Origin of the sequence: Streptomyces sp. AM 2-1-1 (assembly GCF_029167645.1) — a bacterium.
Classification (GTDB): domain Bacteria; phylum Actinomycetota; class Actinomycetes; order Streptomycetales; family Streptomycetaceae; genus Streptomyces.
Map to the genome: position 1 here is coordinate 3,265,939 of NZ_CP119147.1, position 113,831 is coordinate 3,379,769.

At 71.4% G+C, this 113,831-nt stretch carries 105 protein-coding genes, 1 tRNA gene and 3 pseudogenes (2 of these 109 only partly in view); 33 read left to right on the plus strand and 76 right to left on the minus strand.

Annotated elements, in window-relative coordinates; translation table 11 throughout:
• Positions 1 to 445, plus strand: partial view of a helix-turn-helix transcriptional regulator gene (locus tag PZB77_RS13940; protein ID WP_275492915.1) — the 3' end only. Its footprint begins 773 nt before the window's first position; 445 of the gene's 1,218 nt are visible here — the last part of the coding sequence; its start codon lies beyond the left edge, outside the window; the stop codon is at positions 443 to 445.
• A gap of 828 nt (positions 446 to 1,273) precedes the next feature.
• Entirely contained in the window at positions 1,274 to 2,068 is a 795-nt protein-coding gene (locus tag PZB77_RS13945; protein ID WP_275492916.1) for an SGNH/GDSL hydrolase family protein, read from the plus strand.
• A 228-nt stretch (positions 2,069 to 2,296) separates the two neighbouring features.
• Here the strand turns inward: PZB77_RS13945 and PZB77_RS13950 are convergent, their stop codons facing one another.
• The gene (locus PZB77_RS13950; RefSeq protein WP_275492917.1) at positions 2,297 to 2,743 is read right to left on the minus strand and encodes a nuclear transport factor 2 family protein; all 447 of its coding nucleotides are present in this window, start codon (positions 2,741 to 2,743) and stop codon (positions 2,297 to 2,299) included.
• 250 nt (positions 2,744 to 2,993) lie between these two features.
• Here PZB77_RS13950 and PZB77_RS13955 point away from each other — a divergent pair, with 250 nt between their 5' ends.
• Together PZB77_RS13955 and PZB77_RS13960 are read left to right on the plus strand one after the other, a co-directional pair.
• Positions 2,994 to 4,841: a prolyl oligopeptidase family serine peptidase gene (locus PZB77_RS13955; protein ID WP_275492918.1), complete on the plus strand. Its 1,848-nt coding sequence runs from the start codon at positions 2,994 to 2,996 to the stop codon at positions 4,839 to 4,841.
• 256 nt (positions 4,842 to 5,097) lie between these two features.
• Positions 5,098 to 6,042, plus strand: a complete 945-nt coding sequence (locus tag PZB77_RS13960) for an SURF1 family protein (protein WP_275492919.1) — start codon at positions 5,098 to 5,100, stop codon at positions 6,040 to 6,042.
• 128 nt (positions 6,043 to 6,170) lie between these two features.
• Here the strand turns inward: PZB77_RS13960 and PZB77_RS13965 are convergent, their stop codons facing one another.
• The 4 genes from PZB77_RS13965 to PZB77_RS13980 form a co-directional block, all read right to left on the minus strand.
• Positions 6,171 to 8,114 (minus strand): hypothetical protein, encoded by a 1,944-nt coding sequence (locus PZB77_RS13965; RefSeq protein WP_275492920.1) that lies wholly within the window; start codon positions 8,112 to 8,114, stop codon positions 6,171 to 6,173.
• Between the two features lie 47 nt (positions 8,115 to 8,161).
• Complete coding sequence (locus PZB77_RS13970) at positions 8,162 to 8,746, minus strand: SigE family RNA polymerase sigma factor (RefSeq protein ID WP_327270617.1); 585 nt, start codon at positions 8,744 to 8,746, stop codon at positions 8,162 to 8,164.
• 455 nt (positions 8,747 to 9,201) lie between these two features.
• On the minus strand, positions 9,202 to 10,281 hold the full coding sequence (locus PZB77_RS13975) for an aspartate-semialdehyde dehydrogenase (protein ID WP_275492922.1): 1,080 nt from the start codon (positions 10,279 to 10,281) through the stop codon (positions 9,202 to 9,204).
• Positions 10,278 to 11,549: an aspartate kinase gene (locus PZB77_RS13980; RefSeq protein ID WP_275492923.1), complete on the minus strand. Its 1,272-nt coding sequence runs from the start codon at positions 11,547 to 11,549 to the stop codon at positions 10,278 to 10,280. Before PZB77_RS13980 ends, PZB77_RS13975 begins: the two co-directional genes overlap by 4 nt.
• A 535-nt stretch (positions 11,550 to 12,084) precedes the next feature.
• On the opposite strand from PZB77_RS13980, the gene PZB77_RS13985 reads away from it, so the two are divergent.
• Complete coding sequence (locus PZB77_RS13985; RefSeq protein ID WP_275492924.1) at positions 12,085 to 12,375, plus strand: hypothetical protein; 291 nt, start codon at positions 12,085 to 12,087, stop codon at positions 12,373 to 12,375.
• Positions 12,376 to 12,503: 128 nt separating this feature from the next.
• Here the strand turns inward: PZB77_RS13985 and PZB77_RS13990 are convergent, their stop codons facing one another.
• Both PZB77_RS13990 and PZB77_RS13995 read right to left on the minus strand, forming a co-directional pair.
• Positions 12,504 to 13,907, minus strand: coding sequence for a hypothetical protein (locus PZB77_RS13990; RefSeq protein ID WP_275492925.1), 1,404 nt, complete (start codon positions 13,905 to 13,907; stop codon positions 12,504 to 12,506).
• Between the two features lie 652 nt (positions 13,908 to 14,559).
• Positions 14,560 to 15,207, minus strand: coding sequence for a TetR/AcrR family transcriptional regulator (locus PZB77_RS13995; protein ID WP_275492926.1), 648 nt, complete (start codon positions 15,205 to 15,207; stop codon positions 14,560 to 14,562).
• Between the two features lie 162 nt (positions 15,208 to 15,369).
• Between PZB77_RS13995 and PZB77_RS14000 the strand changes: the two genes are divergently transcribed.
• On the plus strand, positions 15,370 to 16,137 hold the full coding sequence (locus PZB77_RS14000) for an SDR family NAD(P)-dependent oxidoreductase (RefSeq protein WP_275492927.1): 768 nt from the start codon (positions 15,370 to 15,372) through the stop codon (positions 16,135 to 16,137).
• Between the two features lie 187 nt (positions 16,138 to 16,324).
• Here PZB77_RS14000 and PZB77_RS14005 read toward each other — a convergent pair whose 3' ends face one another.
• The 3 genes from PZB77_RS14005 to PZB77_RS14015 all read right to left on the minus strand — a co-directional run bounded on the left by PZB77_RS14005 (position 16,325) and on the right by PZB77_RS14015 (position 18,120).
• Positions 16,325 to 16,984: a DUF5063 domain-containing protein gene (locus PZB77_RS14005; RefSeq protein WP_275492928.1), complete on the minus strand. Its 660-nt coding sequence runs from the start codon at positions 16,982 to 16,984 to the stop codon at positions 16,325 to 16,327.
• A gap of 65 nt (positions 16,985 to 17,049) precedes the next feature.
• Complete coding sequence (recR, locus tag PZB77_RS14010; RefSeq protein WP_275492929.1) at positions 17,050 to 17,649, minus strand: recombination mediator RecR; 600 nt, start codon at positions 17,647 to 17,649, stop codon at positions 17,050 to 17,052.
• Between the two features lie 135 nt (positions 17,650 to 17,784).
• A complete protein-coding gene (locus PZB77_RS14015; RefSeq protein WP_275492930.1) occupies positions 17,785 to 18,120 on the minus strand; it encodes a YbaB/EbfC family nucleoid-associated protein in 336 nt (111 codons plus the stop codon).
• A gap of 368 nt (positions 18,121 to 18,488) precedes the next feature.
• Between PZB77_RS14015 and PZB77_RS14020 the strand changes: the two genes are divergently transcribed.
• Positions 18,489 to 19,301, plus strand: a complete 813-nt coding sequence (locus PZB77_RS14020; RefSeq protein WP_275492931.1) for an SLATT domain-containing protein — start codon at positions 18,489 to 18,491, stop codon at positions 19,299 to 19,301.
• A gap of 39 nt (positions 19,302 to 19,340) precedes the next feature.
• On the opposite strand, the gene PZB77_RS14025 is transcribed toward PZB77_RS14020, so the two are convergent.
• The 6 genes from PZB77_RS14025 to PZB77_RS14050 all read right to left on the minus strand — a co-directional run bounded on the left by PZB77_RS14025 (position 19,341) and on the right by PZB77_RS14050 (position 26,692).
• Positions 19,341 to 19,991 (minus strand): hypothetical protein, encoded by a 651-nt coding sequence (locus PZB77_RS14025; RefSeq protein WP_275492932.1) that lies wholly within the window; start codon positions 19,989 to 19,991, stop codon positions 19,341 to 19,343.
• A gap of 322 nt (positions 19,992 to 20,313) precedes the next feature.
• Complete coding sequence (locus PZB77_RS14030) at positions 20,314 to 21,027, minus strand: GntR family transcriptional regulator (protein ID WP_275492933.1); 714 nt, start codon at positions 21,025 to 21,027, stop codon at positions 20,314 to 20,316.
• A 943-nt stretch (positions 21,028 to 21,970) separates the two neighbouring features.
• Complete coding sequence (locus PZB77_RS14035) at positions 21,971 to 24,136, minus strand: CocE/NonD family hydrolase (protein WP_275492934.1); 2,166 nt, start codon at positions 24,134 to 24,136, stop codon at positions 21,971 to 21,973.
• Between the two features lie 98 nt (positions 24,137 to 24,234).
• Positions 24,235 to 25,551: an ATP-grasp domain-containing protein gene (locus tag PZB77_RS14040; protein WP_275492935.1), complete on the minus strand. Its 1,317-nt coding sequence runs from the start codon at positions 25,549 to 25,551 to the stop codon at positions 24,235 to 24,237.
• A 312-nt stretch (positions 25,552 to 25,863) separates the two neighbouring features.
• Complete coding sequence (locus tag PZB77_RS14045; RefSeq protein ID WP_275492936.1) at positions 25,864 to 26,217, minus strand: PRC-barrel domain-containing protein; 354 nt, start codon at positions 26,215 to 26,217, stop codon at positions 25,864 to 25,866.
• A gap of 313 nt (positions 26,218 to 26,530) precedes the next feature.
• Entirely contained in the window at positions 26,531 to 26,692 is a 162-nt protein-coding gene (locus PZB77_RS14050) for a hydrophobic protein (RefSeq protein ID WP_266707077.1), read from the minus strand.
• A 239-nt stretch (positions 26,693 to 26,931) separates the two neighbouring features.
• Here PZB77_RS14050 and PZB77_RS14055 point away from each other — a divergent pair, with 239 nt between their 5' ends.
• Positions 26,932 to 27,177, plus strand: a complete 246-nt coding sequence (locus PZB77_RS14055) for a DUF6332 family protein (protein ID WP_275492937.1) — start codon at positions 26,932 to 26,934, stop codon at positions 27,175 to 27,177.
• A gap of 284 nt (positions 27,178 to 27,461) precedes the next feature.
• Here PZB77_RS14055 and PZB77_RS14060 read toward each other — a convergent pair whose 3' ends face one another.
• Both PZB77_RS14060 and PZB77_RS14065 read right to left on the minus strand, forming a co-directional pair.
• Positions 27,462 to 27,986, minus strand: a complete 525-nt coding sequence (locus PZB77_RS14060; protein WP_275492938.1) for a hypothetical protein — start codon at positions 27,984 to 27,986, stop codon at positions 27,462 to 27,464.
• 199 nt (positions 27,987 to 28,185) lie between these two features.
• Positions 28,186 to 29,082, minus strand: coding sequence for a glycoside hydrolase family 19 protein (locus tag PZB77_RS14065; protein WP_275492939.1), 897 nt, complete (start codon positions 29,080 to 29,082; stop codon positions 28,186 to 28,188).
• Positions 29,083 to 29,774: 692 nt separating this feature from the next.
• Between PZB77_RS14065 and PZB77_RS14070 the strand changes: the two genes are divergently transcribed.
• Entirely contained in the window at positions 29,775 to 31,289 is a 1,515-nt protein-coding gene (locus tag PZB77_RS14070) for a substrate-binding domain-containing protein (RefSeq protein ID WP_275492940.1), read from the plus strand.
• Positions 31,290 to 31,510: 221 nt separating this feature from the next.
• Here PZB77_RS14070 and PZB77_RS14075 read toward each other — a convergent pair whose 3' ends face one another.
• On the minus strand, positions 31,511 to 32,794 hold the full coding sequence (locus PZB77_RS14075) for an adenylosuccinate synthase (protein WP_275492941.1): 1,284 nt from the start codon (positions 32,792 to 32,794) through the stop codon (positions 31,511 to 31,513).
• Positions 32,795 to 32,979: 185 nt separating this feature from the next.
• Here PZB77_RS14075 and PZB77_RS14080 point away from each other — a divergent pair, with 185 nt between their 5' ends.
• Positions 32,980 to 33,861: a diacylglycerol kinase gene (locus tag PZB77_RS14080; protein WP_275492942.1), complete on the plus strand. Its 882-nt coding sequence runs from the start codon at positions 32,980 to 32,982 to the stop codon at positions 33,859 to 33,861.
• Between the two features lie 118 nt (positions 33,862 to 33,979).
• On the opposite strand, the gene PZB77_RS14085 is transcribed toward PZB77_RS14080, so the two are convergent.
• The 5 genes from PZB77_RS14085 to PZB77_RS14105 form a co-directional block, all read right to left on the minus strand.
• Entirely contained in the window at positions 33,980 to 34,756 is a 777-nt protein-coding gene (locus PZB77_RS14085) for a hypothetical protein (protein ID WP_275492943.1), read from the minus strand.
• 126 nt (positions 34,757 to 34,882) lie between these two features.
• Entirely contained in the window at positions 34,883 to 36,088 is a 1,206-nt protein-coding gene (locus tag PZB77_RS14090; protein ID WP_275492944.1) for a cytochrome P450, read from the minus strand.
• A 52-nt stretch (positions 36,089 to 36,140) separates the two neighbouring features.
• A complete protein-coding gene (locus PZB77_RS14095; protein WP_275492945.1) occupies positions 36,141 to 36,803 on the minus strand; it encodes a response regulator transcription factor in 663 nt (220 codons plus the stop codon).
• The gene (locus PZB77_RS14100; protein WP_275492946.1) at positions 36,800 to 38,161 is read right to left on the minus strand and encodes a histidine kinase; all 1,362 of its coding nucleotides are present in this window, start codon (positions 38,159 to 38,161) and stop codon (positions 36,800 to 36,802) included. Before PZB77_RS14100 ends, PZB77_RS14095 begins: the two co-directional genes overlap by 4 nt.
• A 99-nt stretch (positions 38,162 to 38,260) precedes the next feature.
• Positions 38,261 to 39,271, minus strand: a complete 1,011-nt coding sequence (locus tag PZB77_RS14105; RefSeq protein WP_275492947.1) for a class I SAM-dependent methyltransferase — start codon at positions 39,269 to 39,271, stop codon at positions 38,261 to 38,263.
• 46 nt (positions 39,272 to 39,317) lie between these two features.
• On the opposite strand from PZB77_RS14105, the gene PZB77_RS14110 reads away from it, so the two are divergent.
• A complete protein-coding gene (locus PZB77_RS14110; protein WP_275492948.1) occupies positions 39,318 to 39,899 on the plus strand; it encodes an XRE family transcriptional regulator in 582 nt (193 codons plus the stop codon).
• A gap of 98 nt (positions 39,900 to 39,997) precedes the next feature.
• Here the strand turns inward: PZB77_RS14110 and PZB77_RS14115 are convergent, their stop codons facing one another.
• From PZB77_RS14115 to PZB77_RS14170, 12 genes and pseudogenes are all read right to left on the minus strand, one after another.
• On the minus strand, positions 39,998 to 40,879 hold the full coding sequence (locus PZB77_RS14115; RefSeq protein WP_275492949.1) for an alpha/beta hydrolase: 882 nt from the start codon (positions 40,877 to 40,879) through the stop codon (positions 39,998 to 40,000).
• A gap of 155 nt (positions 40,880 to 41,034) precedes the next feature.
• Positions 41,035 to 42,267 (minus strand): kynureninase, encoded by a 1,233-nt coding sequence (gene kynU, locus PZB77_RS14120; protein WP_275492950.1) that lies wholly within the window; start codon positions 42,265 to 42,267, stop codon positions 41,035 to 41,037.
• Positions 42,260 to 43,108, minus strand: a complete 849-nt coding sequence (locus tag PZB77_RS14125; protein WP_275492951.1) for a tryptophan 2,3-dioxygenase family protein — start codon at positions 43,106 to 43,108, stop codon at positions 42,260 to 42,262. The genes kynU and PZB77_RS14125 overlap by 8 nt, the downstream gene beginning before the upstream one ends.
• Positions 43,109 to 43,357: 249 nt before the next feature.
• Positions 43,358 to 43,771: a DUF3151 domain-containing protein gene (locus tag PZB77_RS14130; RefSeq protein WP_275492952.1), complete on the minus strand. Its 414-nt coding sequence runs from the start codon at positions 43,769 to 43,771 to the stop codon at positions 43,358 to 43,360.
• Between the two features lie 102 nt (positions 43,772 to 43,873).
• Positions 43,874 to 45,511: an MFS transporter gene (locus PZB77_RS14135; RefSeq protein ID WP_275492953.1), complete on the minus strand. Its 1,638-nt coding sequence runs from the start codon at positions 45,509 to 45,511 to the stop codon at positions 43,874 to 43,876.
• 81 nt (positions 45,512 to 45,592) lie between these two features.
• Positions 45,593 to 46,753, minus strand: coding sequence for a MalY/PatB family protein (locus tag PZB77_RS14140; RefSeq protein ID WP_275492954.1), 1,161 nt, complete (start codon positions 46,751 to 46,753; stop codon positions 45,593 to 45,595).
• Positions 46,754 to 46,910: 157 nt separating this feature from the next.
• Positions 46,911 to 47,933: a class II fructose-bisphosphate aldolase gene (fbaA, locus tag PZB77_RS14145; protein ID WP_266707035.1), complete on the minus strand. Its 1,023-nt coding sequence runs from the start codon at positions 47,931 to 47,933 to the stop codon at positions 46,911 to 46,913.
• 227 nt (positions 47,934 to 48,160) lie between these two features.
• Entirely contained in the window at positions 48,161 to 48,700 is a 540-nt protein-coding gene (gene pyrE / locus PZB77_RS14150; RefSeq protein WP_275492955.1) for an orotate phosphoribosyltransferase, read from the minus strand.
• 32 nt (positions 48,701 to 48,732) lie between these two features.
• Positions 48,733 to 49,524 carry an aldose 1-epimerase gene (locus tag PZB77_RS14155; protein ID WP_275492956.1) on the minus strand — a complete coding sequence of 264 codons (792 nt, stop codon included), beginning with the start codon at positions 49,522 to 49,524 and terminating at the stop codon, positions 48,733 to 48,735.
• 21 nt (positions 49,525 to 49,545) lie between these two features.
• Complete coding sequence (locus PZB77_RS14160) at positions 49,546 to 50,550, minus strand: SRPBCC domain-containing protein (protein WP_275492957.1); 1,005 nt, start codon at positions 50,548 to 50,550, stop codon at positions 49,546 to 49,548.
• 33 nt (positions 50,551 to 50,583) lie between these two features.
• Positions 50,584 to 52,176 (minus strand): polyamine aminopropyltransferase, encoded by a 1,593-nt coding sequence (locus tag PZB77_RS14165; protein ID WP_275492958.1) that lies wholly within the window; start codon positions 52,174 to 52,176, stop codon positions 50,584 to 50,586.
• 310 nt (positions 52,177 to 52,486) lie between these two features.
• Positions 52,487 to 52,987, minus strand: a pseudogene (locus tag PZB77_RS14170) (DUF2617 family protein); the annotation flags it as partial.
• Between the two features lie 982 nt (positions 52,988 to 53,969).
• Between PZB77_RS14170 and PZB77_RS14175 the strand changes: the two are divergent.
• On the plus strand, positions 53,970 to 55,139 hold the full coding sequence (locus PZB77_RS14175; protein WP_275492959.1) for a pyridoxal phosphate-dependent aminotransferase: 1,170 nt from the start codon (positions 53,970 to 53,972) through the stop codon (positions 55,137 to 55,139).
• A 130-nt stretch (positions 55,140 to 55,269) separates the two neighbouring features.
• Here PZB77_RS14175 and PZB77_RS14180 read toward each other — a convergent pair whose 3' ends face one another.
• Both PZB77_RS14180 and clpB read right to left on the minus strand, forming a co-directional pair.
• Positions 55,270 to 55,821 carry a YbjN domain-containing protein gene (locus PZB77_RS14180; protein ID WP_275492960.1) on the minus strand — a complete coding sequence of 184 codons (552 nt, stop codon included), beginning with the start codon at positions 55,819 to 55,821 and terminating at the stop codon, positions 55,270 to 55,272.
• A 197-nt stretch (positions 55,822 to 56,018) separates the two neighbouring features.
• Positions 56,019 to 58,655: an ATP-dependent chaperone ClpB gene (gene clpB, locus PZB77_RS14185; RefSeq protein ID WP_275492961.1), complete on the minus strand. Its 2,637-nt coding sequence runs from the start codon at positions 58,653 to 58,655 to the stop codon at positions 56,019 to 56,021.
• A gap of 175 nt (positions 58,656 to 58,830) precedes the next feature.
• Here clpB and PZB77_RS14190 point away from each other — a divergent pair, with 175 nt between their 5' ends.
• A complete protein-coding gene (locus PZB77_RS14190; RefSeq protein WP_275492962.1) occupies positions 58,831 to 59,235 on the plus strand; it encodes a TIGR03618 family F420-dependent PPOX class oxidoreductase in 405 nt (134 codons plus the stop codon).
• 147 nt (positions 59,236 to 59,382) lie between these two features.
• Here PZB77_RS14190 and PZB77_RS14195 read toward each other — a convergent pair whose 3' ends face one another.
• A complete protein-coding gene (locus PZB77_RS14195; RefSeq protein WP_275492963.1) occupies positions 59,383 to 59,703 on the minus strand; it encodes a (2Fe-2S)-binding protein in 321 nt (106 codons plus the stop codon).
• A complete protein-coding gene (locus PZB77_RS14200; protein ID WP_275492964.1) occupies positions 59,700 to 60,104 on the minus strand; it encodes a hypothetical protein in 405 nt (134 codons plus the stop codon). The genes PZB77_RS14195 and PZB77_RS14200 overlap by 4 nt, the downstream gene beginning before the upstream one ends.
• A 141-nt stretch (positions 60,105 to 60,245) precedes the next feature.
• Between PZB77_RS14200 and PZB77_RS14205 the strand changes: the two genes are divergently transcribed.
• Positions 60,246 to 61,229 (plus strand): helix-turn-helix transcriptional regulator, encoded by a 984-nt coding sequence (locus PZB77_RS14205; protein WP_275492965.1) that lies wholly within the window; start codon positions 60,246 to 60,248, stop codon positions 61,227 to 61,229.
• Between the two features lie 91 nt (positions 61,230 to 61,320).
• Here PZB77_RS14205 and PZB77_RS14210 read toward each other — a convergent pair whose 3' ends face one another.
• The 4 genes from PZB77_RS14210 to dnaK form a co-directional block, all read right to left on the minus strand.
• Positions 61,321 to 61,767: a helix-turn-helix domain-containing protein gene (locus tag PZB77_RS14210; RefSeq protein WP_275492966.1), complete on the minus strand. Its 447-nt coding sequence runs from the start codon at positions 61,765 to 61,767 to the stop codon at positions 61,321 to 61,323.
• A gap of 1 nt (position 61,768) precedes the next feature.
• Positions 61,769 to 62,956 (minus strand): molecular chaperone DnaJ, encoded by a 1,188-nt coding sequence (gene dnaJ / locus PZB77_RS14215; RefSeq protein ID WP_275492967.1) that lies wholly within the window; start codon positions 62,954 to 62,956, stop codon positions 61,769 to 61,771.
• A gap of 174 nt (positions 62,957 to 63,130) precedes the next feature.
• Positions 63,131 to 63,769, minus strand: coding sequence for a nucleotide exchange factor GrpE (gene grpE, locus PZB77_RS14220; protein WP_275492968.1), 639 nt, complete (start codon positions 63,767 to 63,769; stop codon positions 63,131 to 63,133).
• A complete protein-coding gene (gene dnaK / locus PZB77_RS14225) occupies positions 63,766 to 65,616 on the minus strand; it encodes a molecular chaperone DnaK (protein WP_275492969.1) in 1,851 nt (616 codons plus the stop codon). Before dnaK ends, grpE begins: the two co-directional genes overlap by 4 nt.
• Before the next feature lie 563 nt (positions 65,617 to 66,179).
• On the opposite strand from dnaK, the gene PZB77_RS14230 reads away from it, so the two are divergent.
• The 3 genes from PZB77_RS14230 (at position 66,180) to PZB77_RS14240 (ending at position 70,291) form a co-directional block, all read left to right on the plus strand.
• Positions 66,180 to 66,734: a sugar transferase gene (locus PZB77_RS14230; RefSeq protein ID WP_343299863.1), complete on the plus strand. Its 555-nt coding sequence runs from the start codon at positions 66,180 to 66,182 to the stop codon at positions 66,732 to 66,734.
• Between the two features lie 82 nt (positions 66,735 to 66,816).
• Entirely contained in the window at positions 66,817 to 69,072 is a 2,256-nt protein-coding gene (locus PZB77_RS14235) for a (Fe-S)-binding protein (RefSeq protein WP_275492971.1), read from the plus strand.
• A 232-nt stretch (positions 69,073 to 69,304) separates the two neighbouring features.
• On the plus strand, positions 69,305 to 70,291 hold the full coding sequence (locus tag PZB77_RS14240; RefSeq protein WP_275492972.1) for a Yip1 family protein: 987 nt from the start codon (positions 69,305 to 69,307) through the stop codon (positions 70,289 to 70,291).
• 104 nt (positions 70,292 to 70,395) lie between these two features.
• On the opposite strand, the gene PZB77_RS14245 is transcribed toward PZB77_RS14240, so the two are convergent.
• The 3 genes from PZB77_RS14245 to PZB77_RS14255 form a co-directional block, all read right to left on the minus strand.
• Positions 70,396 to 70,896: a phosphoribosyltransferase gene (locus tag PZB77_RS14245; RefSeq protein ID WP_275496062.1), complete on the minus strand. Its 501-nt coding sequence runs from the start codon at positions 70,894 to 70,896 to the stop codon at positions 70,396 to 70,398.
• A gap of 135 nt (positions 70,897 to 71,031) precedes the next feature.
• A complete protein-coding gene (gene dcd / locus PZB77_RS14250) occupies positions 71,032 to 71,607 on the minus strand; it encodes a dCTP deaminase (protein WP_275492973.1) in 576 nt (191 codons plus the stop codon).
• 312 nt (positions 71,608 to 71,919) lie between these two features.
• Positions 71,920 to 72,156, minus strand: coding sequence for a hypothetical protein (locus tag PZB77_RS14255; RefSeq protein WP_275496292.1), 237 nt, complete (start codon positions 72,154 to 72,156; stop codon positions 71,920 to 71,922).
• A 262-nt stretch (positions 72,157 to 72,418) separates the two neighbouring features.
• Here PZB77_RS14255 and PZB77_RS14260 point away from each other — a divergent pair.
• Positions 72,419 to 72,489 (plus strand) — tRNA-Gly (locus PZB77_RS14260).
• A gap of 72 nt (positions 72,490 to 72,561) precedes the next feature.
• On the opposite strand, the gene PZB77_RS14265 is transcribed toward PZB77_RS14260, so the two are convergent.
• The 16 genes from PZB77_RS14265 to PZB77_RS14340 all read right to left on the minus strand — a co-directional run bounded on the left by PZB77_RS14265 (position 72,562) and on the right by PZB77_RS14340 (position 84,293).
• Positions 72,562 to 73,728, minus strand: a complete 1,167-nt coding sequence (locus PZB77_RS14265) for a tyrosine-type recombinase/integrase (protein ID WP_275492974.1) — start codon at positions 73,726 to 73,728, stop codon at positions 72,562 to 72,564.
• Positions 73,728 to 73,937: an excisionase family DNA-binding protein gene (locus PZB77_RS14270; protein WP_275496063.1), complete on the minus strand. Its 210-nt coding sequence runs from the start codon at positions 73,935 to 73,937 to the stop codon at positions 73,728 to 73,730. The genes PZB77_RS14265 and PZB77_RS14270 overlap by 1 nt, the downstream gene beginning before the upstream one ends.
• A gap of 545 nt (positions 73,938 to 74,482) precedes the next feature.
• A complete protein-coding gene (locus PZB77_RS14275) occupies positions 74,483 to 75,955 on the minus strand; it encodes an ATP-binding protein (protein WP_275492975.1) in 1,473 nt (490 codons plus the stop codon).
• 3 nt (positions 75,956 to 75,958) lie between these two features.
• Complete coding sequence (locus PZB77_RS14280) at positions 75,959 to 76,795, minus strand: DNA primase (protein ID WP_275492976.1); 837 nt, start codon at positions 76,793 to 76,795, stop codon at positions 75,959 to 75,961.
• Positions 76,792 to 77,520, minus strand: a complete 729-nt coding sequence (locus PZB77_RS14285; RefSeq protein ID WP_275492977.1) for a DNA methylase — start codon at positions 77,518 to 77,520, stop codon at positions 76,792 to 76,794. Before PZB77_RS14285 ends, PZB77_RS14280 begins: the two co-directional genes overlap by 4 nt.
• An 85-nt stretch (positions 77,521 to 77,605) precedes the next feature.
• On the minus strand, positions 77,606 to 78,262 hold the full coding sequence (locus PZB77_RS14290; RefSeq protein WP_275492978.1) for a hypothetical protein: 657 nt from the start codon (positions 78,260 to 78,262) through the stop codon (positions 77,606 to 77,608).
• A gap of 224 nt (positions 78,263 to 78,486) precedes the next feature.
• The gene (locus tag PZB77_RS14295; protein ID WP_275492979.1) at positions 78,487 to 80,616 is read right to left on the minus strand and encodes an ATP-binding protein; all 2,130 of its coding nucleotides are present in this window, start codon (positions 80,614 to 80,616) and stop codon (positions 78,487 to 78,489) included.
• 28 nt (positions 80,617 to 80,644) lie between these two features.
• Entirely contained in the window at positions 80,645 to 80,965 is a 321-nt protein-coding gene (locus tag PZB77_RS14300; RefSeq protein WP_275492980.1) for a hypothetical protein, read from the minus strand.
• 71 nt (positions 80,966 to 81,036) lie between these two features.
• A complete protein-coding gene (locus tag PZB77_RS14305; RefSeq protein WP_275492981.1) occupies positions 81,037 to 81,417 on the minus strand; it encodes a DUF6251 family protein in 381 nt (126 codons plus the stop codon).
• The gene (locus PZB77_RS14310; protein ID WP_275492982.1) at positions 81,414 to 81,650 is read right to left on the minus strand and encodes a hypothetical protein; all 237 of its coding nucleotides are present in this window, start codon (positions 81,648 to 81,650) and stop codon (positions 81,414 to 81,416) included. Before PZB77_RS14310 ends, PZB77_RS14305 begins: the two co-directional genes overlap by 4 nt.
• Before the next feature lie 19 nt (positions 81,651 to 81,669).
• Positions 81,670 to 81,996: an RRQRL motif-containing zinc-binding protein gene (locus PZB77_RS14315; RefSeq protein WP_275492983.1), complete on the minus strand. Its 327-nt coding sequence runs from the start codon at positions 81,994 to 81,996 to the stop codon at positions 81,670 to 81,672.
• The gene (locus tag PZB77_RS14320) at positions 81,996 to 82,859 is read right to left on the minus strand and encodes a protein spdB (RefSeq protein WP_275492984.1); all 864 of its coding nucleotides are present in this window, start codon (positions 82,857 to 82,859) and stop codon (positions 81,996 to 81,998) included. Before PZB77_RS14320 ends, PZB77_RS14315 begins: the two co-directional genes overlap by 1 nt.
• The gene (locus PZB77_RS14325) at positions 82,856 to 83,188 is read right to left on the minus strand and encodes a hypothetical protein (RefSeq protein WP_275492985.1); all 333 of its coding nucleotides are present in this window, start codon (positions 83,186 to 83,188) and stop codon (positions 82,856 to 82,858) included. Before PZB77_RS14325 ends, PZB77_RS14320 begins: the two co-directional genes overlap by 4 nt.
• Positions 83,185 to 83,451 carry a DUF6284 family protein gene (locus PZB77_RS14330; protein ID WP_275492986.1) on the minus strand — a complete coding sequence of 89 codons (267 nt, stop codon included), beginning with the start codon at positions 83,449 to 83,451 and terminating at the stop codon, positions 83,185 to 83,187. The genes PZB77_RS14325 and PZB77_RS14330 overlap by 4 nt, the downstream gene beginning before the upstream one ends.
• Before the next feature lie 161 nt (positions 83,452 to 83,612).
• Positions 83,613 to 83,771 (minus strand): hypothetical protein, encoded by a 159-nt coding sequence (locus tag PZB77_RS14335; RefSeq protein WP_275492987.1) that lies wholly within the window; start codon positions 83,769 to 83,771, stop codon positions 83,613 to 83,615.
• Positions 83,772 to 83,870: 99 nt separating this feature from the next.
• Entirely contained in the window at positions 83,871 to 84,293 is a 423-nt protein-coding gene (locus PZB77_RS14340) for an NUDIX hydrolase (RefSeq protein ID WP_275492988.1), read from the minus strand.
• A gap of 494 nt (positions 84,294 to 84,787) precedes the next feature.
• Here PZB77_RS14340 and PZB77_RS14345 point away from each other — a divergent pair, with 494 nt between their 5' ends.
• Complete coding sequence (locus tag PZB77_RS14345) at positions 84,788 to 85,576, plus strand: GntR family transcriptional regulator (protein WP_275492989.1); 789 nt, start codon at positions 84,788 to 84,790, stop codon at positions 85,574 to 85,576.
• Positions 85,573 to 86,226 carry a YdcF family protein gene (locus PZB77_RS14350; protein WP_275492990.1) on the plus strand — a complete coding sequence of 218 codons (654 nt, stop codon included), beginning with the start codon at positions 85,573 to 85,575 and terminating at the stop codon, positions 86,224 to 86,226. Before PZB77_RS14345 ends, PZB77_RS14350 begins: the two co-directional genes overlap by 4 nt.
• Before the next feature lie 380 nt (positions 86,227 to 86,606).
• Here the strand turns inward: PZB77_RS14350 and PZB77_RS14355 are convergent, their stop codons facing one another.
• Entirely contained in the window at positions 86,607 to 87,503 is an 897-nt protein-coding gene (locus PZB77_RS14355) for a hypothetical protein (protein ID WP_275492991.1), read from the minus strand.
• Between the two features lie 316 nt (positions 87,504 to 87,819).
• Positions 87,820 to 88,083 (minus strand): annotated as a pseudogene (locus PZB77_RS14360) (flavoprotein); the annotation flags it as partial.
• A 147-nt stretch (positions 88,084 to 88,230) separates the two neighbouring features.
• On the opposite strand from PZB77_RS14360, the pseudogene PZB77_RS14365 reads away from it, so the two are divergent.
• The 3 genes and pseudogenes from PZB77_RS14365 to PZB77_RS14375 all read left to right on the plus strand — a co-directional run.
• Positions 88,231 to 88,490 (plus strand): annotated as a pseudogene (locus PZB77_RS14365) (DNA-binding protein); the annotation flags it as partial.
• A gap of 125 nt (positions 88,491 to 88,615) precedes the next feature.
• Entirely contained in the window at positions 88,616 to 88,927 is a 312-nt protein-coding gene (locus tag PZB77_RS14370) for an NIPSNAP family protein (RefSeq protein ID WP_275492992.1), read from the plus strand.
• 701 nt (positions 88,928 to 89,628) lie between these two features.
• A complete protein-coding gene (locus PZB77_RS14375; protein WP_275492993.1) occupies positions 89,629 to 90,462 on the plus strand; it encodes a PIG-L family deacetylase in 834 nt (277 codons plus the stop codon).
• 139 nt (positions 90,463 to 90,601) lie between these two features.
• On the opposite strand, the gene PZB77_RS14380 is transcribed toward PZB77_RS14375, so the two are convergent.
• The 6 genes from PZB77_RS14380 to PZB77_RS14405 all read right to left on the minus strand — a co-directional run bounded on the left by PZB77_RS14380 (position 90,602) and on the right by PZB77_RS14405 (position 97,222).
• Entirely contained in the window at positions 90,602 to 91,090 is a 489-nt protein-coding gene (locus PZB77_RS14380; RefSeq protein ID WP_275492994.1) for a hypothetical protein, read from the minus strand.
• 20 nt (positions 91,091 to 91,110) lie between these two features.
• The gene (locus tag PZB77_RS14385) at positions 91,111 to 91,626 is read right to left on the minus strand and encodes a GNAT family N-acetyltransferase (protein ID WP_275492995.1); all 516 of its coding nucleotides are present in this window, start codon (positions 91,624 to 91,626) and stop codon (positions 91,111 to 91,113) included.
• Between the two features lie 653 nt (positions 91,627 to 92,279).
• Complete coding sequence (locus tag PZB77_RS14390) at positions 92,280 to 92,879, minus strand: hypothetical protein (protein WP_275492996.1); 600 nt, start codon at positions 92,877 to 92,879, stop codon at positions 92,280 to 92,282.
• A gap of 294 nt (positions 92,880 to 93,173) precedes the next feature.
• Complete coding sequence (locus PZB77_RS14395) at positions 93,174 to 93,935, minus strand: polysaccharide deacetylase family protein (RefSeq protein ID WP_275492997.1); 762 nt, start codon at positions 93,933 to 93,935, stop codon at positions 93,174 to 93,176.
• 333 nt (positions 93,936 to 94,268) lie between these two features.
• Complete coding sequence (locus tag PZB77_RS14400) at positions 94,269 to 94,667, minus strand: hypothetical protein (RefSeq protein ID WP_275492998.1); 399 nt, start codon at positions 94,665 to 94,667, stop codon at positions 94,269 to 94,271.
• Between the two features lie 251 nt (positions 94,668 to 94,918).
• A complete protein-coding gene (locus PZB77_RS14405) occupies positions 94,919 to 97,222 on the minus strand; it encodes an esterase-like activity of phytase family protein (protein WP_275492999.1) in 2,304 nt (767 codons plus the stop codon).
• Positions 97,223 to 97,575: 353 nt separating this feature from the next.
• Here PZB77_RS14405 and PZB77_RS14410 point away from each other — a divergent pair, with 353 nt between their 5' ends.
• On the plus strand, positions 97,576 to 98,766 hold the full coding sequence (locus PZB77_RS14410; protein WP_275493000.1) for a hypothetical protein: 1,191 nt from the start codon (positions 97,576 to 97,578) through the stop codon (positions 98,764 to 98,766).
• 94 nt (positions 98,767 to 98,860) lie between these two features.
• Here PZB77_RS14410 and PZB77_RS14415 read toward each other — a convergent pair whose 3' ends face one another.
• Both PZB77_RS14415 and PZB77_RS14420 read right to left on the minus strand, forming a co-directional pair.
• Positions 98,861 to 100,951: a glycosyl hydrolase family 28-related protein gene (locus tag PZB77_RS14415; RefSeq protein WP_275493001.1), complete on the minus strand. Its 2,091-nt coding sequence runs from the start codon at positions 100,949 to 100,951 to the stop codon at positions 98,861 to 98,863.
• 299 nt (positions 100,952 to 101,250) lie between these two features.
• Positions 101,251 to 102,030, minus strand: a complete 780-nt coding sequence (locus PZB77_RS14420; RefSeq protein ID WP_275493002.1) for a helix-turn-helix transcriptional regulator — start codon at positions 102,028 to 102,030, stop codon at positions 101,251 to 101,253.
• A gap of 189 nt (positions 102,031 to 102,219) precedes the next feature.
• Between PZB77_RS14420 and PZB77_RS14425 the strand changes: the two genes are divergently transcribed.
• The 4 genes from PZB77_RS14425 (at position 102,220) to PZB77_RS14440 (ending at position 105,287) form a co-directional block, all read left to right on the plus strand.
• Positions 102,220 to 102,570 carry a nuclear transport factor 2 family protein gene (locus tag PZB77_RS14425; protein WP_275493003.1) on the plus strand — a complete coding sequence of 117 codons (351 nt, stop codon included), beginning with the start codon at positions 102,220 to 102,222 and terminating at the stop codon, positions 102,568 to 102,570.
• Positions 102,567 to 103,061 carry a DUF1330 domain-containing protein gene (locus tag PZB77_RS14430; RefSeq protein ID WP_343299864.1) on the plus strand — a complete coding sequence of 165 codons (495 nt, stop codon included), beginning with the start codon at positions 102,567 to 102,569 and terminating at the stop codon, positions 103,059 to 103,061. The genes PZB77_RS14425 and PZB77_RS14430 overlap by 4 nt, the downstream gene beginning before the upstream one ends.
• A gap of 15 nt (positions 103,062 to 103,076) precedes the next feature.
• Positions 103,077 to 103,907, plus strand: coding sequence for a siderophore-interacting protein (locus tag PZB77_RS14435; RefSeq protein ID WP_275493004.1), 831 nt, complete (start codon positions 103,077 to 103,079; stop codon positions 103,905 to 103,907).
• Positions 103,908 to 104,144: 237 nt separating this feature from the next.
• Positions 104,145 to 105,287, plus strand: a complete 1,143-nt coding sequence (locus tag PZB77_RS14440; RefSeq protein WP_275496064.1) for an NADH:flavin oxidoreductase — start codon at positions 104,145 to 104,147, stop codon at positions 105,285 to 105,287.
• A 167-nt stretch (positions 105,288 to 105,454) separates the two neighbouring features.
• Here PZB77_RS14440 and PZB77_RS14445 read toward each other — a convergent pair whose 3' ends face one another.
• The gene (locus tag PZB77_RS14445) at positions 105,455 to 106,720 is read right to left on the minus strand and encodes a S8 family peptidase (RefSeq protein ID WP_275493005.1); all 1,266 of its coding nucleotides are present in this window, start codon (positions 106,718 to 106,720) and stop codon (positions 105,455 to 105,457) included.
• A 351-nt stretch (positions 106,721 to 107,071) separates the two neighbouring features.
• On the opposite strand from PZB77_RS14445, the gene PZB77_RS14450 reads away from it, so the two are divergent.
• Positions 107,072 to 108,415: an ammonium transporter gene (locus PZB77_RS14450; protein ID WP_275493006.1), complete on the plus strand. Its 1,344-nt coding sequence runs from the start codon at positions 107,072 to 107,074 to the stop codon at positions 108,413 to 108,415.
• Positions 108,412 to 108,750, plus strand: a complete 339-nt coding sequence (locus PZB77_RS14455; protein WP_275493007.1) for a P-II family nitrogen regulator — start codon at positions 108,412 to 108,414, stop codon at positions 108,748 to 108,750. The genes PZB77_RS14450 and PZB77_RS14455 overlap by 4 nt, the downstream gene beginning before the upstream one ends.
• An 80-nt stretch (positions 108,751 to 108,830) precedes the next feature.
• On the opposite strand, the gene PZB77_RS14460 is transcribed toward PZB77_RS14455, so the two are convergent.
• Together PZB77_RS14460 and PZB77_RS14465 are read right to left on the minus strand one after the other, a co-directional pair.
• Entirely contained in the window at positions 108,831 to 109,718 is an 888-nt protein-coding gene (locus tag PZB77_RS14460) for a class II fructose-bisphosphate aldolase (protein ID WP_275493008.1), read from the minus strand.
• Positions 109,719 to 109,813: 95 nt separating this feature from the next.
• On the minus strand, positions 109,814 to 110,698 hold the full coding sequence (locus tag PZB77_RS14465) for a sugar isomerase (RefSeq protein WP_275493009.1): 885 nt from the start codon (positions 110,696 to 110,698) through the stop codon (positions 109,814 to 109,816).
• Positions 110,699 to 110,968: 270 nt separating this feature from the next.
• On the opposite strand from PZB77_RS14465, the gene PZB77_RS14470 reads away from it, so the two are divergent.
• The 3 genes from PZB77_RS14470 to PZB77_RS14480 form a co-directional block, all read left to right on the plus strand.
• Positions 110,969 to 111,769 carry a DeoR/GlpR family DNA-binding transcription regulator gene (locus tag PZB77_RS14470; protein WP_275493010.1) on the plus strand — a complete coding sequence of 267 codons (801 nt, stop codon included), beginning with the start codon at positions 110,969 to 110,971 and terminating at the stop codon, positions 111,767 to 111,769.
• Between the two features lie 522 nt (positions 111,770 to 112,291).
• Entirely contained in the window at positions 112,292 to 113,545 is a 1,254-nt protein-coding gene (locus PZB77_RS14475) for an ATP-binding protein (protein ID WP_275493011.1), read from the plus strand.
• Positions 113,542 to 113,831 carry the 5' portion of a roadblock/LC7 domain-containing protein gene (locus PZB77_RS14480; protein WP_275493012.1) on the plus strand. The gene runs 115 nt beyond the window's last position, so the window shows 290 of its 405 coding nt (coding positions 1-290); its start codon is at positions 113,542 to 113,544; its stop codon lies off the right edge, out of view. The genes PZB77_RS14475 and PZB77_RS14480 overlap by 4 nt, the downstream gene beginning before the upstream one ends.

Sequence of the window (113,831 nt, forward strand, 5' to 3'; positions counted from 1 at the left end):
CACCTTGCCGATCAAGCTGATCGTCGTCGACCGGGAGATCGCGCTGCTCCCGCTCGATCCGGAGCGCGACGACACGGAACCCGTCGCACTGGTCGTCCACCGTACCGGGCTTCTGGTCGCCCTCAGTTCGCTCTTCGAGGCGCAGTTCGCACGAGGCAGACTTCTCGGTCCCTCCGACGCGCCCGCGGACGGTGCGGACGGCACCGGGCCCGCGCAGGAGGACCGCAGGATCCTCGCACTCCTGCACCTCGGTATGACGGACTCGGCGATCGCCCGCCACCTGGGCGTGGGCCACCGAACGGTCCAGCGTCGCCTCCAGAAACTCATGGCACAGGTGGGCGCGTCCACGCGCTTCCAACTCGGCTGGCACGCGGCGCGCAACGACTGGATCGACGGGCCGACCACACCGCCGCCCGAGCACCCGCAGGAGCACGGCGGGTCCTGAGTCGCTGTTCGGCCCTTCACGTCCGTGCCGGCAGCGCCGTGTGCGGACGAACCCTCGCCCGCGCGACGTCAGGACAGCGTGACGCCGCCCTTGGACTCGGATCCGCCGAAGCGCTCGCAGTACCTCCTCGCATCCTCGTCGTGACCTCGCCGAAGAGGAGAGGAGACACCTCGAAGGGTGTTGCGGCCCGCAGGAGGTCCAGCGCCCGGGCCCGGTCCGAGGCGATCCGGATCAGGTCGGCCCGTCCGCCCTGCCGCCTTCCGCAGGAGTGGACGCAAACCCGACAGGTGCGCTCCGTCCTAGGGGCGCAGCCGCGCGGCGTCGGCGCCGAGACGCGCCCTCTCGCGGGGTTCCCTCCGGTGCGGCGCTCCGTACGGCTGCACCCCCGCACGTCCACGGGGACGGCGGAGCGGCGAGCGTTACGGCGACGGAGAGTGATCCACGGGGGCGCTCGCGCGGGACGGTCCCGGCCGTCGACGCCGAAACGGTGTGTCACGAGAGCGTCAGCGTGGGCAGGATGCGCCCCACCCCTTCGAGGGGTTTTTGGCGGAGCGTCAGCACTTCTCGGCCCGCCCTGAACGCCTTGGGGCAGCCGACGAAGACCGTTCTTCCCCGCAGCGCACGCGCCCGCACTGCGCCCCCAAGTGACCCGATTTTCACCGGTGTTCAGCGTTTATCTACGCGCGGAGCTATGGCTACCGAACGATCATTCGGGCATATCAGACTACTTCTCGCACAGCCATTACCGGCCGGTACTCCGAGCTGCTAAAAACTGGATCGCTCCACGAACCGCCCTCGCACCCCCCACCTTCCGAAGGGCCACCGGCCATGTCAGTGCGTAGATTCTGGGCATCCCTCTCCACCCTGGCCATCGCGGCCGTCGCCGCGCTGGGAGTCGCTCAGCCGGCCTCCGCCGCCACGGGCGGTTACGTCGCTCTCGGCGACTCCTACTCCTCCGGCGTCGGCGCCGGCAGCTACATCGCGGACAGCGGCGACTGCCACCGCTCGACCAAGGCGTATCCGTACCTCTGGGCCGCCGCCAACTCCCCCTCCTCCTTCGCCTTCGTCGCCTGTTCGGGTGCGACGACATCGACTGTCGCCGGCAGCCAGTTGAGCGCGCTCAGCTCCTCGACCGCTCTGGTCAGCATCTCGGCGGGCGGCAATGACGTCGGCTTCGCCGACGTCATGCAGACCTGCGTGCTGTCGGGCGAGGCCACCTGCGTCAGCAGTGTGAACGCGGCGGTCACGAAGGCGCAGACCGTCCTCCCGAGCCGTCTCGACTCCCTCTACGGCTCCATCCACGCGAAGTCCCCTTCGGCCCACGTGGTGGTCCTGGGTTACCCGCACTTCTACAAGCTGTCCGGCAGCTGCATCCTGGGTCTCAGTGAGAACTCCCGGAAGGCGATCAACAACGGGGCGGACGCCCTGAACGCCGTCATCGCCAAGCGCGCGGCCAACGCCGGGTTCACCTACTCGAGCGTGGTGGACGAGTTCACCGGCCATGAGCTCTGCTCGGGCGACGCCTGGCTCAACAGCGTCTCGCTGCCGGTCTACAACTCCTACCACCCCAAGGCCGCCGGCCAGTCCGGCGGCTACCTGCCCGCCTTCCGCTCGGCGCTGTAGGTCCCGCGCCTCCGGCTGCCCGCACACCGCCACCCCCCACACGCACAGGGCTCCCCGGCCGCACGCCGGCTCGGGAGCCCTGTGCCATGACAGCCCGGCCGCTGCGCGCGTGACCGGGGTCCGCGGACGGGGGACACAGCCGTCACGCGAGGCCGGAGCGCAGGAACCTCACGAGCGGCGGTCACGCGCGAGGTGCGCGTGTCCGGGGCGCGAGCGTTCGCCTCCGGGTCAGACGCGCTCGGAGAGATGGGCGCGGCCCGCCGGCGGCTGGTACGGCTCCGGCCAGAAGTCGGTGACGGCGGTGATGCGGCCCCTGGCGTCGAACGAGAAGAAGTGGATGCCGTCCAACTCGGTGCCCCCGACGGTGAACAGCGTGCGCGCGGCCGCCTGTCCACCGAGGCCGTCCGGGCCCGCGCCGGCCGGAGACTCGGGCAGGTCGGCCACGATCCGGTCGATCCGCACGTGCCAGTCGCCCGGGTACTCACGGTTGAACCGCACGCACCGCTCCTTGCCCCGGATCACCTCGCGGGTCTGCGGCACCTCGAACACGACGTCGTCGTCGAGAGTGGCCGCGAACGCCTCCCAGTCACGGGCGTCCGCAGCGGTCCAGTACGTCTCCACGGTCTTGCGCAGAACAGCGGTCGAGACCGTGCCCGCGCTCATCTCTGCAGTCATGGAACGAGTCTGGACCCCACCACTGACAATCGCGCCGACCTGCGAAAACGGCCAACTGCTGCCCCTCGTCGGGCCCGTCGCCCCGGCGTGCGACCACGCGGCGCGGACGACACACCACCTCCTCGCGGGCGCGGTCGGGCGCGTTCCGGCGCGAGGGGCGGAGGAAACTCGAACAGGACGAGTTCTCCGATCGTTTCGCAGGGAGAGAAGGACCGTGCGCCGCGTCCCCGGTACGAGGTTTGATGGGGGCATGAGCGACACACAGAACGCCCCGACCCCGCCCGACTGGGAGCAGCGGTTCCGCGCACCCCGGGTCTCCCTGCCCGACTGGGCGGAGGACGCCCCGGAGCGTGGCCTGTTCGTGTCGAACGCGACGGGGACGTACGAGCTGTACGCGTGGGACCGGACGACCGGTGAGCAGCGCCAGGTGACCGACCGGCCGAACGGCACGACGGACGGGGCACTGACCCCGGACGGCACCGGCATCTGGTGGTTCAGCGACACGGACGGCGACGAGTTCGGCGTCTGGATGCGGCAGCCCTTCGGTGGCGGGGAGGACGTGCCGGCGGCGCCGGGGCTGGCGGCGTCGTATCCGGCAGGGCTCGCGATCGGCCGGGACGGCACGGCCGTCGTCGGCCGGTCCACCGACGAGGACGGGACGACGATCCACCTGGTACGCCCGGACGGCGCGGGGGACGTGGAGATCTACCGGCACCGGGAGTCGGCCGGGGTGGGAGACCTTTCGCACGACGGCACCCTGATCGCCCTGGAGCACACCGAACACGGCGACGCCATGCACTCGGCGCTGCGGGTGGTGCGTCCGGACGGCACCACGGTGGCCGAGCTCGACGACACCGAGGGCGGCACGAAGGAACTGGGTCTGGCGGTCATGGGGTTCTCACCCGTCGCCGGTGACACCCGGCTACTGGTCGGGCATCAACGCCGGGGCCGTTGGGAGCCGATGGTCTGGGATCCGGTCGCGGGCACGGAGACGGAGCTGGCGATCGACCTGCCGGGCGACGTGAGCGCCGAGTGGTATCCGGACGGCTCCGCGATCCTGATCGAGCACGGCTTCGAGGCCCGCAGTGAGCTGTGGCGCCATGAACCGGGCCGGCCGGAGCCGGTGCGGGTGGAGACGCCTCCCGGTTCGGTGTCGGGCGCCACCGCCCGCCCGGACGGGACGGTGGAGTACCTGTGGTCCTCGGCCGCCCATCCGCCGGTCGTACGGTCCACCACGGGCGCGGTGGTCCTCGACCCGCCGGGCCCCAAGGCCCCCGCCTCGGTTCCGGTACGGGACGCGTGGGTGGACGGGCCGGGCGGTCGCGTCCACGCCCTGGTGCAGACCCCGGCCTCGGGCGAGGGCCCGTTCCCCACCGTCTTCGAGATCCACGGCGGGCCGACCTGGCACGACAGCGACGCGTTCGCCTCCGGCCCGGCAGCTTGGGTGGACCACGGCTTCGCGGTCGTGCGGGTGAACTACCGCGGTTCGACCGGGTACGGCCGGGCCTGGACCGACGCGCTGAAGCACCGGGTCGGGCTGATCGAGCTGGAGGACATCGCGGCGGTCCGGGAGTGGGCGGTCGCCTCGGGCCTCGCCGACCCGGAGCGGCTGGTGCTGGCCGGTGGGTCCTGGGGTGGCTATCTGACCCTGCTGGGCCTCGGTACCGAGCCGGACGCCTGGGCCCTCGGCCTGGCCGCCGTGCCGGTCGCGGACTACGTCACGGCGTACCACGACGAGATGGAGGCGCTGAAGGCGATGGACCGCACCCTTCTCGGCGGCACTCCTGAGGAGGTCCCGGAGCGGTTCGAGGCGTCCTCGCCGCTGACCTACGTCGACGCGGTGCGCGCCCCGGTCTACATCTCGGCGGGCGTCAACGATCCTCGCTGCCCCATCCGCCAGGTGGAGAACTACGTGGACCGGCTGAAGGCCCGGGACGCGGTGCACGAGGTCTACCGCTACGACGCCGGCCACGGCTCGCTGGTGGTGGAGGAGCGGATCAAGCAGGTCCGGCTGGAGCTGGAGTTCGCGCTGCGCCACCTCCCGGCGGCGCGAAAGCCGGCAGCGGACACGTCGGGAGGCCCGGAGGCAGACGCCTGAGTCGTACGGTCCGGCCTCCGCGCGCGGCCGGCGACGGATCGGAAGCCGAGTCGCGGCGGAGCCGGACCAGGGCCGGACCAGGGCCGGACCGGGGCCGTCGGCGGCGAGGCGGAGGCGGTGCGGGGTCGGCCGCGGTGCGGACCGGCGGCGGTGCGGACCGGCGGCGGGGGCAGGGCGGACCGGCGGCTGACGTGAGAGCCGCATGAACGGGTGCCCCTCCTCCGGGCCGGTGGGGCGGAGACCGTACGGTATTGGGGTGTACCGGTTCCTGCTGACCCCGCGATGGTGGGGGATCAACGTCTTCGTCGTGCTGGCCATCCCGTTCTGCGTGTTCATGGGCACCTGGCAGCTCGGCCGTTTCGAGGACCGCGTGCAGACGCACGAACAGGCCGAGAAGCAGCCGGAACCCGGTACCCGTGCGGCGAAGCCGCTGGACTCGCTGTTGCCGGTGGACACGGTCACCTCCGGCCGTCCCGCCACGGCGACGGGGACCTTCGCGGACCAGTTCCTCGTACCGGGGCGCGAGCTGGACGACCGCACCGGCTTCTACGTCCTGGACATGCTGCGTACGGACGGCGGCAAGGCGCTGCCCGTCGTACGCGGCTGGATGCCCGGCGACACCGGGCGGGCGCGGGCGAACGGCACGGTTCCTCCGGCGCCCACCGGCAGGGTCACGGTCACCGGCGATCTCCAGGCTTCGGAGAGCGCCACCAGTGACGGCGTGAACAGCGCGGGCGGCCTGCCCGGGGGCGAGCTCGGCATCATCAGCGCGGCGTCGTTGGTGAACCTCGTGCCGTACGACGTCTACGACGCCTGGGTGACGCTCCCCGCGAGCGGCATCGGCGGGGCCGACGACTACGGCAACGGCATGCGAGCGGTGCCGGCCGCCGCCGCGCAGGGCAGTGGGCTGGACCTGAAGGCCTTCCAGAACCTCGGCTACACCGGGGAGTGGTTCGTCTTCGCCGGGTTCGTGCTCTTCATGTGGGTCCGACTGCTGCGGCGCGAGGCGGAGACGGCCCGGGACATCGCCCTGGGCCTCGTCCCCGACCCGGCCGCCTCGACCGATGCCGACACAGCCGCCCCTAACCCGGTCCCCGCAGCCGCAGCCGCAGCCGGAGGGACGACGGCCGACGCTGCCGTGGCTGCCGAAGCGGGTGAGCCCGCGGGCGCCTCTGCCGGAACGTCCGCCCGCAACGAGTGAGACCGGCGGCGACCAGGACCGGCGCCGAGCCGGTCCGGGGCGCTGACCGGCGGCAGGTGGGACCGGCGTGCACCCGCTGCCCGTGAGGCCGGTGCGCGGACCCCGCGGCGGGCGGCGCCGCGTGCGGGCTACGACGCCGCGAGGATGCCGGTGCGGTAGATCGTGCCGGCACAGGCGTGGGTGATCGTGGTCTCCGCGGTCGGCCCGCCCGCTTCCGGGACGTGCGTCACTGCGACGCTCCCCTCGGACGTGACGGTGTCCTCCGTGAGGAACTGCGTCTCCACGCTCGCCGCCTGGTCCTCCCCCTCGACCGTCCCGGTCGGCACCTCGGTCGGAGTCGGTGCGGGGGTCGTGGCGGTGGGGCAGGTCTCCGTCGGCACCCAGGCGAACTGCACCTCGTACGACATCTGGGGCTCCAGCACCACGGCGGTCGCCTCACTCGAGGGGTCGGGGAGGCCGACGGCCGGATCGCCCGCCACGTGCTGCACGACCACGATCTTCGTCGCGTCGGCAGCGCCCGTCGTCGTGAAGCCCACGGTGCCGCCGGTGCTGACCGAGCAGTTGGTGGCGGAGGTGTTGGCGATCCGGAAGGTCCCGTACACCGTGCCGTTCGTGTCGGCCGTTCCGGTGAAGGCGGAGGCGACCCCGAGCTGGTCGGCCGCGCACGTGGGCAGAGCGGCGATCGAGGCGAGCTCCTCCTGGCCCACGGCCCCCGGGCCGGCGCTGTCGGGGTCGGCCGTTTCGTCGGCCTCGGAAGGAGTGACGCTGGGATCGGGCTTTCCGTCGTGCCGGTCGTCCGTCCCCGGCGCGGGCTGCCCCTCGCTCTGCTTCTCCCCCTCGGCCGCACCGGACGCGTCTCCCTGCTGGCTCTGGGAGTTCTGTCCGTGCGCGGCGAGGGAGGGAGCGGTGGCGGCGGTGCTGTCGGAGTTCGCCACGTGGACGAAGGCGGGTACGGCGGTACCGATCAGCAGGGCCGCCGCGGCCGCGCCGACGACGGCCTGACGGCGGCGTGCCCGTCGGGCGGGTACGGCCCGGTGCAGATGCTGCAGCGCGTCCTCGGTGGGTTCGAGGTCCTGGACGGCACCCCGCAACAGGCGTCGCAACGCCTGCTCGTCGTCGGTGTCGCCACCGTCACCCAGACCGCTGCCGCCCAGGCTGCTGCCGCCGACATCACTGCCGTCCGCGTTGCTGCCGCTCAGGCCGCTGCGGCCCGGTCCTCCGCCCCGCACGAACAGCTCGCGGAGGCCGCCGTCGCTGAGGGCGCCGTCACGGAGTGCGCCGTCGGGGAAGTTGCCGAGGCGGACGGCGTCGCTGTCCGGGCCGGCCGCCGCGTCGCGTACGGCGAAGAGCCGGGTCAGGGTGCCCGCGTCGGTCGCCCTGCCGCGGGGGCTGGGTGCCTTCTCCCGAGCCCGGGACCCGTCCTCCGGCGAGAGGGACGCCTTGGCGTGCTGGTCGGACGGTCCGCCGTCGGGCCCGTCGGAAGGGCTGCCGCCCTTCACTTCACTGCCGGAGGCGATGAGGCTGTCGGGCGCCGATCCGCTGGTGCTGCCGAAGGCGGAAGCGGCGTGCCCGTCGGCGTCGGAGGCGGAGTGCGCGCCGGAAGCCGCGGAGTGCGCGCCGGAAGCCGCGGAGTGCGCGCCGGAAGCCGCGGAGTGCGCGCCGGAAGCCGGGGAAGCGTCGGCACCACCGGCGGCACCACCGGAAGGGCGGACCGCGTCACCATCGGCCGTTTCGTCGCCGGACGCATCACGCCCACCGGCCACGTCACTGCCGGCCGCGGCGTGGTCGGCCCCGGCCCGGGCCGCCGCGTCACCGTCGGCCGTGTCGTCGTACCGGCCGGACGGTGTGCGTACCGGAGGGCCGTGTTCCTCGTCGGCTCCGCGCGTGCGCCCGGTTGGGTCGGCCGCCTCTGTGTCGCCGGCCGCCTCTGTGTCTCCGGCTGCCTCCGTGTCAACGGCCGCCTCTGTGTCTCCGACCGCCTCGACACGTGCGGCCGGGCGCTCGGGGTCGGTCTCGGCGTTCGGCTCCTGGTTCGCGTTCGGCTCCTGGCTCGTGTTCGGCCCGTGGTTCACAGTTCCGTTTCCCGTCCGGTCCGGCTCGTGACTGAAGGGGCGCCCGCTCATGCCTGCGCCTCCATCACGAGACGCAGGGCCGCGATCCCGCGCGAACCGTACGCCTTGACCGAACCCAGCGAGATACCCAGGGTGTCGGCGACCTGCGCTTCGGTCATGTCCGCGAAGTAGCGCAGCACCAGCACTTCGCGTTGGCGTCGCTGGAGGCCCTTCATCGCCTTGATCAGCGCGTCCCGTTCCAGCTGGTCGTACGCCCCCTCCTCCGCGCTGGCCATGTCCGGCATGGGCTTGGAGAGCAGCTTCAGCCCGAGGATGCGGCGGCGGAGAGCGGAACGGGAGAGGTTGACGACCGTCTGCCGGAGGTAGGCGAGGGTCTTCTCCGGTTCGCGCACCCGGCTACGGGCCGAGTGCACCCGGATGAACGCCTCCTGGACGACGTCCTCGCAGGAGGCGGTGTCGTCCAGCAGCAGCGCGGCGAGGCCGAGCAGCGAGCGATAGTGGGCGCGGTAGGTCTCGGTCAGGTGGTCGACCGTCGTTCCCGCAGCCACCGCCACCTCAGCACCCTCGCGCTGGGAGGAGAGCCGCACGGGGCTCGTCGTGCTCGCGGAGGTCAGCGGGGCGATCACCGGCATCCCGCCGGTCGCGCGGGACGTGCGCCGCGCGAGCGCGGGCACGCCGGACACAGCCCGCAACGGGCGCACCACCGGGATATCGAGAACCTCTGCCACGCCAGTTGGACACGCTGCCCCCCGTCAGGGTTGTACGCGTGCGGCAGCGCGTTCAGCTCTCTGCGACTTGCCCTCATACGCACCCGCTCTTCCCCAATTGCCCTATTGGTGCGCCCGTCGCGCAAGAAGTGACGGCAAAGACGCCGCACAGCCGACTCACGGTTGCACCGGAGCACAGGCTCATCGTCGGATAGGACAACGGCCCAGCTCAAGTGATGAGGGAAGCTTTATTGAATATGTGACCTTCACAGATCCCACAAAACTGTTTCGATGAGACATTTCGATTTACGCATGCAAAATCCGTGTTCAGGATCTTCGAATGCTCGGACACGCGGCTCGCGACTCGAATCCGGCCCGGGTCACCGACGTGTCACCGAAGTCGCCAGGGATTCGGCGATCTGCGCCACATTGAGCGCTCCGCCCTTTCGCAGATTGTCGCCGCAGAGGAAGAGCTCCAGGGCCTGGGGGTCGTCGAGGGAGCGCCGTACCCGGCCGACCCAGGTGGGGTCGGTGCCCACCACGTCCGACGGAGTGGGGAAGTCGCCCGCGGCGGGGTTGTCGAACAGGACGACGCCGGGGGCGGTGGCGAGGATCTCGTGGGCCCGGGCGACGGTGACCTCGTTCTCGAAGCACAGGTGTACGGACATCGAGTGCGTGGTGACGACGGGGACGTACACGCAGGTGATGGCGGTGCGCAGGTGCGGAAGGCCGAGGATCTTGCGGCACTCGTCGCGGATGGAGCGTTCCGCGGAGGACCAGCCGTCGCCCGCGGCCGTACCGGCCCAGGGGACGACGTTCAGCGCGACGGGGGCGGGGAACGGGCTGGTGGCCCGGTCGCCGAGTGCGCGGCGTACGTCTCCGGGGCGGGTGCCCAGCTCCCTGCCGGCGGGGTGGGCGCCGGCGACGACGCCGAGCTCCTCGCGCAGGGCCGCGACACCTTCGCGGCCCTGGCCGCTCACGGCCTGGTAGGTGGAGACGGTGAGTTCGCGGAGGCCGAATTCGGCGTGCAGCGCGCCGACCGGGACGATGAGGGAGAGCGTGGTGCAGTCCGGCGAGGCGACCAGGGAGCGCGGCCGGTTGCGGGCGGCGTGCGGGTTGACCTCGGGAACGACCAAGGGCACGTCGTCGTCGAGGCGGAAGACGCTGGAGCTGTCGACGACCACGGCGCCACGGGCGGCGGCGACGGGCGCCCAGAGCGCGGCGACCTTGTCGGGCACCAGGAAGACGGCGACGTCGACGCCGTCGAAGACGTCCTCGCCGATCGGGAGGACTTCCCTCTCCTCGCCGCGTACGACCAGCTTGCGGCCGGCCGAACGCGGGGAGGCGATGAGCTTCACCTCGCCCCAGACGTCCGCGTGCTGCGAGAGGATCTGGAGCATGACGCCGCCGCTCGCTCCGGTCGCACCGACGACCGCGAGCGAGGGGCGGCGTGAGGTCATCGGCCGGTGCCTCCGTAGACGACGGCCTCGTCGGAGTCGCTGTCGAGACCGAAGGCGGTGTGCACGGCGCGCACGGCCTCGTTGACGTCGTCGGCCCGGGTGACGACCGAGATGCGGATCTCGGAGGTCGAGATCAGCTCGATGTTCACCCCGGCGTCGGAGAGCGCCTCGAAGAACCCGGCGGTGACGCCCGGGTTGGTCTTCATGCCGGCGCCGACCAGGGAGATCTTGGCGATCTGGTCGTCGTAGCGCAGCGAGTCGAAGCCGATGGTGCCCTTGGCCCGCTCCAGGGCGTCGATGGCCTTGCGGCCCTCGGCCTTGGGCAGGGTGAAGGAGATGTCCGTCAGCCCCGTGGCGGCGGCGGAGACGTTCTGCACCACCATGTCGATGTTGACTTCCGCGTTGGCGATGGTGCGGAAGATCGCGGCGGCCTCGCCCGGCTTGTCGGGGACGCCGACGACGGTGATCTTGGCCTCGGAGACGTCATGGGCGACTCCGGAGATGATCGCGTGCTCCACCTGCTGGTCCCCTTGCGGCTCGTTGCTGACCCAGGTGCCGCGCAGTCCGGAGAAGGACGAGCGGACATGGATCGGGATGTTGTATCGGCGTGCGTACTCGACGCAGCGGTGCAGCAGCACCTTGGAGCCGGACGCGGCCAGCTCCAGCATGTCCTCGGAGGAGATCCACTCGATCTTCCGGGCCTTCTTGACGACCCGGGGATCGGCGGTGAAGACGCCGTCCACGTCGGTGTAGATCTCGCAGACCTCGGCTTCGAGTGCCGCGGCGAGTGCCACGGCGGTGGTGTCGGACCCACCGCGGCCGAGGGTGGTGATGTTCTTGCCCTCCTGGCTCACTCCCTGGAACCCGGCGACGATGGCGATGTTGCCTTCGTCGATCGAGGTCCGGATGCGGCCGGGCGTGACATCGATGATGCGCGCTTTGTTGTGGACGGAGTCGGTGATGACACCGGCCTGGCTGCCCGTGAACGACTGGGCTTCGTGACCCAGGTTCTTGATCGCCATCGCCAGCAGGGCCATGGAGATCCGCTCGCCGGCGGTCAGGAGCATGTCGAACTCGCGCCCCGCAGGCATCGGTGACACCTGCTCGGCGAGATCGATCAGCTCGTCCGTCGTGTCGCCCATCGCGGACACCACGACAACCACTTGGTTGCCGCTTCTCTTGGCGTCGACGACTCGCTTGGCGACGCGCTTGATGCCCTCGGCATCGGCTACGGATGAGCCTCCGTACTTCTGCACGACCAGGCCCACGTGCGCTCCTCGCTCATTCCATTACTGCGGTCGGCTCAGTTTAACGAGCAGCCCGGAATCTCCTCGTCCTTACCAGATGGTGAGATGTCCTGCCCACCACATGGTCCGGCGTGTCGTCCCGGGCCGCTCGTAGGGGGTCTATGCCCCTCCCACCAGCCGTCACGCGCGTCTGTGTTCCAGAGCACACGGTTCGCGCCGCCTCCGCAAGCCGGGCCGGGCAGCGGCCGCGCTCGGGCGCCTCCCGGGAGCCGGGGTTGCCCACCTCACGGTCGGAGAGCGCGCCGCCTCAGGGTCGTCACGTAGAGCGCGACCCGGTCACTCGCGGTGTCCAGGACGACTGTCACGTGGTGCGTGCCGCAGGGGTGACCTCGGCGCCACCTCGGCGCGCACGGTGGTCACCTCGGCGCCGGGAGTGCCGGCGTGGGAGACGCTCGGTTCGCTGTTCCAGGTGGCGGGGACGTAGCGGACCTGGAAGGCCGTCGTACCGTCGTCGTTCCCTGGGAGATGAGCACATGACGGGACCGATGCTCGCCACGTGGTCGAGCCCGACGACAGCGGCGAGGGTGTAGCCGCAGGCCGTGTCGACGGCCGGGGCGGCGGTGGCGGCGTAGTCGTCCACCCCGTCGAGGGCGAGATCGGCCTGGCCCCGGAGGGGTTCCTCGTCCGGGAAGCACTCCGGGTGGCGGCCGCACCCGTCGTCCGGCGACGGCAGCTCGAAGAGGTGATCGCCGCCCCCGCGAGCCGTCGTGAAGCTCCGCGTCCGGCACGCGTACTCCGCTCGTCGTTCTCCGGCATGTTCGCCGTCCCCCTGCCCGTTCACCCGTGATGATCACGCGCGGGGGGCGCCATCAGCGCCCGACGACACTCCGCCGAGCTTTTCCACAGGGCTGTGGACCAGGGAGTCGCCCGGTGGAAGTGAAAGTGGACAGCCGGTACGGCCGACGGGCGCGTGGCTCACCTCCGTCGCGGTACCGGCACCGTCCCCGGGCGGCCCGCCGCCGCGCGCAGTTCGGCGACGCGCGCGGCGACGTCCAGCCGCTGCCGGGGGCGTGCCAGGAAGGTGTCCGGGACATCTCCGGTGGCGCCGCCTGCCTCGTCGCGGTCGATGTCTGCACGGCACTCTGCGCAGACCCCGTCGAGCAGCGTGGTCGTGGTCTCGTCCTCGTCGCAGAAGAGGCACATCATCAGCGCCCCCGCGACCTCCTCGCGCCCGGTGTGCGGCGCGTTCGGCGCGATCGGACCGTTCGGTCCGGACTGCTGGGCGGGCGGCATCTTCTTCTCCAGTCGTTGACGCAGGAAGGCACCGGCGGAGTGCACCACCGGCGGGAGCCCCGAGGTGAGGACATGGGTGGTCCGGTCGCGCCCCAGGCCCCGGACCAGCCACTCACCGGCCAGGGGTTCCAGTTCGCCGCACTCGTCGGCGGAGAGCTGCAGCCGGGGGTCCCGGTCACCAAGTGCGGCGAGCAGGTCGTACGCCTCCGACCGGGGCGCCCTGGCACCGGGCTCCGGAACCGGCGCGGCGGCTTCGAGGGAGCGGGCGGCGGCGGAACCGGGCGGCGGCGCGTCCATCCGCCCCGCCATCAGGTCACCGATCGAGGCGACCACCGAAGCCACCTCCACGGGGGACACCTGGCTGCGGGCCACTGCACCGCCGGCCCCCGCCACACCGGGATCTGCCGTCAGCTGATCCGCCGTGAGCGCATCCGTTGAGGGCTGATCCGTTGAGGGCTGCGCGGCGGAAGGCTGCGCGGCGGAGCGCCGAACCGCTGCGAGCCGATCATCCGTCAGCCGATCGGCGGGAGGCTCCGCACCGGCCGGCCGAGCCTCGTGCCAGGGCGCCGCCCCCGGTACCCGCGCACTCGGCGCACCCGTATCCGTCGCTCCCGCCCCCACCGCTCCCCCGTCGGACCCCACCGGGCCCGACACCACCGCCGGAGCGGGCGGCTGGCCGGTCACGTCGATGCCGCGCACGAACCGTACGAACTGCGCCCACCAGGCGGCGTTCCGCGCCGTCCGGGAGAAGTACGTGCGGGTCACCCACTGCATGCTGCCGCTGGAACCCGTCAAGTGGACCTTGATGCGGCGGAGATGGCCCTCGCGGGTCAGCCGGTCGAGGGCGCTGCGGCAGGCCTGCTGACCGTAGTCGGGGAGCTCTTCGGCGAGGGTCTTGTAGCCGATCGCGGCGCCTTCGGGCAGCCGGTCGATGTACGCCCCGATGGCCGCCTCCCGCGCGGCCAGGTGCCGGAAGTCGCGGGCATGCGGCGGAGCTTGGTCGGGTGCGTGGCGCTTGCCGTACCCGGCTTTCGCCATGGGGTGGGCGGGCGCGCGCAGGGCGGCACTAATGTGGGCGCTAGCCATGGTGGATCGACCTTTTCTCGATCTAGCCTCGGTCAGGCCCCGGTTGGTGTTGTCGCACCGCCGGGGTCGTCCGTTTTCTGGGTGGTTTGAGGTTGCTCAACGCGAACCTAGAGCGCGACTACGCTTCGGCGCAAGCTGATCACGGAAAGTCATCCCTACCGCCTACGCGCTCGTCTCGCCCGCTCGCTGCGACGCTCGACGCGGCAGGGAAAAGGAGGGTGGGTGGGTGGGATTGAACCTGACCACCCATTCCTACAGAGAGGGCTCGGAGTTCGAAGCTCGGAGCCCGAGGCCCGGAACTCAGGGCTCGGCGCTCGGGGCTTGAGCTCCGGGCGGACCTGCGGAAAAAGCGCCGTACCGGGCCATCGATCAGCTGCCCGTGAAATCACTCGTCCGTGGAAGCAGCGGAGACGTCCGGGGACTGCGAGGACGGACGAGGATCGCGACCATCGGGCGACCGGACCCCGCCGCCTAGAAGGTCCGTCACGAACGCCGTGGGAGGGGGTGCGGACGGTCGTCCGGCCCCGCTACGGGGCCGGGAACGCGACCTCCACGGACACCGGTCGGTCCGGCGTGGTCCTCGTCGCCCGCCGTCCGCCGTCCCGTGACGGCCGTCCCCGCGGGGAGTTGCCACCGTCCGGCGCGACGGACCTCAGGCGGTGCGGGAACCCTGGCGCAACGCATCGGCCGCGATCCGCAGCGCCGCGCGCGCGACTTCGTCCAGGGTGCGGTCCGAACGTTCCGGCTTCCAGGCGTACTCCTCGGCGGCCACCCGCAGCGCGACATTGATCACGGCGGCCGCCACCCGGGGAGCCAGTGCGTCCGGCGACTCCTCCGAGCGCTCGGCGAGAGCTTCCGCGAGGACCGATTCGGCCTCCAGATGGGTCTGGAGCCATACCGACCGAAGCCCCGGTTCGGTGCGGGTCAGCCGTACCAGGCTGAGCACGTCCGCCGATCCGGCGGTGGGGCGCATGGCCTCGGGCCGCATGGTTTCCAGTACGTCGATGAGCGGCTCACGGCCGGAGCTGTGGCGGAGCGCTTCGGCGAGGGCGTCGACACCGACCGCGAGCAGCGGCTGGACGCACGCCTCCTTCGTCGGGAAGTACCGCCAGAGCGTGCGGGTCGAGACACCCGCCGCCGCCGCGATCTCGTCGGCGGAGGTCGCGGCGACCCCCTTCTCCGAGAACAGCCGTACGGCGACCTCCGCGATCTCCAGCCGAGTCGCCGCCTTGCGGCGCTCGGTCAGTGGCGGACGGCCGGAGCGGGCGGGCCGCACGGCGGAGGTCGGAGCGTCTCCCATGGCGCCCAGCCTAACGATCTCCGCAGCGTGACAGAGCACGACGTACGAGCACGCAGCGACTTGTCGACTCCCAGTGCCTTACGAGCACTTAATGACTTTCTGGCACTACACGCCAAAAAAACGTACAGTCCGGGGCGGAACGTCGAAGCAAGGAGCACCACCATGACCACCCCCAGCACATTCCAGGACCGCAGCGTCGTCGTCACCGGTGCCGGATCGGGCATCGGCAGGGCCACCGCTCTCCAGTTCGCCGCACAGGGCGCGAAGGTGCTCGTCGCCGACCTGGACAGGGAGCGGGCCGAGCAGACCGTCGCCGACATCGCGGCGGACGGCGGCACGGCCGTCGCGGTGGTGGGTGACCTCAGCGAGCAGAGCGTGGTGGACGAGGTCGTCTCCACGGCCGTGGAGACCCTCGGCGGCCTGGACGTACTCGTCAACAACGCCGGGATCATGGACTCGATGTCGGCTGCGGCGGACGTCTCGGACAGCGAGTGGGAGCGGGTCATCCGCATCAACCTCACCGCGCCGTTCCTGCTGACCCGGGCCGCGATCCCGCACATGCTCGCGGCCGGGAAGGGCGCCATCGTGAACACCGCGTCGGAAGCGAGCCTGCGCGGCTCGGCGGCGGGAGCCGCGTACACCGCGTCGAAACACGGCATCGCGGGCCTCACCAAGTCGACCGCCGTCATGTACCGGGGCCAGGGCATCCGCACCAACGCCATCGCTCCCGGAGGCACCGCCACCAACATCCAGGTGCACGCGGACCGCGACGCACTCGGTCCGGGCGTCCTCGGCGCCTACATGGGCAACGTCGGCAAGCCGGCGAGCGCCGAGGAGCAGGCCGCGGCGATCGTCTTCCTCGCCTCGGACGCCGCGAGCAACATCAACGGCGTGATCCTCGCCGTGGACAATGGCTGGTCGGCGGTCTGACCCGCGGCCCCGTCCGGTAACTCTCCCCGCGCCGTCCCGCGCACCCACCTTCGTCCCCCGGGCCGCCTCACGGCCCGGGAACGACGGTGGTCGCCTCACTGCCCGGGAGCAACGGGCGTCCGCCCACCGCCCGGGAGCATCGGGCGTCCCTCCGCACCGCCCGGGAGCAACGGGCCTCCACCTCCGGCTACTTCACCGGGCGGAGCCCCAGCGGACCCGCGATCTCCTCGACCATCACCAGGCCCGCCGCCTCGGCGAGGTCGTCGTCACCCGGGTCCTGGTCGATGTCCAGCCCGTCCAGCTCCGCCAGCGGCTGGTTGAGACGGATGTGCGCGATCAGCGACTGGAGGGCCCGCAGGGTCGCGGAGGCCGTCGAGCCCCAGTTGGAGAAGTACGAGAACTGCCACCACCACAGCGCCTCGGCGGTCCGGTCCGCCTCGTAGTGGGCGAGGCCGTGGCCCAGGTCGGTGACGAGGTCGGCCAGGTCGTCGGAGATGCGGTGGGGCACGGGTGCCTTGCGGGGCTCGTACGGGTCGAAGACCTCGGAGTAGACGTCGATGGGCTCCAGCAGAGCCGCGAAACGCTCCCGCAGGCCGTCCGCGTCCGGTTCGGCGCCCAGGTCCGGCTCGTACCGCTCGTCGGGCAGTACGTCCTCGTGCGCACCGAGCCGGCCGCCCGCGAGCAGCAGCTGCGAGACCTGGAGGAGGAGCACCGGTACGGCTTCCTCCGGCTCCTCGACCTTGGACACCTCGGTGACCGCGACGATGAACGTCTTGATCTGGTCCGCGATCTGGACGGCGAAGTCGTCGGGGTCCTGCATGACGGAGTTCAGCGTGGCGTCAGACATCGAGGGAACCTCCCGTGGGCACCTGAGAGAGCGGCGGTGGCTGGAACCTCTGCAACGTACCCGCGTCAGACATCGAGAAGCCGCCTCCCCTCGAACGCGCGGCCCAGGGTCACTTCGTCCGCGTACTCCAGGTCCCCGCCCACGGGCAGACCACTGGCGAGACGGGTGACGCGGAGCCCCATCGGCTTGACCATCCGCGCCAGATACGTCGCGGTGGCCTCGCCCTCGAGGTTCGGGTCGGTCGCCAGGATCAGCTCGGTGATGGAGCCGTCGGCGAGCCGGGCGAGCAGCTCACGGATGCGCAGATCGTCGGGGCCGACACCCTCGATGGGACTGATCGCACCGCCCAGCACGTGGTAGCGGCCCCGGAACTCGCGGGTCCGCTCGATCGCGACGACGTCCTTCGGCTCCTCGACCACGCAGATGACCGACAGGTCACGACGGGTGTCCCGGCAGATGTTGCACTGCTCCTGCTGCGCGACGTTGCCGCAGATCGAGCAGAAGCGGACCTTGTCCTTGACCTCCAGGAGGGCATGGGCGAGGCGCCGGACATCGGTCGGCTCCGCCTGCAGAACGTGGAAGGCGATCCGCTGCGCGCTCTTGGGACCGACGCCCGGGAGCCTGCCCAGTTCGTCGATGAGGTCCTGAACAACGCCTTCGTACAACGGAACGCCTTTCCTTCAATTCCTGCTCGTACCGTAGTGGGTACGCGTCAGTACCAATAGGGGGGTCGGACGGGCCGCTCGCCGGAGACGGCAGGGGGTCGTGGCGGGCCCGGACGACGGCTCGACGCCAGGCCCTCAGAAGGGGAGGCCGGGCATGTCGCCCAGTCCCTGGGCGAGCGGGCCGAGCTTCTGCTGCTGGAGGACGGCCGCGTTCTCGTTGGCCGCGTGGACGGCGGCGACCACGAGGTCGGCCAGGGTCTCCGTGTCCTCGGGATCGACCGCCTTGGGGTCGATGACGAGAGCGCGAAGCTCGCCGGAGCCGCTCACGGTGGCCTTCACCAGGCCGCCACCCGCCTGCCCCTCCACCTCGGTCCGCGCCAGCTCGTCCTGAGCCTCCGCGAGATCCTGCTGCATCTTCTGGGCCTGCTGCAGCAACTGCTGCATATTGGGCTGACCACCACCGGGAATCATGGTCGCTCCTGGGCTTTCCGTCGACGGATGTTTGGTTAAAACGAGCGTACGTGCTCGTCCTCTGCCCCGCTTCACCCGTAGGAAGCAACTCTTTCGAGTGAGATTCGCCGCCGCCGGAAAACGCCCTATACCTGACCAGAGCCCGACAGCACGCTGCATTACCGCGATTTCGCGCCCAGGGCCCACCATTCGGCGGTAGGAAGAGCATGCGTACCGCCACACTCACCCGCACCGCCGGTCACGCAGGGTCCGTGCAGCCGACCGGCAGAGTTGGCGCAGCGAGTCAGTCGGCGGAGTCGGTGAACGTCAGTGGAGTTACCCGAGTCAGACCCTCCGTAGTTCCACGCAGAGTGCAGAGGAGTGCGCCGGTGAGCCAGCCGGAGACGCCGCCCGAGGGGCCGCCCCGCAAGGAATCCGCTGCGGGGTCATCCGGTGACACCACCGGAATCACGCATTCCGCTACTGCCCCGGGACCAGGAGCGCCGGAGTCGGGGGGGCCGGGGCGCGATCTCCCCGCGCGAGCCTTCCCGCTCGGCGACTGGGGCGAGCCCGCCGAACGCCTGGACGAGTTGTACCAGTGGGTGGAGACGGGCGCGCTGGAGACGGTGGCCTGGTACCTCAAGGACCGCACCTGGAAGCGGCGCGGCGCCCGCGGACTGCGGGTGGCCACCTCCGTCGGGGTCGTCGCGGGCGCGGGGCTGCCGCTGCTCGACCTGACGGGCGCTCTGCACGACGCGGCGGGGTACGGCTACTTCTCGCTGCTGCTCGGCGCGGCCTCCATGGCCTGCGACCGGTACTTCGGCCTGACCTCAGGCTGGATAAGGGATCTGGCCACCGCGCAGGCCGTGCAGCGCAGGCTCCAGGTGTTGCAGTTCGACTGGGCCTCGGAGTCCGTACGAGAGGTGCTGGGCCCGACCGAGGGGACCGCGAGCGAGGCCGCCGAGCGCTGCCTCGGGGTGCTGCGGCGCTTCTCCGAGGACATCACGGAGCTCGTACGGTCCGAGACGGCGGACTGGATGGTGGAGTTCCGCGCCGGGCCCGCACCCATGGGGATGCAGTCACTGGCGACGGGCACCGGCATCGGCCGGGGCGAGCACCCCGGGCCACCCGGACGCTTCTCGATGCCCTCGGTGGCCCGGCCGAACATGCCCCGGCAACGACCGCCCGAGCCGCCCCGGTGAGGAGTGGCCTCACCGGGACGACGTCCGCGCGGTGCGCCGTCAGCTGAAGATGATCATCGAGCCCTGCGCGAGACTGCGGGTCACCGCCGCGTGCAGGCCCAGCCAGACGTGCCGCTCCCGGGCGAAGGGACTCGCGTCGTACGCGATCGGGTCGGCCGGCTCCTCCAGTTCGGTGGGCCGGGTGGGCGGCGCGGGGGCCGCCGGCGGGTTCCCGGGGTCGATGCCGAGAGACGGTGCGACGAACTCCAGTTCGCGCAGCAGGCCGTGCGAGGATCCGAGCGGACCGCCTCCCTCCAGCAGTGCGTCGTTGGAGAGGGGCACCGGGAAGTCCACCGGGACGTACGCGCCGGCGTGGTCGAAGTGCCAGACCAGGTGGGACTGCTGCGCGCTCTGCTCGAACATCTCCAGCAACTGCTCGTAGTCCCCGCCGAGTCCGTCGACGGGCGTGACCGCCAACCCGCTGAGCTGGAGCAGGTAGGCCCGGCGCAGGAAGTGCAGCGCCTCGTAGTCGAAGCCGGCGACCGGGGCCACGTCCCCGGTGAGGCCCGGCATGTACGCGTACACGGGGACGGGCGGCAGTCCGGCCTCGCCCAGCGCGTTGTCGTAGACGGCGATCTCTTCGGCGAAGGGGTTGTCGGGGCTGTGGCACAGCACATCGACGAGGGGGACGAGCCACAGGTCACAGGCCACGAAGTCTCGCTCTCACACGGTTGGGCGCTCGTCGGGACAGCGTAATGCGGCAGGTGGGCCGCGCACAGGGTCTCGACGGCCACGGAACCGGGACGAATCCGGATACGGGAGGAGCCCGGCACCTCACGGGTCGCAGACGGCCCGGGGGACGACCCGGGCCCCGGGCGTACCGCGAGGTGGGGCGGCAGAGGGTGGGCGGGGCGAGCGGTGCGGACTGCCGCGCCGGGGTGAGCGGCGAAGGGGCGCGCCTGCCGGGGTGAGCGGCGGCGGGCCGGAGTCGAGCGGCAGGGGCCGAGCGGGGCGCTTCGGCGGCCGGTGCCTCTCAGTCCCTGCTCACTGGCGCGTCCGCCGGCGGGGTGCGCTCCGCGGCCAGCAGCTGTTCCGCCCATTCCACTTCCCGGGCGTAGTACGCGCGCAGCATCGCGAGCACCGCCGCCCGGTCCTCTGAGGTGACGGCGTCGGCGAGCGCCTCGTGGTCGAGCCAGAGCAGTCGGTCCCGCTCGGCGCTGGTGGGGTGGGTACGGAGCCGGTGCAGCAGGAAGACCCAGCCCTGAACCCGGAGGGTGGCGAGGAACTCGCTGATGTGGGGGTTGCCGACGAACGCGCTCAGCTCCCGCCAGAAGCGCAGGTCGTAACCGATGAGTACGTCCAGCTCACCGCCCTTCGCGGCGCGGGACGCCTCGGAGGCGCGGCGCCGGACCGACGCCATCGCCTCGCCCCTGACCGCGGGCGGCCGGCAGCCGCTGAAGACGCCCTCCACGATGACGGATCGCGCCTGCACGATGGAGCGGTAGTCCCCGGCGCTGAACACGCGGACCTGGAATCCGCGGTGTTCGTCGGAGACCAGGAGGCCCTGGGAGGTCAGGTCGAAGAGCGCCTCGCGGACGGGCGTCGCGGAGACCCCGTACTGCTCGGCGATCTGCTTGACGGTGAATTCCTTGCCCGACGGCAGACGTCCCGCGAGGACTTCGTCACGCAGGGCGCCGGAGATTTGGCGCCGCAGCGTGTTGCGGGTCACACCTCCGCTCGGGCTCATCCCGTTCCCTCCCCATTTTTCTGTTCGGGACACCATAAGGCAGTCCCACCCTGCCCGGATCCGGGCAGGGTGGGACGAGAAGGCGATACGCGGACAGAGGTGAGAGGAGGTTGCTTTCTGCGGGAAATCTTCCCGCACGAAGGGCATATGTCGGAAATTTATCTCGCCGAAGGCCGGTACTGCGCCAGGCGTCGATCCCGTGGCCTCAGTCACTCACCGCTCGGGGCGGACGGCCCGAGGCGGCAGGGCGGCCCGAGCAGGGCGGTCCGAGCAGGCCGGTCCGAGCAGGCCGGTCCCGGGGCGGAGCCCGAAGTCCCGGGCCCGTACGCCCACGGCGACGGCCCACCCCGCAGGCGTACGGGACACGGCCGCCCGCGAAGACCGGGGAAGCACGACTTCCTCACGCCCCGGAGGGCGCCGAACCGCACGCGGACGTGGACATGTACGCGGACGTGGACGCAGACAGGCAGGTGGACGTGGACATGTACGCGGACGTGCCAGGGCTTTCGCCTGCACCCCGACGGTCCCCGGAAGCCGCTGGCAGGGCACTGACCGGGTGGGCCGGTGGGCACCTCACCCGATCGTGGGAGAGGTGCCCGGCGGCATCAACCTTTCGGACCGGGCGGCGCTCTGTGAAGGGGTGACGGACCAAGGACGTCGGCCTCCCTCCCAAAGAGAGCCGTCGCGGAAGAAGGGCATCACCATGGAGAGTTCACGCACAGCGACGCGTACGCCGACACATGCGTCGATGCGCGCAGCGGCTCGCCCATCGGCGCACACCGTGGCGCCCACCTCGACGGCGACGCGTCGCGGAGCCTTCCCGCCGCCGACGACCGCCCGGAGGACCCCGGGCAGGTCTACCGCCCGGCTCGCCAGGTGGATGCCGTGTGCCGGAGAGGACACGGCATCCACCTGCGGCCTGCGCGTCGCGGCAGGTTCCGGGTCAGGCGTGGTCGCGCGGGATCCGCTCGTTCCAGGTGCGCGAGAAAGTCCGGCGGCCGTCCTCGTAGCCGTCGAGCGTCGCGTCGACCAGGAAGTCGTCCCCGTCCGAGGTCAGGACGGTGCTCGTCTCGATCCGCACGTCCCAGCCCTCCCGCCGGAAGCGCATCGTCCAGGCGGTTCGCCCGCTGGGCGAGGTGAAGTCGTCCGCAGTGGACGTGTACCTCTCACATGCCCGCAGTCCGACCTCGATGCCGTTCTCCTCGTAGCGCTGGAGTCCCTGGTCCTTCACGATGTCCAGCGCCGAGCGGTAGTCGACCAGACTCCGGGTGACCGTCCACTGCTGCTCGGGCTCCGTGAGCCGGGTGACCGCAGGTGGGGCGCACCCCTCCGGCTCACCGAACGGCGAACCGGACACCTCGTCCGGCTCGTCGAGGGGTCGGACCGGAAGCACCAGCGCACTTCCTTCCTCGTGCACGGAGAGCATGCTCGGACGCGGAGCCGGCCAGACCAGCGGCCAGTACGACGTGGAGAGGGAGAGCCGCACACGGTGTCCTGCGGGAAAGGACTGGGCGACACCGTTGAGCGGGACGCGCACCCGGTAGCGACGTCCGGGCTCCAAGGGCTCGGGGCTGTCGTCCGAGTCGCGGTGGGTCAGGTTCAGCACGCCGTACGTCACGCGCGTGGCCCGTCCGTCGGGCGCCACGTCGGACAGCCTGACGGCGATCTGCGCGACCGGCTCCGACGACTCCACCTCAAGCTCCACCCGGGGCGAACCGAGGATCTCCGTCGTCCGCGCCAGCGGGTCCGAGGTGAAGACGAGCGAGCCCCCGTCCTCCTCGCGCTGGTCGTAGGGAAGGTCGGGCGGGGCGTTGTACGAGGCCCACTTGCCGGCGAACTGTCCCACGGAGAGCGGGGACTGCACGGTGTGCACGCGGCCCTCCGCGGAGAGGCCCTTCGAAGGGTGGTTCTCCCCAGCGCGGCCCTCCGCGGGGCGGCTGCCCGATGGGCGAACCTCCGCGGGGCGGTCCTCCGCGGCACGTCCATCGGCGCGCACGCCGTCCGCCCCGCCACGCGCCTCGTCTCCGTGCACGGCGGCAGGGACGAGCGAGTTTCCCCGGAGCAGGTGGGTCTCCTCCCGGACGTGCGGGGAGGGCCAGCCCGGCTCGCCCACCCAGCGCCCCGGGCGCTCCTCGTAGGAGGTGGACGGTGGCACGCTCTCCTGCATCCAGGCCTGGAGCATCGGGCCGTCCATCACGCCGTTGTCCACGCCCTTGAGCCAGTGGTCCCACCAGCGCACCACCTCCTGGAGGTATCCGATGGCAGGCCCCGGCTCGCCGAGGTGCGGCAGCTTGTGCGACCAGGGACCGATCAGACCCTTGCGGGGCACGTCGACGTGGCGCAGCAGGCGGGTGACGGCGTTGGAGTAGCCGTCGGCCCAACCGCTGGACGCGAGTACCGGACAGCGCAGCGCGCTGTACTCCTCGCTGAGCGAGGCGTGCCGCCAGTAGCCGTCCCGGCGGGGGTGGCGGAGCCAGTCGAGGATCCATGGCTCGGCGGCGTCGAGCCGCTCGTGCCACATGTCCCGCCAGTGGTTGCCCACGATCCGTGGGTCGGGCGGGCAGGTGGCGTAGGCGAACATCGTGCCTGCCTCCGCCAGGTTGTCGGAGAGCATGGCGCCCCCGAGGTAGTGCATGTCGTCCGCGTAGCGGTCGTCGGTGAACGACGCGATGACGATCGCGCCCAGACTCGGGGGCCTGCGCGCGGCGACCTGCAGCGCCGCGAAGGCACCCCACGAGATGCCCATCATTCCGGTCGTACCGTCGCACCAGGGCTGCTCGGCGAGCCAGGCGAGGATCTCCTCGGCGTCCTGCTGCTCCTGCTCCAGGTACTCGTCGCGCAGGACGCCCCCGGATTCGCCCGTGCCCCGGATGTCGACGCGGACACACGCGTAGCCGTGGCCCGCGATGTAGGGGTGGTGGATGGCGTCGCGCGTCGACGTCAGGTCGTTCTTCCGGTAGGGGATGTACTCCAGGATCGCCGGCACCGGCTCCTGGTCCGAGGAGACCGGACGCCAGATCCGGGCCGACAGCTGTACGCCGTCCCTCATCGGGATGGTGACATGGCGCTCTTCCCGGGTGGCGAGGGGAAGTTGGTCCACATAGCGCATGGGGAGGGGTTCTCCTTTCTGCTGGAGACCGAGGACGGAGGAAACCGAGGGTGGTGCCGCAATTCCTTGCGCAGCCGCCAGGAATCGCGGGACGACCCTCAGTCGCTCTTCAGGCCCCGGCCACCCGGTGCGGTCTCGTCGAAGCTGAGGCCGAGGGCGGCCACACAGCGGTCGAACTTGCTCCGCAGCTCGTCCTCGTCGTCGCCTCCGGTGAAGATGTGGGCGACCTCGTAGCTGTAACTGTCCTGCTGGGGGACGGAGGAGAGCCGCTGCCCTTCCTCGGGCACGACGTCGATGCGTACGCCCGGGATCTCGCGCTCGATCCGGGCGATCTCCTCGGGTGTCGGGACCTGGTGCACCCGGCCCTCGCCGAACCACCGGTAGTACCACTTGGCGGCGACCCGGTATGGGCCCTGGCCTGCCGGAAGGGCCGGATCGCGGCCGAGGGCGAGGCTGATCATCCGATGGTGGTTGGGCGCCCCGTCGACGAAGTCGAAGAGCTCGGCGTGGGACTGGGAGTGCCTCGGATTGATTTCCAGCAGGCTGACGGTTCCGGTTTTCGGATCGTAGAAGTACTCGATGCTGAAGGTCGCTTCCTCCATGCCGATCTGCTTCATGGTCCGCCGGCTGACGTCGTGCAACTGGGCGATCACCGGCGCCGGCAGGGTGCTGGGGTACTGGTGCCGCAGGAAGGACGACGAATCAGGGTAGTTGATCGAGTCGAGTACGCCGTAGACGGTGACCTCACCGTCGTGCACGTATCCCTCGACGGCCACCTGGAGTCCTGTCATCGCTTCCTCGGCGAGACAGACCTGGCCTCCCACCCCCCGCATCTCCGGGGGGAGTTCGAGGAGGCCCAGGACGTGATCGAAGGGACGGCCCACCCTGCTGATCCCCTCCCGGATCGACGCGACCGCCTCCCGGAACTCGTCCATGTCCGCTACTCCGTAAGCGAGTTCCGAAGAATAGGAGAGGGCGGGCTTGAGCCACATCGGGAAATCAACTCCCGGGGGCGGCTTCGGGTCATCGCTTTCGAGATCAACCCGTCCGAAACGGGGATGCTCGTCGATGACCTTTTCTTGCTCCAGCCGGCTCCAGTACTTGTGCTCGCACTTCACCATGGATTCGAGGCTGGTGGTGAGCGTCCCGTACTCGGCACCGAGAAGGGGAACGAGGGTACTGACCGGGAAGTCCCAGTAGCCGACAATCGCGTCGATCTTTCCGTCGAACGCGTTCAGCACGGTTCGCGCCCGGTCCAGCAAATCGGGGACGGAAACCTCACCGCCCTGGAGTTCATCGATGGTGAGCAGCTGATGGAACCGATAACCGTCCGCGTCCGGGACGGCATGGAGCGTGGGGAGATTCGACTCGTCGAGGCCGATCACGAATATGTTCTTGCGCGATTCTTCGGTCACACTGATTTCCCTTCGTCGATGAACTGTTCGTCTCACCTCACGGGCCACCCTCCGAGCGGGGCACACCCGCGCCCACGGAGCCACGCGCCCGGTGCGCACGCGCGGAGCGTCCGCAGCCGGCGCGGTCCCACGAAGCACCGAGCGGGCGCACGGAAACGGGCCGGACCCGGCAGAGTGCTCTGCCTGGCCCGACCCGTTGGGTTCCTGCCACCGCGGGGTGCGGTCTCGTATCCGTGGTCCTTGCTTCCTCGCGAGCGGTGCTCCCGAGGAGGGACCGCGGACCGCCCGGCCCCGTCCTGGCGCACGGAGGCGTCAGACGCGACGGTGCCGCCCGTAGTGCTCACCCGTGGACTCGAAGAACTCGGAGTTCCCGAGGTGGGAGTCCTTGTCGAACTCCGGGGAGCTCTTGATCTGCTCCTTGTCCAGGTCCACGTAGACCTTCTGCTCCTCCAGGTCGACCCGGCGCACCGTGCCCGCGGGGAGCAGGACGTGCTTGCCGAAGATCCAGACCCCGGTGTCGACCACCAGGTAGGAGGAACCGACCTCGTCGGAGTGCTTGTCGACCTTGCCGATGCTGCCGTCGGTCGCTTCGACCTTGAAGCCGATCAGATCGGCTCCGGCGGTGTGGCCGGCCGTGGGCTGGTAGCCCCAGATGTTCTCGCTCATCTCTACGGCTTCCTCTCTCTTTGTCGGAAGGTGGTGACTGGCTCAGCGGGACGGGCTTCCTCCGCCACATGTGCGGTTCCCGTCCTGAACTTCGCCTGCCCGGCCTGATCGACCTCATGCATCGCAATTCTCAAAATCCGCTGCGGGAGCGCTGCGTGACGCGCACTCAGCGTCGCTTCCGGCCTGCGAAAGACCCCATCCGGGCCGTCCCACGCGATTTCCCATCCGGTCGGGAGAACGCCGAAGAGGGCCCACCCATCGGGAGTGGACCCTCTTCGTACAGCGAACGCGACGTACAGGTGGTTCTTACGGACTACCACCGGTACCAGCGGTGGCTGCCACCCTTCGGGCGGGCCACGAAACCGATCAGCCAGAGAACCAGCACGATCGCTGCGACGATCCAGAGCGCCTTGAGCGCGAATCCCGCACCGAAAAGAATGACGGCCAGAAGAAGTACAAGAAGCAGGGGAACCATGATTATCAACCTCCGAAGCATCTGTTGCCCCTCCGACTCCGCTCCACACACGCGAACGCGACTGTTTCTCGGGGAATTTCCGGGGCATCCGAAGGGGCTCTTCCGCGAGGCGGAGCCCCGCCTCCCCACGCCCGGGCCCAGCTCCTCGGCCACCGGGCCTGCTGCTCCTCGTCCCCGCGCCGCGCCGCGCGCACCCCGTCCACTGGACCGCAGCCCGCGTGCGATGTCACCCTTCGACCATGGGAACAGGACGGCGCAGTCAGGAAGCCCGGGACGAGATCACCGTGGAGATCGGCTACGCGCTGGTCAGTGCGGGCTTCCTGGGAGCTGTCATGCTCGCCGCCATCGCGGGCCCCGCCCTCGTCTGGGACCTCTCCCCCGCCACCGACAAGGCCCTCCTCGTCACGGGAGCCACCGTCGGCGGAGTCCTGGCCGTACTCCGGGTCTTCCACGTCCTCTGGCGACACGGGCATCCGCAGCCCTGACTCCCCGGAGCCGGCTCTCCGCTCCCGGCTCCCAGTTCCCGGGTCACGGCTCCCGGCTCCCGGCTCCCGGCTCCCGGCTCCCGGCTCCCGGCTCCCGGCTCCCGGCTCCCGGCTCCCGGCTCCCGGTGGATGATGCCCGACTGGCGCTTCCCGGCGCCGTACCAGGCCGCCTCCGGCGCATGGCCCCGCCCGGCTTCGGCGCGTGACCCCCGCGCCCCGATTCGGTGCATGGCTGCGGCCCTCCTGGGCATCTCCCGCCGCGCTCCCGACGGGCGTCCCCCTCCCTACCGGCGCAGGCCGGAATCTTCCAGGACGCCGTTCTCACCGACCGCCGCGAGCAGCCAGATCGGGAACTCCGGATCTGCCTGGCCCACCGTGAGGCCGAGCCAGCGGCCGGTGCCGGGGATGCGCCAGACCTGCATGCTCCCGGCCAGGTTGCACAGCTGCCCGAGGGGCTCCGGGGCAGCGAGGGAATCCTCCGCGTCCTCGCCGACGGTCAGCCAGGGCCACAGATCGACCGTCTCGGGATCGCCCCACCGTTCGGTCAGGACCGTCGCCACGGCGCTGAACTCGGCCTCGATCTCCTCTTCGGCCGGTTCGGCCGTCTCCTCATGACGACCGTCCCAGAAGTCCTCGCTCGCCCGCAGGATGAGCAGGTGGTGGCCGGGGCCGCTGCTCCGCACTCCGCTGTCCTCGGCTTCGTCGCCCTGCGGGAACGGCAGGGCGAGCACATGGTCGACGAGGGTGACCCGCTCGGCGGTCGTGGTGGGGGTCGGCAGACTGCCGCGGTCGGACGTCTCGGATGTCATGCGCACGGATCTTGCCAACCGCACCCCGGACGCGGCGAAGCGGGGGGTACGCACGGCCGGTGGCCGGTCGTACCCCCCGCACGGTCAGGCGGCGGAGACGGTGGTGCGAGCGCGGAGCAGTACCGGTGTGATCCCTGGAACCAGCACCGCACAAGCCCTGGGGAACGGCATCGGGAACGACGCCCAGGGAGGGGCGGGATCAGCAGCTCAGGTTCGAGCCCGGGGTGGTGCCCAGGATCGAGGTGAACGACTGGTAGGAGTTGATGCGGCTCTGGACCTGGGCGGGGTTACCGCCGTTGCACTCGATGGAGCCGTTGATGGAGCGGATGGTTTCGCCGAACCCCGCTCCGTTGACCATGGCGTTGTGCGGGGTCATCGTGCCGGGGCCGTTCTGGGTGTTCCAGTACCAGAGTGCGGTCTTCCAGGCCACGGCCGCGTCCGTCTGGACCAGGTTGGGGTTGGCCAGCAGGTTGATACCGAGGGCGTCACCGGCGGCCTTGTAGTTGAAGTTCCAGCTGAGCTGGATGGGTCCGCGTCCGTAGTACGCGGACTGGCCCGCCGGGCATCCGTAGGACTGCGAGGTGTCGCAGTAGTGCGGGTAGTTGGCCGTGTTCTGCTCGACCACGTACACCAACCCGCCTGTCTCGTGGTTGACGTTGGCGAGGAAGGCCGCCGCCTCCCGGCGCTTGACGGTGTCGCTGCCGGTGTTGGCGAAGCCGGGGTACGCACTCAGGGCGGCGGTCAGACCGGAGTACGTGTAGAAGGAGTTCCGGTTCGGGAACATCTGGTTGAACTGCGTTTCGCTCACCACGAAGCCGGAGGGGTTCGGGAGACCGGGGTCGGTGGAACCGCCGCCGGTGCCACAGGTGCCGGCGTCGGACCAGACATCGGTGTTGCCGGGAATCTCGTTCTGGGTCCACCACTTGGCGGTCCAGTTGTGTCCGTTGCGGGAAGCGGAGTTGCCGCCCCAGTAGACGGACGAGGAGTTCCAGGCGGGGGCACAGGTCGCCGCGGAAGCCGTGGTGGCGGGAAGGACGACGACGGTGGCCGCTACGGCCGCTGCCGCGGCGAAAAGACCCATGACGCGTCGGAACACGTGATCACTCCTTCGGTGCGACGCTGCGGCCGGAGTTCTGACCCCTCCGGACACGCGCCGCCGTGTGGGGGTGCGGCCACTCAAGCGACGCTGGTCTGGACCTGTCAAGGTCTGGACCAATCTTCGCCCGGAGGCGAGGAGAGTTCCCACCGCGCCCTCCACCCGCCGACGCGTCACGCGTCAGGGCCCCCAACAGGGCCTAAACATGTCAGCGTTGGCGAGTTTCCCCCATCCGAGGGCGATCGGAGGACGAAAGAAAAGGCGTACCGTTCCGCTCCCTCTTCGACCCGGTCGTCGAGGCACATCCGAAGATCGGCTCCGGCCCCTCGCCCTACCGCACCCCGCACCCCGCACCCCGCACCCGTACAAGCCCGCATCCGACCGGCCCCGTTCCCCTCCGGAGCAAGGAGCAAGGAGCAAGGAGCAAGGAGCAAGGTTCGAGGGTCGGGGAGCACGGAGTACCAAACACGGAGCACGGAGCACGGAGCACGGAGCGAACTGAACAGGGGGCGAACACCGGCCGACAACACTCCCGCCCCCGCTCCGCAGGCCCTCGCACACTCGTACGGTGGGCCTCCAAGAGCGCCTCGTAGGCGCCCGTTCACGTCGCCGGGCGCCCGCTCGGGGGCCCATGTGCGCACCGGGACACGTGCGCACATACGCGTATACGCACGGGGGAGTGCGAGGCAGCCATGGAGTGGTTGAACGCAGAGAACGTCGTCGCAGTCCTGACCGCCGCGGTCGGCGTGCTGGTCTCCGTCGGCGTGATCTGGTACGAGCGCCGGGTCCCGGCCCAGCGGCGTATCGGGTACCGCGTTCAGATGGACACCCCGATCGGCAGCGGCGTCAACGTCCGGCTGGGGCTGTTCGACGAGACCCCCGAGATGTCGGACGCCACTCTCGTCCTGCTGCGCATCGAGAACGACGGTTCGCAGTCCATCTCCCGGGAGGACTACACCGGCATCGACCGGCACGGCCTGACCGTGGAGTTCACCGACCGTACGGTGCGCGGGATAGCGGTCACCCAGCCCGTCGAGTCCGGCCACCTCATGGAGCACTTCACTCCCGCCGCCGGGATGCGGCAGGAGGGCGGCCTCATCCGGCTGCCGCGTGTACCCCTCAACCGCCATCAGCACTTCAAGCTCCTCGTGATGCTCACAGGAGGTCAGGTCGGCAGTCCGATCGCGGTCGTCGGCGGCATACGGGACGGGGACGTACGCGTGAACAGCGCGGCCCGTCCCGACGAGAAGCCTCCGGTGTTCAGCCGGGCGGCCCGGTTCATCACGGTGGCGCTGACGGTCGGGGTCGTCACCCTCTCCTCGATCATCCTGGCGCTCGACCGCACTCCGCCGCCGGTCGAGTGCGCCCGGGGGAGCCTGCGGGTGGCGGGCTCCACCGCGTTCCAGCCCGCCGTGACCGAGCTGGCCCGCCTCTACACCGACGCGTGCGAGGGCTCCTCGATCGAGGTGGACATGCACGGCAGCGACGCGGGTGTCCGGTTGCTCGACGACCGCGGCGCATCCCCCGCGACGGTCGTCTTCTCGGACGACCCGAAACCGGGTGGCTACCCGCGGCTGCGGGAGAACAGCCGCGTCGCCGTGGTGCTCTTCTCCCTCGTCGTCAACGACCAGGTACGCGTGGATGATCTCTCGCTCGACGACGTGCGCAGGATCTACCGGGGCGAGATCCGCAACTGGAACCACTTCCCGGGCAACCCCGACCTGAGGATCCGGCTCGTCAGCCGGGACGCGAACTCGGGCACCCGGGTGGCGCTCCAGCACCGGGTGCTGGGCGGCAACGAGCCCATCCCCACCTCTTCCCGGGACTGCCGGACCCCCGACGACCCGACGGCCCCGGTCGTCCGGTGCGAGGTGGGCAGCACCGACGAGGTGCTGCGCACCGTCGGCGCGGTCGACGGGGCGATCGGCTACAGCGAGCTGCGCAAGGGCGCACCTGCGCCGGAGGGACTGCACCGCATCACCATCGACGCCGAGGCACCGTCCCCCGACAAGATCACCACCAACGGCTACCCGTACTGGGTGGTCGAGTACGCGTACACGTACGAGACGCCCGCCCCCGGCTCCCTCGCGGCCCGCTTCCTCGACTACGTGAACAGCCACGACCAGCAGGTCCTGCGCAAGCACGGCCACGTGCCCTGCTCGGCCCCCCAGGCGTACCCGCTCTGCGGCGACCACCCCGGCACCTGACCCGCCAACCGGCCCCGGCCCCGGCCCCAGCGCCCGCACCAGCACCGGCGCCCGCACCAGCACCCGCACCCGCAGAAAGCGCCGGCCGGCAGCGAACCCGCACGCACGTGACCGGAAACCGCACGCGTCCGGAAACGGCGGCGGGCCGGGACACCGATGCGTGCGTGTCCCGGCCCGCGGCCGTCATGCGGTGTCGCCCGGTCCTCCGGGAGGCACCAGCCCTACAGGAACGAGTTGATCTCGATCGTCTCGGTGCGGCCGGGGCCGACGCCGATCGCGGAGATCGGGGCGCCGGACATCTCCTCCAGCGCCTTCACGTAGGCCTGCGCGTTCTTCGGCAGGTCGGAGAAGGTCTTCGCCTTGGTGATGTCCTCGGACCAGCCCGGCAGGTTCTCGTAGATCGGCTTCGCGTGGTGGAAGTCGGTCTGGTTGTACGGCAGCTCCTCGACACGCTTGCCGTCGATCTCGTACGCCACGCAGACCGGGATCTGCTCCCAGCCGGTGAGCACGTCGAGCTTGGTGAGGAAGAAGTCCGTCAGGCCGTTGACCCGGGTCGCGTACCGGGCGATCGGGGCGTCGAACCAGCCGCAGCGACGGTCGCGGCCGGTGGTGACCCCGCGCTCGCCGCCGATGCGGCGCAGCGCCTCGCCGTCCTCGTCCAGCAGCTCCGTCGGGAACGGGCCGGAGCCGACGCGCGTGGTGTAGGCCTTGAGGATGCCGATGACGCGGCTGATCTTCGTCGGGCCCACGCCGGCCCCGGTGCAGGCGCCGCCCGCGGTCGGGTTCGAGGAGGTGACGAAGGGATACGTGCCGTGGTCGACGTCGAGCAGGGTGCCCTGGCCGCCCTCGAAGAGGACGACCTTGCCGTCGTCGATGGCGTTGTTGAGGATCAGCGTCGTGTCGGCCACGAACGGCTTGATCTGCTCCGCGTACTGGAGCATCTCCTCGACGATGCCCTCGGCCTCGATCGCGCGGCGGTTGAAGACCTTGGCCAGAAGCTGGTTCTTCTGCTCCAGGGCCGCCTCGACCTTCTGGACGAGGATCGACTCGTCGTAGAGGTCCTGGACGCGGATACCGACACGGTTGATCTTGTCGGCGTACGTCGGGCCGATGCCGCGGCCGGTGGTGCCGATCTTCCGCTTGCCGAGGAAGCGTTCCGTCACCTTGTCGAGCGTGACGTTGTACGGGGTGATCAAATGAGCGTTGCCGCTGATCAGAAGCTTGGACGTGTCGACGCCCCGCTCGTTCAGTCCGCTCAGCTCGGAGAGCAGCACCGCGGGGTCGACCACGACACCGTTACCGATCACCGGAGTACATCCCGGTGACAGGATTCCGGAGGGGAGGAGATGCAGTGCGTACTTCTGGTCGCCTACGACAACCGTGTGACCGGCGTTGTTGCCGCCCTGGTATCGCACCACATAGTCGACGGATCCACCGAGGAGATCGGTGGCCTTCCCCTTGCCCTCGTCACCCCACTGAGCACCGAGCAGCACAAGTGCGGGCACAGGCGTACACCCCTTCCGGGCGGGGCATGTCCAAGGTCAGGGGCGTACGTAAAGGTCGTACTTGGCGTACGACGATGTACGACAAAGCCTGAACCGTCGAACCGGGTGCCCCGGAATAGACGAAGCCCCTGGCGCAATAGCGCAAGGGGCTCTTGCACCAAGATGCTACCCGAGGAAGGACCGAGGTGTCGGCTGCAGAGCCCCCCGGCGACGACGGCCACCAGCTACTGGTGGTCATCGACCCGGTTGCCCGCCGGACCGACGGTGAGTCCGTCCGTATCGCGAAGGACGTGCTGAACGCCGGAGCGCACGCCAAGATCTCGCTTCCGGACACCCCGGAGGAGTTCGCCCGTGCCCTGTCCCGGCGGGGTAGCAGGCGGCCGGTCGTCATCGGCGACGACCGCGCCCTGCTCCGCGCGGTGGCGCAGTTGCACCGGGACCGGGAGCTGGCCGACAGCGCCCTGGCGCTCGTCCCGGTCGGCGCCCCGCCCACGCTCCGGCTGGCGCACTCCCTCGGGGTTCCGCGCGGCGCGGTCGCGGCGGCGCGGACGGCGCTGGACGGGGCGGTGCACCGGCTCGACCTGCTGGTCGACGACAGTGACGGCGTGGTCCTGGGCGGCGTGGACGTCCCGGCGCCGCCCCCCGCCCCCGGCGGCGGCCAGGGCGTGGACGGCCCCGGGCCCTCGCACACGGGCGTCACGGCCGTCTGGGACACCTGCCGTTCCCTGGTCCGCACCCTGGTCCGGCCCGCTCCGCCGGGGGCCCCGGCCGGGGCCCCCGGCCTCCGCCTGCGGGTGGAGGCGGACGGGGTCCTCCTGTACGACCTGGACCGGCCGGTGGAGGCCGTCACCGTGGCGTCGCGGAGCGGCCGTGGCCTCGCGGAGGTGGTCGTCCGCACGGCGGGTGGCGAGATCGTGCGGGTCGAGGCCAAGGCGGTGACGGTCTCCGGCCCCGATTTCCGCTACCGCGCCGACATACAGCTCCACGGCCCGGTCCGGCGGCGGACCTGGACGGTGCGGGCGAACGCCTGGGGGCTGATGGTGCCGGCGGCGGAAGCGGCGGCCTGACGGCCCACCCGGTCCGGCGTGGCCCGGGCCGCCCCGGACGCCTGTTACACCTGCGACACCTGCGACGTCCGCGCCGCCCGGGGCTCCTAGCCCCCCAGGCCTCTCGGCCCCGAGGCTCCTAGGACACCCCGGTCCCGCGGGAGGCCCCGGACGCCCGGGTGTCGTCCAGCTCGGCCGTCCCGCCCTTCAGGTCGATGCGCAGCCCGTGCTCGGTGACCGTGACGGCGGTGGGCTCCAGGCCCAGGGCGGCGGCCGCGCCCTGCGGGTCGGCGTCCCCGGTCGTACCGGCGGCCGACAGGTCGTCGAGGGCGGACTCGATGCGCCCGGTCAGCGACTTCGGGGCGTCGATGCCGAGCATCTTCGCCCCGGCCAGGGTGAAGTGGAGGGTGCCGTGGCGCAGTTCCGGCCGTATGTCGGCCTGCCCGAGACCACCCGTACCCAGGACGAGCCGCAGTGTTCCGTCGGCGGGCCGGGGCTCGACTCCGCCGACCATCGCGGCGAACGCACCGCCGGAGGCCCTGACCCGTTCCCGCAGCGCGTCGGCCGGCACCTCGGCGCGGGCGCTGCTGCCGGAGACCGACGCCCGCCCGTTCTCGTCGGGGACCGTGAGCCCCCGGAGCTCGGCGTCGACCGTCACCCCGTCGAACCCGGCGAGGCCGGCGTCGTCCGCGTGCAGAGTAACGGTGCCCAGCTTCCCCCGGGCGAGACCCACGAGGGCCCAGCCGTCGTAGTCGGCCTCCACGCCGGAGCCGAGCCGCTCACCGGCCAGCTTCTCCACCCGCTCGCCCACCACGTGCCGGGCCGCTGCCTCCGCCCCGCCGGCCACCACCAGCAGTCCGACGAGGAGGGCGCCTCCCAGGACAGCGGTGCGCCGTCGTACGAACCGTGCCTTCACGCGGTGCCTCCAAGGGCTCTCGACGGCGTGTTCGCGGTCAGTATGGACCGCCCTCTCCTGCCTCCTCCCCCGCAAGGGCGCACCTCGTCCCTCGGGCCTCGTCCCTGCGGCCTCGTCCCTCGGACCTCACACCTCCACGCGGAGTCCCTTCAGCCCTCGGATGACGTACCCCGGGTGCCACTCCGGCTCCTCGACGCACCGCATCCCCGGCGCCTTGCGGAGCAACTCGCCGAATGAAGCCGCGAGTTCGATGCGGGCCAGCGGGGCGCCGAGGCAGTAGTGGATGCCCGCGCCGAAGGTGAGGTGCGGGTTGTCCGGCCGGGAGAGGTCGAGGGTGTCCGGGTCCGTGAAGCGCTCCGGGTCGCGGTTGGCCGAGCCGAAGAGCAGGGCCACCTCGGAGCCGCGCGGGATGTGCGTACCGCCGAGCTCGATGTCGTCCAGGACCCAGCGTTCGAACATCTGCAACGGGGTGTCGTACCGCAGGAGTTCCTCGACGGCCGTGGGCAGCAGGGAGTGGTCCGCGCGGAGGGCGGCGAGCTGCCCGGGGTGGTGGAAAAGGGTGCGCCAGCCGTTGACGGTGGTGTTGACGGTCGCCTCGTGGCCCGCGTTGAGCAGCAGTACGCAGGTGGAGACCATCTCCTGCTCGCTGAGCCGCTCGTCCTGGTCGTGTGCGGCGATGAGCCCGGAGATCAGGTCATCACCCGGCTCCTCCCGCCGCACGGCGATGAGTTCGCGCAGGTAGGCGGAGAACTCGGTGGACGCCCGCACGGCTGCCCGTGCGGTCTCCTCCGGCGGGTTCAGCTCGAACATCCCGCAGATCGCCGCCGACCAGGGGCGCAGCAGGGGCCGGTCGGACTCCGGAATGCCCAGCATTTCGGCGATCACCGCCACCGGCAGCGGCTCGGCGACCGCCGCCAGGAGGTCGCCACCGCCCTCGGCCACGAAACTGTCGACCAGCTCGGCGGCCAGACGCCGCACGGTCGGTGCGAGCCGCTCGACCGTGCGGGGCGTGAACGCCTGGGAGACGAGCCGCCGGATGCGGGGGTGGTCGGGCGCCTCCAGGTCGAGGAGGCCCTGCCCGTTGAGGGTGGTGAACGGCTCGTGCGCGGCGGGCGGCGGGGTGACGCCGAACTCCTCGTGGGTGAAGCGGTGCAGGTAGGTCCGGCCGAGCCGCCGGTCGCGGAGCAGCCCCGACACGTCGGCGTGGTGCGGGACGAGCCACTGCCGGGTCGGCTCGAAGTAGTGGACCCGGCCGGCGGCGCGCAGTGCGGCGTAGGCGGGGTACGGATCGGCGACGAACGCCGGTGACCAGGGGTCGAAGGACACGTGCATGGGCCGACGCTACCGGCCGGTGCCCGGGGCCGGCCGGATCCCCGGGGACCCGCTACCCCGGTGTGACCAGCCGGGCCTCGTAGGCGAAGACCGCCGCCTGGGTGCGGTCGCGCAGGCCGAGCTTCACCAGGACCCGGCTCACATGGGTCTTGACGGTGGACTCGGCGACCACCAGGTGCGCGGCGATCTCCGCGTTGGAGAGCCCTTGCGCGACCAGCACCAGCACCTCCGTCTCGCGTTCGGTGAGGTCACCGATCCGGGCGAGCACGGGGGTCTTCGGCGCCACGGCGAGCTGGGAGAACTCGGTGATCAGCCGGCGCGTCACGGTGGGCGCGAGCAGCGCCTCACCGGCGGCCACCACGCGTACGCCGTGGGCGAGTTCGCTGGCCGAGGCGTCCTTGAGCAGGAAGCCCGAGGCCCCGGCGCGCAGGGCCTGGTAGACGTACTCGTCCAGGTCGAAGGTGGTCAGCACGAGCACCTTCGCCTCCGCGTCGGCGGCGACGATCTCGCGGGTCGCCTCGATGCCGTTCATCTCCGGCATCCGGATGTCCATCAACACCACGTCCGGGGAGAGTTCGGCGACCCGCGCGACCGCCTGCCGCCCGTCGACCGCCTCGCCGACGACCTCGATCCCGGGCATGGCGTTCAGCAGCACCGTGAAGCCCTCGCGGACCATCATCTGGTCGTCGACGATCACGACCCGGATGTCGCTCACGCGGCGGCCTCCCGTGCGGTTCCGTCGGGTTCGGCGCCGTCGGCGGGCCCGGTGGGCTCCGCCGTCCGGGGGACGGGGAGGAAGACGGCGACCTCGTAGCCGCCCTCCTCGGTCGCTCCGACGCTCATCTCGCCCGCCAGCATGGTGATCCGCTCGCGCATTCCGGTGAGGCCGTGGCCCGCACCGGGGGACGCCTTGACCGGCCCGGTCGGCGGCCCGTTGACCACCCGTACCCCGAGCCCGCCGAGAACGTAGGCGATCTCGACGACGGCGGTGGCGCCGGGCGCGTGGCGCAGGGTGTTGCTCAGCGCCTCCTGGATGATCCGGTACGCCGACAACTCCACGCCCTGGGGCAGTTCGCGCACTGCCCCCGTGACCGTCTTCTCCGTCTCCAGGCCCGCGTCGCGGACGTTGTCCAGCAACCGGTCGAGCCGCGCGAGCGTGGGCTGCGGGGCGTCCGGCGCGTCCTGGTCCTCGGCCCGTACGACTCCGAGGACGCGACGCAGTTCGGTGAGGGCGGCCACCGCGTTCTCCCGGATGGTGACGAACGCCTGCTCCAGCTCGGGCGGCGGGTTCTCCACCCGGTACGGCGCCGCCTCCGCCTGGATCGCCACCACCGACATGTGGTGGGCGACCACGTCGTGCAGCTCCCGCGCGATGGTGGTGCGTTCCTCCAGGAGGGTGCGGCGGTCGCGCTCGACGGCAGTGACCGTGCGCTGGACGGTCACCTCCCGCTCCGCCTCGCCCACCTCGCGCCGGGCCTCGCGGCGGACCTGGACGAGGGTCACCACCAACAGGGCGATCGCCGACACGACGAACATGGGGCCGGCGGTCGAGCCGCTGGAGTACGGGGCCGAACCCTCCATCAGGATGCCCAGCAGCAGGGTGAGCGTCCACGCCCAGGCGGCGGTACGCGGCCGGGTGCGGGCCGCGAGGACCACCAGCACCACCAAGTGCCCCCACAGGCTGCTCGCCCCCCAGGGCCAGAGACCGCCCGCGGCGGCGACGACCAGCGTGGCCACCATGGAGCCCCAGAAAGCGGCCACCGGACGGACCAGCGTCAGCGCCACGGGTATCGCCGGCACCACGCCGAGGAACAACCCGTCGCCGGACTGGGCCAACCCGAGGAACACGCAGATCAACGCGGCCCCCAGCACCAGCGCGTGCGGGATCCACACCAGCTTCTCCCGTGCGGCGGCGGGGAGTTTGCGCAGCAGGGGTCCGTCATCGCTGAGCGGGGGCAGTGGACGGTAGGCGAACGCGTCCTGGAGGAGGTCCTGCCGCAGGCTGCCCAGCGCGCCCGCCGCCACCTGGAACTCCGGTGTTCTCGTCTTCGTCTGGGCTCGGGTCTCGGTCACGTCCCCACGGTAGGGCGAGGTACGGGCCCGGGTCGTCCCCACAGAAGCGGATGCGAGGGCCTCCGTCTCAGGGACTACGGTTCCCACGCGGCGGGGGTCTCACGGCCGGGCGGCCACCCAGACGCTCCGCTCGGTACGGACCGTGAGGTCGTCGCGGCGCAGCACACCGTCCGGGCCGTCCGCATCGGTGAGCGCGTCCAGAGTGGCGAGGTCCTCCGCGTCGAGCACGCCGTCGAGCGCGGACCGGACACGGGTGAGGGAGGCCTGGACGTAGCGGCCGGTGGCGGCGGGCAGCGGGGCGGCCAGGTCGATGGCGACGACCCGCTCCGCCACCACGTCGAGCCCGGCCTCGCGCAGCCGTGCTCCCCACTCCTCGGTCATGTGCATCCCGGCCGCTGCCCGGCCCTCGGCCTGGGCCGCGTGGCAGCGCTCCTCCAACCCGGGGCGGCCGATGCCGAGGTCGTCGGGGAGGAAACGCGGGAAGCCCTGGAGTTCGACCGCGACCATGAGCCCGCCGGGGCGCAGCACCTCGCGGACCCGGGCGAGGACCCGGCCCGGGTCGGCCAGGTGGTGGAGCGAGGCCGACGCCCACACCAGGTCGTACGGTCCGGCGGGCAGAGCCTCGGTGTCGAGGTCGGCCACCACCGTACGGATCCGGTCGCGGACCCCGTGCGCGACGGCTTTCTCCTCCGTCCGGGCGGCCATCGCCGGCGACGCGTCCACGGCGGTGACCTCGGCGTGGGGGAACCGGCGGAGCAGGGCGAAGGTGCCCGCGCCGGTGCCGCTGCCCAGGTCGAGCACGCGAAGGTCCCGCCCGCCCGCCGCTCCGGGTGCGCCCGGCTCCGGCACCCCGGTCGCCTCCGCCCGGCCCGCCACGCCGCCGGACAGCTTCTCGATCCAGCCCGTCAGCTCGTCCAGGTGCTCGTGCAGCACCTCCGCGTCGAGGTCCAGCATCTCGGTGAGCACCGAGAAGTCCGCGTCCCGCGCTCCGTCGCCGTGCCCGTGCGCATGGCCGTGGTGTCCGGGTCCGGAGTGGCGGCTCGCCTCTTCCTGATGGCGCCCGTGCTGATGGTCGTGCCCGTGCTGCCGGCGTTCCTTCTCTTCGCTCATGCTCCGAGCGTCGCATGTCTTGCGCCGACGGCATAGCATCTTGCGTATGACGCAAGACGGTGAACTCGACTCCCTGGTCCGCAAGCGGATACGCGGCCTCCGTACCGCCCAGGGCTGGTCGCTCGACGATCTGGCCGCGCGGTGCTTCCTCAGCCCGTCCACCCTGAGCAGGATCGAGACGGGCCACCGGCGGATCAGCCTCGATCAGCTGAGCTCGCTCGCCCGCGCTCTCGGGACGACCCTGGACGCGCTGGTGGAGTCGGTGTCCGACGAGGACGTGGTGATCCACCCGCAGCACGACGCGGAGTGCGGGACCACGACCTGGCGGCTGAACCGGGAGGGCGGGCAGCCGGGCGTCACCGTGGTCAGGATGGCCGTCACCGCTCCGGAGCCCCGGCACGGCCGGGACGAGCTGAAGGTCCACCCGGGCGGCAAGGACTGGTTCACCGTGCTCTCCGGCACGGTCGTGCTGCTGCTGGGGGAACGCACCATCACGGTGGAGTCGGGCGAGGCCGCCGAGTTCTCCACGATGGTCCCGCACACCTTCGGCGCGCGCGGCGGCCCGGCCGAGATCCTCGCCATCTTCGACCGCGACGGCCGGCACACCCACCTGCGGCCCGAGCGCTGATCCGCGGGACACCCGCAGACCCCACCGGGCCTGCCGGCGCTGCCAGCCCCCTCCGGGCCTGCCCCCTCCGGGCCGGCCCCCGTCCGCCGGGCCGGAGGTCACCAGGCGAGCTGCTCCAGCTCCTCCGCCACCAAGGCGCAGGCGTCCGTCGAGGGGTCGATGAGCGGGAAGTGGCCGACCTCGTCCAGCAGGGTCAGCCCGACCGTCTCCCCCGCCGTCGCCGCGGCGGCGACGAACGCCTCCACGACCGCCTGCGGCACGACGACGTCGTCGCAGCCCTGCACGATGTGGGTCGCGATCCCGGTGGGCAGCAGGACGGCGGGGTCGACGTGCGGACGCCGTTCGGCGAACCCCTCCTCGCCGCCCAGGAGTTCGTGAACGGCCCCGGAGCAGATACCGAGCTTCGCGGCGGTCACCAGGTCGGCGACGGGCGCCAGCGCGACCACCCCGCGCAGCGGCGGAGGTGCGGGCAGCCGCCACGGCGAACCCGCGGGCAGCACATGCCGGGCCGCCGCCCAGAGCGCGAGGTGACCACCCGCCGAATGTCCGGCGACCACGGTCCGCCGCAGGTCCGCCTCGGGCAACTCCCGGGCGGCGAGGGCCGGGAGGGCGTCCATCGCAGCGGCCACGTCGTCGAAGGTCTCGGGCCAGCGGCCGGCCGCGTTCTCCTTCCCCGACGAGGACGAGGACGACGGGGAGCCTCCCCGCCGGTACTCGACGCTGGCGACGGCGAAGCCGCGGTGGGTGAGGAACCCGGCGAGCGGCGACACATGACGACGGTCGTACGGGGCACGCCAGGCGCCGCCGTGGAACAGGACGACCAGCGGCATCCCGGTCCGCCCGTCCGACGGGGCCCAGAGGTCGATGACCTGGTCGGGGTGGTCTCCGTAGGCGACGGTCCGGTCGGGGGCGATCTCCGGATGGGCGAACGCCGACTTCTCCTCGACGGCGTCCCGATCGCGCGCGGCGGAATCCGACATCGTTGCTCCAACCATCCTCGGGGCTGCCCCACTTGTCCGACCTGCGGGGACCGTACCAGTACCCGGAGCGGTCGCCGGACGGGGCGGGTTCGTCCACACCCCGTCGGCGACCGCTCCACCGCCGGTACCGGCTACCGCACCACCGCCGGTACCGGTTACCGCTCCGACGCCACCGACCCCGCCGGCACGTCCGCCAGCACCCCGGCCAGCACCCGGGCCGCCCGCTCCGCATCGGCGAAGCCGACGTACAGCGGGGTGAATCCGAAGCGCAGCACGTCGGGGCGGCGCAGGTCGCCGACGACGCCCCGGGCGATCAGTTCACGCATCACCGGTTCGGCCTCGGCGCACCGCAGCGCGACCTGGCTGCCGCGCTCGGCGTGCGCGGCCGGGGTGACGGAGGCGACCCGGCCTTCGGGGGCGTACGCCTCGACGCACTCCAGGAAGAAGTCCGTCAGGGCGAGGGACTTGGCGCGCACGGCCTCGATCGGCACCCCGTCCCAGACGTCGAGCGCGGACTCCAGCGCCAGCATCGAGAGGATGTCGGGCGTCCCGACCCGGCCCCGGAGGGCGCCGTCGGCGGGCTCGTAGCCGGGGGCCATGCCGAACGGGTCGGCGTGCGAGGTCCACCCGGGCAGCGGGGAGTCGAAGACGCCCTGGTGGCGCTCGGCGACGTACAGGTACGCGGGTGAACCCGGGCCGCCGTTCAGGTACTTGTACGTGCAGCCGACCGCCAGGTCCACGCCGTGCTCGTCCAGGCCGACCGGCAGCGCGCCGGCGCTGTGGCAGAGGTCCCAGACCACCACGGCTCCCGCGCGCTGCACGGCGGCGGTCAGCGTGGGGAGGTCGTGCAACCGTCCGGTACGGAAGTCGACGTGATTCAACAGCACGGCTGCCGTGCGGGAGTTGACGGCGCTCGCCACGTCGGCGGGGTCGACCGGGACGATCCGGTGACCGGTCATCCGGGCGGCCGATCCGGCGATGTAACCGTCGGTGGGGAAGGTCGAGGCGTCGACGACGATCTCGTCGCGTCCGCCGGGTGCGAGGCGGGTGGCGGCGACCAGCGCCTTGAAGACGTTGACGCTGGTGGAGTCGCCCACCACGATCCGGCCCGGGGCCGCGCCGACGATCGGCGCGATGCGGTCGCCGACCCGCTCCGGCGCGGTCCACCAGCCGCTCTCGTCCCACGACCGGATGCGCAGCTCGCCCCACTCGCGGGTGAGGACGTCGTGCAGCCGGTCGGGCACGTGGGACGGGAGCGCGCCAAGCGAGTTGCCGTCCAGGTAGACGCCCTCGTCGAGGGTGAACAGCTCACGCAGGGGGGCGAGTTCGTCGGCCGAGTCGAGCTTGGCCGCACGGTCCGCCAGCAAGCGTTGGGGGGTCTCAGACATGACTGCGGGCCGTCCAGAGTTCGGGGAACACGTTTTTCGTCGCGCGCTTCTCCAGCCACGCCACTCCGGCGGAGCCGCCGGTACCGGTCTTCGAGCCCATCGCCCGCCGGGTCGCCACCAGGTGGTCGTTGCGCCAGCGCCAGACCAGCTCACCGACGTCCGTGAGCAGCTCGCCGAGGCGCACCAGGTCGTCGTACTTCTCCGGGTCGGCGTATATCCGGCTCCAGACGGCCTCGACCACCGGCGAGGGCTCGTACTTCTGCCGCAGATCACGGCCGAGGACGGACTGCGGCACCGGGTGGCCGCGCCGGGCGAGCAGCGCCAGCGTCTCGTCGTAGAGGCTCGGCTGGCTCAGCGCCTTCTCCAGCTCGGCGTGGACGCGCGGGATACCCCGGTGCGGGACGAGCATCGAGGCGGACTTGTCCCCGAGGAGGAACTCCATCCGCCGGTACATCGCCGACTGGAAGCCGGAGCCCTCGCCGAGCGAGCCGCGGTAGGAGTTGAACTGGGCGGGGGTGAGCTGGGCCAGCGGGCGCCAGGACGCGTTCAGCGCCTCCAGCTCGCGCAGCGAGCGCTTCAGCGCGTCCCGTGCGTCCGGCAGCCGGTCCTCGCGCAGGGCCAGCACCGCGGTCTCCCACTCGTGGACCAGGACGGTGAACCAGAGTTCCATCACCTGGGTGGTGACGAGGAAGACCATCTCGCCGGGATCGTCGGAGCGCAACTGCTGCAAATGGGTGAGGACGTCCGCCTGGACGTAGTCCTCGTAGGGAGTCGTTCCCGCGAAGTCGAGGTACGGGGTGTCCGCACCGGTCTCTTCGGGGTCGGGGTGGTTCGCCGACATCGCTGTCTCCTCGACACGAGCTTCCGGGTAGCGGTCCGCCCCGTCCTAGCTGGGTGGGCTCCGGTCCCCTGCGGCGCATCCTACGACCGGGAACCGCCCGGTGGCTCGGCCCGGAGGCGGATGACCGCGTACCCGGCGTCCGGGGCGACGCGGACCGGCCCGCAGCCGGCGAAGCGGGCTGCGGGCCGGTCGGCCTGGCACGACGGGTGTCCCCCGGCCCACGGCGAGGGCGGGCCGGGGGCTCCGGGGTCAGCCGAGGATGTCGGCGGCGGTCGGCGAGGAGTCGCGGAGGAACGTCGAGCAGCGCTCGTACTCCGCCTGCTCACCGATCGACTGCGCGGCGCGCGCGAGGGCGTGCAGGGCGCGGAGGAAGCCGCGGTTCGGCTCGTGCTCGAACGGCACGGGCCCGTGGCCCTTCCAGCCGGCCCGGCGCAGGGCGTCGAGCCCGCGGTGGTAGCCGGTGCGGGCGTAGGCGTACGACTCGATGACCCGGCCGCCCTCGAAGGCGTCGTCCGCCAGCTGCGCCCAGGCGAGCGAGGAAGTGGGGTACTTCGCCGCGACCTCGGCGGGCGGGGTGCCGCCGGCGAGCAGCTCACGCGGCTCCGGGTCGTCGGGCAGGTGGGTCGGGGCGGGGCCCCCGAGCAGGTTCTCGTGGATGGACATGGGTCCCAGTGTGCCTGGCACCCATCCGTTCCGGGACACCGCCCGGCCCGGTGGCACCGCCCCTCCCGGGCACGGACGGCGCCCCTCCCGCGGGACGGCCCCTCACCCGGCGGGCGGCCGCCGGGAGGGCTCCAGGGGTGGTGCCACGACCCCGCAGTGGATGGTGCACTCGGGCCGGCAGGGCTCGGCGTCCGCCGTGTCCGCGGGACCGGGCGCACGGCCCGCCGCACGGCCCCGCGCGCCGTCCGCCCCCCGCCCCGGTCCCGCGGCGGGGGGAGCGGCGGGGACGGCGGCAGGGGCCGGCCTGCGTACGGTGCAGAAGGCGAGCACCGCCCCCGCCACCAGCAGTCCCGCGCACATCGGCATCGCCCGCCGGAAGGTCGCGGCGAACTCTTCCGCGTCCCGGTACGCCTCCGGGCCCATGCCCGCGAGCAGCGGCAGCGCGGCGACCGCGATCAGCCCGGCCGCGCGGGCGGCGGCGTTGTTGATGCCGCTGGCCAGCCCCGCCTGCCCGGTGTCCACGGCCGCCAGCACCGTCGCGGTGAGCGGCGCGACCAGGGTGACCAGGCCGAGGCCGAGCACCACCACGGCGGGCAGCACCTCGCTCGCGTACCCGGTCACGGAGGCGCTCCCGGGCCCCACCCGCAGCATCAGCAGCATGCCGGCCGCTGCCAGCAGAGGGCCGGCGGTGAGCGGGATGCGCGGCCCGATGCGGTGGCCGAGTTCTCCGGAGGCGGCGGAGAAGAAGAGCATCAGCACGGTCGTCGGGAGGAGCGCGGTGCCCGCGCCGAGCGCCGAGTAGCCGGCGACGACCTGGAGCTGGATGGCGGAGAGGAAGAAGAACCCGCCCAGCGCCGCGTACACGCAGAACGTCACGAGGTTGACGACCGTGAACAGCCGGGAGCGGAAGATCGCCGGCGGCACCATCGGGTCCGGCCGCCGGCGCTCCACCTGGACGAACGCGGTCCCGAGCACCACCCCGCCCACCGCCGCCCCGATCACCAGGGGTGAGGCGCCCTGCCCCGGCGCCTCGATCAGCGCGTACGTCACCAGGGCCAGCGAGACCGCGCCGAGGACCGCCCCGAGCACGTCGAAACGCCCGTGGGCGCGCGGGTCCCGGGACTCCGGTACGTGGCGCAGCGCGACCGGGACGCAGAGCACGGCGACCGGCAGGTTGAGCAGGAACACCCAGCGCCAGCCGGGCCCGTCGACGAGCCAGCCCCCGACGAACGGCCCGATCGCCGCCCCCACCCCGCCGAAACCGGACCAGAGCCCGACCGCCCGGGCCCGGTCGTCCGGATGGAAGCTCGCCTGGATGAGCGCCAGCGACCCCGGGGTGAGCAGGGCCCCGCCGATCCCCTGGAAGGCGCGCGCCGCGATCAGCACGGCGGCGTTCGGTGCGAGCGCGCAGACCAGCGAGGCCAGGGCGAACCAGATCACGCCGACGACGAAGACCCGCCGCCGCCCGTACCGGTCGCCGAGCGCCCCGCCCAGCAGGATCAGCCCGGCGAGGGTCAGCATGTAGGCGTTGACGGTCCACTGGAGGGCCGCCAGGTCGGTGCCGAGGTCCTGGCCGATCCGGGGCAGCGCCACGTTGATGACGGTGGAGTCGAGCATCGCCATGCCCGAGCCGAGGACGGTGGTCAGCACGATCCAGCGCCCCAGCCCCGAGGCGGCCCGGATCTCCCCGGCGGCTCTCGGCGCACCGGTGGGGCCGGTCGTTGCGGGGGTCTCACCCATGGGGGCAGCATCGCCGCTGCCCGGAGCGGCAGCCAGCGGGCGGCGGCAGCCGTGGGGCGCGTCCGGTGGCCGCCGTACCGCCTAGGTCAGGGCGCGGACCGCCCGGACCAGCGCGTCGACGCCGGCCTCCGCCTTGGCGCGCGGACAGCCGACGTTGAGCCGTACGAAGCCGTCCGCGCCGTAGACGCGGCCCGGCATGACGGCGACCCGCTCCCGCTCGATCAGCTCGCGCTGGAGGGCGTCGTCGTCCGGGCCGAGCGGCCGCAGGTCGATCCAGGCGAGGTATCCGGCCTGCGGCGGGCGCCAGCCCAGCTCCGGGAGGGCGGCGCGCAGCCGGTCCTCGACCAGGGCGAGGTTCCCTGCGATGTAGGCGCGCGCGGCGTCGAGCCAGGGTCCGCCCTCGCGGTACGCGGCGATGTGGGCGGTGAGCGAGAGCACCGCCGGGGACTCCAGCCCTTCCGCCGTCGCCATGCGGCGCAGGTACTCCGCACGGTCCGCCGGATCGCCGATCAGTCCGTACGAACCGGTCAGTCCGGGGAAGTTGAAGGCCTTCGACCCGGAGGTGATGAGCGCCCAGCTCTCCGGGCCCCGGTCCGCCACCCGCGGCCAGGGCACGTGGTGGTGCCCGTCGTGCGCGAAGTCCGCGTGGATCTCGTCGCTGATCACCCGCACCCCGTGGCGCGCGGCCAGCTCCGCGGTCCGCACGAGTTCGTCCGTCGTCCACACCCGGCCGGTGGGGTTGTGGGGCGAGCAGAGCAGCAGCACCTTCGCGTCCGGCCGGGCGAGTTCCCGCTCCAGGGCCGCGTCGTCACCGACCGGTACCCCGCGCAACTCCCGCCCGAGACCGAGGACCGCCTTGCGGAAACCGTCGTACGTGGGGGTGTGGGTGACGACCGCGTCGCCGGCCCCGGTCCACATCCGCAGCAGCTGGGAGAGCTGGTTGAGCACGGAGGGCCCGTAGACGAGCTGTCCGGTGTCGACGGTGGTGCCGTGGCGCGTGGCGTACCAGTGGGCTATCGCCGAACGGAAGTCGTCCTGCTGCCAGTCGGTGTACCCGAACACCCCGTGGTCGATCCGGGCCCGCAGCGCCGCCAGCACCTCGGGAGCGGTCGCGAGGTCCATGTCGGAGATGGTGAACGGCAGCAACCCGTCCACCCCGAAGCGGTCGGCCACCCCGTCCCACTGCACGCTCCAGGTACCCCTGCGGTCGACGACGGTGTCGAAGTCGTAGGACGGACGCACAGCGGCACCTCACAGGGTCGGTTCACGGGTTCCGTACGGTCCGGCGGGCGCTGGGCCCACCGGTCGCACATGCCACGGGCCCGACCTCACCGGGGATCACCCAGGAGTGTCGGGCCCGCGACGCACGCAGGTCGGGGCGCGCGGCCCCGGGCGCGCCTTACTTCAGCTTGGTGCCCGTGGAGCGCAGGTTGGCGCACGCCTCGGTGACACGCACGGCCATGCCCGCCTCGGCGGACTTGCCCCAGGTGCGCGGGTCGTAGGTCTTCTTGTTGCCAACCTCGCCGTCGACCTTCAGCACGCCGTCGTAGTTGCTGAACATGTGGTCAGCGATCGGGCGGGTGAAGGCGTACTGGGTGTCGGTGTCGAGGTTCATCTTCACGACGCCGTTCTCCAGCGCGGTGGCGATCTCCTGGGCGGTGGAGCCGGAGCCGCCGTGGAAGACGAAGTCGAACGGGGAGGTCTTGCCGTACTTGGCGCCGACGCCCTCCTGGAGGTCCTTCAGGAGTTCGGGGCGGAGTACGACGTTGCCCGGCTTGTAGACGCCGTGCACGTTGCCGAAGGAGGCGGCCAGCAGGTAACGGCCCTTCTCGCCCAGGCCGAGCGCCTCGGCGGTACGCAGCGCGTCGTCGACGGTGGTGTACAGCTCGTCGTTGATCTCGTGCGTGACGCCGTCTTCCTCGCCACCGGTCGGGGTGATCTCGACCTCAAGGATGATCTTGGCGGCGGCAGCCTTGGCGAGGAGTTCCTGGCCGATGGCCAGGTTGTCCGCGAGGGTCTCGGCCGAGCCGTCCCACATGTGCGACTGGAACAGCGGGTTGAGGCCCTTGGCGACGCGCTCGGCGGAGATGTCGAGCAGCGGACGGACGTAACCGTCCAGCTTGTCCTTGGGGCAGTGGTCCGTGTGGAGCGCCACGGTGATGTCGTACTTGGCGGCGACGATGTGCGCGAACTCGGCGAGGGCCACGGCGCCCGTCACCATGTCCTTGTTGTACTGGCCGCCCAGGAACTCCGCGCCACCGGTGGAGATCTGGACGATGCCGTCGCTCTCGGCCTCGGCGAACCCGCGCAGGGCCGCGTGGAGGGTCTGGGTCGAGGTCACGTTGATGGCCGGGTAGGCGAACTTGCCTGCCTTCGCCCGGTCGAGCATCTCGGCGTAGACCTCGGGGGTTGCGATGGGCATCTGTCCGCTCCTTGGGATGTGCGGGTGTGCAGTGCTGGTCCCTGACCTGGGGGCGACGTCATCGTCGTGCCCATCTTCCCAGACTCCTGCGGGGACTCCACCCGGAGGACCCCCGTAGAAACGGGGCCGGGGCGCGCTGTTTCACGTGAAACAGTGCACCCCGGCGAAATCTGCCAGAAACACGCAGGTCAGCGCCTCAACTCTGCCTGAGACACCGCACGCGGGGCTCAGGCCAGATCGAGATCGGCGACCGAGTAGACGTGCAGGTACGACAGCCCCGCCTCGGCGATGGCCGGGGCGGCGCCCCGCTCCACGATGACGGCGACGGCGACGACCTCGCCACCGGCCTCGCGGACGGCCTCGACCGCGGTCAGCGGCGAACCACCGGTGGTCGAGGTGTCCTCGACCACCAGGCAGCGGCGGCCCTTGACGTCGGTGCCCTCGATGCGGCGCTGCATCCCGTGCGCCTTCTGCGCCTTGCGGACGACGAACGCGTCGAGCGTCTCGCCGCGCGCGGCGGACGCGTGCAGCATCGAGGTGGCGACCGGGTCGGCGCCGAGCGTCAGGCCGCCGACACAGTCGAAGTCCAGCTCGGCCGTGGCGTCGAGCATGACCTGGCCGACCAGCGGTGCGGCCTTGCCGTCCAGCGTGATCCGGCGCAGGTCGATGTACCAGTCGGCTTCCAGACCCGAGGAGAGGGTCACCTTGCCGTGCACCACGGCCTTGTCCTTGATCTGCTGGAGCAGGTCAGCGCGTACGTCAGTCATACCGTCGAGAGTACGGGGCGGATCGGGCTTCCTCAGAGCCGAGCCCAGCTCCAGGTGGTCGCGATCTCCAGCGGATCGATCGGCGTGACCAGGCGCGGCGTGGAGTTGAGCCCGTTCGGCGGGCCGGACTGGGGCTCCACGCAGACGGCCTCGTCCTGCTCGTCGTAGATCACCACCCACTCGTCGCGGCTGGTGACGGTCAGCTCCAGCTGCTCCGGCCAGGTGACCGTGGCCTTCACGCCGTCCGGCATCCCGAAGCAGTCGTCCCAGGGGCCGGGGAGCGGGTCGATCCGGCGGCCGGTCGGCATGTGGTCCGCGCCGCGCTCCTCCTGCCAGGCGGCGTCGAAGGAGAGCCGGGCGTCCTGGCCGCCGATGTTGCGCAGGAACCAGGGGTGCCAGCCGGCCTGCGCCGGGAAGGAGTCGCGTGACGTCTCCACCGCCAGACGGATCGTCAGCGCGTCCTCGGAGAGCGCGAAGGTCTGGGTCACCCGACCTTCGTACGGCCACGGTTCGGCGAGGTCGTAGTAGAAGGCGGCCTCGCCCTCCACCTCGCGCGCGGTGGTCCAGGAGGTGTCGCGACCGGTGCCGTGGATGGCGTGCGGCGGCGAGTTGAGCGGCAGGGTGTGCACGGTGTCGCCGTTGCGGAACTCGCCGTACGCGGTCCTCCCGACCCAGGGCACCATGGGGAAGCAGCCGTACCGCTCGCCCTGCCTCAGCAGTTCGGTGCCCGCGATCCGCAGGCTGGTGATCCGGCACCCGCGGACGGGGTCGATGGTCAACTCGGCTTCGCCGGCGCGCAGCCGGACAGTCTTCTCGCTACTCACGCGACGACCCTACTGGCGTACTCACCTCCGGCGCTTCCACGCCCGTCCCACCACCACGGCGGAGGCCAGCGCCAGAGCCGCCGCCGGAGCCACCCAGCGCAGTGTGGAGGAGGCGGAGGTGGTCTCGGGCGAGGGCACCGGGGCGTACCGGCCGCGCGGTGGCGCGTGGTCCACCTCCTCGGCGCTCCGCCCGATCATGGTGCGCCGGGCGTGCGCCGCCTCGGCGGGCGGCTCGTCCGGGACGGTGAACCCGATGTCGGCGGCGGGATCGAGCGAAGCCGGCGGCACCGGGGCGTCGAAGACCGCACCGGACACCGCCCCGGACGCGGGGCCGGCGTCGGGCGGGAGAGAGGCGTCGGACGAAGGGCCGGCGTCGGGCGGGAGAGGGGCGTCGGACGAGGGGTCGGCGTCGGCACCGTCCGGACGGGTCTCGGCGTCCGCCCGCGCCTCGATGCCGGTGCTGCTGTCGGCGTCCCCGTACGGAGCGGCGGCGGGCGCGTCCGCGGAGGCCGTCGCCCCGCTCTCCCGGCCGGCCGCGCCGGGCGCCTCGTGCGCGGCGAGGCTCTCCGTGACGAGCTGCTGGGTGAAGCGGTCGAGCAGCCGGCGGACGGCGGCGCGTACGGCCTCGGCGTCGAGTTCCACCAGCCGCCCGTCGGCCGTGGCCGTCCCGGCGTAGCGGATCGTCGTCCCGGGCTCGCCCCCGGAGGACGCGCCGCCCCCCGCCGTTCCAGCGGTGCCGGAGCCGTCGAGGGTGACCGTCAGGGCCACCTTGACCGACCCCGCGCCGCGGGCGGCGGTGCCCTCGCCGGTGACGGAGACGGTGGCCGGTCCCGTGGCGGCGACCTCCACGGCCCCGCGGTAGGTGATCGTGTGCCCGTCCACCCGGAACTTCAGCCGTCCCGCCAGCGCCTCGGGCGCTCCCGCGCCCCGCTGGAGGGACGGAACGCAACGCGCCACCCGGGCGGGGTCGCCGAGCACGCTCAGCAAGGACGCGGCCGGAACCGGAACGAACACCTCATGCTCCATGAAACCGAGCCTACTCACGCTCCGCCCCTCGCGTCAGGTCTCCGCGGCATAGCGCGGATGCAGCAGTGTGGAGGGCTGCTGCCCGCGCGGGCGGATGTCCTCGGCGGCCCGTCCGGCCTCCGCCGGCAGCCCCGCGTCGAGCGACCGCAGCGGGGGGTGCCCGGGATCGAGGCCGAGCACCGGCTCCGCCGTGCCCGGCGCGGCCAGCACGAAGCCCCAGTCCTCGGCGTCGCCCGGCACATGGTCCGGACGGGCGCCGGAGCCGGGGCGCCGTCCGACGACCCGGTACGGGCGGGTGGCCATGCCCCCGGCGTGCAGGGTGGCCTCCACCGTCCAGAAGGTGCGCGGCCGCTCCCCCGGTGGCCCCGCGTGCACCACGAACCGGCCGCCGGGGGCCACCGCCCGCCCGACCAGGCCGTAGAACTCGGCGGAGTACAGCTTGGTGCTCGCGGTGATGCCCGGATCGGGCAGATCGGATATGACCACGTCGTAGCGGCCCTCGGCGCTCCGCAGCCAGGTGAACGCGTCCGCGGCGACCGAGGTGAGCCGGGGGTCCTCGTAGGCGCCGGCGTTCAGCGCGGAGAGGGCGGGGTCGGTGCGGGCCAGCCGGGTGACCCCGGGGTCCAGCTCGACCACCGTCACCCGGCGGACGTCCGGGTAGCGCAGCACCTCGCGCGCGGCCAGCCCGTCGCCGCCCCCGAGGATCAGCACCCGGGCGTGCGGGCCGTTCATGGCGGGGTGCACGAGGGCCTCGTGGTACCGGAACTCGTCGCGGGCGCTGACCCGTAACCGGCCGTCGAGGTAGAGGGCCAGGGAATCGCGCCCGTCACCGGTGAGGACGATCTCCTGCACGCCCGTCCGCACCGCGACCCGCACCCCCTCCCCGTAGACCGCCCGCCGTGCCGCCCGCTCGAAGTCGTCCGCCAGCAGCGCGGCGGTGGCCAGCAGCGCCGTCGTGCAGAGCGCGGCGAGGACGAGGAGACAGCGGGAGCGGAGGGTGAGGTCGCGCCGGAAGAGCCAGAGGATCAGGGCGCCGCCCGCCGCCACGTTGACCGCTCCGGTGAAGAGCGTGCCGGTCAGCTGTCCCAGCATCGGCAGCAGGAGGAAGGGGAAGGCCAGCCCGCCCACGAGGGCGCCCACGTAGTCCGCCGCGAACAGGTCCGCGACGGTTCCGCCGGCGTCCTGCCGGTCGACCCGCTGGATCAGTGTCATCAGCAGCGGGATCTCGGCCCCGATCAGGACCCCGATCGCCACCGAGAAGGCGATCAGCACGGCACGGGACTCCCCGAGCCACGCGAAGGAGGCGTACAGCACCAGCGCGGAGAACCCGCCGACCAGCGCGAGCGCCACCTCGATCAGGGCGAAGCCGACGGCGGCGTGACAGCGCAGGCGCTTCGCGAGCAGCGAACCGAGGCCCATGGCGAAGACCATCACGGAGAGCACCACCGACGCCTGCGTCACGGAGTCACCGATCAAGTACGAGGCCATCGCGACCAGTTCGAGCTCGTACACCAAGCCGCAGGCGGCGCAGACGAAGACGGACGCCAGCACGAGGAAGCGGCCGGTCCGGGGGCGTACGGGAAGGGGCGCCGCACCTCCTCGAAGGGGTACCTGCTGGTCGATCATGATCGGAACGCTACGTGACGATTCCTCCGCACCCTGTCACCCGCAAGGGTGCACCTGAGGCTCCGGAACGAGCGCCCGGCGTGCGCCGATCGCCCGACGGCGCACACCAACGCACCGCGCGCCGCGCGCTTTTCGGTCATCCTCAGCGCACCAGGGCGGAGACGGCGGGAAGGTCGGAGACGGCCGGTGCTCCCGGGAAGACCGCCGCTCCCACCGGGGTCGGCCTCCTCGGACCGACCGGAGCGCTCGACGCCCTCGGCGCCACCACCCCACCCGACAGCCCCGCCCCGCCCAGCAGCCCTCCCGGGGTCCGGACCCCGAACCGGGTCCGGGTGACCACCAATTGCCCCTCCTGCGGGTACGCGTGCCAGGTGCGCCACCGCAACTGCCCCTCGGAACGCTGCGCGAGTATCGCGGTGAAGGCGTACGGACTGCCCGGAAAGGTGCCCGCCAGCCCGTACGGATGCTCGGCCACCAGGGCGAGCAACTCCTGGGCCCGCGCGGCGAACTGGCCCTCGTTGAGGTTCTCCACCCGCGCGGCGAACTCGTACTCCCGGTCGCCGAGCTGCTTCGCCACCCCCAGGGGGAGCGGGGCGCGGCTGCCCGCGAGGCAGGCCACCGTCTCCGAGCAGACGGCGCCGTCGTCCTCCAACAGGACCTGATGGGAAGCACCGAGCAGTCTCAACTGCACGGCGGCGCGGCCGAGCCGGAGGTCCAGCACGGCGAGGGCGGGCAGCGGCTCCCTGCCGAGCGCCCACGCCAGATCGGCAGCGCGGGTGTCGGAATAGGCCGTCTGGAGGGACGTGAGCATGGGTCGGCTCCGCAAACGCAGGGACACATGAGCAGGGGGCGCCGCCGGAGAAGTGACGTGGGGGATGCGCCCGGTCCGGCCCAACTGGGGTCCGTGGGCTGAAATGTTCTGTCTGACGAGGGAATCACGAACTACGCCGCACTCACTGCCTTTTTGGCCAACTTGACGTGGTTTCCATCCCCTGGGGGGCAATACAGCTCAACTGTTCAGCCGGAAAGCCCCGATGTGCCCCTCGTCGCTGCTCCCCCGGGCCGTACCGCGGCGTCGAAGATCCACAACCCGGCGGGGCCCGACCGGAGTTGATCAACTCCGGTCGGGCCCCGCCGGGTCCGGCCTCGCCTCGCCTCGGGCGACCGTCGGCCGCACCCCGCTCGGGGAGGCCCGGCCGCCGTCACGCTCCCGGTGGCTCGGCCTCCGTCGCGCCTCCGTCCCCCGGGTCAGTTGCCTCCGCCGCACGAACCCCCGCCGCAGGAGGAGCCCCCGCCGCCGCACGAGGAACTGCTTCCGCACGAGTGGCCCCCGGAGTGCCCGTGGCCGGAACCACCGTCCCCGGATCCGCCGCCGTCACCCGCCCACCAGCTGCCCTCGGAGGAACCCCGGCGCGACGACGAACGGCGCCCGGACGAGCGGCGCGGCTTCCTCGTACTCACCGTGTACCCGCGGGGACCACCCCGCGCGGCGGATCCGCCGGCCCTCCCCCCACGCCCGGCGGACACCGGCCGGGTCCGCGCGGACACCCGCATCACCGTCACGACGACCCCCGCGACCGCCAGAGCGATGAGCCCCATCAGGACGTACGTCATCACGCCCTCACATCCTTCCGTCCCCCGTGGCGGCCCCCGCCGCCCCCCGAACGTATCGGGATGCCTGCGGGATGCCCGGTCCGTGTCCGCGCCAAAGCGGACTTGAGCAACTCCAGAGCTTGCCGACAGGATGACCACGGGTCCCGGAGACGCCGGCCCGCATCGAGGACGGTGGAGAGATGAGCCGCAGGCCGCTGCTGAACCGCAGGCTGGACGGGCACGGGACGACGATCTTCGCGGAGATGTCGGCCCTGGCGCTCACGACCGGCGCCATCAATCTGGGGCAGGGCTTCCCCGACACCGACGGCCCCGAGGAGATCCGCGAGGCCGCCGTCCGGGCCCTGCGCGAGGGCAAGGGCAACCAGTACCCACCCGGTCCGGGCGTCCCCGAACTGCGGACGGCCGTCGCCGAACACCAGCGCCGCTTCTACGGCCTCACCTTCGACCCGGACACCGAGGTCCTGGTCACCGCGGGTGCCACCGAGGGCATCGCCGCGAGCATGCTGGCCCTGCTGGAGCCGGGCGACGAGGTCATCGCCTTCGAGCCCTTCTACGACTCCTACGCCGCGTCCATCGCCCTGGCAGGCGGCGTCCGCGTCCCCCTCACCCTGCGCGCCCCCGACTTCCGCCCCGACCTGGACGCTCTGCGGGACGCCGTCACGCCGCGCACCCGGCTGCTCCTCCTGAACAGCCCGCACAACCCGACCGGCATGGTCCTCACCCGCGAGGAGCTGACCGCGATCGCCCACCTCGCCGTCGAGCACGACCTCCTCGTCGTCACCGACGAGGTCTACGAGCACCTCGCCTTCGACGGGGAGCACGTCCCCCTCGTCTCGCTGCCCGGTATGCGCGAGCGCACCGTCTCCCTCTCCTCCGCCGGCAAGACCTTCTCGTACACCGGCTGGAAGATCGGCTGGGTCACCGGCTCCGCCGCCCTGGTCGCCGCCGTCCGGACCGCGAAGCAGTACCTCACCTTCGTCAGCGGCGGCCCCCTCCAGTACGCCGTCGCCGAGGCACTGCGCCTGCCCGACGCCTTCTTCACCGGCTTCCGTGAGGACCTGCGCGCCAAGCGCGACCTCCTCACGGCCGGCCTCACCGCGGCCGGCTTCGAGGTCTACCGCCCCCAGGGCACCTACTTCGTCACCACCGACGTGGCCCCCCTCGGCGCGAAGGACGGCATCGCCTTCTGCCGCGCCCTGCCGGCACGCGCCGGGGTCGTCGCGGTTCCCAACGCCGTCTTCTACGACGACCGGGAAGCGGGCCGCACCCAGGTCCGCTTCGCGTTCTGCAAGCGGCCCGACGTCCTCACCGAGGCGGCCGGCCGGCTGCGGGCCGCCTTCGCGGGCTGAGCCGTCCCGACCCCGGCCCCGGGAAACACCGACGGCCGGGGCGGCAGTCGGACGACCGCCGCCCCGGCCGGGCGTCGTGCGTGGTGCGCGCGGGCGCGCCGTACGGGTGCGGCCCGCGGTGCGAGGCGGATCAGGCCCCGGGGGTGTCGCCCTCGGACCCGGCGGGCTTCTCCCCGGCCGGCGCGAGGCCGAGGCGCTCGACGAGCCACTTGTCGAACTCGATGGAGGCGCGGACCCAGCTCACCGTGGAGGACACGAAGTGCTCCAGGGCGACGCCGGTGCCGATGAGCATCTGCGCCTCACCGATCAGGCGGACCGAACCGGCCTCGCCCTCCTCGCCCTCGTGGGCGTGCGTGTAGACCTTGGGCCACAGGGTCCGGCGGTTCCAGTCGTCGATGGCGTCCAGCAGGACGGCTCGCTGGTCCAGGTCGTGCGGGCGGTCGTAGAACGTCCGCACCGAGAAGACCTGCTGGTCGGCCTCGCCCCGGAACATGAAGTACGTGCGGAACTCTTCCCACGGCGCCGCGAGGTCGCCCTCGTCGTCGACGACGAACTTGAGCTCCATCTGCTCCAGGAGCTGCTTGACGAGGTCCTGGTCAGGGACGACGGGGCCCTCCGGTCCTGCGGCCTGCGGTTCGGGCTGGCCCCCGAAATTAGGAATCGAGGACGGATCGATGCTCACCGTTATTTCCCTTCGTGCGGTTGTACGCCATCCTCCCCCATGGCGGGCGGGGGATGGCAACCCCCGGCGGGCTCGATCCGCTGCCGGCGGACAGGATCGGACCGTCGCACCCGGACGGGGACGCCGCCCTCGCACGCCCCCGTCCCCGTCCTCGTACCCCTCGGCCCTTCGTCGTACGGGGTGACGGCCCGCCGCCGTCAGCGCACCGCGCCCACGGTCAGCCCGGCGTCGCCGCCGCCGTCACCGGCCGCCCCGGCGCCCACGTCGCCGCCGGACACGTCCACCCGTACGGTGTCGCCGTCCGTGACCTCGCCCGCGAGGATCTCCCGGGCGAGCCGGTCGCCGATCGCCGTCTGGATGAGGCGGCGCAGCGGCCGGGCGCCGTAGGCCGGGTCGTTGCCCTTCTCGGCGAGCCAGGCCAGCGCGGCCGGGGTGACGTCGAGGGTGAGCCTGCGCTGGGCGAGCCGCTCGGCGAGGCGGTCGATCTGGAGCCCCGCGATGTGGGCCAGCTCGTCGCCGCTGAGCGCGGAGAAGACGACCAGGTCGTCCAGCCGGTTCAGGAACTCCGGCTTGAACGAGGCGCGTACGACCTCCAGCACCCGCTCCTTCTTCACCTCGGGCTTGATCAGCGGGTCGACCAGGAACTGGCTGCCGAGGTTGGAGGTCAGGATCAGGATGGTGTTGCGGAAGTCCACCGTCCGGCCCTGGCCGTCCGTGAGCCGGCCGTCGTCGAGGACCTGGAGCAGGATGTCGAAGACCTCGGGGTGGGCCTTCTCCACCTCGTCGAGCAGCACGACGCTGTAGGGGCGGCGGCGGACCGCCTCCGTGAGCTGGCCGCCCTCCTCGTAGCCGACGTACCCGGGCGGGGCGCCGACCAGCCGCGCGACGCTGTGCTTCTCGCTGTACTCGCTCATGTCGATGCGGACCATGGCGCGTTCGTCGTCGAAGAGGAAGTCCGCCAGCGCCTTCGCCAGCTCCGTCTTGCCGACGCCGGTGGGGCCGAGGAAGAGGAACGATCCGGTCGGCCGGTCGGGGTCGGCGATGCCGGCCCGGGTCCGGCGTACCGCGTCCGACACCGCGCGGACGGCCTCGGTCTGGCCGATCAGGCGCCTGCCGAGCTCGTCCTCCATCCGCAGCAGCTTCTGCGTCTCGCCCTCCAGCAGGCGTCCGGCCGGAATGCCCGTCCAGGCGCCGACCACGTCGGCGATGTCGTCGGAGCCGACCTCGTCCTTGACCAGAGTCTCCTTCGGCGTCTCGGCGGCGACCTGTTCGGCCTCGGTGGCCTCCTCCAGTTCGCGTTCCAGCCCGGGGATCTCGCCGTAGAGGAGCTGGGAGGCGGTGTCGAAGTCGCCGTCGCGCTGGGCGCGTTCGGCTTGGCCGCGCAGGTCGTCGAGGCGTTCCTTCAGCTCGCCGACCCGGTTGAGGCCCTGCTTCTCCTTCTCCCAGCGGGCGGTGAGGCCGCGCAGCTCCTCCTCCTTGTCGGCGAGGTCGCGGCGGAGCTTCTCCAGCCGCTGCCGGGAGGCGGGGTCGGTCTCGTTCTTGAGCGCCAGCTCTTCCATGTGGAAGCGGTCCACGACGCGCTGCAGTTCGTCGATCTCGACGGGCGAGGAGTCGATCTCCATGCGCAGCCGGGAGGCGGCCTCGTCGACGAGGTCGATCGCCTTGTCCGGGAGGAAGCGGGAGGTGATGTAGCGGTCGGACAGGGTCGCGGCGGCCACCAGCGCGGCGTCCGCGATGGAGACCTTGTGGTGGGCCTCGTAGCGCCCCTTAAGTCCGCGCAGGATCGCGATGGTGTCCTCGACGCTGGGCTCGGCGACCAGGACCTGCTGGAAGCGGCGTTCCAGGGCGGGGTCCTTCTCGATGCGCTCGCGGTACTCGTCGAGCGTGGTCGCGCCGACCATCCGGAGCTCGCCGCGGGCCAGCATGGGCTTGAGCATGTTGCCCGCGTCCATGGCGGAGTCGCCGCCGGCTCCGGCGCCGACGACCGTGTGCAGCTCGTCGATGAAGGTGATGACCCGGCCGTCGCTCTCCTTGATCTCGGAGAGGACGGTCTTCAGCCGCTCCTCGAACTCGCCCCGGTACTTCGCGCCCGCGACCATCGCCCCGAGGTCGAGGGAGACGAGCCGCTTGTCGCGCAGCGACTCGGGCACGTCGCCCTTGACGATGCGCTGGGCGAGCCCTTCGACCACGGCGGTCTTGCCGACGCCGGGCTCCCCGATGAGGACCGGGTTGTTCTTCGTACGGCGGGACAGCACCTGTACGACGCGGCGGATCTCCTGGTCCCGGCCGATGACCGGGTCGAGCTTGCCCTCGCGGGCCGCCGCCGTGAAGTCCGTACCGAACTTCTCCAGGGCCTTGTACTGGCCCTCCGGGTCCGGTGTGGTCACCCGTCGTCCTCCCCTGCTCTTCTCGAACGCGGCCAGCAGCTTCTTCGCGCCGGCTCCCTGCGCACCGAGGATCTCACCGGCCCGGCCGCCCTTCTCGGCGACCGCGATCAGCAGGTGCTCGGTGGAGACGTACTCGTCGCCGAGGTCCTTGGCGCGCCGCGCGGCGTCCTCGACCACGGCGAGCAACTCGCGGTTGGGCTGCGGCGGTGCCACGGTGGAACCGGTGACGCTGGGCAGCGCGGCGAGCAGTTGCTCGGTCCGGGTGCGGACGGCGGCCTGGTCGGCCTCCGTCGCGGCCAGCAGATCGATGATGTTCTCGTTGTCCTCGCCCGCGAGCAGCGCGAGCAGCAGGTGTGCGGGGGTCAGGTCGGGGTGTCCGTCCTTCACGGCCCTGCCGGTGGCCGCGGTGAGGGCGTCCCTGCTCTTGTTGGTCAGCTCGGCGTCCACGTGCGCTGTCTCCTCCTCGACGATCGCGTCCTGCCCGGGCTCGTCGCCCGGTCCTTGCTTCCCTCAACGTGCGTAAAGTTGAGTCTATTCCACTCAAGGCCGAACCACGACGCGCGCGGCCACCGCGGCCGCCACCGGGCGGCGGCGCGGCGCGCCGCCTGCATACGCTTCGCCCATGGCCGTCGACGTACGCAATCCCAGCCCCGAGTACCTCGCCTTCTGGCGGGAGTACCACCTCTGCACCCTGACCACCCTCCGCCCGGACGGCACCCCGCACGTCGTGCCGGTGGGCGTGACCTACGACCCCGAGGAGGGGGTGGCCCGGGTGATCACGGACGGGGGGAGCCGCAAGGTCGCCCATGTACGGGCGGCGGGGCCCGAGGGGGCGCGGGTCGCCGTCTGCCAGGCGCACCGCGCCCGCTGGGCGACGCTGGAGGGCCGCGCGACGATCCGGACCGAACGGGAGGTCGTCGAGGACGCCGAGCGCCGTTACGAGGAGCGGTACGGGCGCCGCCCGAGGGTCAACCCGACCCGCGTCGTCATCGAGATCGCGCTGGACCGGGCCCTCGGCCGGGCCTGACCCCGCGGGCGGAACCGGGCGGGGCGGGGGCGGGGCAGGACTCCGCACACCACCGGGCACAAGCACAGCGGCGCCACCGTGTCAGGTCACGGTGGCGCCGCTGTGTGGGGGAAAGCGCGTGAGCGATGTGGTGGTTCGGGGGATCGCTCAGGCGCTTCGGGGGGTGGCGGAGATGGTCTCGGGGTCGAACAGTTCGTGGTCGCGCTGGTCCAGATTGACGAAGATCATGCCGTACCTCACGGCGCAGCGGACGGGCTGCGGGGCGCCGCGCGGCCGGCGCAGACAGCGGTAGGCGCGGATCTCCTCGCCCTCCTCCATCACGACGACCACGGGCTCACCGAGCAGGGTGACCATGAGCGAGTCACCCGGGCCCGGCAGGGCGGTGAGCAGATCCACGAAGTGCCACCCTGAGCGATAGGCCGAAGCCATCTCTCGCCGGAAGATCCGGTCGTCCGGCGGGGTGGTCATGCGTCTACGGAAGCCGGGGCCGACCAGCCGATGTCGCCCCGCGTCTTGTCGGGGGCCACCCAGCCGATGTCACCGGGCGTCGCCGAAGCCTGGACGGCCCAGCCGATGTCGCCCCGCGCCTTGTCGGGCGCCACCCAGCCGATGTCGCCCCGCGTCCTGTCCGGCGCCACCCAGCCGATGTCACCGGACGTCGCCGAAGCCTGGACGGCCCAGCCGATGTCGCGCTGCGTCTTGTCGGGCGTCACCCAGCCGATGTCGCCGGGCGTCGCCGAAGCCTCGCTGCTCCAGCCAATGTCCCCCGGGACAGCAGCTGCCTCACCGTTCCAGCCGATGTCGCCCGCTTGCACCAGCCCAAGACCCAGGGCCGCGACGAACGAGGCGGCAAGCACCGAGCGAAGCATTCGCTTATCCATAGTCGGCTTCGTCCTCACTTGTGGATTCATCTCCCCCCGCTGCTAAGACGATGTCTCACGCGACCCTGTGAACACCACAGAGTCGATGCATCATGTTCTTGCATGTTCAGGAACCTGGGGGGTGTAGAAATGATCACAAGGGACACAAAAACGACACATCCTCACGGGATCACCGAACTGTGTGAGGAAGGAAGGCGTCTCTACTCGGGTGCGCTGCGCTCCGGACGCATCGCACGGTACGAGGTCGAACCGGCTCCGTGCCTGATGGAGTTCGCCCTGTTGCACGCCGACCCCGACGACCCCGACTGGTTGCGACCGGTACCGCCGTCCACCGCGCTCGCGCAGCACGTGAACCCGGTGGAGCGCGAGATACAGGAGCGCCGGCAGCTCTCGGCCCTCCTCGCCCAGTCCTTCGAGCCCTTCCTGGACATCAGCGCGCAGGGCCCGCCCGCCACCCACGCCATCACCGTGCTGGAGGGCAGGAACCGGATCAACGACGCCCTGGACGTCGCCACCGCAGAGTGCCGCACCGAGGTCCTCACCGTCCAGCCGGGGGGCGGAAGGAACGAGGACCGGCTGGGAAAGGCGCTGGAACGCGGCCTCTCCGTCGTCCACCGCGGCATCCGCATGCGCACCCTGTACCAGCACACCGTCCGCTACAGCCCCAGCACCCTGGCCTACGCGGAACGCATCGCCGACGTGAACGTCGAGATCAGGACGTCCGAGGAGCTCATCGAGCGCCTCATCATCTTCGACGACACCGTCGCCTTCATCCCGGCGCAGGACGACCGCCAAGTCGCCCTGGAACTCCGCCACCCGGGGCTGGTCGCCTATCTCGCGTCGGTCTTCGAGAAGTTCTGGGCCCATGCCACCCCGCTCCTGGAGGAGGTCCGGTACGAGCCCACGCCGGACGGCATCAGCGCCGTCCAGCGCTCCATCGCCCAACTCCTCGTGGAGGGGCACGTGGACGACTCGATCGCGCGTCGGCTCGGGATGAACGTACGGACCTGCCGGGCGCACATCGCCAAACTCGCCGCCACCCTGGGCAGCAGCAGCCGCGCCCAACTCGGCTACCTGATCGCCCAGTCGGGCATCCTCACCAGGGACTCCTGACAGCGGGTCGCACATGACGAGAGGCCCGCCCCCCGGATCGACCGGTTGGGCGGGCCCCTGCACGGGAGACGGACCTACGGCCCGTCCGGCGTCACTCCTTCGGCCGCTTGGGCCGCCAGACCACGAGCGCGCTGGTCTGCCGCGGGTCCTGGTACGGCACGAGGTCGCGCCGGTAGGAGGCGTGGACCTGGGCCTCGCGCTGCCGCATGGCGACCGCCGCGCCGTCCACCGCGTCGGAGAGCTCGGCGACGCGCTGCTGGAGCGCGGCGACCTGGTTCTCCAGCTCGATGATGCGCTTGATACCGGCCAGGTTGATGCCCTCGTCCTGCGACAGCTGCTGCACGGTGCGCAGCAGCTCGATGTCGCGGGAGGAGTAGCGCCGGCCCCGTCCGGCCGTGCGGTCCGGGGAGACCAGGCCGAGGCGGTCGTACTGGCGCAGTGTCTGCGGGTGCAGGCCCGAGAGCTGGGCCGCGATCGAGATCACGTACACCGGTGACTCGTCGGTCAGCTCGTACGGGTTACGTCTGCGGCCTTCCATCTCAAGCTCCCTTCGCGGCCTGGAACAGGTCGGCCCGCGGGTCCTGGACCGCGGTCGCCGTGCGGTAGGCCTCCAGCGCTTCTCTGGCTTCGTCGCCCAGTTCGGTGGGGACCGCGACCTCCACGGTGACGAGCAGGTCTCCCCGGGTGCCGTCCTTGCGCACGGCTCCCTTGCCACGGGCGCGCATCGTACGCCCGTTCGGTGTCCCCGCGGGGATCTTGAGGGTGACGGGGGGCCCACCGAGGGTGGGCACCTTCACCTCGCCGCCGAGCGCCGCCTCCGGGAAGGTGACGGGCACGGTGACCGTGAGGTTGTCGCCCTTGCGGCCGAAGACCGGGTGCGCGTGGACGTGGACGGCGACGTAGAGGTCGCCGGCCGGACCGCCGCGCTCGCCCTGGCCGCCCTTGCCGCGCAGCCGGATGCGCTGCCCGTCCGAGACGCCCGCCGGGATGCGGACCTGCATGGTGCGGGCGGACTTGGCGCGTCCGCTGCCCTTGCAGACCTCGCAGGGGTTCTCCGCGATCAGACCGCGGCCCTTGCAGTCCACGCAGGGGTCGGTGAGTGAGAAGCCGCCCCCACTGCCGCGCGAGACCTGTCCGGTACCGACGCAGGTCGGGCAGACCCGCGGGGTGCCGTTCTTGTCACCGGTGCCGGAGCACGCCTTGCAGGGCGCCTGGCTGGACATCCGCAGCGGGACCGTGGCCCCGTCGACCGCCTCGGTGAAGCTGAGCGTCACCTCGGTCTCGATGTCCTGGCCCCGGCGCGGCTGCACCCGGGTACCGGTGCCGCCGCCCCGGTTGAACAGCCCGCCGAACACGTCGCCGAGGCCGCCTCCGCCGCCGAACCCGCCGGCCCCCTGGCCGGCGCCGCCCGGGGCGCCGCCGAAGAGGTCGCCCAGGTCGAAGTTGGAGAAACCGCCCCCGGCACCGGGACCGGGCCGGAACCCGCCGTTGCCGAAGAGGGCGCGGGCCTCGTCGTACTCCTTGCGCCGCTTGGCGTCCCCGAGGACGTCGTTCGCCTCGGAGATCTCCTTGAAGCGCTCCTCGGCCTTGGTGTCGCCCTTGTTGGCGTCCGGGTGGAACTCGCGGGCGAGCTTCCGGTACGCCTTCTTGATCTCCGCGTCGGTGGCGTCCTTCGGGACGCCGAGGACCTTGTAGTAGTCCTTCTCGACGAAGTCCTTCGTGCTCATCGACGTCCCTCCTTCCGGACGATCGGCCGGCGGCCTCTCGCGTACAGCATGTCCGGCTCACGGGGAACGCTGTCGCTCCCCGGTCCGCACCGGTCCCTGCGAAAGGCCCTGGCGGCCGGCCCTGGGGCCGGCCGCCCGGCCGGTCGGTGTGCGACCTGGTGGTCCGACGTGATGTCAGACCTCCGTAGGTCCACCGCTCTCCTCGTCGTCTGCCTTCTCTTCCTTCGCCGCCGCGGGCGTGGCGCCCGGCTGCGGCTCCGCCACGGCGACCCGCGCGGGGCGGATGGTGCGCTCGCCGAAGCGGTACCCCGGCTGCAGGATCGCCACGCAGGTCGTCTCCGTGACGTCCGGTGCGTAGCTGTGCATCAGGGCTTCGTGGATCGTCGGGTCGAAGGGCTCGCCCTCCTCGCCGAACTGCTGGAGACCCAGCTTGGTGACGATCGACTCCAGGTTGTCGGCCACCGACTTGAAGCCGCCGACGAGCTCGCCGTGCTCGCGGGCCCGGCCCACGTCGTCGAGGACGGGGAGGAGCTCGGTCAGGAGGTTCGCCGAGGCGATCTCCTTGACCGTGACCCGGTCCCGCTCGACGCGGCGACGGTAGTTCTGGTACTCGGCCTGGAGGCGCTGGAGGTCCGCCGTGCGCTCGGAGAGCGCCGTGCGTACCTGGTCCAGCTGCGCGGTCAGGCCTGCGGTCTGGTCAGCGTCCCCGGCCGGGGCCGCCTCCTCGGAGGCGGCCTTCGGCTCGGCGTCGTCGGAGGTGGCGCCGGAAGGGACGTCGGGCTCCTCCTCGAAGCCCGGGGTCTCCTCCGTCACACCGCACCGCCCTTGCTGTCCTTCTCGTCGTCCACGATCTCGGCGTCGACGACGTCGTCGTCGGCCGGACGGGCCTGCTCGGCACCGGGCTCACCGGCGGCCGCACCGTCGGCCTGGGCGTTGGCGTACATCGCCTGGCCCAGCTTCTGCGAGACGGCGGCGACCTTCTCGGTGGCCGTACGGATCTCGGCGGTGTCCTCGCCCTTGAGCTTCTCCTTCAGCTCGCCGAGCGCGGTCTCCACCTCCGTCTTGACGTCGCCGGGGACCTTGTCCTCGTTGTCCTTGAGGAACTTCTCCGTCTGGTAGACGAGCTGCTCGCCCTGGTTGCGCGTCTCGGCGGCCTCGCGGCGACGGTGGTCCTCGTCGGCGTACTGCTCGGCCTCTTCACGCATCCGGTTGACCTCGTCCTTCGGCAGCGAGGAGCCACCGGTGACGGTCATCTTCTGCTCCTTGCCGGTGCCGAGGTCCTTGGCTCCGACGTGCATGATGCCGTTGGCGTCGATGTCGAAGGTGACCTCGATCTGCGGCACGCCGCGCGGGGCCGGCGGCAGGCCCGTCAGCTCGAACATCCCGAGCTTCTTGTTGTACGCCGCGATCTCGCGCTCGCCCTGGTAGACCTGGATCTGCACGGAGGGCTGGTTGTCCTCGGCGGTGGTGAAGATCTCGGACCGCTTGGTCGGGATCGTCGTGTTCCGCTCGATGAGCTTGGTCATGATGCCGCCCTTGGTCTCGATACCGAGGGACAGCGGGGTGACGTCGAGGAGCAGGACGTCCTTGACCTCACCCTTCAGGACACCGGCCTGGAGCGAGGCGCCGATGGCGACGACCTCGTCCGGGTTCACGCCCTTGTTGGCGTCCTGGCCACCGGTCAGCTCCTTGACGAGCTCCGCGACGGCCGGCATACGGGTCGAGCCACCGACGAGAACGACGTGGTCGATCTCGGAGAGCGCGATGCCCGCGTCCTTGATGACGTTGTGGAACGGGCTCTTGCACCGGTCCAGCAGGTCGGCGGTCAGCTGCTGGAACTGCGAGCGCGTGAGCTTCTCGTCCAGGTGCAGCGGGCCCTCGGCGGACGCCGTGATGTAGGGGAGGTTGATCGTGGTCTCGGTCGAGGACGAGAGCTCGATCTTCGCCTTCTCCGCGGCTTCGCGCAGACGCTGGAGAGCCATCTTGTCCTTGGACAGGTCCACACCGTGGCCGTTGGCGAACACCTTCACCAGGTGGTCGACGACGCGCTGGTCCCAGTCGTCACCACCGAGGTGGTTGTCACCGTTGGTGGCCTTCACCTCGACGACGCCGTCACCGATCTCCAGGAGCGACACGTCGAAGGTGCCGCCACCGAGGTCGAAGACGAGGATCGTCTGGTCGTCCTTGTCGAGGCCGTACGCCAGCGCGGCGGCGGTCGGCTCGTTGACGATGCGCAGGACGTTGAGGCCCGCGATCTCACCGGCCTCCTTCGTCGCCTGACGCTCGGAGTCGTTGAAGTACGCCGGGACGGTGATGACCGCGTCGGTCACCTTCTCGCCCAGGTACGCCTCGGCGTCGCGCTTCAGCTTCTGCAGGATGAAGGCGCTCATCTGCTGCGGGTTGAAGGACTTGCCGTCGAGGTCGATCTTCCAGTCAGTGCCCATGTGGCGCTTGACGGAGCGGATGGTCCTGTCGACGTTGGTGACGGCCTGACGCTTGGCCACCTCGCCGACGAGCACCTCGCCGTTCTTCGCGAAGGCGACGACGGACGGCGTGGTCCTGGCGCCTTCGGCGTTGGTGATGACGGTGGGCTCGCCGCCTTCGAGAACGCTGACGACGGAGTTAGTCGTGCCCAGGTCGATGCCGACCGCACGTGCCATTTCGATTCCTCCTGAAGTACTACTTGAGCGGATCTGACTCAAGGATGCACGACTTCCGTCCCAGAGTCAACGGACCTGAGTCGATTCGACTCAACTTAAGTGACGCTTATACGCGCCGGACGGTAAAAGCGCAGCTCGGAGCGGGCATCGACACCGGCCCACCCTCACTGTTCCGACCCGCAGCCACCCGGAGCGCACAGTCCGCCCCGGTGGGCGCCCTCTCACACCCGCGCCGCCCCTGCGGCGAGACACGCGCACCGCGCCGCGCGCCACACCCCCCGTCCCACCATCGCACCGTGGGATTGTTCTGTCACAAAATGCCGTGAGCCGGTCAAAACGCACCGGCCCGGATCCCACCGAACTCCGAACCCCGGGCGGTCGCGATGCGGAACGCGAGGCAACGGCGCTACCGACAGGGCGGCGGCGCGTGGTGGCAGTCACTCCAGCCGGTCCGGCCGGCTCCGCGCGGCGGACTCGCCCCACCGGCCGGCGCGCGGCGGCCCCCCGCGCCCGCGCCGGCGCTCCCCCTGCCCTCCGACGGGTGGGCCGAACGTCTGCCGGACGTGGTTCTCGGCTCGGCCCTGCTGCTCCTGGCGGCACCCGCGCTGGCGGTCGCCGCCTGCGCCCTCGCCGTGTGGCACGGTCCCGGCCGGGTGCTCGACCGGCGCACCGTGGCCGGGCTCGGCGGCCGCCCGTTCGTCCTGTACTCCCTGCGCACGCGGGTGCTCCGGCTCGACGCGTTCTCCCGGCTGGCGCACGTCGTACGGGGTGAGCTGTCGCTCGTCGGCCCGGCGCCGCTCGCACCGGACGATCCCCGGCTCCAGCACGGTGGGCCACGTCGGTGGCGGCTGGAGGTGCGCCCGGGCCTGACGGGGCTCGCGCAGGTGCGCGCCCGGTCCCGGATGCCCTGGGACGAGGCCGCGCTGCTCGACCTGCACTACGCCCAGGCCCGGTGCCGGGCAGGTACCCAAATCCAGCGAATCAGGCTCGACCTGGCAATTCTTGCCGAATCCGTGCACACTCCTGTGCGCGCGACCCTCCGCCGGCGAACCCGGGGGGCCAAGGGGAGCCTGAGCGACACAGATCACCGCCTGCCCGGCTACAGCCCGCCGGAATAAGTGGATAGTGTCAGCACAGACTGATTAAGTTACTGCTTAGTAGTGCCACCATCCCACCCTCGCAGGCCCGAGGAGCCCTTACATGCAACTCGCCGCGATCATCGTGTCGCTGGTGCTGACCGTGGTCGGCGTTGCGCTCGTTTCCCGAGCCGTCGCGCAGATCTACCGGTTCGTCCGCCTCGGACAGCCGGTCCCCGCGGGCAGCCGCACCGACGACCCCAAGAACCGCACGATCACCCTGGCCAAGGAGTTCGTGGGCCACACCCGGATGAACCGGTGGGGCATCGTCGGCGTCGCGCACTGGTTCGTCGCCGTCGGCTTCCTGACGCTGGGACTGACCATCGTCACGGCGTACGGACAGCTGTTCAAGGCCGACTGGGTGCTCCCGGTCCTCGGCGGCTGGCTGCCGTACGAGGTCTACACGGAGTTCATCGCCCTCGCGACGACCCTGGGCATCCTGGTCCTCATCGTGATCCGCCAGCTGAACCTGCCGTCCCGCCCGGGCCGCAAGTCCCGCTTCGCGGGGTCCAAGATGGGCCAGGCGTACTTCGTCGAGGCGGTCATCCTCCTCATCGGCCTCGCGATCATGACCCTGCGCGGGCTCGAGGGCGCGCTGCACCACGTGGACGGTTACGAGGCCGCGTACTTCGCCTCGTATCCCCTGGTCGCCGCCTTCAGGGGCCTGAGCCCGGCCACACTGCAGAACCTCGTCTACCTCACCGCGATGATCAAGCTCGGCGTCACCATGGGCTGGGCGATCACGGTGGGCCTGAACACCAACATGGGCGTCGCCTGGCACCGTTTCCTCGCCTTCCCGAACATCTGGTTCAAGCGGAACGCGGACGGCGCCGTCGCGCTCGGCGAGCTCAAGCCGATGACCAGCGGCGGCAAGGAGATCGACTTCGAGGACCCGGGCGAGGACGACGTCTTCGGCGTCTCCCAGGTCGAGCAGTTCTCCTGGAAGGGCATCCTCGACTTCTCCACGTGCACCGAGTGCGGTCGCTGCCAGTCGCAGTGCCCCGCCTGGAACACCGGCAAGCCGCTCTCTCCGAAGCTTCTCATCATGTCGCTGCGCGACCACGCGCACGCCAAGGCGCCGTACCTGCTGGCCGGCGGCGGCAAGGACATGGAAGGCAACGAGAAGGCGACCGAGGAGCAGCTCAAGGACGTCCCGGCCGCCGCTCTCGCCGAGGCCGAGCGCCCGCTGATCGGCACCGCGGAGGAGAACGGCGTCATCGACCCGGACGTCCTCTGGTCCTGCACGACCTGCGGCGCCTGCGTCGAGCAGTGCCCGGTCGACATCGAGCACGTCGACCACATCGTCGACATGCGCCGCTACCAGGTGATGATCGAGTCCGCGTTCCCGTCCGAGGCGGGCACGATGCTCAAGAACCTGGAGAAGAAGGGCAACCCCTGGGGGCTCGCCAAGAAGCAGCGCGTCGAGTGGACCAAGGAGGTCGACTTCGAGGTCCCGATCGTCGGCAAGGACGTCGAGGACCTCACCGAGGTCGACTACCTCTACTGGGTCGGCTGCGCCGGCGCCCTGGAGGACCGGGCGAAGAAGACCACCAAGGCCTTCGCCGAGCTGCTCCACATCGCGGGCGTGAAGTTCGCGATCATGGGCGGCGACGAGAAGTGCACCGGTGACTCCGCCCGCCGCCTCGGCAACGAGCCGCTGTTCCAGCAGCTCGGCCAGGAGAACGTCGCGATGCTGAACATGGCGTTCGGCGAAGATGACGAGGACGACTCGACCAGGAAGGCGAAGGCGACGAAGAAGATCGTCGCCACCTGCCCGCACTGCTTCAACACGATCGCCAACGAGTACCCGCAGCTCGGCGGCGAGTACGAGGTCATCCACCACACGCAGCTGCTCCAGCACCTGGTGGACGAGGGCAAGCTCGTGCCGGTGACCCCGGTCGAGGGCCTGATCACCTATCACGACCCCTGCTACCTGGGCCGTCACAACAAGGTCTACACACCGCCGCGCGAGATCATCAAGAGCGTTCCGGGCCTGCGGAACGAGGAGATGCACCGCCACAAGGAGCGCGGCTTCTGCTGCGGCGCCGGCGGCGCGCGGATGTGGATGGAGGAGCGGATCGGCAAGCGCATCAACAACGAGCGTGTCGACGAGGCCCTCTCCCTCAACCCGGACATCGTCTCGACGGCCTGCCCGTTCTGCCTCGTCATGCTGACCGACTCGGTCAACGGCAAGAAGAACGACGGCAAGGCGAAGGAGTCGATCCAGGTCGTCGACGTCTCGCAACTCCTCCTGGAGTCCGTGAAGAAGCCCGTCGAGCCGGAGCCCGAACCCCAGCCGGAGCCGGAGCCCGCCGCGTAACGCACCCGCCCGCATCACGCGCACGCCGCACCACCGCACCACCGCACCGGACGGAAGCGGTCGGACCTGCCTCGGGGGCAGGACCGGCCGCTTCTCTCGTTCCGGCGCCCGGAATTCACCCGTACGGGTAGGGCCCGTCATCCCGTACGGGATGTCACAGCTCAGCCGCAAAGCCGTCCCGGTCCCCCCGCCACCCCACCGGGCACCCCCAGGACCAGGTACGTTCGATCACGTGGCTGGATTCAGGATCGGACGCGGCCGGGACAACCGCACCCCGCAACAACCGCAGCGAACGGGGCAACCGCAGCAGCGGCAGCCGTACGGAGGGCAGGCACCACAGCCGCCGTACGGCGCTCAGCAGTGGCCGCAGGGAGGTGGCGACCCCGCCCCACCGCAGTACGGAGCGCCCCGCGCAACCCCGTACGGCGGCGGCCCGGGCAACGGCGGCGTCCCCGGCAACGGTTACGGCAACGCGCCCCGCGGCTACGAGGGACGCGGGCAGCAGCAGCCCGGCGGTCACGGGGAGCCGGAGTACTTCGGCGACCCGTACCAGGAGGCCTCGCGCCAGGACCCGTACGCGAACAACCCTGGCCACACCCAGGCATTCAGCGTCGGCGAGGAGCCGTACACCGACGGCAGCACCTACCAGGGCGGCCACGCGCCGGCCCACCCGTCCGGCCCGCGCCTGGGCTGGAAGGACCTGCTGTCGGGGATCGTGCTGCGGCCGGGCGCGACGTTCTGGCAGATGCGGGACTACCCCGTCTGGGGCCCCGCCCTGATCGTCACCTTCGTCTACGGGCTGCTGGCGCTGTTCGGCTTCGACCAGGCCCGCGAAGAGGCCATCAACGCCACCATCTCCACGGCCGTCCCGTACGTCCTCTTCACCGGCGTCGGCTTCGTCGTCGGCGGCCTGGTCCTCGGCGCGGTCACCCACACCGTGGCCCGCCAGCTCGGCGGCGACGGCGCCTGGCAGCCCACCGTGGGCCTCTCCATGCTGATCATGTCGATCACGGACGCCCCCCGACTGCTCTTCGCCCTCTTCCTGGGCGGCGAGAACTCGCTGGTCCAGATCGTCGGCTGGATCACCCTGCTGGCCGCCGGAGCACTCTTCACCTCCATGGTGAGCAAGTCGCACGACCTGCCCTGGCCCAAGGCCCTGGGTGCCTCCGCGATCCAGCTGATCGGCCTGCTCTCCATCCTCAAGCTCGGCACGATCTGAGCGGCAGCGCGCCGCGTACGACCGTCATGACGAAGGCCCGGACCGTGCTCCCCGATCGAACGGGAGAAGCGGTCCGGGCCTTCGTCATGGGGTCGAGCGGGCTCTCAGGAATCGAAAACCTGTCCCGTACGGCGCACGACGGGCTTCTCGACGCTCCACGGGAAGTTGATCCACCGATCGGTCTTCTTCCACACGTACTCGCACTCCACGAGCGACTGCGGCTTCTCGTAGATCACCGCGCTGCGCACCTCGGCGACGTGGTCCAGGCAGAAGTCGCGGACCAGCTTCAGCGTCTTGCCGGTGTCGGCGACGTCGTCGGCGATCAGGACCCTCTTGCGCGTGAAGTCCACGACGTTCGGCACGGGTGCCAGCATGACCGGCATCTCCAGGGTGGTGCCCACCCCGGTGTAGAACTCCACGTTGACCAGGTGGATGTTCTTGCAGTCCAGCGCGTACGCCAGCCCGCCGGCCACGAACACCCCGCCCCGCGCGATGCTCAGCACCACGTCGGGCTCGAACCCGTCGTCGGCGACCGCCTGGGCGAGCTCACGCACCGCGAGCCCGAAACCCTCGTAGGTCAGGTTCTCCCGCTCCTGAGCAGCCATTCCCATGCCCGTCCTCCGCGCGTCCTTCGTGCCCGTGCCGTGTGTCGCGTGCCTGGGCCCTGTGCCCTTGGGCCCGGTCCTGGGCCTTGGATCCGGGGCCCGTGCCCGTGCCCGTGCCCGTGCCCATGTCTGGTGTCAGACCTGGGTCCGGTGGAAGTTCAGGTACGAACGCGACGCCGTCGGGCCGCGCTGCCCCTGGTATCGGGAGCCGTACCGCTCCGAACCGTAGGGGAACTCGGCGGGCGAGGTCAGCCGGAACATGCACAGCTGGCCGATCTTCATCCCCGGCCACAGCTTTATCGGCAGCGTCGCGAGGTTCGACAGCTCCAGCGTGACGTGCCCCGAGAATCCGGGGTCGATGAACCCGGCGGTGGAGTGCGTCACCAGCCCGAGCCGCCCGAGCGAACTCTTGCCCTCCAGCCGCGACGCCAGGTCGTCCGGCAGCGTGATCGTCTCGTACGTCGACGCCAGCACGAACTCCCCGGGGTGCAGGATGAACGGCTCGTCCCCCTCCGGCTCGACCGTCCGGGTCAGGTCCGGCTGCTCGACGGCCGGGTCGATGTGGGGGTAGCGGTGGTTCTCGAACACCCGGAAGTAGCGGTCGAGCCGCACATCGATGCTCGAAGGCTGAACCATCGACGGGTCGAACGGGTCGATACGGACCCGACCGCTGTCGATCTCGTTCCGGAGGTCTTTGTCAGAGAGAAGCACGATCCGAGGATACGCAGGACGCGCGGGCCCGCCCCACTCGGACCGCACCCACGCCCCTGCCCCCACCACGGGAGACGGCCCCCGCCACCGCTTACGACGCCGGCCCGGCGGTCACCGGCGCCGTCGCTCCCGAAGGCCACCGCTGCCGGCGGCGCCGTCCCCTCCGGCGGTCACCATGGCCGGAGGCGCGGCTCCTTCCGGCGGTCACCACTGCGGGCGTCGCCCACTCATCCGGCGCTGACCTCTACCACCAAGGCAGCACCGTCCGAAGCTCGTCGCCACCGCCGCGGCGCCCTGATCCAACGCTCTCCCCTACCGCCGGAGCGCCACCACCGGGACCGAGCTCCTCAACCGCGCGCACCGCGGGCACCGGATGAGCCGGCCGGGCCCGATCCGGTCGGACCCGAGCTGCTGCATCGGGAACGACGAGGTGGCGAACACGTGGCCCTCGGCACAGCGGACAACGGTGTGCTCCAGCGTCTCCACCGTCGTCAACGGCTCCATCGACGCCTGCAGCTCCACCGTTTTCTTCGACTCCATCGACTGCATCAAGTCCCTTCCTCAACCAACCGGCCTCGAACGACAAAGCCACACATTAGAGGATGAACAGGACTCGCTCCCCACGCCGCTCCGCCCCAACCTACGCCCCCAACTCCCGCCCACCGCGCCCCCGTCACCCCGACCGCTCCACCCGCCCCGCGACACACGGGACAAGCCCCGCGAAACGACGGCAGGGCCCTCGGCGCATTCGCCGGGGCCCTGCCATGAGGTACAGTGTGCGAGCATGCACAGCCGATCATCGGTGCGCGCTGCGGGTGTAGTTTAATGGTAGAACATGAGCTTCCCAAGCTCAGAGCGCGAGTTCGATTCTCGTCACCCGCTCTTTCACGAACCCCCAGGTCATCGACCTGGGGGTTCGTCGTTGTCTAGACCTCCCTAAGCGCCTTGCACCACCTACGCACCACCTGACCCCTTCTCGTGCTCCTCGCGCGCCTTGTCGCGGGCCTTGCGCACCATCCGGTCCAGCCCGCCCGCCACCTCCTTCTGACGCTCGTGGTCGGAGTGCTGATAGATCAGGGCGGCTTTCTCCGTCGATTGGCCGGCGCGCACCATCGTGTCCTTGAGCGTGGCCCCCGATCGTGTCGAGAGGGTGTGGCCGGTGTGCCGGAGGTCGTAGAAGCGGAAGTTCTCCGGGAGGCCGACCGTGATCCGCGCCTTGCGCCACTTTCGCCCGAAGGTGGAGCGGCGGAAGGGCTTTCCCTTCTCCCCGACGAACAGCAGTCCGTCCGGGCCCTTCTCCGCGTACCAGTCCATGTGCCGCTGAAGGTCCTTCCGCAGGAAGTCCGGCAGGACAACCACGCGCTTCCCGGCCTCCGACTTCGTCGGCCCCTCGGCACGCTTGCCCGTGGCCAGCTCCGGAGCGGCCTTCCGCACGACGACGGTGACGTTGTCCACGTCCACGTCCTTCCGCCGAAGCTCTGCCTGCTCCTCCGGCCTCATGGGCCCGTAGGCCCCGAGGTAGACCATCAAGCGCCACCGGATGCCGATGGCGTCCGCGAGTGCGTCCACCTGGGCGACGGTCGCCACCTGGCCCGACTGCGAGACCTCCTTGCCGGCACCGCGAATGCGGCACGGGTTCCGGCGAATCAGTTCATCGTCGGTCGCGGTCTCCAGGATCGCTTTCAGCAGCCGGTAGGACTTCGCGACGGTCGTGGCACCCGTGGCGGCAAGGCGCTCCGCCCGCCACTCCCGTACCCGCGGTGGGGTGATCTCGTCCAGGTCGAACGCGCCGAACGTGGGAACGAGATGAAGCCTGAGCAGCCGGTTATACAGCTCCTCCGTGAGGGGCGCGACACCCCTTTCCACCACCCACTTCGTCGCGTACTCCTCAAAGTTCACCGCGCCGGCGTCGGGGTCCCGCCACGCGTTACGGGTCATGTCCGCTTCGACCTGCGAGAGCCAGATCTCGGCCTCGGTCTGCGTCTCGAAGGTCTCCGGCGCCCGGCGTCGCTCCCCTGTCGGGTCCAGGTAGGAGGCGGTCCAGCGGCCGGAGCGGTACTGCCTGACGGCACCGAACCGACGCATCGTCATCTTCTTCACGTTCTTCTTGCGCTTGGCCATCAAGCAGCCTTCCTCATGCGGCGACGCGGCCGGATCGGTTCAACGGTGTTGGCGGCCAGGAACTCTTCGACGGCACTCGCCGGGAAGCGCACGTGGGTACCGACCTTCAGGTACCGGATGCGTCGCTCAGCAACGAGACGACGCGGAAACCGCTCGGTGGTCCCCAGCAACTTGGCGAGGGCCCGAACGTTCAGGTAGGTCTCTTCCAGTGGCCCAGGTCTGGGCACAGAGGCAACGGCGGCGAGTCGCCGGGCAGGGTGAGCAAGGTTGCTCATCGACTGGCTCCCTGGGATTCGAGGCGGGCGGACTGCGAAACGCGCCCGCATGTGTCCGAGGCTGTGATTTCTGCGTCACCACGTCATCCGCGTCACTCTTGGCCCCTGACCTGCGGTTATGTGGTGACGCAGAGGGTTGGGAGTGCGTCATCGGTGACGCAGGCGTGCGTCATGGGGTGGTGCGGGGTGACGCAGGTGACGCGGGGTGACGCAGCAGAAGCCGTTCTGCGTCACCTGGATCGCCGCAGTTCAGGGGCGGTATTGGGCCTTGTGGTGACGCGGGTGACGCAGCTTTCTCTTTCTTAAGAAAAGAGAAGGGGGTGTCTGTTGTGGTGTGGTGCTGCTCAAGGCGTGAAGTGGGGAGCCGCTTCGCGGCGCGACCATTGGGCGGCGTTCCGCCGAACAACAAGAGGAGCACCAGCCGCGCCATGGCGACTGGTGCTCCTCTTGCTTGTCCATCCCCCGGTCGCCGCTGCGGGTCAGAGCGTCTGCTGCTCGTGGGGCGACGGGGCCGGGCGGCGGGTCATTTCGACGTACCGGCCCTCCTTGGTGCGCCCCCAGTCAACGAGGACGCCTCGGGCACCGAGGGTGGGTTGAAGGCGCTTGAGGCGGTCCGAGAGCACTTTCCCGGTCGTGGGCCACCCTTTGGGCAGCGGGCGGCAGTCGTCGCCGCTGTAGAGGCCGCTCAGGAGGTGCAGCCACTCTGAGGACGTCATCCGCGTCTCGGTGCCGGGGGCGAGGCTGGCGGCGTGCTTGAGGACGGTCTGCGCGAGCAGGTCACCTTCGATGACGTCGTCGTTCAGCTCGTCCAGGCTGCTGCGGTAGGCGGGCAGCGTGCCGAACCCGTTCGCGGCGTCGATCTGCGCGCACAGGTGCGCGAAGTCCGCCATCCGCAGGTCGCTCGGGATGTCGGCCTCGGTCGCCCGCACCTTGACCGTCAGGTCGAGGAGAGAGCCGAGGATGACCGGCAGGGCCGCTTCGAACTCCCGCCACAGCTCCGCTTCGGTCCGACGCACGCTCGGGCGTTCCAGCCGCAGCGGCAGGAGACGTTCAGCGAGGTCGGGCCGGATGACGCCGACGTCGATACCGGTCAGCAGGAGCGGGCGGCGGTAACGGGAGCGGACGACGTCCCCGTCGCTGAACAGGGCGCGCTTGATGCTCTCGGCCCCGGTGACGATGCAGCACATGAGGTCGGACAGGTCCGGGGCCAGGTGGGACAGGTTGTCCAGGGCCGTGACCCAACCGGCGGCGACGGCGGTGATCAGGTTCTCTTCGTCCTTCGGTGCCCGGCGCAGGTCGCCGGTCATGCCCTCGATGATCCGCACGAGCATCCGGCCGGCCGTGGACTTCCCCGCGCCCTGCGGGCCGGTGAGGAACGGGGCCGGGACGGGGACGGAGGGGCCGAGGCAGCCGATGAGCCAGGCCAGGGCCAGACTCTCGGTGTCGGCGTTGGCGAAGTTCGTCAGCCGCATCAACTGGTCAATGCCCTTGCCGTTGGTGTCCCGTGCGGGCATCGGGAGTTCGCCGGTGAGCTGGGTGCGCCGCCAGCACACCTCACGCGGGTCCGGGACGCGGATGTCCCAGCCGTTGGGGTGGATGCGGACGGACTGCCCGTCGTCGCGCCCGAGGTCCAGCCACGTCGCCCCGTCGAAACCGGGGGCGACCCGGATGTGCGTGGGCTGCACGCCCTGGCTCAGCGCGAGTGCTTCGATCAAGTCCAACGCCTCCTTGAGCGACGTTCCGTTGAAGACGCCGACCCCGTCGTTGAAGAGGTCGACCATGAGTTCCTGCCGGTGGCTCCCGGTCGTGCCCTGGGAGCGGATCGGGCGGGCCACGGGGTGCCCGATCCGCTGGGCGTAGACGGTGCCCTCCGTGGTGCGGAAGTACCGGAAGTGCGACTGCGCGTACTCGGTGATGACCTCACGCGCCGGAGTCTTCTCGTCCTCGGACATGACTCACATCCCCAATGCCGTACGGGCGTTGGTCCACGCGTCGGTGCAGTGTCGGACGCTCTCGCCCTTGGCCTGCGCGGCGGCGAACAGCCGCCCGGCGTGGGCGTCGGTGAGGCACCCGCACCGGCCGTGGGCGGACAGCACCGCGAGGAACGTCCGGTACACCGTCGCGTGCACGCCGCTGGTGGCGTCGGTGATCTGCTGCTCGGCCATGGCGATGCCACGGTTCAGGTAGGCCAGCGTGCGGTGACGGCATACCCCGCCCCCAGCACCCGTGGGGACGCCGACCGGCCGCACGACCGGGGCCGGCGCGGGTGCCTTGACCGTCAGGGCGCGCACAGTGTCGGGCAGGCCGGTCATGGTGCCGGTACCGGGGCCCAACCACCGGGCGTACGACATGGACGATTTGATGTCGACGCCGGGGCGTACGGCGTTCGCGGACTGCATCGCGCCCCGGTAGATCCAGTGCTCGCCCCGCGTGGTGGGCACGGTGCGGGTGGCGGGCAGGTGCTGCCGGGCCCAGGTGACGGCGTCGGCGTTGTCGAGGTCCACGATGGTGAGCCCGGCCCCGCCGGGGTGGTAGGCGACGGCCTGCGCCTGCGCCCATGCCCGTGCCCACGGGGGTGAGGTGAGGGTGTGGGGGTCGGTGGTGGCGGCGGCCCAGCCGTGGCAGACGCCGGGGCATGCGCACGGCCCGGCGGCCAGCATGACCGGCCGGCCGCCGCACGCGTTGTCCCGGCAGGTGCGGCAGTTCCCGAACGGGACCTTCCCGGCCCGCAGCGGGAGCGTCGGCACCGTTCGGGCGGCGAGGTCGAGGGCGGTGCTGAGCAAGGCACTCATGCCGCCACCGCCCGAGCGGAGACGATCAGGGCGGACCCGATCAGCTCCGAGTAGGCGGGCGGGATCGCCTCGGTCAGTTCCTGCCGCACGTCGGTCCAGGTGATGCCCATGGCCCGCTGCATCTCCGGGATGGTGGCCTTCCCGCCGCCCTCTCCGTACGCGGCGACGTACGGGCCGTCGCGGTAGACGCCGTGCCGGTAGCCCCGGACGTAGCCCCGGTGCTTCCGGTGGGCGGGCTGCGGAACGGTCCACCCGCCGCCCAGCTCGAAGTTGCGGTGGCGCAGCACGTCGAGGCCGAACATCTCACCGCACAGCCGCAGGTCTTTGCGGATCTTCGCCCGGCCGTTGGGCTGCTCCATGACGTAGGGCAGGCCGGTCGCTTCGAGGAGTTCGCGGGTCGGCGCCACGAGGTCTTCGTGCACGCCGCCCCAACCCTGCGATTCGTTCGTGCCGACGGTGAGCGCGCATCCGGCCTGGCACGGCGGCGACGCGTGCACCGCCGCGTACTGCCGGATCTCCCCGGAGGCGATGAGCGCGGCGAGGTGGGTGAGGGCGTCGGCCCGGACGAACGTGAACGGGTAGTTCGGGCGCGCGGCGATGTCCACGCCGACCACCCGGAACCCCGCCCGGTGGTAGCCCATGGCCGCGCCGCCGGCGCAGCAGAACAGATCCAGCAGCAGGTGCCGGTGATCGGCCTCTCGCCGGATCGGGACAAGTTGAGTCATGCTGGAGGTCTCCAGTTCTCGTGAGGGCTGGTGGACGACGGCGGCCCCAGATCATTGGCGTGAGAGGGGGCCGCCGTCGGCGTAGCTACAGGCGGTTGGCGGTGGCGCGGAAGCAGACGAAGCACAGAGCGGCGACGGCGATCTGTCCGTAGGCGGTGGCGCGGTCGGGGTGGGCGTGGTCGTCGTCCCAGAGGGTCAGCAGTTCACCGGTCTCGGCCAGGCCGTTGATGTCTCCGGTGCGCAGGGTGCGGCGGGCGGTGACGGACCGCTCGAACGCCTGGCGGGCGCGCTCGAACCGGTCGGCGTCCGGCCACCCGTCCAGCGCGTTCCCGACGCCCGGCGGGACGGGCCCGACCCCGTGCGGGGCGGTGAAGCGGCCGGTGGTGTCGAGGGTGTAGGTGGCGGTGGTCGGCTGCTCGCCGTCGAGGACGGCGTGGAGGGCGTCGGCGACGCTGTAGGCGTAGACCTTGGCGGTCTCCTCGAACAGCTCGCGCATGGTGGCCAGGTGCGCGGTGTGGGACCGGTGGATGCCGTCGAGGATGCGGGTGTGGAGGTTGGTCGGGTAGGGGTGGGTGCCGGTCACGGTGACGGTGCCGGGCAGGGTCCGCAGCCGCCCGGCGGCGTACTGCTCGGCGGCGGTCTCGGCGGCCCGGCAGGCGGCTTGGGCCTCGCGGGCGGCGGCGGTGAGGGTGGCGACGCTGGCGGCCAGCGACTCGAACCAGGGAGCGTTGGGCGTGGTCATGAAGGGGTGTTTCCTTCCGAAGCGGAACGGAGTGTTGGCGGTGGACAGGGAGCCGGAACCACCCCCCTCCGGGTTGGCCGTGGAGGGGGTTTCAGGGGTCTGACCTGCGGTGCCTCCCTGACTCCCTGAACATCATTTGTGCAGGTCAGTGGCAGGGAGGCAGGTCAGGGAGGGGGTGAGGGAGTTCTCCCTGCCTCCCTGCCCCGCCGGGGGTGCGCCTCCCTCTACCGGGCGACAGAAGCGGAACCTTCGTCGCCCCGGTTGGTGAGGGCGCGTGCGACGCGCTCACGGCCGACGACCATCCGGCCGTCGGACTTGTAGGGCTCGGCCCCGGTGCCGTCGAGGACCCGCTTGAGGTCGGCGTGCGTCCAGCTCCCGTACGCGTCCTCCGACAGGACCGCGAGCCGCTGGAGGACGTTCTGCGTCAGCACGCGGTTCGTCGTCCCGATCACGGTCGCGATGTCGGCGAGCGGGTCACGGTCCTCGCCGTGCTCGATGACGTGGAGGGTGGTGACCCCGTCGCGCATCGCCCGCGCCCGCGCGGTGATCTGGCCGGCGGTCTCGGTGTCGATGAAATGGGTGCGGACGGTGATGGACGCCTGCCCGGACGGGATCGTGATCCCGTCCGACGCGACGACCAGCGTCCCCTTGTCGAGCCCCGGACGCAGCAGGTTCGGGGCGGCCCCGCCGTCGACGGCCTTGTCCCCGAGCGCCATACGGGCCTGCGACTCGGTGCCCAGCGCGAGCGACGCACGGGTGTGCGCGCCCTCCCTCACCAGCTTGGGCAAGTTCTGGTCGGTGGGGTCCTGCGTGCCCTGCCACAGAGTCACGTTCACGGCCCTGCCCTGGTTGTGGATTTTCCGGGCGGCCATGAAGTACCGGCTGGTGGCCTTGGACCCGCCGTAGGGGCGCTTCTCGGCGTCCACGACCGGGCACATGAACGCCACCTGCGCCTCATCGACCAGCAGGACCAGCGGCGGGAACACCGTGCCGGGCGGCGCCTGCAACCGGCGCTCCATCTCGGTGACGCCACCTTCGAGCATTTCGGTGGCGTCGATGACGTGGTCATCGGTCGGGCCCTGGATCAGGACGGTGGCAAGGCCGTCGAACATGGCCCAGTCCCCGGCCCCCTTGAGGTCCGCCAACCGGAACTCCACCGACGGGTCCAGCGCCAGCCACAGCGCCAGCGCTCGGAGCGCGGCCGTCTTGCCCTGGTTGGACAGGCCCGTGATGAGCAAGTGGCGCTGGTAGACGCTCAGAGCGGCGGCATCCCCGCGCAGGTCCTGTCCCCACGGGGCTTTGCCGGTCTTGTAGTTCGCGGTCATGTCGGGGTCGGTGGTGAGCGGGGACGGCCCGATCGGCTCGTCCAACGCCCCGCTGTCCGCGATCCACAGCCGGACCGTGCGGGCGGCGGTCGGGATGGTGATGAACACCTCGTGCTCATGCCGCGCCAGGTTCTCCGCGAGCTTGCGCCGGCGGCCCTGGACCTCGTTGGTCGACACCCCGGACGGCAGGGTGACGTCGACTTCGACGCCGCATCCGGCGATCCGGATCGGTCCGAGCATCGCGGCCCCGGAGTCGCCCATCTCCTTGATGGCCGTGCGCAGCGGGGCGATGCCGAGGTCCCGCAGCGCCAAGACGACGATGGACGGGGTGATCGGCGCGCCGGCGTCCTCGGACCGCCCGGTGGGGAGTGCCCATGCGGGTGCGGCTCCACGGTGGCGTCCGACGGCCCACACCCCGGCGAGCGCCACCCATGGGGCGGCGGCGACGAGCGGCCCCCACACCACGGTGGTGATGACGACGAGAAGCCGGATGAGGTCGATGAACGCCATCAACGGCGTGACCACATCCGTGGCGTCCTTGTTCGCGATGGCCAGCGCCACTCCGATCAGGATCAGCGTCCCGACCCCGCCACCGGCCGCGAACGCGGCACCCTTGACGACCTTTTCAGGGGAGGCCAGCAGATCCATGCGCCGCTTGTGCCGGTCGGAGCGGAAGCGGTGCAGGCGTTCCTCCCACTCGCCCGCGGCTTCATAGTTCCCGACCGCTTCGGCGGCCCGGAGCATGCGTTCGTAGCGGGCACCGGTCCGCCCGTCCCACGCCCGCCGGACCACAATCCGACTGCCCCCGACGACGTACGACCCGTGCCGCACGACCATGCGGCCGGCGGTGCGGGTCCGCTCGTCCCGGACCGCACCGGCCACCTTGCGGCCGGTACGGCGGAACAACCGCACCGGGGCGACCGGCGGGGCCGGGGCCAGGCTCACGACCGGGGCGGGCACGGGCGTGGGGGCGGGGGCGGGCGGGTCTTCCTTGAACAGATGGATGACGTTCTCGGTGTTCGCGGACATGCTGCCTCTCCTTGCAGGTGGAAGGGGGTCAGTTCTCGGCGCGGTTCACGGCCCGCTCGGCGAGCCGGACGCGCTGTTCGGCGTCCTTGCGGGCCTGCCGGGCCGCCGCCCGCTCCGCGCGGGGCGCACTGCGCTCGGTCGCCTTGGCCTTGGCGAGGGCGATGCGGGCGTCGGCCCGCAGGTCGTGCAGGGCCCGGAGTTCGCGGGCGCCGCGCTCGGCGGCGGACCGGTCGATCTCCGCGATCCGGGACGTGATGCGCGGGTCCACACAGTCGGCGGTCGCCTGGCGGAGCCCCTTGAGGAAGAGGCGGTTGCGGGCGCGCTTCTCGGCGGGGGTGTAGCTCTCCACGGGGTCCTCTCCGGGGCCGGTCTGTCCGGCTCCCCGCCCGCCCCGGTCGGACCGGGGCGGACAGGCAGCCGTCAGCGGCGACGGCCCCGGAGGTTCTTGGCGGCGGCCTTGGCGTCAGCCCCGCCGACCGTGCGGACGATGGTGACGACGCCCCACGTCATCGCCACCGCGAGGAACGCCAGCAGCGCCAGGTTCGCGGCGATCGCGGTGAGCGCCCCGACGAGCAGGGGGCCGAAGTAGACGCCGGCGGCGACGGCACCGGCGCCCATCCCGGACCCGAGCGCGACCCGCTGAATCGTGCGGTCGGGCGGGGCCTGGTGGATGTGCTGAACGATCTGCTGCGGCTGCTGCGGGGCGGCGGCCGGGAGGTGTTCGGCGGGGGTGTAGGCGTACGTGCCGTCCGGGAGCTGGACGACGGTGAGCGCGCGAGGGGCGGGCAGGTTGGGGTTCACTGAATGTCCTTTCCGCTGTGCCGGTCGAAGTCGGCTGCGGCCTGTCGGGCGGTGTCCTTGACGCCGGTCAGCAGCTCTTCGACACGGTCGAGGGAGACGTAGAGCATCCGGCTCTTCCCGCCGGAGGTGATCCGCACGGCCACGGCGGGCTCCGGATGGTCGGAGGTGGCGTGCAGGATGACGGGCTCGGCGGTCAGTTCGGAGCCGCTGTCGCTGAGGAAACGGAAGTTCATAGGGCGTGTCCTTCCGGGGTCAGACGGTCGAGTCGGCGCAGGTCACACAGATGCCGAGGGAGCGCGGGATGCAGTACCCGGCGTCCCGCCAGCAGACGGGGCAGGTGCGGCGGGCCCGCATCGCCGCGGCGAGCGCTCGCGCCCGGCCGGGCGTCATGGGCCGGACCGGGCGGGCGAGGTCGATGCGGTAGAGGTAGGCGACCAGCGGGCCGCGCCGGCGGCGGGGGCGCTGGAGTTCGGCGACCGGGTCCTGACCGCCGGGCCGCAGGCCCATCGCCCGGAGCTGACGGCGGGTCGCCAGCCCGTCCGGGGCGAGCCGCCACCGGTAGGCGGGGACGGTGGTCATCAGGCGACCATGCGTTTCCACGCGGCCCGGAGGCGGACTTCGGAGGCGGAGTGGCCGGCGGCCCGGAAGCGGGTGGCCATCTCGCGGTAGGACAGGGCGGGCGTCTCGCTGTGACGGATGCGGTCCACCAGATCGTCCAGGGCCTCATCCGTGAGCGCGGTACCGGACTCCAGCGCGAACGCGGAGACCGGCTCGGTGGGGCCCCAGACGGGGAGTTCCCATCGGGATGTGACGCCGGGCGTGACGCGGGTGGTCACGCTGGTCAGGGCCCGTCCGGTGCCCTCCCCCTCCCGTGTCGTCTCCAGCGTCGACCAGGCGCGGGAGAGGGTGTCGGCAGTGCGGGCCTGGACGTGTGCGACGCGGGCTCCGGCCTGCGTTACGGCCGTCAGCCGCGTCTCCTCCGTGGACGCTTCCGCCCGGAGGCGGGCGCGTGCAACGGCTGCTTCGTCGCGGGCTTCCTGCTGGATGCCCTGGATCGCGTCGAGGGCTTCCGCGGTGAGCGCGGTGCGCTCCCACATGCCGTGGACCAACCACAGGGCTTTGGCGGCGATGGGGAGCCAGGCGACCGCGAGCCACGCGCCGGCCGAGTGCTCCGCGGTCAGGGCGTGGGCGATCAGGACGCCGGTGGCGACCGCGCCGAATCCCCAGCCGACGCCGGTGACCGTGGTGCTGTGGTCGCCCTGAGCGGCCAGGCGGCGTTCGTAGGCGAGCGTGGCGAGCCACCCGCCGTCGATGCCCAAACCGACGACCAGCGCGACCGGCCACGGCATCGCCGTGCCCAGCCACATCATCACCACGGCCAGCGTGAGAACCATGGACACCGCCGTCATAGCGACAGCGGGAAGAACTGTCTTGACGTTCACGCCGCTTCACCCCCGCGCGTCTCGTCGGCGGTGGGGACGTCCGCGAAGCCGGTCAGGTGCACCTCGGCACCGCCGTATTCGGTGTGGACCTTCAGCACGGCGGTCCGGCCGCCGGACTGAACGCCGTAGGAGACGCCCGCCGGGTCGATGCCCAGCGCGTCCCGCCACGCCTCGAACCCGGCGAAGTCGTCGTGGAACGTCAGCTCCAACCGGTCGGGGAACCAGGTGGACAGCGCCACGTCCGGGGCCGGGAGCTCCGCGTGTTCCACGGCGAGCAGCCGCAGCAGCCGCAGCGGGGCGGCAAAGTCGGTGAGCGTCTGCGCCGTCACGCGGCACCACCCGACTGCACCGTGCCGGTGCGGTTGGTCAGGTCGCGGCGGGCGGCCAGCACCCGGCGCCGGGCCCGGCGGACCCGCCGGGCGTCCAGCTCGCTGACCGGCCGGTCGATGGTCACGATCTCCGCGTCCAACAGGTCAATCTCCGCCCGGATGAGCGGCATCTCCCAGTCGATCGCGTCCAGCTCCGCCGGCGTCGGCTCGAAATCGAGCGACGCCGCCGTAACGAGGCTGTGAAGTGCTCCGATGGTCTTCATGGGTCGTTTTCTCCTTGCAGTGGAACGGCCCACCAGAACGGCCCCCGGGGTGCATCCCGGGGGCCGTTCGCTTCCTGTGGGGCCACCTCGTACGGGTGGCAGTGCCCCAGGCTGAATTCGATCCGGCGCCCTCACGGCGTGATCCGGGGCGGTGACGCGAGCTAGCGGGTGCTGCGACTGCCGTGGCTTCCGTGGCAGCCGTAGGTGGCGTCCTGGTAGTCCGTGGGCCCGTTGGCGGCCTTCCATGCGGCCTGGGCCGCGTCGTCCTCGGCCGCAGCCTCGGCGGCGAGTTGGGCGCGAAGGTCCTCGTTACTCTGCACAGCGATTCCTCTCGTCTGACCGCCCGCCGCTGGGGGTGGCTCGTGCCCCGGGCCCGAGTCGATCGGGCACCCTCGCGGCTAGATACCGGGGCTGGTGGATCAGACGGTCGACGCCGTGACGGCGGCGATGATGTCGGCGTGGTCGAACGCCAGCGGCGGCAGGTCGGTGAGCGGCCACCACCGGACGTTGACCGCGTCGTCCCCGGCCTCGGCGGGCAGGCCGGAGATGACGGTCAGGTGATAGGCGACGGTGACGTACCGGCCGCGGGGGTCGCGGTCGGGGGCGTCCCAGGTCCCGACCTGGGTCAGTTCCTCCGGCGCCGCGTACACACCGGCTTCCTCGGCCAGCTCGCGGGCGGCGGCGGCGCGGCTGGTCTCGCCGGGGTCGACGTGCCCGCCGGGCAGCGCCCACTGGCCGGCGTGCGGGTCCCAGCCCCGCTCGATCAGCAGGACGCGCCTGTCGGTCGTGGTGACGACCACGTCGGCGGTGTAGCGGATGGTCTCGAACGTCTCGGTGCTCATGTCGCTCCCTCGAATGCGGTTCCGGATAGTCCGGCTCCCCTCTGCCCCGCCCGTACGGCACCCCGAGGGGGCCGGACGGGCGGGGGAGGCAACCGGCCGCAGTGCCAACTGCGGAGGTGGATGCGCCATGTCTCTGCCTGGCGCTGAGCAGGGCAGCTCACTGCGGGTGGCACCCGAGGGTGTTCTCCAGGGCCGCAGGACCGTACGCACGACGCCGACGCGCCGTACCGCTACCGACGGCTCACCCGGCCGTCTCGGGGGCAAGGTCTCTCACCTCGCCTTTGTTCACTGTTCAGTTCTCAAGGAACCACCGCTTCCTTCGGGCTCACTCCCTCGCGGGACCCTCCGGGCTTAGGTCGAAGCAGCCCAAGGAAGGGCTTTCCGCTCACGCTGTCCTAGGACTGCGGTGCGTCTGAGATGACAATGACGCACAGTCCCAGGACTGTCAACAGTCCTGGGACTGTGTTTCACTGAAGCTGTTGAGAGGAGCGCGCGTGGCACCCAAGTGGCGCGAGCTGGCGGACAAGCTGGCCGAGCAGATCAAGAGCGGTGAGCTGCCCCCCGGCAGGCAGTTGCCGCACATTCGAGACCTGGTGGAAGCCGGTGAGGGATCGAAGTCCACGGTTCACGCGGCATATAAGGCGCTTGAAGCTGAAGGGCTGGTGACGTCCTCGCGCGGTCACGGCACGGTGGTCAAGCAGCAGGCGCCGCTTAAGCGGCTTGGTATCGCTCGCTACGACAAGGCCAAGTGGCGGGACGGCGACGAAGTCGCCTTCATCGCCGACCGGGTCGCTTCCGGACGCGCGCACAAGCGCGGTGAGCAGACGCAAAACGTCAGCCTCGTGCCGGCGCCGCCTCTGGTGGCCGCAGCCCACGGTTTGGCCGAGGGTGCAGAGGTGTATGCACGTGCTCGCCTCGTGAAGGAGGGACATCAGCCGACACATACCCTGACCAGCTATTACCGCCCGGAGCATGTCGAGGGCACCCGTCTTGTGGACCCGACGCCCGGCCCCGCGGGCAAGGGCGGAGGCTATCGCGTGCTGTACGACGCGGGGTACGAGATCGACCACATGCGGGAGGAACTGTTCGCGCGCCCCGCATCCTCCGAAGAGGCAGTGCTACTTCAGCTGACGCCCGGAGAGTGGGTCGTAGAACTTCACCGCACTACCCGCACCGCTGATGGCACCGTGGTGGAGTTCGCCATTGGCATCCACGCCGCCAGCCGGTTCGCGTGGGCGTACGACTTCAAGGTCCCTGATTCAGCGGAGGAAGCAACCCAGTGATCCCAGCACGAGCGTGGTCTGACGCCCAGTTGTTGTGGGACTTTCAGCAGATGCACCACGACCTGCGCCCTTGCTCGGTCGGTATCGGTCTCGGTAGCCACGACCTGGGTGTAGCGGATGTGACTGCTGACCTGTATCAGCGTGGCATGTTCCCGTTGATCGTCTTCACTGGTGCAACCAGCCGCACTACGCGCGAGCGGATGCCGAGGGGGGAAGCTGAGCACTACCGTGAGCGGGCCATAGAGCTGGGTGTCCCCGCAGGCGCGATCCTCGTGGAGCCGGAAGCGCGCAACACGGGCGAGAACATCATCCTGTCCCGTGCCGCGCTGGCTCAGCGCGGCATTGACGTGACTTCGGTGCTGCTGGTCAGCAAGCCGTACGAGGAGCGGCGAGCGTATGCGACAGCCTGCAAGCTTTGGCCGAGAGTCGAATTCATCAGCGCATCAGCAGCGATGACGCTCGCAGAGTATGTCGACACGCTCCAGGACCCGCGCCTCGTACTGGACATGCTCGTGGGAGCGCAGCAGCGGTTGGTCGTCTACCCGAAGCAAGGTTTCATGATTGACCAGGAAGTTCCTCGCGCAGTCGCCGCTGCATACGAGCGCCTTTGCGCGGACGGGTTCACGAGCCGTCTCGCCCCGGAGGGGTAGCACGCCCAGTCTCATTCGCAGTCAGTTGACTCGTTGTCCGTGACCGTCCACCCTCATCCGCCCTGGTCGCTCAAATGCGCTGACCAGGGCGGATGAGGTTACGGCGGACGACGATGGACGGCTACGGATTGAGATCCGACAACTTGTAATGCGTAGGTCGTCGGTTCGCATTCGACTTGGGGCTCAGCGCGAAGCCCAGGTCAGATACGCTCTGAGCTGGGCTAATTTCTGTTCAGCGGGTGCGGCGGCGAAGCTGTGAGCCTACGAGGGCTGACCCGTTGCGATGCCTGTTCTCCCTATGTCCTCGCCTGTCCTGACCTCCCAAGACGCCCGCGCCTTTCTGTGCAAACAAGGCTAGGTATGAGAGTGGTGCCGGCTCCTCACTCTCCGGACTGTCGCGCATCAAGTTCCCGTTTCTTCAACTTTTCTGGTTCCTGTGAAATTTTAGCTACCACAGCTTCACTGAAGAGAAGTACGCGTTCCTGTAGATAGCGCTCCAGCGCTGGGAAGGCTACCACGTCCAGATTGAAGAGCCCTTTCATGGACCTCATGTCGACGTCTCGTTCTAGTGATACCCAATCGGTTCGCTCGGAGATAGGGGTTTCAGACTCTCCGTTGACATAGAAAAGTTCACCGCTCGTGACAACGATAGGGAAAGATAGGCACAAGTGTGCGGATTTTGGCTCCGGGTTGCGGTCTCTTTGGGGCCGGAAGGCCTCGACTGCCTTCATGAGGGGCAGAGTCAGTGACTCGAATATAGAAGAGTTATCCGCAACCCATTCCTTTCCCCTTAGGTTCATCCGGATCAGTTGAAGGCCTTTCCGAATATCAAGATTCGGACTTCCCGGCAATTCATGGAAACCCAGCCAGCCCCACGATTGCATCCCCCGCTGACGAGCTGCGCCATCTGGCAGGAATTCTAACCAGCGAATGAATTCTACTGGCATCGTGTGCGAGTGCGGCTGGCGGTACTTATCTACAGCTTCCGGGTCTCTCCCAAGTGCAACGTAGGGTCCATCGGAACGTTTGCATTCGATCACCAGCTGGAGGGATACGACGATGCGCTGTGCAGAGTCTTCCCACAACTTCTTTACGGCGAAAATATCGATCTCTCGTGACTTCCCCTCGTCGGGGTCCATAAAAGCTTTGCCTGTGATAGTTGTAAATCCTGCGGATCGAACTTTGCTGGCCACACGTTGCTCGAGGAGGTATCCGGTCCGCTCAAGGGCTCCGATCACTTCGTCACTTGCAGGGGAGGGGAACGGGCGGCTGCTCATGCTGTACAGCCTAGTAAGAAGCCGGTGCCCAGACAGCGAAAGCGCCATAGAGAGCCTGACCCTCACGGACCGGGCGCGCACCACCTACGCACCACCTAGGGCGGACAGCCAGGGTCAATCAAAGGGCTGCCCATAGGCTGCCCGTGTTTCCGCTAGAGGACCGTCAGCGCAGGCCAGAGTAGGTGGTTGGAGGCTGAGGGGCGCAGATTCCCAAGCTCAGAGCGCGAGTTCGATTCTCGTCACCCGCTCCATTCACGTCACACGAGAGCCCCAGGCCGATCAGCCAGGGGCTTTTTCGCTGCTCGGGCCACAGCGTTCACGGCGTGGCCGCCACCCTCGGCGTGAGCAGGTCGAGTGCTTCCTCCCAGTGGAAGCGGTCCGCCTCGCCACCCGCCTCGGGGCGGCGAGGCTCGTAGGAGCCGATGAGGATGCCCATGGCGCGCAGCTTCCGCAGGCTCTCGGCGTACGCGAGGCGGGCCGCCTGCGCGGAGTTCACGTAGGGCAGAGCGGCGGTCGGAATACCGAGGCAGTACGACTCGCAGAGGATGCCGAGCGCGGTGTGTGGGTCGGAGACGCCCGACCCACACACCACAACGTAGAGAAAGGGCTTCTTGTCGAGACGGCCTGGCTGGCTGTAGGCGCGGGCTGTCTCGACCCGCCCTCGAAAACCCCCTCGGGTGCGGCGGTCAGTCTTCGTCGCCCTCGTCCACCGGATCGGTTGTGGGGTACCCACATGCATCGTGTGAACTGGGTCCTGTCCCGGATCAAGGTGGAGCAAGTCACCGAGCAAGCCGCCGAAGCAGCGGCGGAGTTACTCAAAGTCCCTGAGCTGCACGGGCACGAGCGCGCCATCGACGCACGGTCGCCCAGGTCGCGCGGCGTCAGCCGAAACTGATCGCTCTCCTGACGTCCGACAGCGACGACATGGCCCCGCTCGGCGGCAACCAGGTCCGCACCATCCCTCTCCGACCCGCCCGCCAACCCTGAACACGGGTGCACCCCGGCAGATTCCCGTCGCCCTGCCGGCGTTGTGTTCCATCCGTGCCCGGCGGAGAAGGCAACAACGTCCGTCGCCGTACGGGCAGGCGTTCGCGGCACGGCATCATGCAGGCATGGTCACCATTCACCTGAAGTACGAGATCGACGCCGACAAGCTCGAGGATTTCGAGGAGTACGGGCGCCGCTGGGTCCGGCTCGTCAACCGGTTCGGCGGGACGCACCACGGTTACTTCCTGCCGAGCGAAGGAGACAGCGACATCGCGTACGCCCTGTTCTCCTTCCCCAGTCTGGCCGTGTACGAGCAGTACCGCACGGACAGCTTCTCCGACCCGGAGTGCCAGGCGGCGTTCGCACTGGCCCGTGAGACCCGCTGCATCAAGCGCTACGAGCGTCGCTTTCTGAGGCCGCTGGACGACCTCTCCTGAGGCGGCGGGAAGCGGGGGTGCGGTCCCGCGACACGGCTGGTCCCAGCGCTGCGACGACGGCTGCGGTCGCGGGGGCCGCCGTCTCGGTGTGACGCGTCGCCGCGAACAATCGGCTCGGCCGGCCCGAGTGTCGTCCCGCTCCCGCCCCTGCGATCGCCCGGCGGCAACGTGCCGAGCAGCCCACCGACGAGCTGTCGGCGCCGTGCGGTAATCGCCTCGACGGGACGGGGGAAGTCGGCGCACTGACGGCTGGTCCATGCGGTGTACAGCCCCCCGGCCTCGCGAACCCCTGACCCGGTGGCCCGGCCGTTCGTCCCGCCCCTCCCCCGGACCGGGACGCCGTCGGGCCCTGCGGCGCGGCGCGGCTCGTCCTCGGTGCGTCCTCCGCCTGTTCCCGCTCGGTGTCCCGGAGGTAGGTCTCGGGGCGGTCGCGCGTGTAGGTCGTTCGCGTTGTATCGGGGACGTCCCGAAGGCCGAGCGGTCGCGCCGGGAACAGTCGGACCGGCCGAAACGGTTGCATCGAACGAAGGACCGGCACCCCACCGGCTGGGCACCCGGAGACCTGAGTCCCCGGGGCTTCGGCTCTGCCCGGATTCGGCCCTGCCACGAATCGGCCCTGCCAGGATTCGGTCCCCCGGGGATCACGGGGCGCCGGCCGTCTCTTCCGACCACGACGTACTTCTGCTGGAGGACTGTTTCTCATGAACGACCGCCCCCTGACGCTCATGGCAGTGCACGCCCACCCCGACGACGAGGCCACCAGTACCGGAGGCGTGCTCGCGCGGTACGCGGCGGAAGGAATCCGTACGGTGCTCGTGACGTGTACCGACGGCGGTTGTGGTGACGGTCCGGGAGGCGTCAAGCCGGGGGATCCCGGTCACGATCCGGCGGCCGTCGCCGCGATGCGCCGCCAGGAATTGGGGGCGAGCTGCGACGTCCTGAAGATCAGCGATCTGGAGATGCTGGACTACGCCGACTCCGGGATGGTCGGGTGGCCGACCAACGACGCCCCCGGGTCCTTCTGGAAGACCCCGGTGGCGGAGAGCGCCGCCCGCCTCGCGGAGCTGATGCGCGAGTACCGCCCCGATGTGGTGGTCACCTACGACGAGAACGGCTTCTACGGTCACCCCGACCACATCCAGGCCCACCGCATCACCATGGCGGCGCTGGAGATGACCGAGCTGACACCGAAGGTGTACTGGACGACCATGCCCCGCTCCAGGATGCAGCAGTTCGGGGAGACCATGCGCGAGTTCCAGGAGGACATGCCGGAGCCGGATCCCGCCGAGGTCGCCGCGATGGCCGAGATCGGCCTCCCCGACGAGGAGATCACCACCTGGGTGGACACCACGGCCTTCAGCGGTCAGAAGTTCGACTCACTGGCCGCGCACGCCAGTCAGGGCGAGAACATCTTCTTCCTCAAGATGGGCAAGGAGCGGTTCGCCGACATCATGGGCATGGAGACCTTCGTACGGGTCAAGGACACCACCGGCGCGGCCGTACCCGAGAACGATCTCTTCGCCGGGCTGCGCTGACCCTCCAGAGCGGCCGGCTCGTACCCGCCGGGCCCCCGCCCCCGGACCGTCGGCTCCGCCCCGGACCGTCGGCTCGGGCTCAGGGTGCTCGGCTCGGGCTCAAGGCGTTCGGCTCGGGCTCAGGGTGCTCGGCTCGGGCTCAGGGCGTTCGGTCCGGCGGCGGCGCGAGGCCGGCGCGGGCTGCGGTCATGAAGGCGGTCTTGTGCTCCTCGACGTGCTCGTTGACCTCGATGTCGCCGATCTCGCGCCACACCGCCTGGTTGAGCGCGCGGGCGTAGGTGTGGACGGGGCCGTGCAGGCCCGGATCGCAGAGCAGCACGAGGTGTCGTTCGGCGATCCAGAGTGCGGTCATGGCCGCGGACGCGGATCCGCTCCACCCGTCGTCGTCGCCGCCCCACGGCTCGGGGCGGCGGTAGGCCGCCCGCTCGGCTTCCTGGGCGCAGGCGATGAATTCCTTGATCGCCTGCAGTTGTTCGGCCCGGCGGGCCTCACCGGTGGCCGTTTTAAGCCGGCGTTCCTCGGCCCGTTCGGCGGATCGTTGGGTGGCGCGCTGGGAGAGGGTCGTCAGCCCGCCACCCAGTGCGACGCCCGTGAGCGAGAGGACGGAAGTCCACACGTCCACGGCCATGCCGACTCCTCGGGGTGGTTTCAGGGGAGGGTCTTGCGCATCAGCGTGCACATGGTTTCGTACCGGCTCAGCGAGCCGTCCGCGGCCTCCACGTCCCAGCCGTCCGGCTGGCTGTCGTAGGCCACGTACCCCAGGCGTTCGTACAGTGCGCGGGCGCGGGGGTTGCTCTCCTCCACGCCGAGCTCCGCACGGCGCAGACCGCGTGACGTGATGCGGTCCTCCGCGGCGCGGACGAGCGCGGTGCCCAGGCCGCACGACTGGAGGGCCGGAAGGACCGCGAGCTGCCACAGCGTGCCGGCGCCGGGGGCGGCCTGGTAGTCGATGCCGCCGATCGCCACCGGCAGGTCCGCGGAGGCGCAGACCGCCAGGTACTCCACTTCTCCGGCCGCCGCGCGTGCCAACTCGGCTTCCACGTGGCGCATGTGGGTCGCCGAGCCGGCCCATCCGCAGGACGGCAGATCAGCGGCTGTCAGGTCACGGACGCGGACCGGGACGACGACGTGGGGCGCCTCCCGCCGCGCGGATAAGAGACTCATGCTCCTATCCCAGCACTCCGCAGGGGATCGGCACAGTGGTTTTCGCGGGAGCGTGACGTACGAGCACCGAGCGGCGCCCGCCCTCACGGGCCCCTCGTGCGGGAAGCCGCCCGGGTCACGCCATCGGTCCGCCGCATTTCCCTGCACCCGCCGCGTACGTGTGCCTCTTCGCGGCCTGAACGTCGGAACATGGTTGCCGTCGAGGGCGACGAGTTCGAGCACGGGCCGGCTCCGCGTACCACGCCGGCCGGCGAAAGCACTGTGCGGGCGGCATTCCGCACTCGACTGGGCAGCACCGTGATGAGCTGTCAGGTGGTTTTTCGCGGGCGGGAGACGAATCGTCCCGCACGGGACGGGGCGCGCAGGGTGGCGCGGAGTGATCCGCCCCCGCGCGACGGGGTGCGAGGCGGGGTCGGGCGGAACGCGGCCCCGGACCCGGGCCCGGAGGGAGCCGTGCGCGTGCGGACACGACTCCCTCTGCGGTCAGCGCCCGGCACCGGCTCCGGGCCGGACAGCCGGACCGACAACCGGACCGGACCGGACCGACAACCGGACCGGACCGTCGGACCGGACCGCCGACCGTCGGACCGGACCGTCGGACCGGAGAGACGAGTGGGTCGGCCGGGTGGGTCAGCCGGACCGGAACCGACGGATCAGATCGTCGGGGTGTCGTCCACGATCTCCTGATGCGGCTCGACGACGAACTTCCAGCCCTCGCTGGGCTCCAAGAACCGCACGCGGGTGGGGTAGATGTCCAGGGCCCGGCGGTCGCGGTTCTGGCCGTTCGTGTTCTTCCGCGCCCGGGCCGGCTCCTCGTAGAGGTCGACCTTGACGTCCGGTACCGCGACGGCTTCCTCGCTCCAGCGCTGGACCACTCCCGCGCCGAACGCCTCCCGGGCGGCGGCGTAGAGGGCGTCCAGGGAATCCTTGTTCCCCTGGGGAACGAAGAGAGCGAGGTTGAGGAGGACGCCGGCGCTCTGCAGGACCTCGATCACCTCGCCCGCCTTGTCGGCGACCCAGATGCCGCCCTCTTCGGTGTTCTCGGGGAGGACGTGGACTTCCTCGCCGAAGACCGTCCGCGCGACGAAGGAACCGCCTTCGAAGCTCTTGCCCGGCGCGGTGAGGAAAGCCGGGGCGTAGCTGTCGAGGGAAAGGCCTTCCACTCCCGCCGGGACGAAGACGGCGTCCTGGGGCCCCAAGCCTGTGATCTCCTCGGCCGTAAGACGTCGAGCAGTGACCTTCTCGGTGTTCACGCCATTCCCCTTTTGATCGTGCCGTCCTGCGAATTCACGGGAATTCTATCACGGAGGCATCAACTGGCCTGCACAAAGGGGGATTTAGCCGTGGGTGCAATGGCGAACGGACTTTCCGTCAGATGATTGCGGTCAAGGCCCCTTTTCGATACGGAAGGTATGGCCCGCTTCCTGGCGACCGGCCCGTACTGCCGGGAAATGTTTCCCGGACCGATACCGGCCCCGGTTGCCTGCCGGTGGATCGCTCCCCGGTCGGGTGTGTGCCGGATCAGCTGCCGGTCCCCGCTCCCCCGCTCAGCGCACCGGGAAGCCGAAGGAGTACCCCTGCTCCTCCAGCCAGGGCAGCACCTCGCGCAGGGCGTCCAGGGTCTGGGCGCGGTCGCCCCCCGCGTCGTGGAAGAGGATGGTCGGCCCGCTGCTGATCTCGCTCTTGACGGTCGCGACGATGGCCTCGACGCCGGGGTGTTCGAAGTCCTTGGTGTCGACGTTCCAGCCGAGGGGCCGCATCCCCCGGGACGCGGCGAGCTGACGGCTGTACGGGGTGAACGCTCCTCCCGGGGCTCGGTAGTACTGCGGCCGTACGCCCCCGGACGCCTCGGTGATCATGCGCTCGGCGTCCAGGATCTGCTGGGACTGGAAGGACTCGGGCTTCTTGTCCATGGTGGTGTCGTGGGAGACCGTGTGGTCGCAGAGCCGGTGTCCGTCCGCGACGACCGCCTTGACCAGGTCGGGGTATGCCTGGGCCTGCGTGCCCACCATGCAGAACGTCGCCTTCACGCCGTTCTCCTTGAGCAGCTGCAGCACCTTCGGCGTCCAGACCGGGTCCGGTCCGTCGTCGATGGTGATGTTGACGCCCCGGGCACCCTGGTCCGAGGCGTGCACGATGCCCACCGCCACGGGGTGGACGGCCGGCGCAGAGGCGTGGGCCGCCGGCTTCCGCTCCACGGTGGTGTCGGCCTGCGCGGTCCAGACCGAGGCGGCGGCGGCCACCGCCGTCACCCCCAGGGACACGGCCAGGACCTTGCCGTGCCATCCCTTTCCCTTGTGCTTCGCCATGTCCGCCCGCCCCTTTGCCGTCTCCACCGATACGGTGCCCGCTGCCGTGCACTCATCAAGGCATACGAACACCCGCGCGAGACAGCGCGGTTACCGATCGAGGACACAGCTGCAGGTGGCCGGCGACAAACGCAGGGATTCCGCGACAGGAGCGGGCGGCGCAGCGGCGCAGGACGCGGCCCGGACGGTCATCTCCTGCCGCTGAAGACCGGCCGGGCTCCCGGACCACGGCCCGCACCCCACACGCAGGAGCCCCGCCGCACCGCCGGATCGGGTCCGGTCGGTGCGGCGGGGCTCGTGACGGCCGTACGCCGGGGGCGCGGCCGCCGGGGCTCACTTCAGTGCGTGGGCCGCGGCCTGGGCGAGGGTGCTCGCCGCTTCGGAGCGCTCCGCCTTGGTCGACTTCTTGTCCGCCAGCACCTTGGCCGCGGCGGTGAGGATCTTCTTGCCGGGCCTGCGCTTCGACGACGCGGCCGGAGTCTGGGCCAGCGCGCTGGCCGCTGCGCTCTTCTCGGTCTTCGACCGCTTACCGGCCCGCACGGTCTTGCCGGCCGCGGAGGCCGGCGCCGACTTGGTCGTCTTGGCGCCGGCCGAACCCGCCTTGCCGGAGGTCTGCGACAGCGCGCTCGCCGCGGCCGTCCGGCTGCTCTTCGACTTACCGCCCTTGGCGGCCCGGCCCGCCGCGGAGGCGGCCTTCGGATGCGTGGTGCCGGATGCCCTCGTCTTCGCCATGGCGCTCTCCCTGCTGGTCCGTCGGATCGGTCGTTCCGTTCGGGTACCCGAACTTCGGCTCCTGGAACGGCTGGAGGGCGGAACGGCTCCGGGAGGGAACGGCCGCGGGGACGGAAGAAGCTCCGGGACGGAGCGGCTCCGGGACGGAGCGGCTCCGGGACGGAGCGGCTCCGGGACGGAGCGGCTCCGGGACGGAGCGGCTCCGGGACGGAAGAGGCCGGAGCGGGACGGGGCATCGGCCCCGCCCGGGGTCAGCCCCGGCCGAACACCCCCCGGCTCGAACCGAGCCGCAGGAACACCGTCTCGCCGGTGGCGTCCGCGAGGCCGTCGTTGTCGGTGACGGCGTAGACCTGGCCGTCACCGCCCACGGTCAGTCCTTCGAGCTTCTCCTGGGTCCAGCCGCGGGAGGCCCGCAGGTCGGGCAGGACGTCCCTGGCGAGCGTCTTGGGCAGGACCCGCAGCGCCCCGACCGGGGCGGCCGACGAGGGCAGGTCCACGGTGTACACCCGCTTGATCCTGGCCGCCGGCCCGTTGAGCTTGTCGCGCTCGATCAGGGCCAACCGGTCGCCGACCACGGTGATTTCGGAGAGACCGACCCAGTCGCCCGGGGTGGTCGTGGTGGCGATCCGGTAGCCGTACCAGCTCCAGGTGCCGGCCTGGACGTCGTACCGGCCGAGACGGACGACTCCGGTGGGGTCGCCCTTGACCTCGCGCTGCAGGGTGGCCCAGAGGATCTCGTGGCCCTGGCGGTCGGTGGTGGCGGTGACGCCTTCGAAGCCCTGCTTCGTGAGCCCCGCGGCGACGTCCGACGGGAGCGGGACGACCTGCCGGGTGACGCCGTCGCGGTCGAGCCGGACGAGCTGGTTGCCGGCGCCCGTCGTACCCTCCACCGCGAGCCAGAAGCCGCCCCGGGGGCGGGCGTAGAGGCCTTCGGCGTCGTAGCCGGCCGGCTTGCCCGCCGCGTCCTTCACGGTGAGGGACCGGGTGATGACGGCCGGGCGGCGGGCCGTGTCGATGGTCATGATCCGGGTGACGGAATAGGCCGCGTCGGTCACGGTGTACAGCGCGTGCGGCTCGCCGGGGACGGCGGACAGGGCGCCGAGCGCGCCCCAGCCGATCGGCGCGCCGGTGGAGTCCGGGGCCGAGACGATGCCGGGGAAGGCGGGGGTGCCGGTACCCAGCCGGAAGAGGCTCACCGAGGCCCGTACGTGGACCGAGGCGTCGTCCTCCTCGCTGGAGACGGCGAGCAGGTCCCGTGACGGGATCGGCAGCAGTCCCTCGGGGCCGTTGGTGGTGGGGAGGATCTGGCGGAAGACCGGCCGGGTCGGTCGGCTCAGGTCGTAGACGGCGACGAAGTTGCTCCGCTCCGAGCCGACGAAGGCGTACCGCACCCCGTGGTAGGTGGCGACGGCCACGCCCTCGGGCTCGCTGCCCTTCTTCGCCGAGCGGTCGTCGTCGTGGAGGCCGTGGCGGACGGCGAGGCGTTCGAAGCTGTTGCCCGCGTCCCAGGCGACCTTCCCGGTGCGGCTGTCGAAGACGGACCAGCCCCGGGTGCCGCCCGTCCAGTCGCCCTCGTTGGCGGTCGCCAGGTAGCGGTCGTCGATCCAGCTGATCGCGTCGGGCTCGCGCGGCACGTCGGTGAGGGAGCCGGTCTGGTCGATCACCCCGTCCTTGGCGGTGTCGATGCCGTGGACCGTGTCGGTACCGGCGCTGAAGGCCCGGGTGATCCGGCCCGTGGGCAGATCGACGAGGACGACGCCGTTGTTCTCCTGCAGGGTGACGGCGAGCTGGTCGCGGCTGTTGACGGAGACGTACTCGGGCTCCGGGTCGGTGGGCTCGGTGACACCGGCGTCGGCCAGCACGGGGAGGGCGCTGCCGTCGGGCCGGGTGAACGGTACGGCGCGGGTGCGCCACTGCTGCGGCGAGCCGCCCCCGAGGTCGACGATCTGCACGAATCCGGCCGGGGCCTGCGGCAGGTCGCCCTCCTCACCGCCGGGCGGGGTCGCCTCCTCGTCGCGCTCGTTCTCGATCGCGACGGCGGCGTACCGCCCGTCGGCGGTGACCGCGACGGAGTCGGGCTGCCCACCCAGGTCGAAGCTGTTCACCCGGCGGCGGTCGCGCAGCGAGACGACGTCGAGGCGGCCGGAGGGGTGCGCGTGATCGGCGCTGGTGTTGACGACGACGAGGACGTGACCGCCGACCACGGCCACCGAGGTCGGTTCGTCCTCGGTGTCGCCGAGCTCGGTCAGGGAGAGCGTGCCGAGTCCGCGCGGCGCGCCGGGGTCGCTGATGTCGAGGAAGCCGATGCGGTGCGCCAGGGCGTCGGTGTACACCAGGGTCCGGCCGTCCTCGCTCGTCGCGGAGATCTCGGCGACGGTGGCGGTGGCGGGGTCCTCCCCGGCCGGGCGGTTCTGGAACACCGGGTAGGTCGCGGTGCGCTGGAAGGCGACCGGCCCCCGCGGCTGCTGGTGCGCGTCCGCCGCGCCGGTATGGGCCGGCAGGCCGACGACCACGACCAGGGCCGCGAGTGCGGCGTACGTTCTCTTCGGGGGCATCGGTCCTCCGTTGCGCGACTGTGCGCGGTAGTGCACGACCGCGCGCGACCGTGCGGGGGGACGCACGACGGGGCGGGGTGGTGTGCGGCAGTGACGGCCGCGATGGTCCCAGCCGCGGGCGAGCGGGAGGCGGCGGCCACGTGAACGTACGCCCAACGCGACGGCGACCCGTCCCTGTCGGAGGAAGTCTCCGACAGGCCACCGTCCCCGGTCCGGTCACCGTCCGCGGCCCGGCCACCGTCCCCGGTCCGGCCACCGTCCGCGGAGGCGGCCGAGGCGCCCTGGCTACGATCGCGGTCCGCGGTCCGTACGGAAGAACCGGTGACGGGCCGGCGGTGGAACGGAGGTGGCCGGTGGGCAGGACGAGGTGGCTGGGGCGGTTGCGACGGAGCCGGACGGACGCGTCGGCGCTCCTCGGCATCGACGCGGACATCACCGCGTTCGGTGAGGAACTCGGCCGTCATGTACTGGCCGTGGCGGGACTCGAGCCCCAGGTGGCGGCGCTCGCGCTCCAGGACTACGAGCGCGCGCTGGAGGCGTACGAGCGGGCGAAGCGCGAGTTCACCGGTGACCGGGACCTCGAGGACGCGGCGGACGTGATCCGCACCCTGGCGGAGGGCCGGCACGCGCTGGCGTGCGCCTCGGCACGGGCGGCGGCCCTCCCGCTGCCGGTTGGCCGACCGCCGTGCTTCTTCGATCCGCGCCATGGCCCCTCCACCACCGACGTGAGCTGGGCGCCGCCCGGGGGCGCGCCCCGGCGGGTCGCGGTGTGCGCGGCGGACGCGGTGCGCATCGGCGAAGGGGAGGCGCCGATCGCCACCGGCCGCACCCGGGAACCGGTGCCCGCGGTCCGCCCCGCGGCGGGGGGAGCCCGCGGGGGACGGGCCGCCGTGCCCCGCGATGTACGGGCCGTTGACCGGGTGGATCCACGCCCCGTACCGGGCCCGCCGCCCGCGGCCGGCCGGGGGGCGAACTGGCGGCCGTACCGGAACTGGCCTCCCGGAAACCTCCCCGGGCAACGTGCGGAGGGGGCCCGGGACCGGATCGTCGACCTGATCCGGCCCGACGCCTCGCGACCGGTGATCCTCGTGGTCCGGCTCTCGACGAGCGGGGCGGTGCACCTCCCCTCCCGGGGCGGCCGCTCGGGTGGACGGCCGCTGCTCAAGCAGGGCGGTAGTCTGCGGCGGACCGTCGTGCCGCTCCCTCCGGACGGCGCCGGTTCGGTCCGCGTCGCGGTGCAGACGCACGGCACATGGCGCATGTGGCTCGCCCCCTTCGACGAACATGTCGCTCCGCTGGCCGACGGGTTGCACAACCGGGGTTCGTACGTCTTCCGTCATGACGGCGGCCCGGCCACCGTCCGGGTCGACCAGCACGACGGAGGCGCCTTCTGGCTCGACGAGTTGTCGGAGGAGGGAATTCCCGGACGCCGACTGGTCACGGGCAAGGGCTCGTTCACCGAAGAGTGCCGGCTTCACGGGCCGGGGCTCCTCCATGTCCACTCGGCCTCGGAGTGGCGGGTGCGCCTGGTCCGGTCCGACTGACGCCCCCCTGTGGCAGCGGGTGGGGCAGCCGGTCCGGACCACGCCGTCCTGACGTCGCGGTGCGTCGGAGCGTCAGGCGGTCACCCCGCGTCGTTCACCAGGTGGACGGTGCCGGAGGTGCGACGACCGGGGGGCGGTCGTCGCAGGTGAGCGTGTTCGGGAGCTGCCAGGCGCCGAACCAGGGGCCGGTGGTGCCGCCTCCGTCGTTGCCGCCGAGATCGTCCAGCGCGAACTCCGACCCGGTGGCGGGGAAGTTGAACGCCCCGCAGTTGTTGATGCCGACCGCGCCGACGTTGCGGGCGTCCACGTTCTCGAAGGAGGCGGAGCCGGCGGCGCGGGCGCTGACCACCGAGGTGCCGGTGCCGTCGACCCGGATGTCCTTGAAGTGCACGCCGTTGATGGCGTAAAGGTCCTTCACCGGCCAGTCGGCGACCAGCATCACCGCGTTGTAGGTGCTGTCGAGATAGGTGTCGCCGGTGACCCGGACGTCCGCGTCGATGTCCCGCTCCAGCGCGTAGAACCAGAGGGCGCCGAGCCCGATGTTCCAGTTCAGCTCGTACGTACCGGCGCGGACGGTGGTGTTGCCGGTGATCCGCAGGTGTCCGGTGAAGGGCTCGGAGCCGAAGCGGGAGCCGACGTGCAGGGCGCTGCCCTCTCGGACGGGGTCGGCGACGAGGTTGTGGGAGACGGTGGTGTCGGCGCCGCCGTAGACCGCGATGCCGTTGGCGAGCACGGGCGACTGCACGGTGTTGTGGTCGACGGTGTTGCGGGCGTTGGCGCTCTTCTCCGACCACAGGGCGAGGGCGTCGTCGCCGGAGTTGCGCACGAAGTTGTTCCGTACGACCGAATCCACCACGCCGGTGTGGAAGTTGAGGCCGTCCGCGATCTGGTCGGTGATGACGTTGCCGGTGATGCGCAGGTTCGCCATCGGGCCGTCGAACCACATGCCCACCTTGGTGTGGTGGACGTGGAGTCCTTCGATCACGGAGTCGGAGAGTGCCCCGCCGACGCCGTTCACCTGGTCGGTGTCGATGCGCTCGCGCACGTCGCCCTCGATGGTGAAGCCGGAGAGGCGGACGTTGCGGCTGCCGCCCTCGGATGCGGGTCTGCCGTAGAAGCCGACCCCGGTGTGCACGGAGCCGTCGTCGGCGGGGGTGTCCAGGGTGATCTGGCGCCCCCGGAAGACCGTGTACCAGTTCCCGGCGCCCTCGATCGTGACGTCGTCCACGACGATGTGGCGGTTCACCTGGTACGTGCCCGGCGGGACGTAGACGGTGAGGTGGGCGCGGCGGGCGAAGGCGATGGCCCGGTCGAGGGCGGCCGCCGAGTCGCGGCGCCCGGTCGGGTCGGCGCCGAAGGCGAGTACGTTCGCGGCGACGGGCACGATCCGCGGCGGTGCCACCAGTTGGGAGTCGAGGACGTCGACGGTGGTCGCCACGGCCCCGGTCCGCACGGGAACGGTCAGCCGGACGGTGTCGCCGGCCCGGTACGTACGGCCCAGCGCGAGGCGCTGTTCGTCGTAGAAGTGGCTCGGCCGGAACGGTCGGGCGATCACCGGGGCCGGGCTGGTGGCGGCGGGCACGCAGCCGCACTCGGTGATCCACCAGTCGTCGTGCAGCAGACCGGCGCCGGGGTCGTTGGAGAACGGGTACTGGTTGTACAGCCAGGAGTACCGCGACGTGAGCGTGAGCGTCTTCTTCACGGCGGGCGTACGGCCCCGGGCGCCCGCCGTCACGTCGAGCGGGGCGGTGATGCCGCCCCCGCCCGGCGCGTCGGGAATGCTGTACCGCACGGTGATCGCGTTGGCGGCGCTCGGCAGCGTGAACTCGACGTACTGGCCCGGCTCCAGGGTCACCGCCCGCCGCCCGGACGCCTCCGCGGGGAGGGTGTACGCGTTCCGGTCGGGACCGATGACGGTGCCGTCGGTGACGGCGTTCTCCGCTTCCTGCTCGTCGAACCCGAGCTCCGCGCCCGCTCCGGCGACCAGCGCGGGATCGAGTCCGGCGCGGGTCACCACGGGGGCGGCTCCTCCCGCACCCGCGTGGGCCCCGCCGGTGAGGGCCGCGCCGGCGGTGTCCGCCCGAGCCGTGCCGCCGGCGAGTCCGAGGCAGATCCCCGCGGCGACGACCGCCGCCACGGTTCTCCGCCCCACCGTTCCCCTGCCGCTCCGTGCTGTCCGTGCCATGCGTGCCATCCCCAGCTCGATTCTCGTGTCGGGCGCGAACCATCCCGGTCGTCGGACCGCCGCGTACGGAGCGGTGTCGTGAGTGAGGCGACAGTAAGGACCGGGCGGGAGGCTCCACAAGGCTCGCGCGAGGAGTTTTTCTGTGATGCCACGCGTTATTGACGGATCATCATTGATTTTTTGCGCAGCAATCATCGCTGATTGCGAGGGGCAGGATCCTTCGTTGCGGAGAGGGCACGCTCGGGCACGCGGAGGCCGCCGGGACGGGTGGACACCCCCGGACCTGGCGGAGCACCGGCCTACCGCGGGTCGAAGCGGCGCCTGGTCGCGTCGTCGGCCGGCAGGAAGGTCTCCAGGTGCAGCCCTTCCAGGGCGGCATCGGTGGTGGTGCTGAGCGTGGCGGAGACGCTGAAGAACCGGAGCGGCGCGCCGTCCACGTCGATGTCGAGGGTGATCACCGGCCCGACGAGGGGGGCGGCGGGGTCGAGGGGGCCGCAGTGTCCGGCAGCCTCCTCGGCGAGTTGGCGGTGGCGCCGGTCGTGGGTGCGCTCGGCGCGGTGCGTCACCTGCCGCAGGAGGTGACCGCCCCACTCGGCCCGGTTGCGGATCCGTCCGGCCAGGCCCTCCGGGTGGAGCGAGATCCGGACCACGTTGACCGGCGGCTCCAGCAGCTCCGGTGCGCAGCCGGCCAGCAGCGGAGCGACGGCGGCGTTGGCGTCCACCACGTCCCAGTGGTCGTCCAACAGCAGTGCGGGGTACGGGAGATGGGCATCCAGCAGATGGCGCAGGCCCTCCATCACCAGGGCGAGCGACGCGTCGCCCCAGGGGCGCTCCTGGTAACGCGGTGCGTAACCCGCCGCCAGCAGGAGCCGGTTGCGGTCCCGCAGCGGCACCTCCAGGACCTCGGAGAGGTGCATGAGCATCTCGGGGGTCGGGGACGCCCGTCCTGTCTCCACCCGGCTGAGGTGCCGGGTGGAGACCAGCGACCGGTTGGACAACTCCTGCTGACTGAAACGGCGCCGCGTCCGCCAGGACCTCAACAGGATTCCCACGGGCGGCACTTCCGCGACGGCGCTCATGCAAAAACTCTAGACGCGGCGCTCCGGCGGCACCGCGCGGCACCGCGCACGGCTCCGCGCCCGGGCGCCATGACCTCATGGGTCATGGCCCGGGCGCCCGTCCCGGGCCAGGCTTCTCGCACGAACCGGCCGGCACCCCGGCCGGACGTCCCGCCGGCCGACCCGGCGCCCGCACGAGGGAGCAGAGAAGTGAAGGACATCGTCCAGCAGTACCTCGCCACCTGGAACGCGACCGGCGAGGAGCGCGCCGCCCTGCTCCGCGCGCACTGGTCGCCCGGAGTGACGTACACCGACCCGATGGCGGAGACGACCGGTCACGACGGAATCGCGGCGCTCGTCGACGGCGTCCGCGCCCAGTTCCCCGGGCACGTGTTCACCCAGGTCGGTGAGGCGGACGTGCACCACCGTCAGACGCGGTTCCGCTGGGGCCTCGGGCCCCAGGGTGCCGAGCCGCCGGTGATCGGCTTCGACGTCCTGGTGCTGGACGAGTCGGGCCGGATCCAGGACGTGCGCGGCTTCCTGGACGAGGTGCCGGCGTGACGGCGCCGCGCGGGTATGCGATCGCCCGCCTGGAGGGCGTCGAACTCGGCCCGGAGATCGCGGAGTACATCGGGCGGATCGAGGAGACGATGACACCGTTCGGTGGACGCTTCCTCGTGCACGGAGGGCGGCTCGTCCCCGTGGAGGGGGCCTGGGGCGGTGACCTCGTGATGCTGGAGTTCCCGGACCTGGCTCGCGCCGAGGAGTGGTACCGGTCGCCCGGGTACCAGGCGATCCTGCCGCTCCGGACCGGGCACGCGGCCTCGACGGTCGTGCTGGTGGAGGGGGTGTCCGACGGCCACCACGCCTCCGACAAGCTCGCCCGGCTCTTTTCCGGATGGCGCCCCGCTCTCCGGGCGCTGAGCCGTGCGCGCCGGGGGCGGCGCCCGCCGATCCGACGCGCACGGCCGGACACGGCCCCGGGCGGTAGGGGCGCGGTGGGCCGATCCGGATCCCGCCCCACCGCCCCCTGTCCACGGCGCCCCACTTAGGTTAGCCTTCCCTTTGTGGCGAAAACCCCCAGGCTGATGCCCAAGCACCCCGTCCTCTTCCGCGGTGAAGTGCTCCGCAGCGAGCGCTTCTCCCCGTCGATGCAGCGGGTGACGATCACCGGTGCCAACCTCGACGACTTCCCGTGGCTGGGGTACGACCACTGGTTCCGCCTCTTCCTGCGGCAGCCGCACCAGACGGAGTTCGTCCTCCCGGAGCTCGCCGGTGCCAAGCGGTGGTGGGACCCCTACTACGCCCTGCCCGAGGACGTACGGCCGCACTGCGCCAACTACACCGTCGCCGGCTTCCGTCGCGAGGCGTCCGAGATGGACATCGACTTCGTGGTGCACTGCGGCCCGCAGGGCGAGCCCGAGGGCGCCGCGGCGATCTGGGCGTGCACGACCCGTCCCGGCGACCCGCTGGCCCTGCTCGACCAGGGACTCATCTTCGACCGGCCCGACGACGCCACCGAGGTGCTGGTGGTCGCCGACGAGAGCGGGCTGCCCTCGACGGCCGGCATCCTCCGCTCACTCCCGCGCGACACGGTGGGGCGGGTCGTCCAGGAGATCCCGGCCGCCGGTGACCGCCGCCCCCTCGACGCGCCGGAGGGCGTGTCGGTGACCTGGGTGGTCCGGGACGACCCGGCCGCCGTACCCGGGGCCGCAGCCCTGGAAGAGCTGCGCCGCCACGACACCGTCGACCCGGCGGGGTACGCCTTCGTCGTCGGCGAGTCGACGCTCGCCACCGAGGGCCGCCGCCACCTGGTCCGCGCGGGCCTCCCGAAGGACCGGATCACCTTCTCCGGCTTCTGGAAGAGCGAGAAGACGGAGAAGCTCGTACGCGTCTGACCCGGGCACTGACCGGAGCCGGGCGGCTCCCGGACGGAGCGCCGGGCACGGAACGGAAACGGGCGGCTCCCGGTCGGGGCGCCGGGCACGGAACGGAAGCGGGCGGCTCCCGGTCGGGGCGGGGCCGCCGGAGAGGTCTTGGCCACATCCGGCCGGACCCGGGAAGCCGCGGTCCGGTGCGCGCGTTGGCGTCAGGAGGACCTGATCAGCCGACGAAGAGGACATGACGTGACCGACGTGACCGACGTGACCGACGTGGCCGCCGCCCGCCCCGATGCAGTCCGCGCGACGGAAGCACTCTCCCGCCCGTTCTCCGTGCGCGGGCTGACCTCGCGCAACCGGATCGCGATGGCGCCCATGACACGGGAGTTCTCGCCGGGCGGGATTCCCGGCCAGGACGTGGCGGAGTACTACGCCCGCCGGGCCGCCGGCGGGGTGGGGCTGATCATCACCGAGGGCACCTACGTCGACCACGACTCCGCCGGGACCAGCGACCGGGTGCCGCGCTTCCACGGCGCGGACGCCCTCGCCGGCTGGGCCGGTGTCGTGGACTCCGTGCACCGCGAGGGCGGCGCGATCATTCCCCAGCTGTGGCACGTGGGCGTGACCCGCGCCGAAGGCGCTCCGCCGGTCACCGGTGCGGAGCCGGTCGGCCCTTCCGGCGTCTCCCTCACGGGCGAGCCCAAGGGGCGGCCCATGACGCAGCAGGACCTCGACGACGTGATCGCGGCCTTCGCCGACGCGGCCGCCGCGGCCGAACGCCTCGGCTTCGACGGTGTCGAGCTGCACGGCGCCCACGGCTACCTCGTCGACCAGTTCCTCTGGGCCGGCACCAACCACCGTACGGACGCCTACGGGGGCGACATCGCCGCGCGCACCCGCTTCGCGGCCGAGATCGTCGCGGCCTGCCGTGCGGCCGTGTCCAACTCCTTCCCCCTCTTCTTCCGCATGTCGCAGTGGAAGATGGGGGCGTACGACGCGAAGCTCGCGCAGTCGCCCGAGGAGCTGGACACCCTGCTCACCCCGCTCGCCGAGGCCGGTGTCGACGTCTTCCACGCGTCCACCCGCCGTTACTGGCTGCCGGAGTTCGACGACTCCGACCTGAACCTCGCCGGCTGGGTGAAGAAGATCAGCGGCCGCCCCGCCGTCACCGTCGGTTCGGTCGGCCTGGACGGGGAGTTCTTCCAGGCGTTCCAGGGCAAGGGATCCCCCGTCGCCGGCATCGAGCAGTTGCTGGAGCGGATCGAGCGCGACGAGTTCGACATGGTGGCCGTCGGCCGCGCCCTGATCGCCGACCCCGAGTGGGCGGCGAAGACGCTCGCCGGGCGGACGAGGGACATCGACCCGTTCAGCGCGGAGATGCTCAAGTCGCTGCGCTGACCGACCGGTCCGGACCCGGCACGACGGCGGGACGGGCCCGGAGCGCCCTCGCGGGAACACGCCCCCGCGGCACCGGACGGCCGGTGCCGCGGGGGCGTGTTCCGTGACGTGTGTTCCGTAGCGCCCGTTCCGTGACGCGTGTTCTCCGGGGACGTGTCGGTGGCTGCTCAGAGGCCGCCGGTGAAGAGAAGGCGGTTGGGGCTGCCGGTGCTCAGGGAGGAGAGGCGGTCCTTGCTCGACCCGGTCAGCAGGGCCGAGTAGATCTCCTGCGGGTCGGCCGTCGGGTGCGTCTGCTTGTACAGCACGGCGGCCCCCGCGACGTGCGGGGCGGCCATCGACGTCCCGTCCGCCGCGACCGTGCCGCCGCCGATGCGGGCCGAGACGATGCCCTGCCCGGGGGCGTAGACGTCGACACAGCTGCCGTAGTTGGAGAAGCCGGTCTCGCCGTCGTAGCGGTCGCTCGCTGCGACGGCCAGGACGCGCCCCGCCGAGGCCGGCGAGACCTGGCAGGCGTCACGGTTGTCGTTGCCCGCCGCGATGACCGGCAGCACGCCCGCGAGGGAGAGGCTGTTCGCGGCGTCGTTCACCGCCTGGGAGAACCCGCCGCCGAGCGAGCCGTTCAGGACGGCCGGCTGCCGGGCGTTGCGGGCCACCCAGTCGAGGCCCGCGACGAGTCCGGAGTAGGCGCCCTTGCTGTCGCAGCCGAGGACGCGGACGCTGACCAGGCTCGCCTTGGTCGCGACGCCGTAGGTGCGGCCGGCGACGGTGCCCGCCACGTGCGTGCCGTGGCCGTTGCAGTCCGCACCCCGGCGGCCGTCGCCCATCGCGTCGAAGCCGAAGGTGGCCCGTCCGCCGAACTCGTCGTGGGTGTAGTCGATGCCGGTGTCGAGGATGTAGGCGGTCACGCCCGCGCCGCTGCTCGCGACGGTGAAGTCGTTGTCCAGCGGCAGGTCGCGCTGGTCGATGCGGTCCAGCCCCCACGAGCTGGACGGTGCCCGCACGGCCGGGGCCGCCGCCGAAAACGCCGGAGCCAGGTCGGCCGCCGCCGAAGACGCCGGAGCCAGGTCGGCCGCCGCCCAGGACGCCGGAGCCGGGGTCGCGGACACCGTCGCGTCCTCCTCGACCGCCCTCACCCCGGGCGAGACCCTGAGGGCGTCCAGCTGGAGCGCGGTCAGCGGGGCGGCGAAGCCGTTGAGGGCCTCGGAGTACACGTGGGACGGCGTCAGCCCCAGCGTGCGCGCCAGGGGTGCCGCGTCGGTCCCCCCGTCCAGGGTGACGATGTAGCGGCCGGGCAGGGCGTTGGCCCCGGCGGTGCGGAGCGGGGCCGGGGTGGGCGGCGGGGTGTCGGCGACGGCGGCGCCACCGGCCAGGGCCGGGACGGCCACGAGGACGGCGGCGACGGCGGCGACGGCCAGACGGACGGGCATGCGCATGGGGACGGCTCCTCGGACTGGGCGGGACACGGGGACGGGCGGCGCGTCCCCGCCCGCGCGCGAGCCTCGGGGAACGGCCTTCCCGGTACATCGGCTCCCGGCCCGGACGGACTTGAACCCCTCCGGCCACCTGGCCTCCCGCCACCTGGCCGACGACCGCCCCCGGCGCGGTCGGCGCGCCGCGTACCGCGCGGAGCGGGCAGCTCCGCACCGGCCACCGCGCGTTGTGCCGTCGGTCACCCTCCGGCAAGGAAATGCGCCGGAAACCTAACCGGTACCGCGTACGTAACGCACGCCCGCGACCCTCTCCTTCGCCGGAACCCCGCGCCGCCCCGAGGAAGGACCCCCCTCGTGACCCCCGCTTCCGCTGCCGCGGCAGTCCTCGACACGGGCGACACCGCCTGGCTGCTCGTGGCCGCCGCGCTCGTCCTGCTGATGACTCCGGGACTCGCCCTGTTCTACGGCGGCATGGTCCGCGCCAAGAGCGTCCTGAACATGCTGATGATGAGCTTCGTGGCGATCGCCCTGGTCACCGTCGTCTGGCTGGTCGCCGGCTACTCGCTCGTCTTCGGCGAGGACTCCTTCGGCGGGCTCATCGGCGGTCTCGGCCACCTGGGGCTCGCGGACATCGGCCCCGGCGACCTGACCGGCGGCGTCCCCACGCTGCTCTTCGCCACCTTCCACCTGACCTTCGCGATCCTCGCGGCGTCGCTGATCAGCGGGGCGGTGGCGGACCGCATGCGGTTCGCGGCCTGGGTGGCGTTCGTACCGGTGTGGGCCCTTCTCGTATACGTTCCGGTCGCGCACTGGGTCTGGGGCCCGGGCGGGTGGATCACCCGGACGCTCGGCGCGCTGGACTTCGCCGGGGGCCTCGTGGTGGAGATCGCCTGCGGGGCCTCGGGGCTGGCGCTGGCGCTGCTGCTGGGACCGCGCCTCGGCTTCAAGAAGGAGGCCATGCGCCCGCACAACCTGCCGATGGTGATGCTCGGTGCGGGGCTGCTCTGGTTCGGCTGGCTGGGGTTCAACGGCGGCTCGGCGCTGCACGCGGACGGTCTGGCGGCGGCCTCGGTGCTGAACACGCTGGTCGCCGGGTCCACCGGGCTGCTCGGCTGGCTCTTCGTCGAGCAGAAGCGCGACGGCCACCCGACCACCTTCGGTGCGGCCTCCGGGGCGGTCGCCGGCCTGGTGGCGATCACGCCCGCCTGCGGCACGGTCGGGGTGATCGGCGGTGCGGCGGTCGGTCTGGCGGCGGGGGTGGTCTGTTCGTACGCGGTGGCCTGGAAATTCCGGTTCGGCATCGACGACTCGCTGGACGTGGTGGGGGTCCACTTCGTCGGGGGCGTCGTCGGCACCCTGCTCATCGGCGTGTTCGCCACCGCCACCATGACCGGCGGTCGGGAGGGCCTCCTCTACGGCGGCGGGGTCGCCCTGCTCGTCGAGCAGGCGGTGGCGGTGCTCGTGGTGGCCGCGTACACCTTCCTGATGACGTACGGGATCGGCAAGGTGATCGACCGGCTGATGGGGCTGCGCGCCTCCGGTGACGACGAACTCGCCGGCCTGGACCGGACGGTGCACGCGGAGAGCGCCTACGATCACGGCGTCCAGGCCCACGCCTCGCCCCAGCCCCACTCCCAGGCGCACCACTCGGCACCGCACTCCGTTCCGCACACCAAGGACAGGACTCCGCCCTCATGAAGCTCATCACCGCGGTCGTGAAGCCGCACCGCCTCGACGAGGTGAAGACCGTGCTGGAGGAGCTCGGTGTGCGCGGTCTGACCGTGACGGAGGCCAGCGGTTACGGGCGTCAGCGCGGCCACACCGAGGTGTACCGGGGCGCCGAGTACCGCGTGGATCTGGTGCCCAAGATCCGTATCGAGGTCGTGGTGGAGGACGCCGACGCGGACGCGGTCGTCGACGCCGTCGTCCGCGCGGCCCGGACCGGCCGGGTCGGCGACGGCAAGGTGTGGATGGTCCCGGTGGAGAGCGTCGTACGGGTCCGGACGGGCGAGCGGGGCCCGGACGCCCTGTGATCCCGGCGTGGGCGGCCGGGCGGGCCGGCCCGGCCCCGCTGATCCGGTCCGGCTGACCCCGCCCCGTCGCCCCGCCCCGGTCAGCGCGCGGGAGCCGGTGCGGCGACCGGGGCGGCGGCAGCGTCCAGGACGCCGAGGAAGGCCGTGACGGTACGGCTCATCGCCGTGCGGCCGGGGCCGAGGTAGCCGCGCGGGTCCACGGCCCGGGGGTTCTCGGCGAGGTGGGCCCGCACCGCGCCGGTCATGGCGGTGTTGAGCGCCGTACCGATGTTGATCTTCGAGAGACCGCCGGTGACGGCCTGCCGCAGCTCCTCGTCGGGTACGCCCGAGGAGCCGTGCAGCACCAGGGGGAGGTCCAGGGCCTCGCTCAACCGGCCCAGCAGGGCGTGGTCGAGGCGGGCGGTGCGGGTGGTCATGGCGTGGGAGCTGCCGACCGCCACCGCGAGGGCGTCGACACCGGTGGCGGCCACGTAGGCGCGTGCCTCGTCCGGGTCGGTACGGGCGCCGGGGGCGTGCGCGTCCAGCGGCGCGGCCCCGTCCTTGCCGCCCACCTGTCCGAGTTCCGCCTCCACCCACAGGCCGTGCTGATGGGCCCAGAGCACGGCGGCCCGGGTGGCCGCCACGTTCTCCTCGTACGGCAGCCGGGACGCGTCGAACATCACCGAGCCGAACCCGCAGTCGGCGGCCTGGTGGAGCAGCGACGTGCTGTGCACGTGGTCGAGGTGGAGCGCCACGGGGACGCCGGCGGCACGGGCCGTTTCCAGCGCGGCGCGGGCCAGCGGTCCGGGGCGGCCGTGGTGGAACGCCACCGCGTTCTCGCTGATCTGGAGGATCACCGGTGATCCGGCCCGCTCGGCGCCCTCGACGATCGCTTCGGCGTGCTCCAGGGTGATGACGTTGAAGGCCGCGACGGCGCGGCGCTCGGCGGCTGCGGTGGCGACCAGGTCGCCGGTGGCTGCGAGGGGCATGGGCGTGTCTCCAGAACGGTGTGGTGCCGGTCCCGGTCGCCGTCGTGGACGGTGCCCCGGCCCGCGCGTGGACCTCGTGTCAGGCGCTCAGGCGCTCAGGCGTCGTGGAGGACCACCGAGCGCGTCAGGTGACGCGGCCGGTCGGGGTCGAGGCCGGCGGCGACCGCGCGGGCGACGGCGAGGCGCTGGACCCGGATCAGATCCGCGAGCGGGTCCAGCCCGCTCTCCACCCAGCGCGCCCCGGTGGCGCGCACCTGCTCCGCCAGGCCGGTGGGGGCCGGGCCGAACATCCAGGTCGCGGTGGTGTCGGTGGCGATGCTGATCGGGCCGTGGCGGTACTCCATCGCCGGGTAGGACTCGGTCCAGGCCAGCGAGGCCTCCTTCATCTTGAGCGCCGCCTCGTTGGCGAGGCCCACCGTCCAGCCGCGTCCCAGGAAGGAGAGCTGGGTGGCGTCGGTCAGGCCTTCGGGCAGCGGTTCGGCCAAGGCGCTCTCGGCGTCGCTCACCGCGGCGTCGGTGTGCAGTCCCAGGTGGGCACGGAAGAGGGTGAGCGCGGTGGTGGCGAACCGGGTCTGCACCACCGACTCCTCGTCCGCGAAGCCGAGTTCGACGAGGTCGTCGGTGACGGCGCGCACGGCGGCGCCGGGCACGGCGGTGACGGTGACGGTACGGGTGGTGCCGTGCGACCGTCCGAGCAGTTCCAGCACCTCGGTGGTGGTACCGGAACGGGTGAGCGCGACGACCCGGTCGTAGCGGCGTCCTGTCGGGAACTCGGAGGCGGCGAAGGCGTCGGACTCCCCGAGGCCGTTGCTCTCGCGCAGCGCCGCGTAGGCCTGCGCCATGTAGAAGGAGGTGCCGCAGCCCACGACGGCGATGCGCTCGCCGTGGGCGGGGAGGGCATCGGCCCGTACGGTCGCCAGCTCGGCGGCACGCCGCCAGCAGTCGGGCTGACTGGCGATCTCGGCTTCGACGAAGGTCACGGGGGTGCGCTCCTGGGTGACGGGGGATGCTCGGCCGGCCGGTCCCGCGCGCACGGCCCTCGGGCCGACACGAGGAGACGCGTGCTCTTTTCTGCACGTTAGCGGCTCTCAGCGAGCATCTTCAAGCATGCGGGGATGCCTTTCTTTCACCGTTCGAGCATCTCTTCTCCCTCGTGACACGCTGGTCCCCGTCCGGTGGGCTCGTCCGGCCCTTCCCCGGGGGAGCCCGGCCGCCACCCCCGCACACCCCCACATCCGAGGAGAGCGCCTGTGTCCAGGGACGCCCGGTGGAACGCCCTGCTGGAACTGCTCGCCGCCCACGGCCGGGTGGAGGTGGAGGAGGCCGCGACGGCGCTGGAGGTGTCGGCCGCGACCATCCGCCGGGACCTGGACCAGCTCGCCGAGCAGCAGATGCTCACCCGGACGCGGGGCGGCGCGGTCGCCCACGGGGTCTCCTACGAACTCCCGCTGCGCTACAAGACGGCCCGCCACGCCCCGGAGAAGCAGCGCATCGGCCGCGCCGTCGCCGATCTGGTGCCGGTGGGCGGCGTGGTGGGCCTGACCGGCGGCACGACGGTCACCGAGGTCGCGCGCGGGCTCGCCGTACGGGCGGACATCGGCGGCGACGGCACGGCCGGCGGCGGTGCTCCGCCCGCGCTGACCGTGGTCACCAACGCCCTGAACATCGCGAACGAGCTGGTGATCCGGCCGCAGATCAAGACCGTGGTGACCGGAGGAGTCGCCCGCCCCCAGTCGTACGAGCTGACGGGACCGCTGGCCCACGGGGTGCTGGAGGAGATCACGCTCGACGTCGCCGTCCTGGGCGTCAACGCGATCGACGTGCGGGACGGTGCCTACGTCCACCACGAGGGCGAGGCGGCCGTCAACCGGCTGCTGGCCGAACGGGCGCAGCGGGTGGTCGTGGCCGCCGACTCCTCGAAGATCGGCCGCCGGGCCTTCGCCCGGGTCTGCCCCCCGCACCGGATCGACGTACTGGTGACCGACACCGGCATCTCGGACGAGGACGCGGCCGCCTTCCGCGAAGCGGGCGTCACCGTCCTCGCCGTCTGAACCGGGCGCCGCCCACCGCGGAACGGCGCTCCCCGCGCGGCGGACGGCCTTCCCGCACCGGAAGGGCGCCGCGCCGTTCGAGTGAGGAAAATAAAATTTTCCTCACTCCGAAAAAGCCCCCCGCAGGCCCCGGTTCACCACGCCCCGTACCCCTCCGGTCACCCGGAGGTCTCGTCGGCACGTGTCACCACCGCCTCGCCGCTCCGCCGTGCGTCGACACCACCCGTACGCCCTCCGTACGCCACCCGCATATGACGGAGGATCATAAACGCGCATACATGGTCGAGAGTGTGCAACTGCCGTTCCCGAATTCACACTTACTTATCCGCCCCATGTAAGATCAACTGACTTCCAGTGGGCTGATGGCGTATGGGGGGCGTCCCGTGAGGGGCGGCATCCTCGGCCCCGACTTCGGAGGGGCATTCCCTGCATGGCGCGGTCCAGGGCTCGTCGAGCCAGGGGATGCGACCGGCACGGGAACGTCAAGCCGTATCCGTAGCCATGGCACTTGAAGTGAGTCTCATGACATTTCCACAGGACGCTGTCCTCTGGGCACTGTTGGTCGTAGCACTGGTCGCCGTCGGCGCGGTGCTGCGGGCTCGTAAAACCAATATCAGGCTGCGCAGGCAGGCCTCCGAACTCAGAGCCGAGCGTGAAGGGCTCTGGCGGCAGCGTGACGAGTGGCAGGCGGCGCAGACCGGCCTCCTGCACCGGCACGCCGCGGAGCTGGCCGACGTCCGCAGGGACGCCGAGGAGGAGACCAAGGCCGTCCTCAAGGCGGCCGTGCGTACCCTTCAGGGTCTCGCCGACCAGCAGCAGGTCGTCATCGAGAAGGCCCAGACGAAGTACGGCGACGACCCGCAGATCCTCGCCGACCTCATGGCGATCGACCACGCCAACAGCCAGTTCGGACGCCGCGCGCAGGGCATCGCCGTGCTCTGCGGTGGCTGGCTCGGCCGCCGCGAGACCGTCGCCTCCGTCTTCGACGTGGCCCGCAGCGCCCAGGGCCGCATCCGGCACTTCGACCGGGTCCGGATCAACGGGCAGGTGAACTTCTCCGTGGTCAGCAAGGCCGTGGAGCCGGTCGCCGTGGTCCTCGCCGAACTGATGGCCAACGCCACCAACTACTCCGCCCCCGGCACCCCGGTCGAGATCAACATCCAGGCCGTGCCCTCGGGCGTCTGCCTCATCGTCGACGACGCCGGTCTCGGCATGGGCCAGGAGGAGAAGGACCGCGCGGGCGCCCTCCTCGACCCCCGGGCCGAGATCAGCGTCTCGAGCCTGGGCATTCCCCCTCAATTCGGGTTCGCCGTCTCCGGCCTCCTGGCCGCCCGGTACGGGTTCAAGGTGTCGGTGGACTCCGTATCCCCCTACGGAGGTGTACGCGCGGTGATCCTGCTCCCCGACGAGCTGCTGACCGGCGACGTGCCGCCGGCCCCGGTGCCGGTCACCCGGGACACCGCGGTGCCGGCGGCCGCGCCGCCGCTCCCCGGCCGGTCGGCCCGGACCGCGCCGACCCCCCTGTTCCCCGACGCCGTACGGCACGAGCCCGTCGCCCCCGCCGCGACGCAGCCCACCACCACGGCGGGCGGCCTGCCCAAGCGCCGCCGCCAGAGCCCGGTCTCCGTCCTGCCCACGGCGACGGCGGAAGCGGCCCCGGCCGAAGTGCCGCCGGTGCGCAGCAACCAGGAGACGGCCTCCCGGCTGGGCGCGTTCCAGCGGGGCACCAGGTCCGGACGTGACACGACGACGATGGAAGGACCCGAGAACCAGTGAACCCCGACCTGTCGTGGGTACTCGACGACGTGCTCCAGGTACCCGGCGCCCGACACGCGATCCTCGTGTCCGCCGACGGCCTGCTGCTGGCCAGTTCGGCCGACATCGGCCGTGACGACGCCGAGACCGTCGCCGCGGCCATGAGCTCGATGCAGTCGCTGAGCCGGGCCGTCGCTCCCTTCATCGGCACCCGGACGCCCGGCCAGTGGCGGCAGACGCTGCTGGAGTACGAGGACGGCTGGATCTTCCTCATAGCGGCCGGCAGCGGTGCCTACCTGGCCGCCGC

Coding starts and splice junctions, on each gene's coding strand:
- PZB77_RS13945 (WP_275492916.1), top strand. CDS start 1,274: ATGTCAGTGCGTAGATTCTGGGCATCCCTCTCCACCCTGGCCATCGCG.
- PZB77_RS13950 (WP_275492917.1), bottom strand. CDS start 2,743: ATGACTGCAGAGATGAGCGCGGGCACGGTCTCGACCGCTGTTCTGCGC.
- PZB77_RS13955 (WP_275492918.1), top strand. CDS start 2,994: ATGAGCGACACACAGAACGCCCCGACCCCGCCCGACTGGGAGCAGCGG.
- PZB77_RS13970 (WP_327270617.1), bottom strand. CDS start 8,746: ATGCCGGTGATCGCCCCGCTGACCTCCGCGAGCACGACGAGCCCCGTG.
- PZB77_RS13975 (WP_275492922.1), bottom strand. CDS start 10,281: ATGACCTCACGCCGCCCCTCGCTCGCGGTCGTCGGTGCGACCGGAGCG.
- PZB77_RS13990 (WP_275492925.1), bottom strand. CDS start 13,907: ATGGCTAGCGCCCACATTAGTGCCGCCCTGCGCGCGCCCGCCCACCCC.
- PZB77_RS13995 (WP_275492926.1), bottom strand. CDS start 15,207: ATGGGAGACGCTCCGACCTCCGCCGTGCGGCCCGCCCGCTCCGGCCGT.
- PZB77_RS14000 (WP_275492927.1), top strand. CDS start 15,370: ATGACCACCCCCAGCACATTCCAGGACCGCAGCGTCGTCGTCACCGGT.
- PZB77_RS14005 (WP_275492928.1), bottom strand. CDS start 16,984: ATGTCTGACGCCACGCTGAACTCCGTCATGCAGGACCCCGACGACTTC.
- PZB77_RS14015 (WP_275492930.1), bottom strand. CDS start 18,120: ATGATTCCCGGTGGTGGTCAGCCCAATATGCAGCAGTTGCTGCAGCAG.
- PZB77_RS14030 (WP_275492933.1), bottom strand. CDS start 21,027: ATGAGCCCGAGCGGAGGTGTGACCCGCAACACGCTGCGGCGCCAAATC.
- PZB77_RS14035 (WP_275492934.1), bottom strand. CDS start 24,136: ATGCGCTATGTGGACCAACTTCCCCTCGCCACCCGGGAAGAGCGCCAT.
- PZB77_RS14045 (WP_275492936.1), bottom strand. CDS start 26,217: ATGAGCGAGAACATCTGGGGCTACCAGCCCACGGCCGGCCACACCGCC.
- PZB77_RS14050 (WP_266707077.1), bottom strand. CDS start 26,692: ATGGTTCCCCTGCTTCTTGTACTTCTTCTGGCCGTCATTCTTTTCGGT.
- PZB77_RS14055 (WP_275492937.1), top strand. CDS start 26,932: ATGGGAACAGGACGGCGCAGTCAGGAAGCCCGGGACGAGATCACCGTG.
- PZB77_RS14060 (WP_275492938.1), bottom strand. CDS start 27,986: ATGACATCCGAGACGTCCGACCGCGGCAGTCTGCCGACCCCCACCACG.
- PZB77_RS14070 (WP_275492940.1), top strand. CDS start 29,775: ATGGAGTGGTTGAACGCAGAGAACGTCGTCGCAGTCCTGACCGCCGCG.
- PZB77_RS14090 (WP_275492944.1), bottom strand. CDS start 36,088: ATGCACGTGTCCTTCGACCCCTGGTCACCGGCGTTCGTCGCCGATCCG.
- PZB77_RS14105 (WP_275492947.1), bottom strand. CDS start 39,271: ATGAGCGAAGAGAAGGAACGCCGGCAGCACGGGCACGACCATCAGCAC.
- PZB77_RS14110 (WP_275492948.1), top strand. CDS start 39,318: ATGACGCAAGACGGTGAACTCGACTCCCTGGTCCGCAAGCGGATACGC.
- PZB77_RS14115 (WP_275492949.1), bottom strand. CDS start 40,879: ATGTCGGATTCCGCCGCGCGCGATCGGGACGCCGTCGAGGAGAAGTCG.
- kynU (WP_275492950.1), bottom strand. CDS start 42,267: ATGTCTGAGACCCCCCAACGCTTGCTGGCGGACCGTGCGGCCAAGCTC.
- PZB77_RS14125 (WP_275492951.1), bottom strand. CDS start 43,108: ATGTCGGCGAACCACCCCGACCCCGAAGAGACCGGTGCGGACACCCCG.
- PZB77_RS14130 (WP_275492952.1), bottom strand. CDS start 43,771: ATGTCCATCCACGAGAACCTGCTCGGGGGCCCCGCCCCGACCCACCTG.
- PZB77_RS14135 (WP_275492953.1), bottom strand. CDS start 45,511: ATGGGTGAGACCCCCGCAACGACCGGCCCCACCGGTGCGCCGAGAGCC.
- fbaA (WP_266707035.1), bottom strand. CDS start 47,933: ATGCCCATCGCAACCCCCGAGGTCTACGCCGAGATGCTCGACCGGGCG.
- pyrE (WP_275492955.1), bottom strand. CDS start 48,700: ATGACTGACGTACGCGCTGACCTGCTCCAGCAGATCAAGGACAAGGCC.
- PZB77_RS14160 (WP_275492957.1), bottom strand. CDS start 50,550: ATGGAGCATGAGGTGTTCGTTCCGGTTCCGGCCGCGTCCTTGCTGAGC.
- PZB77_RS14165 (WP_275492958.1), bottom strand. CDS start 52,176: ATGATCGACCAGCAGGTACCCCTTCGAGGAGGTGCGGCGCCCCTTCCC.
- PZB77_RS14175 (WP_275492959.1), top strand. CDS start 53,970: ATGAGCCGCAGGCCGCTGCTGAACCGCAGGCTGGACGGGCACGGGACG.
- PZB77_RS14190 (WP_275492962.1), top strand. CDS start 58,831: ATGGCCGTCGACGTACGCAATCCCAGCCCCGAGTACCTCGCCTTCTGG.
- PZB77_RS14195 (WP_275492963.1), bottom strand. CDS start 59,703: ATGACCACCCCGCCGGACGACCGGATCTTCCGGCGAGAGATGGCTTCG.
- PZB77_RS14200 (WP_275492964.1), bottom strand. CDS start 60,104: ATGCTTCGCTCGGTGCTTGCCGCCTCGTTCGTCGCGGCCCTGGGTCTT.
- PZB77_RS14205 (WP_275492965.1), top strand. CDS start 60,246: ATGATCACAAGGGACACAAAAACGACACATCCTCACGGGATCACCGAA.
- PZB77_RS14210 (WP_275492966.1), bottom strand. CDS start 61,767: ATGGAAGGCCGCAGACGTAACCCGTACGAGCTGACCGACGAGTCACCG.
- dnaJ (WP_275492967.1), bottom strand. CDS start 62,956: ATGAGCACGAAGGACTTCGTCGAGAAGGACTACTACAAGGTCCTCGGC.
- dnaK (WP_275492969.1), bottom strand. CDS start 65,616: ATGGCACGTGCGGTCGGCATCGACCTGGGCACGACTAACTCCGTCGTC.
- PZB77_RS14235 (WP_275492971.1), top strand. CDS start 66,817: ATGCAACTCGCCGCGATCATCGTGTCGCTGGTGCTGACCGTGGTCGGC.
- PZB77_RS14245 (WP_275496062.1), bottom strand. CDS start 70,896: ATGGCTGCTCAGGAGCGGGAGAACCTGACCTACGAGGGTTTCGGGCTC.
- PZB77_RS14255 (WP_275496292.1), bottom strand. CDS start 72,156: ATGCAGTCGATGGAGTCGAAGAAAACGGTGGAGCTGCAGGCGTCGATG.
- PZB77_RS14265 (WP_275492974.1), bottom strand. CDS start 73,728: ATGGCCAAGCGCAAGAAGAACGTGAAGAAGATGACGATGCGTCGGTTC.
- PZB77_RS14275 (WP_275492975.1), bottom strand. CDS start 75,955: ATGTCCGAGGACGAGAAGACTCCGGCGCGTGAGGTCATCACCGAGTAC.
- PZB77_RS14280 (WP_275492976.1), bottom strand. CDS start 76,795: ATGAGTGCCTTGCTCAGCACCGCCCTCGACCTCGCCGCCCGAACGGTG.
- PZB77_RS14285 (WP_275492977.1), bottom strand. CDS start 77,520: ATGACTCAACTTGTCCCGATCCGGCGAGAGGCCGATCACCGGCACCTG.
- PZB77_RS14290 (WP_275492978.1), bottom strand. CDS start 78,262: ATGACCACGCCCAACGCTCCCTGGTTCGAGTCGCTGGCCGCCAGCGTC.
- PZB77_RS14295 (WP_275492979.1), bottom strand. CDS start 80,616: ATGTCCGCGAACACCGAGAACGTCATCCATCTGTTCAAGGAAGACCCG.
- PZB77_RS14310 (WP_275492982.1), bottom strand. CDS start 81,650: ATGAACTTCCGTTTCCTCAGCGACAGCGGCTCCGAACTGACCGCCGAG.
- PZB77_RS14315 (WP_275492983.1), bottom strand. CDS start 81,996: ATGACCACCGTCCCCGCCTACCGGTGGCGGCTCGCCCCGGACGGGCTG.
- PZB77_RS14330 (WP_275492986.1), bottom strand. CDS start 83,451: ATGAAGACCATCGGAGCACTTCACAGCCTCGTTACGGCGGCGTCGCTC.
- PZB77_RS14340 (WP_275492988.1), bottom strand. CDS start 84,293: ATGAGCACCGAGACGTTCGAGACCATCCGCTACACCGCCGACGTGGTC.
- PZB77_RS14355 (WP_275492991.1), bottom strand. CDS start 87,503: ATGAGCAGCCGCCCGTTCCCCTCCCCTGCAAGTGACGAAGTGATCGGA.
- PZB77_RS14370 (WP_275492992.1), top strand. CDS start 88,616: ATGGTCACCATTCACCTGAAGTACGAGATCGACGCCGACAAGCTCGAG.
- PZB77_RS14375 (WP_275492993.1), top strand. CDS start 89,629: ATGAACGACCGCCCCCTGACGCTCATGGCAGTGCACGCCCACCCCGAC.
- PZB77_RS14380 (WP_275492994.1), bottom strand. CDS start 91,090: ATGGCCGTGGACGTGTGGACTTCCGTCCTCTCGCTCACGGGCGTCGCA.
- PZB77_RS14385 (WP_275492995.1), bottom strand. CDS start 91,626: ATGAGTCTCTTATCCGCGCGGCGGGAGGCGCCCCACGTCGTCGTCCCG.
- PZB77_RS14395 (WP_275492997.1), bottom strand. CDS start 93,935: ATGGCGAAGCACAAGGGAAAGGGATGGCACGGCAAGGTCCTGGCCGTG.
- PZB77_RS14400 (WP_275492998.1), bottom strand. CDS start 94,667: ATGGCGAAGACGAGGGCATCCGGCACCACGCATCCGAAGGCCGCCTCC.
- PZB77_RS14405 (WP_275492999.1), bottom strand. CDS start 97,222: ATGCCCCCGAAGAGAACGTACGCCGCACTCGCGGCCCTGGTCGTGGTC.
- PZB77_RS14415 (WP_275493001.1), bottom strand. CDS start 100,951: ATGGCACGGACAGCACGGAGCGGCAGGGGAACGGTGGGGCGGAGAACC.
- PZB77_RS14420 (WP_275493002.1), bottom strand. CDS start 102,030: ATGAGCGCCGTCGCGGAAGTGCCGCCCGTGGGAATCCTGTTGAGGTCC.
- PZB77_RS14445 (WP_275493005.1), bottom strand. CDS start 106,720: ATGCGCATGCCCGTCCGTCTGGCCGTCGCCGCCGTCGCCGCCGTCCTC.
- PZB77_RS14455 (WP_275493007.1), top strand. CDS start 108,412: ATGAAGCTCATCACCGCGGTCGTGAAGCCGCACCGCCTCGACGAGGTG.
- PZB77_RS14460 (WP_275493008.1), bottom strand. CDS start 109,718: ATGCCCCTCGCAGCCACCGGCGACCTGGTCGCCACCGCAGCCGCCGAG.
- PZB77_RS14475 (WP_275493011.1), top strand. CDS start 112,292: ATGACATTTCCACAGGACGCTGTCCTCTGGGCACTGTTGGTCGTAGCA.